Origin of the sequence: Rheinheimera sp. (assembly GCF_037442525.1) — a bacterium.
In the GTDB taxonomy this organism is placed as follows: domain Bacteria; phylum Pseudomonadota; class Gammaproteobacteria; order Enterobacterales; family Alteromonadaceae; genus Pararheinheimera.
Genome location: NZ_JBBIQD010000003.1, coordinates 171,199 through 286,541 on the forward strand (window position 1 = coordinate 171,199; position 115,343 = coordinate 286,541).

Here is a 115,343-nt window from a genome sequence, read left to right on the forward strand (position 1 = left end):
CCTGCGTTATGACGACCTGGCCAGCCATAAATCCGATTGGGTAGAACCTGTGTCGGTTAACTACCGTGGCTACGATGTCTGGGAGTTACCTCCAAACGGCCAGGGCATAGCCGCGCTGCAAATGCTGCAAATACTGAAAAACTTTGACTTAAAAGCCATGGGTTATAACAGCGTGGACAGCATTCATACCCAGGTTGAAGCGAAAAAACTGGCTTTTGAAGACAGGGCCAAATTTTATGCCGACATGGACTTTAACAAAACACCAGTCGCGGCCCTGATTTCTGAAGCCTATGGTAAAGAGCGCGCTAAACTGATCACCGATAAAGCCGCACAAAGGGTTGATGCCGGTAACCCACACCTCTATACAGGCGACACCATTTACCTGACCACGGCCGATAAGGACGGTACTATGGTGTCATTGATCCAATCCAACTACAGGGGCATGGGTTCAGGCGTGGTGGTACCAGGCACAGGTTTTGGTTTCCAGGACCGTGGCCAGCTGTTTTCGTTTGACCCAGCACATGCCAATGCCTATGCACCAGGCAAACGCCCCTTCCAGACCATTATTCCGGCTTTTATGAGCAAAGACGGCCAGCCGCTGATGAGCTTTGGCGTGATGGGGGGTGCCATGCAGCCACAGGGCCATGTGCAGATTGTGATCAATATGATTGATTACGGTATGAATCTGCAGGAAGCCGGTGACGCTGCCCGCTGGCAGCATTTGGGCAGCACAGAGCCTACCGAAGCGGCCACTGCCTACCTGAAAAATGGCGGTTATCTGCAGCTGGAAAAAGGTGTGCCTTATGAAACCGCCCGTGAGCTGATGAAAAAAGGCCATGACGTGCGTTCAGGTTTAGGTGAGTTTGGTGGTTATCAGGCGATTTACCGCGACCCGAACAGCGGTGTTTATTACGGCGCCTCTGAGTCGCGTAAAGATGGCCAGGCCGCCGGATATTAATGCCAACCCAATAGTGGGGTCAGAGTACGACTCTGACCCCAACAGACGCTAATGGGTGATAACGTTGAAAAAGGCGGGTTAAAACCCGCCCCTCCAGCCGATTAATGCAACAGACGTTGTAATTCCGTTTCCCGTTCTGCCTCTGACAACTGACGTACACTGGTGCCTTCGGCGCGAATTTGTTTGAGCTGATCCCCCAGCAGAATATCGCGGCCTGCCGGGCTGTGCCGGATCACCAGCAGCTTTTGTACAAAGATAGTATCCGGGTGCGTCGAGTTCAGGTAGTTGGCCGGCATAAAGTCGACCCACTCACTTTCATAGCCGTCAAAACCAAACTGGCTGAGCCACTGGCCGTCCACATAAGCCTGCAGTACATAAGCACCCTGGTCATCCAGCGTCAGTTTAAAGCGGTCAAAGTCCTGCACCAACTCCAGATCCAACCGGGACAACGCTATGGGGGCCCGAATGCCATAACTGCCAAAACCTAAATCCAGCAGATACTGTTCACCTTCGGCTTCCACCAGCAACACCATATGGGTTTTTGGCTGGCGTACCGGGTAAAACATCGGCCGGGCGGCGACAAAACGGTAGTGAAAACCAAGCGCCTGCAGTGCCATCGCAAAGAGGCCATTCACCTCGTAGCAGTAACCGCCCCGGCGCTTGTGGACAATTTTTTCGACGATTTGCTCCGGCACCATAGACACCACCTGGCCGGCCTGCACATCGAGGTTTTCAAAAGGCACCGCAAAGAGCTGGGCCCGCATCAGGTCGTGCAGGGTTTCGGCCGTCTGATCCACCGGACCGCTATAACCAATACGCTGGAAGTAAGCAGCTAAATCAAAATTTTCGGCAAACATCATCGGCTCCTAATTCAGCTTTGAGCCCGCTTTGTCTTGCACCAGCACCCAAGGCGACACCACCACAGCCCATAACTCCGCCTTTTGTTCAAACCAGAGGCCCGCCTGACTGTCATTGACACGATCGACCAGGCCCTGCTGCAACCAGAGCTGCACCTGCATTTTGTCATCCTGACTAAAGGCATAAGCCACCTCGACTAAATCCAGGGTGGCGGCCACCTGCACCACAGAACCGGCCGCATAAAATTTTTGCAGCTCCAGCCAGTTAATGCGGGCGGTTTCGCTGGTAATTTTGGCTTTTTGTACTTCAGGTTCCACGGCAAAATTTTCGTTCATCTGTGTTCTCTTCACGGGCACCTGGCCCCTCTATTCAACTTCGTCACCCTGCTCCGCCACCTGAGCCGCGCTGAGTTCGTGTTTTTTCATCAGTTTATGCAAGTCAGTTCTGTTACGCCCGGCAAGCTCTGCCGCCCTGGTCACATTGCCTTCGGCCATTTTCAGCACTTTGATCAGGTACTGGCGCTCAAACTGATCTTTGGCTTCGGTCAGGGTTGGCCAGAAACTGACATTCTGCGACAGCGCCTGCTCCACCTGGGCCAGGCTGATCACCGGGCTGTTGGTCAGAGCGACACACTGCTCCACCACATTGACCAGCTGACGCACATTACCCGGCCACTGCGCTGTCACCAACGCCTGCATCGCATCGTCGGAGAAACGGTTGACCTGCACCGCATGGCGCTCAGCACTTTGCGCCAGTACATGGCGAGCCAGCAGCGGAATATCTTCGGCCCGCTCGCGCAGGCTGGGCAACTGCAGGTTCACCACGTTGAGTCTGTAATACAAGTCTTCGCGAAAGCTCTGCTCCTGCATCGCCAGCTTTAAATCGCGATGGGTGGCCGACAGCACCCGCACATTAATGGGAATGGTTTTGGTACTGCCGACAGGGCGGATTTGCCGCTCCTGCAAGGCTCGTAATAACTTCACCTGAAGTGGCATCGGCATATCGCCGATTTCGTCGAGAAACAAGGTGCCACCGTCCGCTTCGCGGAACAAACCGGCGTGTTCATTGACCGCACCGGTAAAAGCTCCTTTGGTGTGACCAAACAGCTCCGACTCCAGCAAATGCTCAGGTAAGGCACCGCAGTTGATCGCGACAAAAGGCCCTTTGGCTCGTGGGCTGGCCTGATGAATGGCTTTGGCCAGCAATTCTTTACCCGTACCGCTGGCTCCGGTGATCAGCACACTGACATCACGCTGAGCCACCCGGTACGCCTGATCCAGTACCTGTTCCATCACTTTACTGCGGGTCACTATGGCCTGACGCCACTGATCCTGGCTGGGTCTATGCGACTGGTGTACCGCCTGCGCCAGAATGTCGCGCAGCTCATTGTTATTCAACGGTTTGGTCAGAAACCCAAAAACGCCGCGTTGCGTCGCCGCCACAGCCTCCGGAATAGACCCGTGCGCCGTCATCAGCACCACAGGCAAACCAGGGCAACGTTTGGCAATTTCATCAAACAACGCCATCCCATCCAGGCCAGGCATCCGCAAATCGGACAGCACCACATCAAAGCTGTTTTTGCCAAGCAGCGGCAAGGCCGTTTCCGCGCAGTCCGCGCTGGTCACCTGGTACCCTTCCCCTTCCAACCGCAATGTCATCAGCCGCAGCAGGCTGGGGTCATCATCCACCAACAGTAAACGGGCTCCGTGGCTCATTTTAGTTACCTGTCTGATTTAATTTGGCTTCAATCTGGGTTAAGGCATCGATTTTTTTCTGCAGATCTTTGGTCTGCCGGTTCAACCGCTCAATGCGGCCCTGGTGCTGGGCATTGAGCCTGGACAGCGCCGTCACTGCGGATTCACTCTCCAGCAGCTTTTGGTTATAGGCTAAATCCCAACGCAATAAATCGGCCAGACCTTTGGGTAAGGTATTCAGCCGGTCAGACAACTGCGTCTGGGCGGCAAAACGCACTGAATAAGGGCTGTCCGGATGCAGCCGGATCAACAAGGTTTGCAGCTGGGTTACCGCACTGCTGGTCAGACTGCGCAGCAGGGCATCGCGCTGATCCTGGGTGGTGGGCAGTAACTGGGCACGAAAATCGCGCCACGCCTGTAAAGTCAGCACATCGTCTGCTATCGCCAGTTCAGCCTTAACAGGTTTTTCCGGTTCCACCGTTTTTGGCTGCACCAGGGCAGGCTGAGGCTCAGGCTTTTTCACCACAGGGTGCAGTGGTTTCACTGACTGACAACCCACCAACAACACGGCAGTAGTGATGCTTAACCAGACTTTCATATGCTTTCCTCAACTAAAGGCAACCGGACCTGAATACAGACATCGGCGTAATTCACATCGACAATTTCGGCTATTCCTCCCAGCAAACGGGCGCAGTCAGCCACAATAGACAAGCCAAGGCCTGAGCCTTGCACTGAATCAAAACGTTGGGCTTTGCCACGCTGGAAGGGTTCAAAAAGTTTGGCCCGCAATTCGGCCGGAATAGGAGTACCGTTGTTGGCAACATCCAAAATCAGGTATTTGTCATGCGGCCGCAGGCTGACCCAGACTTTGCTGCCTTCGGCGCCATAAGCCTGGGCATTGTTAATCAGATTGTCCAGAATACGGCGGAATAACATGCCATCGGTATAAATACGCGGCAACTGACAATCCAGCTCGATCTGCTGCTCGCGCTGCTGCAATGACAGCGCATGGTCGTTAAAACAGTCCTGCAACAACTTGTCACTGTCATGCCAGCTCAGCTCCGGCTTGGCCTGTTGCAGCAACTTGTTGTAATCCAGCAGTTGTTCGGTCAGCACACTCAGCCGATCCGCGCTGCCATTTAATAAAGTCACCACTTCCATTTGTTGTGGCGTTAAAGGCCCCACCAGTTGTTCAGCCAGCAAGGCGCAACCTTCGCGGATACTGGACAGCGGGGTTTTTAATTCATGCGAGGCATGACGCAATAAAATCAGCCGCAAGGCCTCCAGTTGCTGCAACCGGGACGCCAGCCAGCGCAGCTGTTCGCCCAGTTCGGTCAGTTCCCGTGGGCCATCGACTTTATCATGTGGGAAATGATGGCTCGGCTGACCGATGGAGCGGATCATCACATCCAGTTTTTTTACCGGCGCCGTAATACGGGCGGAAGCCCAGATAACCAGCAGCAAGGTCAGCACCACCAAAGCCACAGTTTGCCAGGCCAGCTGGCTTTGCGCTTCTTCGGCATAACTTTGTTGTTGCTGTAACCGTTGTTCCAGCATGGCCCAAATCGCCTGTGTCAGTTGCAGTTGCTGCTGACGGATTTTTTGCAGTATGGGGCTGAGCTCTTCATTATTCTCCGTCAGGTAATTGTCCAGCAACAACTGCAATTGTGTTTGCTGCTGCTGACATAACAATGGCTGAGCCAGATTCAGACAGACCGACGTCAGGTTCTGCTGGTAATTGTCCAGATGGGTCGCGGCGAGCTTAGACAAGGCATCGGTTTTCAGAATACTGAACTGCAACACGGACCGTTCGATGTCGTTGACCAGCTTTTGCATATTTTCAGTACGACGCACATTGGCGACTGAACTTTCGGCTTCGGCAATAGCAAAACGACTGACATCCGATAACGAGCTGTTGCTTTGCCATAACAACACAGTCAGCGGGATCAGCGCCATACAGAAGCTGAGTAATACAAATTGCCGCAGGCTGGCTGGCTGAATGGGCATACGCATAGGATAAGCAATGGCCGGAGAAAACTGCCGGTATCATACCGGATTTTATCCGGCGCAAGAAAGCAAAAAGCCGGTCAGAGGACCGGCTTTTCTCAAGTTTGACAGCAGCTTATTGGGCAACCTGCACAGCAGAGGCCAGAGCACGGGCTTTACGCGCCTTGGCAGCAGTGCGGGCATAAGCATCAGCTGCCTGTGCCCGCTCCAACTCCTTTACCTGGGCACCATTTAAATCAATTTTGCGCAGGAAGCTGACGAACACAAAAGCATTAACCATAAAGAAAGCGACTGCGGTGATTAAAAACATATCCATGATTGACCTCTCTTACTTCAGTTGAGTTGCAGCTTTGGCTGCGCCGGTCGGTAAATTAGGTAAGAGCAACAACCTCGTATCTCTTACCTAATTTACCGTAACGACCCTAACAATGCAGAGACTATGCCAACTCTAAAATTAAAAATTAACTCATTTAAAAACAATAAGATACAAAACAAAATATCAGCTCATCCTTAGTAAAGGGCTGAAACTGAATGCCAACCACAAAAGATCTGTTGCCAATTAGCGACAGCAAATACCCCTCACAAAATAAACACATATAAATCAATAACTTAAACTGTATCTTTTTAGCGACAGTTTTCTAAAGAAAGGTTAAATTCAATTAAAATCATTATAAATCAACAAGATAAAAACATGATTTTGGAGCTGCAATTGGGGAGGATTGGGGTCAGAGTAGTACTCTGACCCCAGAGGGGTTAGTCAATAAAACCGTATTTACGGGCGACCTTGTCAAAGTACTCCAGGCACTGTTTGGCGTACTGACGTTTTTCAACATAGCTGCCTGGGAAAAAACTCTTTTTAAAACCATAAGCCACCATGTCTTTCAGGCGCTTTAGCGGGATATCAAAGTGGTCCAGTGCCAGTTTGTATTCACGCGACACCGTGGTGTTCGACACCAGCCTGTTGTCGGTGCAGATCACTGTGGCAATACGGTGGTCCAGCATATCGCCAAATTTATGCGCTTTAATGGAACCAATAGCCGGGTTGGTCTGCAGGTTACTGGTCAGGCACACCTCGATCGCAATGCGCTTGTCGGCAATATAAGACGCCAGCTCGCGGATATAACGCGCTTTGTCTTTGATGGCTGAGTCCTGGATCATGTCCGGCACAAACAAGGAATAACCGTGGCCAATACGGTCGGCGTAACATTCAGTAATGGCTTCAAACACACTCTCAGCGCCATAAGCTTCACCGGCATGCAGGGTTTTCAGTAAAAAGTGCTGGTGGGCGTATTCATAGACTTCTTTAAAGTTATGCGCCGGATAACCCGACTCCTGCCCGGCCAGATCCAGCGCAACAATAGGAATACCGGCTTCATCACGCAGCCTGACACTGGCCCGCACCAGCTCCATCGCCGCCAGTTTAATCACTTCTATTGGAGTGAAATCGCGCATCAGCTGGAACAGGTTGGTGTAATAAGGTGAAAAACCTTTGTCACCAAACATACGCATGGCGCAATTGATAATGCCGTAAGCAAAAGGCGGTTTGTCACCGTTCTGAATAGCTGGCTGCTGATTGTATTCCTGTTGCGCCCGTTTCAGACCAGTGTTGACCGCATGCATCACCCGGTCAAAATCAATGCCGTTTGGTAAATCAATCAGCAATTGCGGAGCAAAGCGCACCTCAATGTAGTTCACCCCTTCCAGTTGGTTATCGATGGCGAGCTCATAAGCCGCCCGTTCCAGATTCTCCATATCGCGCAGCACAGCACAGGTGTACTGAAAGCAATGCAGGTATTCACCTAAGTTCTGGTAACTGTCTTTAAACACCAGTTGCTTTAAGCCTTCCACCGTCTGGCTGGGTAAACTGACATTGGCTTTGGCCGCCATTTCAATCAGGCTGTCGAGCCTTAAACTGCCGTCTAAGTGCAGATGTAAATCCGACTTTGGCATTTCTTTAATAAAATCAAAAGAATAATAGTGCATCAGCTAAAACTCACGAAAAAGACGACTGGTTTTAGTTATAGCAGTATGTGCTTGAAGAAAATACCGAAGAAATTCAGTGAATCAACAGAAGAGAAAACTGAGTGGTCCTGGTGCCCGGCAACGGCTCCCTCCCCTTTAACACCACCACGCCTTACAACACACTGCTCCAGAGAACAATGCAATGACCCCCTAACCGGGGCGCCATAACATTTCGGCGGGACTTTATCTCTTTTTACAAAACAATAGCAAGCGCCGGTACTGCTGTTTTAGCATGAATGGCAAAGGCTGGTGTAAAGCAACCGGAGAACGGCTTAGGGGGGCTGCCATTGGTCTGACGGAGTGCTGGCCTCAGGCCAGGAAAGACGGGCGACGACATGCGTTTCTTCAGCAAGCAGCGAAAACGACCAGCCATTGCGCTCACACAGCCGCTGCACTATTCCCAGCCCTAAGCCATAGCCGTGAGAAGACGGGGTCTCGGTTGGCCTGTACCGGTCATCCATGTCATTGCTCAGCTGGTTGGTGACCAGCAGTTCATGGTCATGGATCTGAACCTTGATCGGCCCTTGTCCGGCCAGCGTGTGCTCAAACGCATTTCGCACCAGATTAGTGACCGCAATCGAAAACGCCTGTGGATGTCCGCAGAGCCTGGGGTTTGCGCGTTCGTCTATCTCAATGGCAACAAACTTACCACTCAGCAGGTAGCGTTGCTGTTCTATTGCCTTGGTCACCAGCGGCATCACAAAAAACTGCGCGTCATACAAGCCATCGTCGCTTTCGCGGGCAAGGCACAAAAACATCTCAATGGTGGTTTTCATATCAAGGGTGGCACGCCTTACCCGTTCGAGTGCCCTTACATCGGCCGCTGACAAATCACTTTGTTCCATCAACTCCAGCGCACCTGTAATAACAGTAATTGGCGTGCGCAACTCATGGCTGGCCGAACTGGTAAAGTACCGCTCTCTCTCCACAAATGCACTGATACGTTCAAGCGTCCGCTCAATAGTCTCAGCAAGTACCCCCACCTCATCACCGCCAAAACGGCCAGACTCAATGCGTTTATGATCATCCACCGACAGATGCTCTACGTCGATGTCCGCCACCACCTTGGCAAGTTGTGTGACAGGGGCGACAGCTCTGCGCATCACCACCAAACCCAGTCCGAAGCCCAGCACACCAAGGGTTCCCACCACACTGGTGATCACCAGCAGCAACCACCAGTCTTCTGACGACGCCGCTTCAATCCCGGCAACGTCGAACACCACAAAGGCCTGTTGTTGCGCCTTGCCGGCAGCGACGACCGCGACATGCAACTCTTCGCCTTCGAATTCGTACAATCCCTCAGCGGGGTTCGTCTGCGCCCACTCCTTCAGTGATTCCGGCAAGCTGGCAGCCTCAGCGTAACTGCGAAGGTTCACCGAAATTGCCGGATAGCTTTTGGCCGCTACCTCCAGCTGCCGGGTCAGCACCCGGTCTTCGCTCAACCTGATCGCCGCAAAAAAAGCCAATCCCCAGGCCACGCTGAGTACAGCGACACAGACCGCAAAGGCAAATGCGACCCGCTTGCGCAAACTGTGCCTGTACATCATTCAAGATCCTCTGAAATTCGGTAGCCGATACGATGCACTGTGTGAATAAGCGGCCTGTCAAACGGCCTGTCAATGGCCTGCCGCAGCTTGTACATATGGGACCGAAGCGCATCACCGTCAGGGACCTCATCCGCCCACAACAAGGTTTCCAGCGCATCACGGTCCACCACAGAGGGCGCCTCTTCCATCAAGCGTTGCAGCAGTTTCATTCCAGTAGGGTTCAGATCGACACGTCGTCCGGCACGATAGACTTGCAGTGTGGACTTATTGAACGTCAGCTCCCCCACAGTGAGCAGGTTGTCGATTTTTCCGTGGCTGCGTTTATACAGCACCTGCAACCGTGCGTGCAGCTCCTGCAATGCAAACGGCTTGACCAGATAGTCGTCGGCGCCCGCTTCGAACCCCTTCAGTTTATCTTCAAGGGTGTCTCGCGCTGTGAGCATCAGCACAGGCGTTGCCAGATTGGCATCGGCGCGCAGCTTTTTGCAGAAACTCAGGCCATCCATGCCCGGTAGCATCAGGTCCAGCACAATGACGTCAAACGGGTTCGTCAACGCCAGGTGCATCGCACTTAACCCGTCATAGGCAAAATCCAGAATATAGTGATGCGTTTCCAGATAAGCGGCAATGTTTGCACAAATGTCGCGATTGTCTTCGACAATCAAGGCTCTGATCGGTGCGTCACCAAGTTTGCGAACCATCTGCTTTCCTCTGTTACCAGGCGTAATCCAGCCGAAGACCAATCAGTGGCTCGGCTTCGCTGTCGTCTTTCACCTCCACACCCCGGCGGTAATCAAACTCGGTGTCATCGCCCGACGACGCTGAGGTGGCGTTGATCACATCGAGAAAGGCGGTCACATCAATAGGACCAAATGCGCGTCGATAGTCAACCCTAAGGTTCAACAAGCCATAGCCGCTATAACGACCGACATTGCGGGCAGTGATCTCTTTTGAGTAGCGTAGGGGTTGTCCGGGTCCCAACACATCGGAGTGAATAATAAAGTCGTCGTAGGGTCGGCCAGACAGATATTTGTAGCGTCCGGCGACCTTCCAGCGGTCGTTAATTTCCCAGGTCAGGCCCAGGGTCGCGACATGCTCACGGCTGAAGTCGGCCGCAACCTCACCACGACCGTCCTTGCGGTCTATAACGATATCGTTATACGAGTAGGTTGCCGTCGTGTAAAGCCCTTCGCGGATTGTGCCGTTGACCACTATATCCACGCCGTAGGAAGTACCGTCACCTATGTTGGCAAAGGTACCGCTGGCCCGGTCAAGGTCAACCACCAGATCGTCGAGCTGTTGATAATAGGCCTCCGTGAGTACCGACCAATGGGAGTTGAGGAAATATTTGAAACCAACACTGCCATGGCTGATTTTTTCGTTCTTCAGGTCATTGGACTCGTTGGCGGCCAGCTGTAAAAAGCGTGGCGACTGATAAAAGAGTCCTGCGGTCGCAAAGTATCGGACCCTTTGAGTGGGTTGCCAGTTCAGATTGAACCTCGGCGACACCAGGCTTTGGTCAGCAAAACCGTCCCGCTCAAGCCGTAAGCCAGTGCCAAAATCCCAGTCACCCAGTTCAAAAACCTGCTCGGCGTAGCCCGCATAGCTGCTTTCTTTCCGCTTCATGGCAGAATTGATGTTGTCGGGCTCCAGCACAATAAAACGCTGTTCGGGGTCTGGTCTGAAGTCATCTTCATCGTAGATAAACCGGGTCCAATCGCCATCCAGCACAGTGTTGTAGTCCAGTTCAATTTGTGTGACCTGCCCACCTGCGCTGAACCGGCCCCATGAGTTCAGGGTCTCAAAATCGCTTCGCCAGCCCAGCTCAGTTTCATTTTCACCTATGGTCAGAATGTCCTCCCGCAGCGGAAAACTGGATGCCGGTGACCCCGGAGGGACCAGATCCGGAAAGGCTTCGCCCTCAGAACTCAGCTTGTCGCTTTTGCGGGAGTAAAGTTTGTTGGTCCAGACCGCTTCATCACCGACCAATGACCGCAACGTCAGACCGTACAAGTCACTGTCTTGTTTGAAATCCAGCAGTGCAACATCTTCGAAATTGGGCGACGCAAACACATGAGTCTCGTCACGAATGTAGTCTTCGTAGGTATCCATCAGCAGAATTTCAACTGTATGGTTCTGGTTCACTGGGATCACCGACTTGACGATGATATCTCTTAACACAGGATCACCAATGTCCAGTTCTTCGATAGTTTCAAAAAAAGCGCCAAAATCCAGCCGCCGGGCCGAAAGCAGCATAGTAGAGTCCCCGGTCACACCTGTTGGGCCGTCGTAACCCACTTCATAACCTGCCAGGTCGTAGCGGAAACTTGCTGAAGGGCTAGGATTGCCATCGGCGACTTCCAGTTTGAGCAGCGATGCCGCCCGGCCGCCATAAGCGGGCCCCCAGCCACCGGGCGAGAACTCTGCACCACTGATCAGGTTCGGTGCAAAAATCGAGAAACGGCCGCCGCCACCGACATCTTCGTCTTCACCCAAAGTTGCATCAAAGTGCACTGCCTTATCAAAAGGAAACTCATCTACGAATAACAAATTATCCCGCGGGCCACGGCCACGTACGCTAAAGTTGGCAAACTCCCCTGTGGATGCCAGACCGGGCAAGCCATCCAGTGACAACAACGGATCTGCACCTCCTCCCACGGCACTTTGTAATGCTTCCCTGTCGAGGTAAGTGCTCGATGCTGAGGCAAAGGCATCCGCCTGCCGGGCCCGGACCTCCACCACCTCAATCGCCTCTTCTTTCAGTAGTTCGAAGTTAATCTGCATCGTTTTACGTGTGATGACGCGGACGCTTGGCTCATAGGAGGACACGAACCCACTTTTGGCTGCGCTTACCGAATACAGCCCTGGCTCGAGCTGCTCAACCAGGATGCGGCCCTGAGTGTCGGTGGCGAACGTTTGGCTGGCAGAGGTTTCCCTTTTCCTGAGCGTGATCTGCACGTTTGCGAGTGGCCGGTCAGTCTGCTGATCTGTGACGATAAGGCTCAGCGCACCAGGCGCCTCTGCAGCGTGGCTAAAAAGTGGCAAGCCAATCAGCAGCGCCCACAGAGTCAACCACCATACCTTTCTAAATTGCCTGCTCATCCTTCTATTCCTCCAATTATCAAGCGTATGAATGTGATAAAACGCTGCAAGGTTAGCAAAGCAATTGTGACTAAAAAGTCGCCAAAATCAGGATTCTGCATTCCAGGGCTGAGGCCAAAGCCAGTTTCATTCAGGGGAAAAGCCAGCGCCTGTTATCTCGAGTTCAGTTTATTTAACCTGAGGGTCTGTCCGGTACGATGCGTTTTCCACAGGCTTTCCATCCGCGGACGTCTTTTTTGGCAGAAAAGGGGAATCTGTGCAGTGGTATTCGAACTGAAAAAAAAGCATGGCAAGGGCGCCAGAGTAGGATCTGCGCCGGGAAAAAGATGAGCACCAATACTGGAAGCATGTTAAACACTGCAGTCAGCAGCCATAACTGTCCACCAGATGCTGTCCTGTTTATGTTGCTATCCAGAAAAGTGGCCACAGAGTGATGGCGAACGAATGCATTTGCCCAGAGTTGCAGTCAGGCACCAGATAGCGTTACGCGGCTAAGGATAGGGAATGATAAGGAATGAACTGCCTGCAGATGGTGCCCGGGGCCGGACTTGAACCGGCACGGGGTTTCCCCCGAGGGATTTTAAATCCCTTGTGTCTACCGATTTCACCACCCGGGCGACGGCGCGTATTCTATGCGCAGAAACAGTGTTCGTCATGTATTTTTCATCAAAAGCCGTAAAAAATTAAATAACTGCTGATAAATTCAGCAAAAACAAGGCTGTTTTTTTGTGTTTGCGCAAAACCCGCACAATTTCTGCCGAAATAGCCGTCAAAAAACATGGCGGTTTAGCCATCTATACTGTTGCAATCACCATGTGGCCGTGCTACTAATAAAAGCCATAACAACTACGGCGAATAACAGTCGATGAATTTTGTAACTCAGAACACCACATTGCTCAGCCTCCTCGTGCTCCTCAACGGACCACGGGGTCTTGTGCATTGGTAAATCTGTAGTTACCACACACTTCAACCCCGTGCCCAAGGCCGGGGTTTTTTGTATCCAAACCAAGGCCACAGCACAGGAATTCATATGCTAAGAGGATTATTTTATGAGTGGCCGCGACAAAATCTGGATCTTCGATACCACCTTACGTGATGGCGAACAGGCACTGCGTGCCAGCTTAAGTCATAAGCAGAAAATCCAGCTGGCTCATGCCATTGCCCGCTTAAATGTGGATGTGATGGAAGTGGGCTTTCCGGTGTCCTCCCCTGGTGATTTCCAGTCAGTGCAAAGCATTGCCCGCGACGTCAAAGGCCCGATCATCTGTGGTTTAGCCCGCGCTGTCGCCGCCGACATCGATGCCTGTGGTGAAGCTTTGGCACCGGCCGAACGTAAACGTATTCACACTTTTATCGCCACCTCCCCTCTGCATTTACAGTACAAGTTACGCCGCACTTTGGACCAGGCCATTGAACAGGCGGTGGCGTCCATCAAGCAGGCACGCCGTTACACCGACGATGTGGAATTTTCCTGTGAAGATGCCGGCCGCACCCCTATTGATGATTTATGCCGTGCCGTGGAAGCCGCGATTAAAGCCGGTGCCCGCACCATCAATATTCCGGATACGGTCGGCTACACCATTCCGAATGAATTTGGCCGCATTATCACCGAACTGAAAAACAAAGTGCCCAATATCGACCAGGCCATTTTAAGTGTGCACTGCCACAACGATTTGGGCCTGGCAGTCGCTAACAGCATTAACGCCATTCAGGCCGGCGCCCGTCAGATTGAATGCACAGTCAATGGCATTGGCGAGCGCGCCGGCAACTGCTCGCTGGAAGAAGTGGCGATGATTATCAAAACCCGTGGCGACGTGCTGCCCTTTTACACCGACATCAAAAGCACCGAGATTTACCGCTCCAGCCACCTGGTCAGCCAGATTTGCCATATGCCCATTCAGCCGAACAAAGCCATTGTCGGTGAAAACGCCTTTGCCCACAGCTCAGGCATTCACCAGGACGGCGTGTTAAAGGCGCAAAACACCTACGAAATTATGTCGCCGGAACAGGTCGGTATCCGTCAGAACGAACTGAACCTGACCTCAAGATCAGGCCGCGCGGTGATCCAGCACCGATTAAGCGAAATGGGCTACACCCAGGACGACTACAACCTGGATCAGATTTATCAGGCGTTTTTAGCTTTGGCCGACCAAAAAGGCCGGGTCTTTGATTACGACCTGGAAGCTCTGGTGTTTTTCCAGAATCTGCAAGACACCAATGAACCCTACAAACTGGAGTTTTTAAGCTCCTCCACTCACACAGGCCATGTGGCCAGCGCGACCGTCGGTATCAGTGTGGATGGTACCGTCAAAACTGAGGCGGCCACAGGCAATGGCCCGGTGGAAGCGGCCTTCCAGGCGATTCAGCGTATGGTGGGAACCGAAGTACGGATGGTGGACTTTAACCTGCAGGCCAAAGGCAGCGGCGAAGACGCTTTGGGCCAGGTCGATATTATTGCCGAGCATCAGGGCCGCCGTTACCACGGCGCCGGTCTGGCCACAGACATTGTGCGCGCATCCGTGCTGGCTTATGTGCATGTGCTGAATTTAATCGAACGCAGCAAACAGGTGGACGCGGCCAAACAAGCGCGTCGCAGCCCGGAATTCCAGACAGAACCTACAGAGAAATAAGCATGAAGAACTATAAAATTGCCGTGTTAGCCGGTGACGGCATTGGCCCTGAAGTGATGGCCCAGGCATTAAAAGTGCTGGACGTGGTTTCAGCTAAATTCGGCTTTTCAGTGACCGCCACTCAGGCTTTGGTCGGCGGTGCAGCTATTGATGCCACAGGCACTGCGCTGCCGGACGACACGCTAGCCCTGTGTAAACAAAGCGACGCTATTTTGTTTGGCTCAGTAGGTGGCCCGAAATGGACGGCCAGCCTACCGCCGGCGCAACACCCGGAGCGGGCGTCGTTATTGCCTTTGCGTAAAGCCTTTGATTTGTTCTGCAACCTGCGCCCAGGCCAGATTTACCCGGCCTTTGCTGAGTTATCGCCTTTGCATCCGCGCATCAGCAGCCAGGGCATGGATATTCTCTGTGTGCGTGAGCTGACAGGTGGCATTTATTTTGGCGACAAAGGCCGCAGCGACACCGACGCTTACGACACTCAGCGCTACAGCGTGGCGGAAATTGAACGCATCGCCCGGGTCGCTTTTGACGCCGCCACCAAGCGCCGCAATAAAGTGACCTCCATTGATAAAGCCAATGTGCTGTCCACCAGCCTGTTATGGCGCGAAGTGGTGGAACGTGTCGCGAAAGACTACCCGCAGGTCGAACTGGAACATATGTATATCGACAACGCTGCGATGCAACTGATCCGTGCGCCAAAGGCCTTTGATGTGATGTTATGCGACAACCTGTTTGGCGATATTTTATCGGATGAGTTAGCGGCTATTGCCGGATCTTTGGGTTTATTGCCATCGGCCAGCCTGAATGGCTCCAACTTTGGGTTGTACGAACCTGCTGGCGGCTCTGCACCGGACATTGCAGGCAAAGGCATCGCCAACCCTGTCGCACAAATTTTAAGTGCAGCCCTGATGCTGCGTTACAGCTTTGGTGAAGAAGCCGCAGCCCGCGCTATTGAAGCGGCAGTGGCCCAAACCTTAAGTGATGGAGTGGTCACCCGCGACATTCACCCGAATTCAACTTACGGCACTGCGGATGTAGGCGCAGCCGTCATTGCTGCTATCTGACGAGGAACCAAAGATGGGTCAGACTCTGTACCAAAAAATTTATCAAAGCCATGTGGTCGCCGCGGTCAACGGCAGCACCGACTTATTATTTGTCGACCGGCATTTAATCCACGAAGTGACCAGCCCGCAGGCTTTTGCCGGCTTGCGTCAGGCCGGTCGCGCTGTCCGCCGTCCGGATTTAACTTTCGCCACTATGGACCACAACACCTCGACTCAGGTACGCAGCTACGACGCCGCTGGCGAAACCTCACGTAAGCAGCTGGAAGCTTTGGCCGCCAACTGCGAGGCCAATGGCATTACCCTGCTGGATTTATACCACCCGGATCAGGGCATAGTGCACGTGATTGGCCCTGAGCTGGGTTTAACCCAGCCAGGCATGATCATTGTTTGCGGCGATTCGCACACCTCCACCCATGGTGCGTTCGGCGCTTTGGCTTTTGGTATCGGCACTTCAGAAGTGGAGCATGTGTTAGCTACCCAGACCTTGCCACAACAAAGTGCCAAAACCCTGAAAATAGAAATTACCGGCCAGCTGTCACCGCTGATCACCGCCAAAGATGTGATTATGGCGGTGATCGGGGTGTTAGGTACGGCAGGCGGTAATGGTTATGTCGCCGAGTTCTGTGGCGAAGCCATTCGTGGCATGAGCATGGAAAGCCGGATGACGCTGTGCAATATGAGCATTGAAATGGGTGCAAAAGCTGGTCTGATCGCGCCGGACGCCACGACCTTCGCTTATATGCAAGGCCGCCCTTACGCCCCCAAAGCAGCGCACTGGGACGGCGCCGTCCGTTACTGGCAAAGCCTGTTCTCTGACGCCGATGCGGTGTTCGATAAAACCGTCACTATTGCAGCTGAACGTATTAAACCTCAGGTCACCTGGGGCACCAGCCCGGAACAGGTAATAGCGGTCGACGAGCCAGTGCCCTCCCCTGAGTCCTTCAGCGATTTAATCAAAGCCGACGCTGCCCGTCGTGCCCTGAACTATATGGGCTTAGAGCCTGGTCAGAAGCTGACCGACCTGGCGGTGGATGTGGTGTTTATCGGCTCCTGCACCAACAGCCGTATTGAAGACTTACGCCAGGCCGCCGCCCTAGTGCAAGGCAAGCAAGTCGCCTCCGGCGTGCGCGCTTTGATAGTACCGGGTTCAGGCTCAGTGAAACGTCAGGCCGAAGCCGAAGGGCTGGCCGAGGTGTTTAAAGCCGCAGGTTTTGAATGGCGCGAACCCGGCTGCTCTATGTGTCTGGGCATGAATGATGACCGTGTGGGTGCAGGCGAACGTTGCGCCTCCACCTCGAACCGCAATTTTGAAGGCCGTCAGGGCCGTGGCGCCCGCACCCATTTGGTCAGCCCGGCCATGGCCGCCGCCGCTGCTATTGCCGGCCGTTTTGTTGATATAGCCCGAGGAGCCTGAAATGAGCCAGATATTTGCAAAAGGCCTGGTCTGCCCGCTGGACAAAAATAACGTGGATACCGACCAGATCATTCCAAAGCAGTTTTTAACTTCGGTCAGCCGCGATGGTTTTGCCGAAGCACTGTTTTTTGACTGGCGTTATCTGGACAACGGCGCGCCGAACCCGGATTTTGTGCTGAACCAGCCGCAGTATCAGAGGGCATCCGTGTTGTTAACCCGTGCCAATTTTGGCTGTGGTTCCAGCCGTGAACACGCGCCCTGGGCCATCCAGCAGTACGGCTTTAATGTGGTCATTGCTGAAGGCTTTGCCGATATTTTCTTTAATAACAGCATTAACAACGGCATGTTGCTGATCAGCTTAAGCCCGGCCAATATTGATTACCTGTTCAGCCGCTGCCAGCAAGGGCCGCTGGAGCTGTCGATTGACCTGGCAGGCCAGCAGATCATTCTGGGTAACAATGCAGCTTTGGGTTTTCAGATAGACCCGGATATTAAACAACGGCTGTTGTCTGGCCTGGACTTTATCGGTGCCAGCGAGCAGTTTAATCCGCAAATAGAGCAGTACGAACAGAAACGCCGCCAGCAACACCCCTGGTTAGGTTAAACCGCCCGGCCTGAGCTGTGCAGCAAAGCCAGCTCAGGCTGTTTTAGCCATCCAGACGTAAGCCACTGATTTTACATTGATTCGTTTGCGTATTTCTTCAGCAGCACCATACTTGGCAAAGCTCAACACCCTGTCTATAGTTTCGATATTATCAATTTAACCACTGAGGAAAATCCAATGAAGAAACTTGTTACCTGTGCGGCGCTGTTGACCTTCACTGCTGTTGCAGCCCCGGCTATGGCTCAGGAGCAATGGCTGGTGTCGTTATGCGAATACACCAAAGCCGATGATAAAAACCGGGTACGTAAAGTGTTGTCAGACAACAAAATGAACGTGCGCAAAATTTACGATGCCGTAAAGTGCAATGGCGACAGCCTGATCCAGTTTGCCATCCGCAGTGATGCGTATGAAACAGGGGCATTTTTTGTAAAACAGATGCCAGCCAAAGCGCTGGAAGCGGAAGGGCTCGAAGCCTGGGCCGGTGCAAACGGTTTTGGCAGCTCCGCCCTTTTGAACGATATCAAGGCCCGTATCGGCCAGGATTAACCGGCCTTTCGGTTCAGACAAAAGCGGGATTTATTCCCGCTTTTTTACGCCTTGCAGGCCAACGCGCTGCGTTGTTAAAAATCGCTCCCGACCCGACGATTTTTATTTGGCAGTCCGGCCTTTGTGCCACAACAACCCCAGTCCCCACAGCAGTGGTACCAACAACGAGGCAAGCAACAATACCAGCAAGTACCAGGTTCCACCTACTGCCGCTATATGCAGTGGATACAGCAGGTGCATCAGCCGGCTGACCCAGCCCATTTCTGTGGCTTTGTTCAGCTGCAACAGCTGAGCATTGCGTGGGTCGAGCAGCAGCTGGGTACGGCCATTGGGGTGCCATTCTGTTGGCAATTGCAGCCGCATCGACAAGGGCTGGTCTGAGGTTTGACGGAAACTGACCAGGCGGATCTGCGCTTGCGGCGCGACCTGCTGAGCCGCCTGCAACCACAAAGTCCATTGCCCCTGTTGTATCGGGTAATTCACTGGGGGCAGGCTCGTTTTCGCGGGCGGCGCCTGCTGCAGCAGCCAGTTCAGACCGGCGCTCACTTCTTTGTTATACACCACCAAAGTGCCGGTCAGAGCAGTCCAGCTTAACAAAGGTAAGCTCAGCAGGCCGACCAGCCAGTGCCAGTGCCGGGCGCGGCGACCATCGGCCGGACCTGCAGGAGGCTGCCATAAACGCCAGCTCCAGTGTCTGGGCCAGCTGAGTTTTGCCCCCAAGGCAAACAGCAGCAACGCCAGCAGCCCAACCACGCCGGGCAGCTGATGCCCCCAGCTTTTGACAAAGAAATACAGATGCAGCTGGTAACTCCAGCCGATCCAATCCTGATAGGGCGTGCGGCTCAGCAGCAGTTCACCCGCAGGTGAAAAGTACTCCAGTGTGCCATCGTGCCGGGCCAGCTCCAGCCAGGGCCGCTCAGGGGTCGGAATGCGGGCGTAGCCGTAGTCCTGCTGAGGCAGTTGGTCCAGCACCTGGCCCCAGACTTTCAAATCCGGCTGGTAAGGCAGCTGCAGTTGCGGGTAGTGCCACTGCAGCAGGCTGTTTTTATACAGCAGAATACCGCCGGTCAAAGCCATCAGCACCAACAGCAAGCCAAACCAAAGTCCAAGTTGTCGGTGCCAGGTACGGCTCATCAAAACCTCTTAAAAGGCGGTTTGCCAGCTCAAGGTGACATTGCGTCCCAAACCAGAGAAATAGGTCGCATTGGCCGGCGTGGTCTGTGAATAGTAGGTAATGTACTGCTTATCCAGCAGGTTTTCGATCCCCAGGCTCCAGCTGCCGTAAGTCGCATTGTCGTAACGGACTGAAGCATCCACCGTATGATAGCCCTCAAAGGAACTGCCATCATTGAAGTTCATATCCATCAGCTGGCTGAATTGCACTCTGCTGCTGATCTGCTGCGGCCATTGGGCCAGCCAGTACAGGTTCAACCGTTCAGGCGCAATATTAATACCACCTAAATCACGGTCTACACGGCCGTCATTGTTGCTGTCGTACTGGCCGTCCGTAGTGGCGTAGGTCAGTCCCAGGGTTGTTTCACTGCTCAGATACAACTCGGCTTCAAACTCAACACCACTGATTTCGGTCTGTTCACGCATCACGCTGTAAATACCGTCGGCATCGGCCTGCAGCCGAGACCCTAAGTCCGAATCTGACTGGAAGTAACTCAACTGCCAGCGGTACAGATCGTCCGCCATTTCAAAGCCAAACTCGGCATTGTCTGACACCACAGGCTGCAGATTCAGGAACTGGGCCACCGACTGATTGGGCTTATTGATCGCCCGCAGCACCCGGCCCACATCCGGCATCCCAAAGCCCTGATTGTAGCTGGCATACACCCGGGTCATAGCGGTCAGCTGATAGACCACGCCAAAGTTATGCAGAAAATCGTTGAAACTGGGTGAACCGCCTTCCACAAAACTGCTGTTGCTGGACGCCAGGGTGGTGAAATCATCCACCTTTAACTTGCCATATTCATAGCGACCACCGGCACTGAAGATCCAGTGTTTCAGCCCGTCATAACGCAGCTGCACAAAAGGGGCATAGTTACTGAAAGTCGCTTCCGGCACCCAGTTACGGCCTGTCATCACCAGTTGCTGATAAGTAGTGTCCTGCATCCAGTCCAGCCCGGTACTCAGGTCGATGTCGGAACCCAACAGATCGGTTTTGAAATAGGTGGCCCGGCTGCCGAGTTTGCGTGACACGTTTTGTGACTGGTCAAAAATGTTGCTGCCATAAGCCGGGTCCTGGAAAGTAGCCGCCCGACTGCCGCCAAACATGGATTTAAAATCTTTACCAAACAGCTGCAGACTGAGCGAGCCGCCAGCGAAATTCTGGTGCTGGTAGTCCACAGAGGCTGTCGTCACTTTGTTTTGTGCCGCTTTGCCTTCGGTTTCGCCTGCTTTGGACGTGGCCGGAATACCAGCGGCGGCATTGCCGTTCACCAGTACATAGTTGTTATTGCCCTGCAGATCGAAGTGGTTCACCATCAGTTGCAGGCTTTGCTCTGTGTCCAGCTGCCAGCGGGTTTTGACAAACAGATCGACGCTGTCCGAATCCATGGTGTCGCCCTGCGTGGTATCCACACCGATGGGATTGCCATCGCCGTCGAGGTACAGGCCAGTTTTGTTGTAGGCCACGCCTGTCACCAGCGATACATTGTCAAACTGATCGGAATACAGGTAGCTGGCTTTATAACTTTGGGTGTCGGAACCGCCCGCTGTCGGCGCAATGCCGGTCAGTTTGACCTGATGCTGCAACTCAGACGGTGACTTGGTAATGATATTGATAATACCGCCGCTGGCGCCCATGCCCTGAATGGCATTGGCACCACGAATGATTTCAATACGCTCAATCATGGCCGGGTCTATGGTGTTGCCGTCCCTTGAGCCATTCCGCAAAGGTGTGGATTGGGGCACCCCGTCAATCATATACAGGGGTTCACGGCCACGCAGCGTTTCGCCATTGGCTGTCATTTTCTGCCGGCTGGGTGAAAAGGACGGCATCAGGTTGCCGAGAATTTGCGATAAATCCGAGGTGGTGGCCAACTGTTGTTTAATTTGTTCCTGATCGATCACCGTAATAGTGGCTGGCACTGTACTGACCGGGTAACTGCTCCTTGTTGCGGAAATCTCAATAGTTTCAACAGGATCAACAGATTCTGCAGCCAATAACGGCAAAGGCAGGCATAACAGGGCGAATTTCGTCAGTTTCATTTCGGGCACACCAGGATTGAAAAAGGTTCGCATTTATAAATGCGAACCATTCTTATGTCAACCTGGAGTTGGTCTGACTTGCACCCCAAACAGGGCGTCAGAAGGTTTTGGCTTCCAGCACAAAACCCGCTTTTTCCAGCAACTGCTCTGTGCTTTCAATACCCTGCATCGCAGTGCCGTCCTGCATGCTGGCAAAGCTGACGGGTTCGGCAAATTCAAAACTCAGCCGGATCTGTTCAGGCTGCTGGATAAATTGCTGCAAAGGTTGTCTGATGGCGTCAGGCAACTGCGGATTGTCGTCCAATTGAGCCAGCAGCAAAGTTTGCAGCGTGGCGAAATCAGCACTGAAACCTGCACTGGCAAAATGGCCGGTCAGCTGTTGCCAAAACTCATGGTTATCAATCTGCACCTGGCCTTTGATCAGGCTGGCCTGCCCGACTTTTTGCATCAGCTCTGGCAGATAATCTTCCTGTTCGGCCCTTTGTTGCTGCTGCTCAGGGCTGAGTTTTTGCAATTCTTCCGCATAGCCCCATAAAGGCTGCATCCCGCCAAGGCTGAACTGGTAACTGAGTTCCAGTTTGTCCTGCACCAGCAACTGCTGGGAAAAATTCAGTTCACCCAGATGGGCATCGTACTGGTACTGATAGTTCAGTCCCATGCTCAATTGTTGCAAATAAGCCGACAGCTCCGGCGGCAAGCCCTGTAACACTGCATCTGCAATACGGATACCTTCCAGCCGGGCTGAACTCTGGCTTGGCATGCCAGACAGCTGCACCCCTTTTAAGTCGACCAATTCCACGCTGGCGATGGCTCCCATACCATCCATGCTCAGTGTCAGGCCATGCACCTTGTAATGCGAGGTCAGCACATTGGCCGATAAATCCTGATACGCCAGCTGAAATGGCGGCATTTCGCCCAGTTCAGCCAGCTCTTTATACTGCTGGTTCGCATCCTTAATCTGCGCAGCGACATAAAGCTCAGCCTGATGATTGGCATAGACCAGAGCCCCTGTTGCGGCCAGGATCAGTACCACACTTCCACCTATCCAGAGTTTTTTGGTCATTTGCTTGTCCTTTCGAAATTTCCGCCATGCTACCACGGCGGCTTTTTGCTTGTCAGCCGTAAGGCCCGGACGCTACTCTGTCGCTTTACCGGCCAGCAGGATTTTGTAGGGATGGAACAGTACTTTCACTGGTTTGATTTATTGGGCATTGCCGTATTTGCCGCTACTGGCACTCTGGCGGCCTGGCGCAAACAAATGGATGGGTTTGGCGTTATAGTACTGGCCACTGTGACGGCAATAGGGGGCGGCACCCTGCGTGATCTGATCCTGGATACCCCGGTGATCTGGCTCAGCAACAACAGCTATTTTGTCGCCATTTTCACCGCCGCCCTGCTGACGATTCTCTGGGTGCGCAAACGCCTGCGGATCCCCAACAATGCGCTGCAGATTGCCGACGCCATAGGTTTGGCCTTTTTTGTCATTATGGGCACACAAAAAGCACTGGACCACGGCGCATCCGGTTTTGTCGCTATTATGCTCGGCACCATGAGTGGGGTCTGTGGCGGTATGATCCGCGATGTGCTGTGTCGCGAGATCCCCTTGGTGTTTCGCGGCGAACTTTACGCCATAACCTGTATTTTTGGCGGTCTGGTCTATGTACAACTGCTGGCACTGGGCACCGCCAAAATGCCGGCCATGCTGGCAGGTATGGTGGCATTACTGGCATTGCGGCTGGCCGCTATTCGCTGGCATCTGACCATTCCGGTGTTTGGCAAAAAAGGCGATTTACGCTGAGTCACAACACCTCCTGCCAGAGCTCGCTTGCAATTAGTTAGGAAGCTAATTATAATTTAATTAGATTCCTAACTATTAAGTGACGAACAATGAGTTTCCAAAGCATAGGTTTGTTAATCCATTCATTATCCCGCCAATGGCGTAGTTTGCTGGATCAGCAACTGGCCCCTTTGGGGTTTACCCAATGTTCAGGGGTCGCTTTGGCTTACATCGCCGAACATCAGGGCCTGAGCCAGACAGAGCTGGCTCGCTTATTAGGCATTGAAACGCCGTCTTTAGTGCCTGTACTGGACCAGCTGGAAAAACAAGCGCTGGTGAAACGCCAGCCATCCGAACAGGACAGACGGCAAAAAGTGCTGGTGTTACTGCCGGATGCCCTGCCGCTGGTGGCACAAATCAATGAACGCCGTCTTGCGTTGCAGCAACAGATGCTGGACTGCCTGAGCGCTGAACAGCAACAACTTTTCCCCTTGTTGATCCAGCAACTGGTACAACAGAGCAGCCTGTTACTGGAGCAGCAAAAATCCGGAGTACAGCCATGAGTGCAGAACAACTCTTTAACCGCTGGGTCCGCTGGACCCTGCTGAGCTTTGCTTTATTGTTTGGGTATTACCTGCTGGCTGATCTGCTGATGCCGCTGAGCACGGACAGCCTGATGCAACGTTATGTAGTGCAGGTGGCACCGCAAGTGCAGGGCCGTGTCACTCATGTGGCCGTCAGTAATAACCAGCAGGTGAAAAAGGGCGATTTGTTATTTGAACTGGATGCCACAGACCAGCAGCTGAAACTGGAACTGGCACAACTGCAGCTGCAACAAATGCAACAGAAACACCAACAATTGCTGGCCACGCTGGACAGTGCCAAAGCCAGGCAACAGCAGGCCCAGGTCCAGCTGGAGCAAAGCCGGCTGGACGCAGGCCGGGCCCGGCAATTACGCCAGCAGCAACTGATCCCACAACAGCAACTGGAGCAAAGCCTGACGGCCCTGCAACAAGCCGATGCCGCCTGGCAAGCCGCACAGGCAGCTACAGCGGAAGTGGTGGCCGAACTGGGTGCCAAAGGCGTTGAACTGGTGGCTATTCAGCAGGCCCGTACTCAGCTGGCGCAGGCCGAGCTGGATTTATCCCGCACTAAAGTCTATGCCGATGTCGATGGGGTGGTCAGCGATTTGCAACTGGAAGTCGGCACCAATCTGAACAGCCATCAGGCCGTGCTGGCCCTGGTATCCACCCAGCAGAGCTGGATCAGCGCCGCCTTTCGTGAAAAAAGCCTGTTGCATGTCACGCAGGGCACTCAGGCCCTGGTGGCGTTTGACGCCTTGCCGGGCCAGGTATTTGCGGCTCAGGTCAATACCATAGATGCAGGTGTCGCCACAGCCCAGGGAAAACCCGATGGCCAGTTGGCCAGTGTGGAAAGCAGCACCCGCTGGGTGCGGGATGCACAGCGCCTGCGGGTCAACCTGACGCTGAACAGTCAGGTGCCGGACAAACTGGTGGTCGGCTCGCGCGCCACTGTGCAGTTATTACCTGCTGAGCACAGCTGGAGTCTGTTCAGCAGTCTGGCGCAGTTACAAATTAAGGCCATCAGCCTGCTGCACTATATCTATTAAAGTGCAGAACTCTCACCACTGAGGTCCGTATGCGCCCCGCCGCCGTTCACCCTTTTAATGCTGTGCTGAGACTGGCGATAGGTGCCAGCCTGAGCCTGCTGCTGGCCAAACTGACAGACTCCGATAACTGGGGCGTATTTTTTACCATAGGCCCGGTATTGCTGTTGGGGCTGCTGCCCACGCTGAATGGCTTTTTGCTGAAGCAGTTTGTCGCCTCCACACTGATGTCCGGCAGCACTGTGCTGGTCTACCAGTGGCTGGGCGGCTATGGCCCGGTACTGAGCCTGCTGTTGTTTGGCTATTTTTTCTGGTTATTCCGTCTGATGACCGCTGGGGTCTATTTTGTGTTTGCCGCCACAGCACTGATCAACAGCAGTATTTTTCTGCATTTTGCCAGCTACCCTGGCCTGGACGCCGGAGCCATGCTGGAAAACAGCCTGGTGGCCAATCTGAGTGCGATGCTGATTGCACTCAGTCTGACCTACCTGTTACCCACAGCGCCACCGCCGGCACGGCCCGCTCCGCCGCCCATTCCAGTCCCGCACCTGCTGGTCCTGGCGGCATTGGTAACTGCGTCCTTCCTGGCGTTTCAGTGGCTGGACCTGAAAGATTCGTTATCCGCCCAGGCCAGCACCATTCTGATCCTGCTGCCTCTGCAATTCAGTGCCATAGTGCAGGCCGGGTTGAAAAGGGCGACAGGGGTGCTGCTGGGTTCTGCTTATGCGGCGTTATGCCAGGTACTGCTGTACAACCACTACCAGCAAATCACTCTGGTGCTGCCGCTGTTTTTTCTGGGCATGTTGCTGTTTGCCCGGGCTCAGCAAAAAGAAGGACCAGGTTCAGGTGTCGCTTTTGGCGGCATGACCACTATGGCCATTATCTTTGGTCAGTACCTGACACCCAATCAGGACATGATGTACAGCGCTTTGTACCGGATCAGCTCTGTCACAGTGGCCGTTGGGGTGATGCTGGTTCTGGCGACTTGCGCCTTTTATGTTTTAGAACGCCGCCAGCATAGCTAAAAAAACAGGCCCTGCTGGGCCTGTTTTCATAACGTCAGCAGCTTATGCCTGCTCAGAATCCGACATGGCTTTGTGTAGTTTTACCGCTTTGCCTTTGCGCATACGGATATTGATCATCTCCACCGCCACAGAGAAGGCCATGGCGAAGTAGATATACCCCTTAGGTACATGCACATCAAACCCTTCCACCATCAGGGTGACGCCAACCACAATCAGGAAAGACAAGGCCAGGATCTTCACTGACGGATGCTCGTCGACAAAATCCCCAATCGGCTTGGCAGCAAACATCATCACAGCGACAGCCGCAATAATGGCAATGGCCATAATTTCAATATCATTCACCAGACCTACGGCGGTAATCACGGAGTCCAGCGAGAAAACGATGTCCAGAATCGCAATCTGGACCAACACCATGATCAGGCTGTTGGCCGCCACTTTCGGACCTGAAGCCTGCTCTTCCACCCCTTCCAGGCTGTGGTGAATTTCCTGGGTCGATTTGGCCAGCAGGAACAGACCACCGCCGATCAGAATGATATCCCGGCCGGATATTTCATTCCCCAGCACACTGAACAGAGGTTCAGTCAAGCCCATCACCCAGCTGATAGAGAACAGCAGGGCCAGGCGGGCAATCATCGCCAGTGCCAGACCTAAACGACGGGCAAAGGCACGCTGGTGTTCAGGCAGGCGCCCGACCAGGATGGATAAGAAAATGATGTTGTCGATACCCAGCACTATTTCCAGCGCAGCCAGGGTACCCAGCGCAATCCAGGCTTCGGGACTGGCGATCCATTCAAACATAACAATGTCCTGTAAAGTTGAGAAACTGCGGCTAGTGTAGCGGCTTTATTGGCGGATTTCAGCAGCTTGCAGTGCCGTCGGTGCAATTGCAGGCAACTGGTGTTTAAATTCTATTAAGGCGTATCTTTGTTTCAGCGCCTGAATCGCTGCCGCCTGTTCCCGCAAAAACCGGTTAAAACGCCGGATCTGCTCCGGGTGTTTTTGAGTGGACAGATGAAATGCCAGATTGCTGAACGGCAGCGACTGCCCGGCCACCAGGGCGCCAGGCTGATTCATCTGCGCCAGATGATAAGCCGCTACATTGTATTCCACGTTGGCACCATCCACCCGCCCCCGCAATGTCATTTTCAGCGCAAACTCGGCGTCCGGCACCTCCAGAATACGGATCTTGTATTGGGTCAGTAATGGCGCCCACAAAGTCGGTGAAAAACCATGGATATGGGCCAGCACCTTAAATTGTTCCAGTTGCATAGCAGCATTTTCCGGCCTGACCATAGTGCTGCCCAGGGTGTAGATCACCGGGTCACTGAAGACTTTTTCCGGTTGGCCTGCAACACCCAGATGCGCCTGCCAGGCACTGTTATCCGGGTAGACAAAATCGGTCAGTTCCACCGCGTTGGCATAGAGCCGTTTGACCGGCAAAGGCACAAAACGAAAACGATCCCCGCTCCACTGGCTGTAGAGCTGGATCAGATCGTAAATGTAACCTCTGGGCTGCGCCGATTTGAAATCATAATGTGGGTAATAATCCAACTGCTCTATACCTATCAGGTACTCCTTTGCTACAGCAGCCGCATTCAGACAGAGGCAAAACAGAGTCAGCACCAACTTCAATCGCATCCGGGTTCTCACAACAACTGAACACCAGTTAAACATAGCGCAGAGCCATGCCTGTTGACCAGCCCCCGTTCAGGTACAAGCCAGAGTCGGGGCAGTGGCAAAAACCAGCAGCTGAATTAGACTGAGCAAACACCACGAATCACAAAGGAACTGTGATGAGTCTGGCCCTGATCCAAAGCCGAGCCCGTTGTGGCCTGCACGCCCCCACAGTGACAGTCGAAGTGCATCTGAGCAGCGGCTTGCCCGCTTTTTTGCTGGTCGGTTTGCCAGAAACCTCAGTGAAAGAAGCGCGGGACCGGGTACGCAGCGCGCTGCTGAACAGTGGTTTTGAATTTCCGGATAAAAAAATCACCGTCAACCTGGCCCCGGCTGACCTGCCCAAAGAAAGTGGCCGTTTCGATTTGGCCATTGCCCTGGGCATTCTGAAAGCCAGTGGCCAGTTGCAGGCCGACACCTCAGACTATGAATTTTATGGCGAGTTGGCGCTGTCCGGCGCCTTGCGGCCTATTGTCGGTGAAATTCCGCTGATGCTGGCCTGCCAGCAAGCGGGTCATCTGGCGCTGATGCCCTTAGACAACGCCAGTCAGGCCAGGCAAATTCCGCGGGCCCAGGTACATGGTGCCGCTCATTTGTTGCAGGTTCACGCCTTTCTGCAACATGGTCAGCCTCTGCCGCCTGTGCCAGAACTGCCACAGGCGTCTGCCACGGACTGGCCGGACCTACAGGATGTGCGGGGCCAGCAGCAGGCCAAACGCGCATTGGAGCTGGCGGCGGCCGGTGGCCACCACTTGTTGATGTTCGGCCCGGCTGGCACCGGCAAGTCGATGCTGGCCCAACGCCTGCCAGGTTTGTTACCGCCTTTAACCGCCAATGAAGCTTTAAGCTGCGCCGCCATTTATTCGATTGCCGGTCAGCCCAGACCCCTGGCCGACTGGCAGCAGCGCCCCTTTCGTCAGCCGCATCACAGCTGTTCAGCAGTGGCTTTGGTTGGTGGCAGCTCTGTGCCCAGACCCGGTGAAATCTCTTTGGCCCATCATGGAGTGTTGTTTCTCGACGAACTGCCGGAATTTCCCCGCACAGTGCTGGAGGTATTACGTCAGCCATTGGAAGCTGGCACTGTGTTTATTTCCCGCGCCGCCCGCCAGGCCGAGTTTCCGGCCGAATTTCAGTTGGTGGCCGCGCTTAACCCCAGCCCGTCCGGTCATCATCAGGATGGCCGCGCCAGTCACGAGCAAATCCGCCGTTACCTCAGCCGCTTGTCAGGTCCTTTATTGGACAGAATAGATTTGCAGGTGGAAGTACCCTTATTACCCATTCAGTCCTTACACACACCGCAAACAACAGAGAGTACGGCGCAGGTCCGCAGCCGGGTGTGGCAGGCCAGAGAGCGGCAACTGCAGCGCCAGCACAAAGCCAATGTGCGGCTGTCGCCCGCTGAGCTGGAGCAGTATTGCCAGCTAAGTCAGACTGACAAGGACTTTCTGGCGCTGAGCCTGGATAAACTGCAACTGTCAGCCCGCTGCTACCATAAACTGCTCAGGGTGGCACGCACCATTGCCGATCTGGCCGCCAGTCCCCAGGTCAGCCGGGAGCATATGCTCGAAGCCATCAGTTACCGGGCTTTTGACCGGTTGCTGCAGTACCTGCACCAGTCCTGATGGCCCAGTACTGACAACAGGTTATCGCCAGCACCCCAACCAGCATCAGGCAGGCAAAAGGCACTGGGGTGCCAGTATAACTCAGCGCCAGCAAGGGTCCGGCCACAGCACCGCTGCCAAACCTCAGAGTGCCTATCACTGCAGTCGCGCTGCCACTGTGCTGCGGAAACTTCATCAGAATGATGGCATCGGCATTGGTGGCGACCAGCCCCAGACAGCCCATCAGCGGCGCTATACACAGCACTGTCCACCACAAAGACCAGCCCAGCAGGTTCACCGTGACCAATGCACTGGCACAACACAATGCACCTGCCAACCCCAATTTCAGCATACGAGGCGATCCCAGCCGCACCACCAGCCTGCTGTTGGTAAAATTCGCCAGCATCAGGGCGCCAACATTAAGCGCAAACAGCAGGCTGAACTGCTGTTCACCCACACCATAAAACTGGATATACACAAAAGGCACTGCGGTTAGAAAGCAGAAAAAGGCAAAAGAGCTGAACATGGAAGTGGCAATATAAGGCCGGGCTTTGGCCTGAGCAAACACCACTTTGTAGCCGGTCAGTAAATTCAGTTTACCTGCCAGCCTGGGCGTCGGATCGGGCAGGTAACGCCAGGCACAACCCAATACCAGCAACGCATAAAAAGCCAGCAACAAGAAGATATGCTGCCAGTGTCCCAGCCACAACACCACACTGCCAATAGCAGGGGCAATCAGCGGTGCCAGCATCATAATCATCGACACATAGGACATGCCTTTGGCCGTGTGTTCCCCAAACAAAGCGCGGATAATACCAGGCACCACCACTGTGGCCGCACTGCCGCAAAAGGCCTGCACCGCCCGCAGAAAAATCAACTGATGCGCGTCCTGACAAAAGGACAATGCCAGACTGGCCAGCGCAAAACCGCTTAAACCAAACAGGGCCAGTGGCCGGCGCCCCCAATGGTCAGCCAGTGGACCAAATAGCAACATACCCAAGCCATAAAAGGCCAGATAACTGCTCAGGGATTGTTGGATCACCGCTATATCGGTACCCAGCTCCAGCGCCATTTGAGGCATAGCTGGCAGGTACATATCAATCGCCAGCGGGGTACTGGCGATAATACTGGCTAACAATGTCAGCATGGCAAAGGAAACAGGAGACTTCATCAATTGACTTTTGGTTTCGAACCGAGAGGGCTTTCTATGATAGCGGATCTGACACAAAAACCTGTTACTATCTGTCGCGCAGGGCACCACTTTAAACCCAATTTATGCCAGACTTGAACCCAAAGCTGAGCCTGTTTTTATGGACTATATGAAATTTATCCTGTTTTGCCTTGGCCTTTGTCTGAGTAGCCTGGCCCACACCAGTCCTATCAAAGTTGGCTTGCATGACTCTGCCCCTTGGGCGTACCGCGACAGCCAGGGACAAATTACCGGCATTGATTACGACATAGTGCAGAACATTCTGCGCCAGCAAGGCATTGAAGCCGAATTTGAACTCTACAGCTACAGCCGCCTGCTCAAACTGTTTTCAGAGCACAAACTGGATATCGCCAGCCCTGTGGCTGTGCCTTACCCCGGGGCCTACTACAGCCAACCCTATTTTACCATCCAGGACGTGGTGGTCAGCCGTCGTGACAGTCCAATGCAAATTCGCCAGCTCTCTGATTTAAAAGGCAAAAGCATAGTGGCTTATCAACAGGCCAGCGCCGTATTGGGACCAGATTTTGCCCAGCAAATGAAGCAGGCCTATTACCTGGAAGAAGCAGACCGGAAAAAGCAGTTTGAACTGCTGTTTAATAACAGAGTGCAGTTGATTGTCGGCGACGAGCGGGTGTTGTCGTTTTACTCACGCACTTATTACGGCCCCAATTTACTGAACATTTATCCGATTTTCCCTGCAGTCGATTACCCGGCAGCATTCTGGAATGCCGGATTGCAGCAGCAATTTAATCAGGGCCTGGAACAGCTGAAGACACAAGGCAAGCTGGCTGAAATTTATGCGCAGCCTCGATTCTGAGGCTGCGACTTTTATTGCCCCGGCTCCAGTTTGCGGATTTCACGGGCTGGATTACCGGCCACCAGACTAAAAGCTGCCACATCCCTGGTCACCACAGCACCAGCGGCCACCACGGCACCATTGCCTATGCTGACACCCGGCATAATCAGCGCGCCGCCGCCTATCCAGACCGAGTCACCTATAGTGACAGGCAAACCTTGCTCCACCCCAGTTTTTCGCAGCTCTGCGTCCAATGGATGAGTCACGGTATAAATCTGCACCCCAGGCCCCAATAATACGTCGTTGCCAATGCGTATCGGCGCCGCATCCAGCATCACGCAGTGATGGTTGGCGTAAAAATTGTTCCCCAATTCAATATGAACACCGTAGTCGCAATAAAAGTCTGGCTCAATGTAACAACGGCTGACCCGGGCAAACAGTTGTTTAGCCAGTTGCTGATGCGCCTTCACCGGCACAGGTCCCTGCTGGTTTATTTGCCTGCACAGGGCTTTGGCTTTTTGCCGCATCGCGACCAGCTCTTTGTCCCCGGCGTTAAACCAAAGCCCGCTGCGCATTTTTTCCAGCTCAGTCATTTTTCATTTCCCTCTGCATCCCTCAATTCTGAGTTATGGTCTTCATGTTAAAAATCGGCTTATACTAGGTTAAATTCTGTCTGGCTGTAGAGAACACAATGAAAAAGAACAAAATTATTACGACTGAAGAAATTCTGCTGACTTTATGCCGCTCTGTCACCGATGTGCTATCCGCGGCTGGCAACCACAATGTCAATTACTCACCCATGGTGCAGAAGATCCACAAAACCTGCCTGCGCCCTGACCTGGGTTGTTTTGTGTTATTTGATGGCGGCTTCTCCGGCCTGGTGATTATGAACTTCACCGCATCAGCAGCGATGGAAATTTACCGCAAGTACCTGATGAGCATGGGCATGCCGGAATCCGAACTGGCGCAGTTCCACACTTCGGATGAAGTGGGCAACGTGATGGGTGAACTGATGAACCAGATTGTCGGTGATTTTACCAACAGGGTACGGCAGGAACTGCAAACCTCCATCAACCAGAGCCAGCCAAAAATGATGGCCATTAACAAGCAGGTGCAGATCATGGTCAATACCCAGCTGGACCAGCCTCAGGCCCGCCGTGTCACCTTCAGCACACCAAGCCATGCCATTTTCTATATGGAACTGTCGATGGACAAAACCGAATTTATCCAGCTGCATGACTTTGCACCCAATGCCGAAGAGCACCCGGATGACATTCTGGCCAACGCCACGCAAAGCGAACAGCTGGCACCAGCCGCAGTGGTCGATGACGCTGACGATGACTTTCTGAAGAATCTGGGTCTATAGGGCCCCAGGCTTGCCGGAGCGGTGAAAACGCAGAACAAAACGTGCACCGCCCCAGCTGTTAGTTTGCACTTCCAGGTCTGCCTGATGCCACTCCAACACCCGGCAGACAATGGCCAACCCCAGGCCAAAACCACCAAAACCTTTTTGCCGGCTCGGGTCCAGCCGGACAAAAGGCTTCAGAATTTCAGCCCGCTGGGCTGGCGGAATACCAGGGCCATCATCATCCACCTGTAACAGACAGTCAGTCGCCGTTAACTGCAGGCTCAGCAAGACCCGGCTTTTGGCATAGCGTTTGGCGTTAACCACTAAATTTTGCACGGCCCGCTCCAGATAATGCGCATCACACCACCAGAGCGCTACAGGCGGCAGCCGGGTTTCGATGGCGGCACCGGGCAAAGGCGACAGTTTTTCGCAGAGGTTGTGCAACAGTTCGGTCAGGTCCACCTGCTGCCAGTCCAGCGCAGGCTGAGCCGACTCCAACCTGGCATAGTCCAGCATTTCATCGACCAGCAGTTCCAGCTCTTTCACATCCTTGAGCATCAGCTCTTTGTCCGTTTCTGGCAGCGACGACAACTCCAGTGCAAAACTGAGCCGGGCCAATGGGGTACGCAACTCATGTGATACCGCTTGCGTCATCTCGCGTTGCAACCCCAATAACCGCTCAATCTGCTGACGCATTTGCTGAAAGCTGTGGGCAATTGGCGCAATAAAGGAACGCACAGGGAAGGCCTCAACGGGTGACTGGCCCTGTTGCAGCTGTTGCTTCAGCCGTTGTAAGTCCCGGGCCACAGGCCAGAGCCACAACCAGACCGCCACGGCCAGCAACCCCAAAAACAGCAGGCTGAACCAGTAACCGGGCACCTGACTGTCTTCGGTCAGATCCAAAGGTCCAAGCTGCCACAGCTGCTGCTGTTGCATGGCGTAAAAAAATGCCTGGTCTTTGGTAAAGAGCGGGATCACCGCACCTTGTTGCAATTGCTGCAACTCGGCGTCGGACCAAAGAATGCTGCCTTCAGGCAAAGCGGTGACCGGCAACACCAGATCATGGCTGTTGGCGGCTAACTGCTGGTGTTTCAGCTGCTGACTGATTTGCCCGGCCAGCACCAGTACCCAGGCCGGCACCTGCTCGGCATGCACCTGTTGCCAGAGCCGCTCGACAGTCCAGCCAATGCCAACCAACACCAGCGAGATAAACAAATAAAAATGTAAGAACAGCCTGGGCATGGCTGCGAATGGCTTTTTGTCAGTCATTCCAGGCGTCAGCGACAAACAAATAGCCTTTGCCCCAGACGGTTTTTATCCGAAAAGGGGTGTCGGCATTGTCGTTTAATTTACGGCGTAAATGCGATACCCGCACATCGACGGTGCGGTCCAGACCGTCGTATTCACGGCCGATAATCTGCTTGTGAATGGCCTCGCGTTTTACCGTCTGGCCAGCGTGTTTGGCCAGCATCCACAATAAATCAAACTCATAGCTGGTCAGTTCCACCAGCTCAGCGCCATAATGCGCTTCCCGCGCACTGTTGTTCAGTTTCAGTTTGCCAAACTGCAATTCCTGATTATCGCTTTTACTGGCCGCCTGAGTCCGGCGCAACAGTGCATTGACCCTGGCCAGCAACACCCTGGGTTCCACCGGTTTAATGACATAATCATCGGCGCCCAGCTCCAGCCCCAGCACCTGGTCAATATCACTTTGTTTGGCAGTCAGCATCAGAATGGGTGCCTGAAACCAGGCCCGGATAGTCCGGCAGACAGTAAACCCATCCATACCCGGCAGCATTAAATCCAGGATCAGCAAATCCGGCGCAAAGGACTGACAGGCAGCTGCCACAGTGTCACCCCGGCTTTCCAGCCGCACTTCAAAACCTTGTTGCTGCAAAAAGCTTTGCACCAGGCTGGCCAGCCGGGCGTCGTCTTCGACCAGTAAAATTTTATGCATCAGAATACACTCCAGGGCGCTACCAGACGCCGTCTTTTTTCAGGTTGCCGGCTTAACACCACCAACTCCTTTTGCAATAACACCCGCTCTCCCTGCTGCAAACTCAGCACGCCTTTATCCGGCCAGACAATGTTTTGTTGCCAGTGCCCGGATTGAGCATCCTGCCAGCAGGATAAATTCTGCTGCGCCAGTGTCAGGCATACATTCAGACTGGCACTGTGTTGCCAGTGCACCGACAGCTGTGCCTCGCAGGCTTGTTCAGGTAACGCAGAAATACAAAAAGCCGGACTGACCGACCAGCATAAATCTTGGTTACATTCTGGTTTTGGGGCGGGCGCCAGCCACAACTGGCTGGACAATATCAGCCCAAACATGCTCTATCCCTGCCTTAAAAAAATTGGTAACTCACCCCGACAAACCAGGTATGCACCCTGGAGCTTTTTACCAAAGGACTGTCTGTCATTGCATCATCCAGCAACAGCATACGATAGAAGCTCAGCAAGGACCATTGGGGTGTTAAGGCTTTTTGCCAGCCCAGCCTGAATTCAGGCTGCCAGCTGGCTTCCCCCCGATAACGCTGCAGATAAAACAGCTCCGAATCATCCAACCCATAATACCTGTCGATTAATTTGCTGCTTTTCCAGTGCAGATTGGCCCCCAGCTGCAGCTGTCCTCCGGCCAGAGGGACCTGAGTACTGGCTGAGACACTGGCATTCTGGCCGTCATAAGCACCGCTGGCGTCCTGCATCAGGTTCATACCCAGTTGCCAGCCCTGACCAAACCATTGCAGTTGCACGCCAGCATCCCAGGCTGTGGGTCTTTTATTCACCTCAGTAACAGACACCATCGCCATTTGTTTGGTCGCCCCTGTATCGACTTCTGGCGGCAACAGCGAGCCCGAGGTGCTGTAGGTCATCAGGTTGCCGGCAAACCAGCGCTGAAAATAGCCTTTTTCCTGATTCAGCTTCACCACCAGGCTCAGCACAAAATCTGGCTGCTGCACCAGGCTGTACCCTGCGGTGGTGTTATCCCAAAACCAGCGGTCGCCGTAATAACTGACATCCGGTATCAGTAACAAAGGCACATTTTCGCCCTGGTGCAAAGGGTTGGTACGCTGACCCAAGCCAAGGGCCAGCGCCAGATTCAGCTGGCCTGGTTCCACACAGTCAGCGGACGCAGAGGTTTCTGTGCAGGAGGCAAAAGCCGTCTGGAGACCACTGAGACACAACAGCACAATCATCAGCAGTTTTTTCATAGGCATCACTCAAAATTCAGCTGGCGATACTTTAGCAGTTTATAAAAAGCAGCTTAAGCCAACATAACAATGTTTCACAAAATGCACGACAATTTTTGCATGCTGGTCTGCCGCGATCCAATCCGGCGGAATAATGCTATGATGCCGCATCAGTGGTAACCAGCTCCGAATCCGAAGATGACGTCAGACAAAACGCAATGGCCCGTACTCAAAGGAAAAGCGACCTCTTTTGATATCGCTTATCTGGCCGGGGTGTCTCAATCCACAGTGTCGCGCGCGCTGCGCGACAGCCCGGCTGTGAATCAGGAAACCAAAGACAAAATCTTCGCTATTGCCAAGCAGTTGAATTACAAGGTGGATAAAAACGCCAGTAACCTGCGTAAACAACGCAGCGGCACTTTGGCCTTGCTGTTATTCGAAGACCCAACAGTGGACGAATCGCAAATCAACCCGTTTTTCCTGTCGATGCTCGGCAGTATCACCCGCGCCTGCAGCCAGCGGGGCCATGATCTGTTGGTGTCTTTTCAGCAATTGAGTAACGACTGGCATGCCGATTACGAAGACAGTAAAAAAGCCGATGGCATTATTCTGCTGGGTTATGGCGACTACAAAGATTACGAAGAAAAACTGGATACCCTGCTGGCTCAACAAACTCATTTTGTCTGCTGGGGGGCCGAAGTACTGAACCATCCGGAAGTCACCATCCGCAGCAATAACCTGGAAGGCGGCAAACTGGCCGGCCAGCATTTATTGGGCCTGGGCCGGCGCCGTTTTGCTTTTATTGGCAATGCCTCTGCAGGCAGCCCGGAGTTTTTTGACCGTTATCAGGGCATGTTGAAAGCCATTGCTGAGGCGGGTATAGACGAAACCCAGGTGGCGCAGCTGGATGCCATTTCCACCGAACAGGCTGGTTTTGACGCCATTATGCAACTGCAGGCCCAAGGCAAAGACTTTGACGCCCTGTTTTGTGCCAGCGATTTGATCGCCATAGGGGCGATGCGAGCCTTGCAAAAACTCGGCAAACGCATACCCGACGATGTGGCTGTGGTGGGCTTTGACGATATTCCGGTGGCGTCGTTTTCGTCGCCCGCCTTAACCACCATAGCGCAGAACACTTCTCTGGCTGGTGAAATGCTGGTGGTGAATCTGTTGCGGCTGATTAACCATGAACAAGTGGCGCTAACCGAAATTGAACCGAAAATTGTGGTGCGCCAGTCCTGTGGCGCGCAAAGCTGAGCCAGCACAGACCCTGAATGCATCCACGTAACCCACACCAACACGGCTATGATTTTGCCGCACTGACCCTGGTCAATGCGGCGCTGCAAGCTTTTGTGCGCGACAATGGCTATGGCCGTTTATCCATTGACTTTGCCGACCCTGCTGCCGTGTTGCAGTTAAATAAAGCCTTGTTGGCCCACCACTACGGCGTACAGCACTGGCAATTGCCGGACGGCTTTTTATGCCCGGCCGTGCCTGGCCGGGCGGATTATCTGCATCATCTGGCTGATGTATTGGCGGCGGAAGCTGGCAAACTGGTCAAAGGCCGCAAGGTGCAGTTGCTGGACATTGGCGCAGGCGCCAACCTGATTTACCCGCTGTTGGCGCAGGCGGAGTATGGCTGGCAAGTGGTGGCAGCAGAACTGGACCCGGATGCACTGGCTGCAGCCGCGCAGCTGATTGAACAAAACCAGCTGCAAAACAACATCAGTCTGCGTCAGCAAACCGATGCCGGACAGATCTTTACCGGCATTATCGGCCCCAAGGATTTATTTGAACTGACAATGTGCAACCCACCTTTTCATGCCACAGCACAAGAAGCGGCCGCCGGTACGGAACGCAAACAGCGCCAGTTGGGCTTAACCGGCAACGGGCTGAATTTCGCGGGCCGCCGCCATGAACTGGTGTGCGAAGGCGGCGAACTGGCCTTTATCCGCCAGATGATCAACGAAAGCCAGCTGTTTGCCAGCCAGGTGCTCTGGTTTAGCAGCCTGGTGTCCAAAGCCGACAATCTGCCAACGCTGGTGAAGCAACTGCAGCAGGCTGGCGCCGAAGTCAAACAAATTGAGATGCAGCAAGGCCAGAAAAGCAGCCGCATTCTGGCCTGGAGCTGGCAAAACGCCAAACAACGCAAGCTGTGGTGCCAATACCGGCTAAAGTAGCGCTGCTGCCAAACAACAAAGCCGCTTTACAGCGGCTTTGTTTTACCTGACAGGCAATTAGTCTTTGCTTTCTTTATCCTGCACCAGCCAGACCGACAGGGCGCCCAGCACCATAGAGCCACCGGCCAGCATCACAATGTATACCGCATTGTTGGCAAACAGGTGGCCTAAAATCCAACCTGCCAGCAAACCAGAGATAATCTGCGGTGCGGCTATGGTGAAGTTAAAGATCCCCATATAAACGCCGGTGCGGTGGGCTGGCAAAGCGCCGGCCAGAATGGCGTATGGCATCGCCAGAATAGCGGCCCAGGCAATACCAATGCCAACCATAGGGAACATCAGACTCAGGGCACCTTGTGGAATAGTGACCTGGGTGATCAGTAAATCCACTGCAATCATGCTGGGGTCTTTAAACAGAATAAAACTCAGGTAACCCAGACCACCGCACAGCAGCGCGGCTGAATACACCAGACGACGGCCAAACAGGTTCGCCAGTTTCGCCATCACCAATGCAAACAGCACAGCAAACAAGGAATAACCGGCGTACAGAATACCCACCCAGTCACCCGCTGCGCCTTTGGCGGCGGCGATATCGGCTGGCAAGCCTCCCATTTGGGCAATATAGGCCGGGTCAAACCAGTTTACGTCCACGCCCCAGCTGTGCTGCGCAATAGCGGCCGGGAAATAGGTCCACATAATAAACAACGAAAACCAGGAGAAAAACTGCACCAAGGCCAGCTGACGCATAATACGTGGCATGGTTTTGGTGGTTTGCCAGAAACCGGCCAGCTTGGCGCTAAAGCTTTTTTCAGCAGGTTCCACCTGCTGCGCGGTTTCACCTTTGTAGGCAAAGTACTGCTCCGGCGGGTATTCACGGGTACGGTACACAGTCCAGGCCACTGAACCCAGCAAAATCGCAGCACCAATATAGAAGGACCACACCACCGAAGGCGCCACTTCACCAGGTGTCGAAGCATTGTTCAGCCCCATCACATTGGTCAGCACAAAAGGCAAAATTGAGCCCACCACAGCACCAATATTGATCAGCAAGGTTTGCACTGAATAACCCAGATTACGCTGATTGGCTGGCACCATGTCGGACACCAGAGAGCGAAACGGCTGAAAGGTGACGTTAAAGGCGGCGTCTTTAATGGCAAAAATCACCAGACCAAACAACATAGGCGGAATAAAGGCCACCACCATAGACGAGTTGGGCAACAGCAACATGGCCGCAGCGGCCACCAAGGCGCCACCGAGCATAAAAGGCAAACGCCGGCCCAGTTTATTCCAGGTGCGGTCCGACGCCGCGCCAACAATAGGTTGCACCAGCAAGCCCATAAGAGGGGCCGCCAGCCAGAATAACGATAACGACGATAAATCGGCGCCTAAGTCGGATAAAATCCGGCTGACATTACCGTTTTGCAGTGCAAAGCCAATTTGCACCCCCAAAAAGCCGAAACTCAGGTTCCAGATCTGCCAGAAGCTTAACTGTGGTTGTTTCATCTGCTGTCCTGTTGTCTTAATAAGCTCTGCAGTGCAAACAACCTTGGAGGCTGTTGCCAGAGAGCGTCCGGACTGAAGTCCTGTTATAGAATGTGTGTGTCATCGATACCGCGTTGCTGCAGCACTATGACAGACAATGCCAACACGCGCGGGTGCCCGATTAGAGCAGCTTTTCCATGCTACTACAGATGAATACGTATTCAAGCAGCCATCTTTTGGCTGCTCTGTGCGGCCCAATACCACAGCTGAAATAGATCCAGAGTTTTAGCTATGTCAGCTCAACTATGTTTTCGTAAACGGATACATCCTCCGGAAATTGAGCTAGTAGTTAGCTTGCGCGAACTTACTGGTCTCGGGATTCATCCTGCATGCTCCCGCTTCAATCCTTCGACTTCTTATCCGTTATTTGATAACGCACAGGACTATTCAGCTTTACAACTATCCGCTCTTGCTCTGCACGCTTAAGCCAATCAGATAATTGAGATTTGTGCAGCTTGGTGCTTAGAACCAACTCATCTACATTGACAGGTTCAGTCGCCAATCGAGCAAGTTCCTCGGTAAACAACTTATAAAAGTCCAGATATCCGGATGGAACAGCTTCTGGCTGAGTAGGCATTGCTGAACAAACCTCAGTTTCCTGCCGATGCTCAACATTTGTACTATCTCTTGAGGATTCATAAAATTCTTGTTGCGGCTCAGCGCCTGTAACAAAATCAGATTGTGTTGGATTACTAAAAAAATCAGCTTGATCTTCCCGCACGTGAGTGCCAATGCCATTTTCGTTTCTAAACAACTCTGCAATGGTTAACTGTTGCTCATGACCTTCTAGCCACCGGCCCCCTTTGGCAACTAAATCAGCATTCGCAGCCTCAGGGTCACTGGTCCGCTTAACCCAAAGTGGCACCCAATACTTTTTCAGATTTTCTTCGGCACCATTAAGAGTACCGCCACTCTTCCCTGAATGGATCACTAGCGAACAGTCTGCCAAGCAATAGATATACTTATTGCGTGCCATCGCATTCCCAGCACTGAAGCCTGCCTCAGGGTAAAAGGGTGAAACCAACACAGCATGACCATCCATTAAACCTTTTCGCCACTTAGCGCTGGTAGCCGCCTTAAGCAGACTGTCAGCCATAACACCGATAACATCTCCGCCTTGCTTGATAGCCCCCTGCATCGCCGCCTCATCAACCCCGCGAGCACCACCAGAAACGATAGCTATCCCTTCAGATGCAGCCTTAGAGCCTAATTGGTTGGTGAAAGCCAAATCAAAATCGCTGGCGTTACGTGAACCAACAACCGCCAATCCGCCAGCATTTAATAGGGCCTTGTTACCACACCCAAACAGAACCGGAGGGCAATCGGTTTTTAAGCGGTGCTTTAAACGCTTTGGATATTCAGGATCAGAACGGGTTACCACCCAAAGTCCAGCACGTTGCCATTTTTCCATCGCCAGTGCCAGGCTATGCCCACGATTTAGCAATTCGAGAATCCGTTCTGTACTGACACGGGTATCATGCCAACCCTGCAACAAAACTTTCGGATCGATCACCAACAAATCAGCTGGTGTGGCGGATTTTTCTTTTAGCCATAGGGCAAAGCGCCCCCATTCCGCATTGGTTAGCGGCTTTGCAGTTTCACTGCTGGCTTTCGAAAAATAGCTTGTCAGCAAAAGCGTTGCTTGAGCTGATGGTGATAATAATCTGGTTACATTCATTAGTCTTTTACCGAAGAAGAAGCCAGTGCAAGCGGGTACACTACACCGCAGCCGGCTTGCTGTAGGAGTGCAGCAATGACAGTAAGCGTCCAGCCTGAGTCTACAATATCATCCACTAACAACACTGGTTGTCCCCGATATAGCTGAGTCACGGCAAAAGCACCATCCAAATTGCGGCATTGATGAAAGCGATTTTGCTGACCTTTTTGTGGTTGGTTGTTTTTGACTTTACTAACTGCATCCACAAACGGCAGCCCCAACCTCATAGCTAAACGCCGAGCAAAATCCGGTACTAATTCAGGATGGTTGCGCGAGGGTACGCAACACACCCACTGAGGTGCTGGGTTCGGCCGCCAGCGCTGCTGAACCATTTCAGCCATAGCTTCAACCAACTCATCACTAAAACGGCCTGCATGTTTGTTGTCTGCAACAGTGCGCCCCCAGCCAGCATCACCCCAACGGGACAATACCCTGCCTTCCTGCGCGCGAAGTTGCTGTGGAAGATTTCCCCTGAAGCCATATTCTATAAATGCGTTTGCAGCAACTTGTGCTTTGGGTTCAATGACCATTTCAGCATGCTTTAGGAAAGCTGCAGCTTGATGCACTACAGCCGGCTTAATTGCAGCGTTAATAATGAGTCGGCCTTGGCAAGACGAACATATTCCACATGACGTTACCTTACTGTCATCAAGTGCGCGCCTCAGAAAAGCCATCTTGCACCCTGGCTCAGCTATATAGGCTTGGACTTCTTGCCATTCTTGCAAACGTTGATTGGTTAAATGAGCGATACGCGCAGTATCCATGCGATAGTGGACAGGAGTTCTTGTCCAGCGTCCCTCTATTTTAATGACTGGAGCCGGATTTTCTACGCTTAGTAATTTCAATACTTTCTCTATCTGACCAAAACGCAGATTGGTCTGCTCTTCGAGCTCACGCATTGTTAAACCGTCGTGTTGTGCCAGAGCCTGCAAGATCTCATTGACTTGCGCTTCTGATGGAAATGCACCTTCCCGAAAAAACTCGTGAATATCACGATCTTCAATACCTGACATTAGTATCCCGACAGCAGAGTCTATCCCTCGGCCTGCACGACCTACCTGTTGATAGTACCCGACAATGGACCCTGAGGCTTGGTAATGGATTACAAAACTTAAATCAGGTTTGTCGTACCCCATTCCTAAAGCGGTAGTGGCCACCAAAACCTTGAGCCGGTTACTCAGTAGTAATTCTTCTAAATGCTGCCGGTAAAGATTGCTGCTCTCAAAACCATCACCTTCAACACTACCATGGTACGCTTTTGCATTTATACCATTGATACTCAACCAGTTAGCCACTTGTTCTGCGTCACGTATCGTCAAGCAGTAAACAATACCAGTGCCTTGCAGTAGAGGAATCACTTGAGCTAACCAAGCCAAGCGCGACACTTGGTCAGGCAGTATCATTGTTTGTAATGCCAAACTGTCACGTGACAATGGGCCGCGCTGTATCTGAATATTGCCAAGCTGAGTTTGAATATCAACCACAACACGGTTGTTTGCCGTCGCAGTTGTGCCTAGCACCGGAGTATTTGCTGGTAACTGACGCAGAATGTTAACAATACGTCGATAATCCGGTCGGAAGTCATGCCCCCAATCAGAAATACAATGGGCTTCGTCAATCACCATTAAAGCAATCCGGTCGGCGATTGGCAGCAATACGGTTTCAATAAGATTGTCGTTTGCCAGCTTCTCGGGGGAAATAAGCAAACAATCAATCTGATTTGCAAGTATGCGTTGCCTGATTGATTCAAAATCGTTTTGATTGGTTGAGTTTATTGTCACCGCCACAAGACCCAAGCGCACTGCCGATTCAATCTGGTTACGCATTAATGCCAACAATGGAGACACAATAATGGTCGGCCCCATGCCTCGATCGCGAAAGATTTTGGTGCTAATGAAGTACACCGAGCTTTTGCCCCAACCGGTACGTTGCACCACCAATAATTTTTGTCGTTGATTGACTAACGCATCGATAGCTTCCCACTGGCCATCACGGAATTCCGCTGTTGGGTTTGCTAAAGCGTTTCGCAATAATTGTTGGGCTTGTGCTCGGTTCATGATCATTCCTTGATTTACACAGTCGGTTCACCGTTTATGAATTTTGGTGACAGTCAATCGTAGGCTTGAGCAAGCTTGGCATTCTGCATCATTAGATTCCAACAGATTTTTTCAGGCAAAACATTTAAGGATTTAATTTTTGTTGAAGCAAGTAATCTAAATGCTGGAAATAGAGACAAAAATGCCCAGTAAACAACTGAGCATTTTCCAATGAAACCGAACTTTTAATCTGATTCTTGGCTGACTACCAAATCTTCACCCGTACATCGTCCGGTCTGTACATACCATCACCAGGTTTGACGTCAAAGGTCTGGTAAAACTCAGGCATATTCGACAACACCCCCAACACGCGGTACATACCCGGTGAGTGAGGGCCTGTGATCACTTGCTGACGCAGCGCGGCGTCGCGGAACTTGATACGCCACACCTGTGACCAGCCCATAAAGAAACGCTGATCGCCCGTGAAGCCATCCAGTACAGGCGCTGCTTTGCCCTGCAAAGAATTCTGGTAGGCTTTGAACGCCACGGTCAGGCCACCCAAATCGGCAATGTTTTCACCTAAACCTAAAGCGCCCTGCAGTTTTAAATCGTCAATAGGGTTAAAGGCACTGTACTGCTCAACCATCAGTTGGGTGCGCTTTTTAAACTGCTCGGCATCCACCGGCTTCCACCAGTCTTTCAGGTTACCGTTGCCATCAGAGCGGCTGCCCTGATCGTCAAAGCCGTGGGTAATTTCGTGACCGATCACACCACCTATTGCGCCGTAGTTCACTGCGTCATCCGCGTCCACATTAAAGAACGGTGGCTGCAGAATAGCGGCCGGGAACACAATTTCGTTCATGGTCGAGCTGTAATAGGCGTTCACTGTCTGAGGTGTCATACCCCACTCAGTGCGGTCCACTGGTTTGCCCAGTTTGTCAATCATGCGGTCGTATTCACACTGGCTGGAGCGCTGCATATTGCCGATTAAATCACCACCTTTGATTTCCAGACAGCTGTAATCACGCCAGACATCCGGGTACCCGATTTTGGTGTTGAACTTGGCCAGTTTTTCCTGAGCTGCCAGTTTGGTTTCCGGGCTCATCCACTCCAGGCCATCAATCGATTCTTTAAAAGCGACACGCAGGTTTTTGATCAGCTGGTCCATCCGCTCTTTGGCTTCAGGTTTGAAATAACGCTCAACATACATTTTGCCGACCATAAAGCCCAGCGCTTGCTGCACCGACTCAACCGCACGTTTTTCACGCTCACGTTGGGCTTCCAGGCCAGACAAGGTTTTGCCGTAAAACTCGAAGCTGGCTTCGTCAAAGACTTTGGCCAGGCTGTCGCTGTTGGCGCGGACCAGATGGAACTTCAGGTAGGTTTGCCAGTCGGCGACCGGAATTTCGGCCTGCAGTTTAGCAAAAGCAGCCAGGTAGCTTGGCTGACGTACGACAACCTCACTGACATTATCCAGCCTGGCGGCTTTGACCAGCGCCGCCCAGTCCAGGCCTGGGGCCGTTTCCGCCAGTTGCGCCAGTGTCAGCTTGTTGTAGGTGGCGTTGCGGTCCCGGTTTTGCACCCGGCTCCACTGCTCTTTCGCCAGTTTTTCTTCAATTCCGTACACAGTGGCAGCCACTTTGGCCGGGTCTTGCCAGCCAGCCAGCTCGGCCACCTTTTGGATATACGCCAGGTATTTGGCCTGTGTTTCTTTCGACTTTTCGTCGCTGTTCAGGTAGTAGTCGCGGTCTGGCATACCCAAACCGGCCTGGTTCAGCATAGTGGTGTATTGATCAGACTGTTTCTGATCCTGCCCGACAAAGAGCACCACAGGCGTACCGACGCGGTAGGCCTGCCATTCGCCCCAGAGTGTCGCTAAATCCGCGTGGGTTTTCAGGCTGTCGATGCGCTCAAAGCCTGCCGTCAGCGGGGTCAGGCCCAGCTTGTCCAGCGTTTCAATGTCCATATAAGAGCGGTACAAGTCGGCAATTTTCTGTGCGTCTGTACCAGCGTCGGCCGGTTTGGCTGCCAGCTCTTTGACAATAGCCAGCACTTGTTTGTCCGCATTTTCGCGCAGCTCATCAAAGCTGCCCCAACGGCCTTTGTCGGCCGGAATTTCGGTGCGTTCCAGCCACTGGCCGTTCACGTAGCGGAAAAAATCCTGTTGTGGTTTGACGCTGGTGTCCATATTGGCCACTTCAATGCCGGACGTCAGTTGTTTTTGTTCTGCCACCGCAGCGGGCTTGCTGTCAGCAGGCGCGGCCTGTTGCGGCTGACCACAGCCGGCCAGTGCAGCCAGTACGGCCACCGCCAGTAAGGATTGATGTTGCATAAGAACCTCGTTGAATTTCGTTATTTTTTATTGAGATACACACTGCGCCTTCGCGCATCCTGGACCGGACCAGTGTAAAGAAAAGCCTGCTGATGTCCAGCAGGCTTCTATGGATTAACGACCAACTGGCCGCGGTTTAAGGTAACAGGATGTGTAGCAGCACTGTGCCCCGGGCCGGAATAGTGAGCTGTGAGCCCAGCTGCACCGCCTGGCCGGTCAGCAGGTTGGTGGCTTTGGCCCCGGCAGGCATCAGCTCGGCAAAACGGCTTTGCTGCAACAAACTGTCGCTGCTGTTTTTATTAAAAAATACCCAGATTTGTTCCTTGTCGTTGTAACGGGCGTAACTGTAAACACCATCCAAGGGGCTGAAATGTTTCATCTTGCCCTGCTGCAACACCTGCTGTTGTTTTCGCAGATTGGCCAGCCGTTTCACCAGTTGCTGAGCCTGTTGCTGCTGCGCTGTTAAACCTTTACCGGTAAAGGCATTGCGATCATCCCCCGCCCAGCCGCCGGGGAAATCACTGCGCACCAGGCCATCGTCCCGTTGTTTCGGGCTTTTCGCCAGAATTTCGGTGCCGTAATACAGCTGCGGAATACGGGGTGACGTAAAGAGGTACACCAGCGCCATCCGGTACAGGTCAAGGTCATTGTCCAGCAGTGAAAACAGCCGTGCTGTGTCATGGTTGCCTTCAAACAACACCAGGTTAGTCGGGTCCGGGTACAGCACGTCATTGGCCAGCGCTTCATAAAGTTTTACCCAACCGGCATCCCAGCTTTCAGGCGCCGTTAATGCCCCCAGCAGCGCATAATAGAGCGGAAAATCCATCATGCTGGGGGTGTAGGACACATAGCCGTCAGGGTTCTGCTTGCCGCGTTGCCAGTACGACACCACCTGCGGGTTGGCGCTCCACTCTTCCCCAACAATATTGAAATTGGGGTACTCGGTCATCAGGCGTTTCGACCAGGCAGTTAAAAAGTGTTTGTCGGCGTACGGGTACGTGTCTTCCCGAATGCCGGATAAATCGGCATATTCCACCCACCAGACCGAGTTCTGGATCAGGTAAGTCGCCAGCAGCGGGTTGCGCTGGTTGAGATCGGGCATGCTGTCGACAAACCAGCCGTCGACAAAAGCTTTTTTATCGGCGTCCGACGCATAAGGGTCCTGCACCGTAGTGCGGGCATGGTTGGTTGGCTGGAAGCTGCCACCATAATTCAGCCAGTCGTTGGACGGTACATCCTTGACCCACCAGTGATCCACCCCAATATGGTTAACCACTATGTCCTGAATCACCCCTATGCCGTGCTTTTTGGCGGCGGCGACAAAGGCCTGGTAGCTGGCATTGCTGCCAAAACGCGGGTCGATTCTGTATAAATCCGTGGCGCCATAACCATGGTAGGAATAAGCCTCACTGTTATTTTCCACCAAAGGCTGTGGCCAGATTTGCGTGATACCGAGCTGCTGTAAATAAGGCAGCGCCTGCTGCATACCGGCAATATCACCGCCATGGCGGCCACCAGGGTTGCTTCTGTCCAGCCGGTCCGGCATGCCGGCCACACTGTCGTTGCCTGGGTCACCGTTGACAAAACGGTCTGGCGTAATCAGGTAAATGGTATCTTTCTGGCTGAAGCCCTGCCGCTCTGCTGAGCCTGCACGCCTTGGTAACAGGCGGTACTGATAACGGCTTTGCTCTTTGCCACTTCGCGAAAACACCAGATCAAACTGACCCGGCTGCACGTCGGCCGCCAGTTGCAAGTCGACAAACAGGTAGTTTGGGTTCGCTGTCTTCTGAATACCTGTAATGCGGACACCGGGGTAATTCAGGCTCACATCTGAATGCTGGATCCCTTTGCCATACACCATCAGCTGCAGGCTGGGTTCTTTCATGCCAGCCCACCAGAAGGCGGGTTCCAGCCGGTCTATAGTCGCAGCCCCGGCAGAGGCCGCCATCAGTGAAATACTTAGCCACAGAATCTGTTTCATCTTAGCTCCCTGTTGTCAGTTGCAGCTGATGCCGTGCTTGTTGCCAGTCGAATTTCAGCCATACCTTGTTGTTGGCTTTATCCCGGTAGAAGCCAAACGCCGCACCGTTCAGCGCAGTCTGATCTGGCAGCTCTGGCACTGCTTTGCCATCGAGCTGCACAGCCGCGGCCCGGCCAGCCTGATGCACCACCAGTGTCACAGTGCGCTGCTTCGGCATGCCGCTATAGCCCAGGCCAGTGCGGTCTAAATTCAGGTGTAACTGACCTTTGGCATAAGTGGCATTGAATTTCAGCAGCTCATACTGACCTTTGGCCAGGCTGTCTGGCGAGTGACCATCGTCTTCGAACATCTGTCCCTGTGCCTGACTGATGCTGTCGTCGTGGTAATAATGCAGCTCCAGCTGACGGCTGCTGTACTGGCTCAGGCTTTGCACGGCCGGCACCAAAGGCACAAAAGCACCGGCTTTAACCAGCACTGGCAAAGTGCTCAGGCTGGTCGGTTGCTCAATACTGCGGCCGCCTTCATAACGCTGGCCTGTGAAATAATCCAGCCAGACGCCTTTCGGCAGCTGCACTGTCACGGCTGTTACACCCGGTGCTGTGACAGGGGTTACTAAGAAGGCGTCACCCCAGAAGTAGCTGTCTTTATTCAGCATCAGCTGTGGCTGGCTTTCGTCCGCAAAAAACAACGGCCGCATCAGCGGTAAACCCAAAGTGGAATTCTGGTAGGCCAGGGTGTAATTGTACGCCGCCATCCGGTAACGCAGTTTGACAAAAGGCCGCAATAAATCCTGGGTGGTTTTGTCATGCAACACAGGCTCAGGCGCTATATGCTCCTGCGCATGAGGCCGGAACACCGGCTGAAACACGCCGTATTGCAACCAGCGCACATAGAGCTCCTGATCGAATTGCTCACCACCGGCAAAACCACCTAAATCTGAATGGGTGTAGCCCATGCCCAGCAGGCCCATTTGCAGCGCCAGTTCCACCTGAGGTTTTAAGCCGCCCCAGGAGCGGTCCACATCGCCAGTCCAGGGGATCATGCCGTAACGCTGCGACCCGGCAAAACCGGCACGCATCATTATCATCGGCCGCTGCTGTGGCTGCTGCTCCAAACGGTTCTGATACAACATGGCGGCCCATTGATGGCCATAGGCATTGTGAATTTCGTCGGCGGTGCCTATGGCGTGAATACTGTCGGACGGGTGCACTTCCGGCTCGCCTAAATCGCCCCACCAGCCGGCCACGCCGTCTTGCGCCAATTGGTTGTAAATGCCGTTAAACCAGGCCTGGCCCTCTTTGGAAAACACATCGACCAGGCCGGTATTGCCAAAGTAGAAATCAAAACGCTTGGGCTGCCCGGCCAGGTTTTTCGCCAGCGCATTGGCGGCTACCGCTTCATCCCAGCGTTTGGAGCTGCTCAGCACAAAAGGTTCGGTGATCAAAATGGTGTTAACGCCTTTGGCTTTGAAATCCGCAATCATTTGTTTCGGTTGCGGGAAGGCGTCTTTGTCCCAGGCCAGGTTGCCCATATGGCCCTGAATGTCTTTGCCAAACCAGTACAGGTCCAGCACCAGCGCGTCGAGCGGGAAATCTGCGTCATGGAATTTCTGCACTATGTCACGGCTTTGCTGTTCGGTACGGTAACCAAAACGCGAAGCAAAATTGCCCAAAGCCCAACGTGGCGGCAACGGCTGTTTGCCGGTGGTGTTGACATACTGCTGCATTAATTCAGGATAAGTGGGCGCCGCCATCACCAGGTAGGCCGTGCGGCCTGCCACTGCTTCAAACTGCAGCACCTCTTTTTCGCTGGCGCCTAAATCAAGAAAACCACTGGCGCTGTTGTCAAACACCAGCGCGTATTTTTTGCTGGAGATCACCGCAGGTAAACCAAAATACATCTGTTTGGTTTCGCCGTTGTAGCCGTAACTGGCTTTGTTGTAGAGCGGCAGGCGCTGGCCCCTTCTGTCCATACCAAGCACCCGCTCGCCGCCGCCCAGCAGTTTTTCGTCCGGCGTTAAGGCAAAACGAAAACCACGCAGGGTTTGATGGGCAAAATAACCGGCTTCTTCGGCCAGAATAAGCTCTGTCCCCCGGTAAAACTGCAACTGCAACGGTGATTTTTGCAGCCGCACCTGCAGCTGTTCAGTGCCAAACTGCAAGGCTGTGTTGTCCTCTTTCAGCTGGGCCGGCAAGGCCTGTTGTGGTTCCGCCAGGGCAAAAGACGGCAGCTGTTTGATGCCGGGCTCCTGGTAAAACACCTCCACCGCACCGCTGCTTTTAAAGCTGAGCTGCAACTGGTATTCATCGGTCTGCACCTGCAGCTTGTTTTGCTGCACCTGGTGGGACTGGTACTCGGCGGCGGCCGCCGACAATGGAACCGCCAGCCAAAGGAGCAGCACCCAACCAGAGCGGCTCATCAGATTCAGATTATTCATTGATTCTCCTGTCACAATACTCAGGTGTTTTTGGCCAGATGAGCCAGAAACTGCTGATGGCTGCCAAGACGTTCAGTGGTTTTTGCAAAGATCACTTTCAGATTCTGCAGCATATCCTGTAACTGCGCTTCCGATAGCGCATCGACCAGCGGATGGTGATCGGCCGGGATCAGTCCCTGCCCTATCATCACCTGCTGCCAGGCAATTTCGCTGAACAGTTCATCCTGCTCACGACACACCAGGCCAGACTGGGCGAACAGCTGCATTTTGCGTTGCAGACTGTCAGGCACGGCCATGTTCTGGCAGTCTCGCCAGAATTTACTGTCCTGCCGGCGGTTCAGCTTGTAATGCAGAATAATAAAGTCGCGGATTTGTTCGAATTCGGTTTTGGACTGCCGGTTGTACTCGGCTCTGTCTGTGTCATTGATACCCAGATGCGGAAAAAACTTCAGCAATCGCAGCACACCGGACTGGATCAGGTGAATGCTGGTGGATTCGAGCGGTTCCAGAAAACCGCTGGATAAACCAATGCTGACCACATTGCGCTGCCATTGCTGCAGGCGCCGCCCGGTGCGGAATTTAATCAGTCTGGGCTCGGCCAGTGCTTCGCTGTCCAGATTGCTCAGCAACAGCTGTTTGGCTTCTTCATCCGTACAGTATTTACTGGAATACACAAAGCCATTGCCGGTGCGGTGCTGCAGCGGAATGCGCCATTGCCAGCCGTTGGCATGGGCAATGGAACGGGTATAAGGCACTATGGGTTCGGTTCGGGCCGAAGGCACAGCCACAGCGCTGTCGGCTGGCAACCAGTGTGACCAGTCTTCAAAGCCTGTGTTCAGGGTTTTATCGATCAGCAGGCTGTGTAGACCACTGCAATCGAGAAATAAATCGCCTTCAATACGCTCGCCCGATGCGAGCACCAAGGCCTCTATATCGCCACTTTGCGGGTGCTGCTGCACAGACGCCACTTTGCCTTCAATGCGCTTTACGCCAACCGACTCGCTGTATTTACGTAAAAACCGGGCATAAAGGCCGGCGTCAAAATGGTAGGCATAGGTCAGGCCGCCCAGATTCACCCCGTCAATCCGTTCCAGTTTGCTGAATTTGTTCTGTAACGATGCCTGATAGTTCAGCGAAAAATCCCAATAACCATAACCCATGCCCAGTTGTTCGGACCGACGCCAGAAATGGTTGAAATGGCAAAACGGGAAATCTTTGCCCACTGTACCAAAGGCATGCATATAGCTGTCGCCCACAGCGCCCCAGTGTTCAAACTGGATGCCCAGCTTGATGCTGCCCATGGTTTCGCGCAGAAAGTCTTCTTCCTGCAAACCTAAAGCCGCGTTCAGGCTTTGAATAGGCGGTATGGTGGCCTCGCCCACACCGACAATGCCAATATCGTCCGATTCCACCAAAGTGATATCCAGCACCTTGCCGAGAATTTTGACTAACAAAGAGGCGGAGATCCAACCGGCGGTGCCGCCACCTAAAATCACTACTTTTTTTACTGGTTTCTGCTGCATCACTGCCTCTTCAGGTACCCGCTTTACGCCTTGTCACTACGCTAACATGGTCACGAAAAAAAACCCCAGTCAATGCCGGGGTTTTCTGCCGAAACAGCTGTTACATTTTGTAGCTGAAACCTAACAGGAAGGTTCTGCCGTACTGCTGGTAGTCACGTACACGGCCGTCCTGCAGCGAAACGAATGGCTCGTCGCTCAGGTTCTGACCTTGCAGGAATACCGACAGACCTTGCAGCTCAGTGAAACCACCTTCACCAAAGTCATAACCGACCTGGGCGTCCACAATGGTTTCACCTTTCACGTCAACCTGCTGGGTATTAAAGCCGATGCCGTAGACATCGCCTTTAAAGTCGCTGCGTTTACGCAGGCTGGCACGGGCCTGGAAGCCATTGTGGTCGTAGTAACCCGTCAGAGTCTGAACGGTATCTGACAGACCTGGCAGCGAGTAGGCATTGCCATTCTGATCCGTCACATCCTGAGACACGCGGCTGTGGCTGGCAATCAGACCAAAACCATCCAGCATAGGGCTGACGATGTTAAATGGCAGCGTGACAGACAGTTCATACCCATGCAGAGTACCGCCGCCGCCATTGACTTTACCTGAGCCTGTCGCACCTGAAGTAGCTGGAACTTCCCCAGTGCTTGGGTCGGCTACCCCTTCCAGCTCTAACTGATAAACCCCATCAAAAATCCACTGGTTCAGGTCCTTCCAGTAGTACGCCACAGAGAAATAACCTTCATCACTGAAGTAGTTTTCGTAGGTTAAATCCACACCGGTCGCTTCTTTTGGCTCCAGTAACGGGTTACCGCCACTGATAGCCCAGAAGTTGCCGTTGGCATCTGCAGTAGGATTGTAAGTTGCACTGACTGAAGAATGCATTTCATCCAGGCGGGCACGAGACAGCGTCTTGGCCGCACCTAAACGCACACTTTGATCTTCCGCGACGTCGAAGGTCAGGTTCAGGCTTGGTAACAGGTGTGAGTAGCTGTGGCTGACATCTGTTGGTGTAAACACCACTTGGCCATTGTCTGTGCTGTAAGCTGTACCCTGAGAGGACTGCTCTGTATCCAGATAACGCAGACCGAAGTTACCAGTCACAGGAATGCTGCCCAGTTCAGTTTCGAAATCGGCCTGTACAAAATAGGCCAGAATTTCTTCGTTAACAGTCCAGCTTTTCGCCGCGTGATCCGGGTTGGTCAGGCTTTCCTGGATCAGGTTGTAGTAACCGTCACGCACCAGACCACGGGAATCATAGGCAATCATGTCGCCCATACCGATAAAGTCCAGATTCACCGTACCTAAACGGTACTGCTCTGGCACAGAAACCATGGCAGGGAAGTCTTTTAAGGTCATGAAATAACCTTCAGACTTCTTCTGCTTTTCGCGGTCACGGTAAGAAATACCGTAGCTCATTTTGGTGAACATACCGGCATCTTCCAGCAACTGAGTGGCCGCCAGTTTAAAGCTGGTCAGTTCGTCACTGATTTCAGGCGCGTTGATAAAGCCGTCCTGAGCTGAGTTCTGGTAAATAGGGTCGCCATTAATGCCATAGGTGTTGTTCAGCACTGCGCTTGAACCCCAGCTGCGTGGACCCCCTAATTTCACCAGGTTAAAATCGCTGTAATCCAGAGTCGGCGTGAAAATAGCGCCATTGGTGCCATCCACTAAGCTGTAGCTAATGGTGTCGTAGGGGCCATTGAAGTCACCACGGCCATAACCTGAGTAGCTTTCCATACTCCAGATTTTACGGTCGACCTGCGAGTTCGACACATCGAATTCCAAAGACCAGTCATCGTTCAGGTTGTAATTCACGTTAAAACCAACAGCGGTCATTTCAGCAGAACGGTCTTCCGCGTCATTACGCACCACCAGTTTTTCGCCTGACTTACGGGCGCTGGTTACAAAGTTACCATCACGTTCCAGAATATCGACATTTAACGGGACGTTGCCAGGACCGTTATAACCCCAACGCATTGGGATCTCGATACCACGCAGAATTTTCTCATCGTTAAAATCCACGTATAAAGCATCAAAGGTCAGCTTCAGATCATCATTCGGAGCGGCTTCCAGCACGAAGAGTGCACTGTCACGCTCTAAGGTCGAAGAACGGACAAATGGCTTGGCCCCCCCCAACATCACAACATTCTCACCGTTTACTTCAGCGTCGTTAAAACCCCAGGCGTTCCAGCGTTTTTCCTGGTTAGGTGACGCCATAGTGGTGTACGCAAAGGCAATACCTACTTTGTCGTCGGCAAATTTGTCGATATAAGAAATAGTGCCACGGCCACCAGAGTCGTTACCATCCGGGTTCAGTTTGTCCAGACTGGTTTTCTCATACTGACCACTGAACTGCAGGGTGCGCTCACGACTCAGTGGCTTCACGGTTTGCATATCGATCACGCCGGCAATACCTTCAGCTTCCAGTGTGGCGTTTGGCGTTTTATAAACGGTGACACCGCTCATAATTTCAGACGGGTACAGATCGAATTCCACACCCCGGTTATCGCCGATAGAGACCTGTTCACGGCCATTGAAGGTAGTAGCGCTTTCGTTTTCACCAAAACCACGGATACTGACGCGGCTGGCGCGGCCATCCAGACGCTGGCTGGTTAAACCAGGCAAGCGTGAAATAGATTCCGCAATACTGGAGTCAGGTAACTTACCAATGTCTTCCGCAGAGATAGACTCCACCACGTTTGGTGAAAAACGTTTGGTGTTGATCGAATCGACCACTGAACGGCGGAAACCTTTAATCTCAATGACTTCTAACTGAGCTTCTTGTTTGGCTTTTTCTTTGGCAGACAGCTGCTTGTTATTTTGAGTGTCCGCAGCCTGATCAGCAGCGACAGCACCAGACATCAAGCCTGCGGTTGCCATAGCCACTGTTAACATACTTAATTTGAATTTATGCATGCCCTTATCCCCGGTTATGTTCTTTTGTGTGTCATCACAAACCAGCCCTGTTGGAGGCGTTTCTTTTGGTTCGTTCTGACTTATTAAACCCAAGTCTGTCTATCTTCAACATGAATACGTATTCAAACCCTAAGGCTTGTCACATTCTGGAGCAAACCACAAAAACACGCCCCAAATCAGTGCAAATTAATCAGAAAAACTTCTGATATCTTTAGAGTTTTTCCCTCCTCACTGCTGCATCATTCCTAAGCAAAACCTTAGCTCAGCGCGGTAGATTTTCCAGCCGTTTTTACCCGTTCCCTGACTCTTTGTATTTTTTCGCTTTGAGCCCCACATGCCTCAGACTGCCTGCCTGGCCGAATAAAAAAAGCCACTGAAGTCAGTGGCTTCAGTGGCTTTTCTGCTCAATCTACTTACAGCTTGAGCACTCTGATGCTGGGGGCTGCCGGGTCTGACGCATCCAGCTCAAAACTGTACTCACCGGCCTGTGCTGGCGTCACTTTCAGATTGCCGCCTTTGCTTTGCAATACTTTGCTCTCACCTGGCACAACCACAGCGTCGGATGAACCAAAATCGACCGTACTCCAGTCTTCCGACGCTATTTTGAAGTTATATTCCTTGGCTTCCATTGTGATGGTCGCTTTGTACAGGCCGCCACCAAACTGCATCGGATTGGTGGTACCCCAACCGTTCATATCGCCGCGGACAAAGACGGTGGTTTCACCATAAGGCGCGGGTTCAGACACTGTCAGAACCGGTGCGTCCGGATTGGAAGCATCCAGCCTGAACTGGTACATGCCTTTGGCTGCCAGGTTTAACTTCAGGTTAGATGCCCCCCGGCTCAGCGTTTTAGCCACCCCCAGAGAGACTTGTTGATCTGGGGAACCAAAGTCGACCGTGCTCCAGTTTTCTGATGCCACTTTAAATTCATAGTCGCCCGCATCCAGCTCCCTCACGATGCTGTACACCCCTTCACCGTCATAGCTGAAGGCGTCTTCCGTTCCCCAACCATTCATAGCACCACGCAGATAGACAGTGGTCAGCTGATAAGGCGGGATATCCGGTGCGCCCATAGTGGCATCAGCTTTTAAACCCGGCCCCTGCGCTCCTTGCTGAACTTTGACAAAAACTGCAGCACTGTAGGCTGGCACTGTGAAAGTGCCTTCGTTGCTGCCTGTCGCAAAACTGGCCAGTTGCATATCCGGATCCACCGATTGTTGCTGCACTGAATGCAGGCTAAAACCAGTTGCGGTGGGCACGGTGTGAGACTGCTCTGTTGCTGTGCCGTTAATCACTACCACCAATGCATCATAGGCCGGATCCAGGTCAGCCAGACCCTGACCATCATCTATGCTCATCACAATCAGGCCAGGCACAGTGGTTTTGCCAATATTGTGGAAGCCAACCCTGTCCATCACCTCTTGCCCTGTGGTCAGCCGGAACAAGGGGCTGCTTTTACGGATTTGCAGAAACTCCTGAAAAACCGACGTGGAAAATTCAATATCCGCCTGAGCTGCTTTTGTCGCCGGATTGGAGGCCACCGCCGCTATGGTCGTCCAGTTGCTCCTGTTGTCCTGCCCCAGTGGTAACCCCACATTCCAGTTATTGGTTTCTTTGCTGAAATCAACAAAGTTAAACCAGTCCCCTGCGTCATAGCTGTTCCTGTCCAGGGATTTGGAGCGTAACAGGTCATCCCCCATTTGCAGGAACGGAATGCCCTGACTCAGTAAAGGGATCGCCAGTGCGATGTTGTTCACCCGCACCCGGTTTTTCAGGCTCAGGTTCACGCCAGCGTTATGCAGTTCCAGTTGCAACTTGTCCCAAATGGCTTCGTTATCGTGTTTGGATACATAGTTGATAATGTCGGCCGGATCTGTCGCGTAACCGGCTGGCTGACCATTCCAGCTGATACCGGACGCTGTGCCTGTGTTGCCGCGATAATCTTTCAGCAGGAAGTCTTTTAAGGTACCGGCCAGGCCGATTTCGATATAGTTTTGTTGCTGCAGTTCAGCGGCTGTGCCTTTGCCGTTAAACAGTGCGGCGCTGCGCACCGCATCGCGGATCCTGTCATTAAAGGTGCCTACTTCGGTACCGGCCATATTGGCCTGACGGGCTTGTACAAAAAGCCGGTCATCCGCCACTTCACCAAAGTTCCAGCCTTCACCGTAAAAGTAGGTATCAGGGTCCACCGCTTTTACCGCGTCCCGCGCTGCCAGAATACCGGCTTTCGGGTGATGCCCCATGATGTCAAAACGGAAGCTGTCAAAACCGTATTCTTTCGCCAGCAGCACCAGTGAGTCTTTCACAAACTTGTCCATCATTTTGTGTTCGGTCGCGGTGTTTTCACAGCAGGTTGAACGCTCAATGCTGCCAGTGGTCGGGTTGTAACGGTGGAAATAACCAGGCACCACTTTATCAAACACTGAATTATCAAAGACACCGGATGAACTGGTATGGTTGTATACCACGTCCAGCACCACTCGCAGACCTATACTGTGCAGTGCCTGATTCATCGCACGCATCTCTTTGATCCGGCTGACACCGTCCGCGTTTGACGCATAACTGCCTTCAGGCACATTAAAATGCTGCGGATCATAACCCCAGTTAAAGCCGTCGGTGCCACGCATGGCCTCCACCAGCGCCTGAGCCCGTTCACCCGACGGCGCATACGACTTCAGCACATCGATAAGCGGCGTAGCGGCATTTTCTTCACTGCAAACCGCTGCAGTGGATTTGATTTTGCACAAAGCAGCCACAGTGTCGGTCAGCTCCACCCTTTTGCTGGCATCCTCGTTGACTGTGGCCATATCTGTGGCTGGCAGCAAATGAAAATGCGTCACGCCACTGTCGGCCAATGCTTTTAAATGCTGTACAGGGGCGCTCTGGCTTTCAGTAAAAGCCAGATATTTGCCGCGATTTGCCGCAGAGACGGAGTTATCGCGAATACTGAAATCCCGGATATGGCCTTCATAAATTACACTGTCTTCCGGGTTGGTGACTTCTGGCACCTCGTGACCATCCCAACCTGTTGGTTTCAGATCGGCATCGCTCAGGTTCACAAACTGACTGTAGCGACCGTTTAGTGCCAAACTGACGGAATAGGGATCGGTGGTTTCATAGGTTTCCACCTTCTTCGTGGCCGGGTGATACACAGTGATTTCAAAACGGTAGAACTGACGGTCCAGGCTGCTTTTCGCGCCAGTGTAGCTCCAGATCCCGCTGGCACTGTCCAGTGTCATCGCCTGAGTGGCCGTCAGTACTTTCTGTGCGTTATACACTTTTAACTTCACATCGCGGGCCGTTGGCGCCCACAGCGAGGTTTTAATGCTGCTGTCGTAGCTCAGCCCCAAAGTGGCTTCGTCAGCGTCATTTGGGCCTTTGGTGTAAAGATCATCCAGTACTCTGGCCACCTGAACATAGCTGGCTGCAGTCAGTGTGTTCTCTGCATCATAGGCAGCCAGCACCAGTTGGTTTTTCACCAGGTTTTTAACCTGATCAGCCGTCAGGTTATGGCGGTAGGCATGCCAGCTGCTTAAATGTGGCACCAGTGCCTGCTGTGCCTCGGTCAGTGCCGTTTCTTCCAGCAGCACCGCCTGACCATTAAGTTTGCTGTCAGTATCAATAGCCAGATCGGCTTTGTCGGAATAGTGCAGCTGCACCTTGGTGGCAATAGCCCTGTCGACATTCCACAGCAGCGTCCCGCTGTCCAGCCAGTGCGCCGCAGAATCGGCAATAGAAACGCCCAACGACAACAGCGGGTAGTCAAAAATGGAATTCACTCCAGAGAAGGTAAACGCCATGCGGGCAAATTTTTCGACCTCTTTTGGCCCCAGCGGCATTTTCTGGTCGCCACCGCCCATTTCTTTGCCTGCATCATCTGTACCTTTGTGAATAATAAAGTTACCGCAGGCACCTTCAGTACCGGCATAACCCGACTTCAACGCCAGTATCCAGTAGGCACCGTAGTTCGGATCCACCCCACTGATTTGCAGGCCATTGTCCCAGGATGGCGCTATCGAACTGTCCTGATACGCACTGCAGGCGTCATTGTTCCAGGTATGCAGCCGGTAGCCTTCATAATTGGCATCCGCTCTTTTGTAAAACAGAACGGCCTGGCTGCTGGTCGGGAACACCACCGGCTCCGGAGCATTGGGGTCAACCCCAACCACACAGCTTTCATTTTTTGCATCCGGCACCGTAGGGGCCGGGCATTTGATTGGCGGCGGGTCTATACAGGCAGTACCGGCCGCATTGGGAATTTGTGGGACGTTGCAGGTCAGCAGTTTGCTGCCACCTTCAACGGAATCGTCGCCACCACCGCCACAGGCGGACAGCAGCAAAGCGGCACAGCCAATCAGGCTGAGCTTCAGCAAGTGAGTGAGTTGTAACATTCTTTTCTACTCCAATTCGTTTTTTTCAGACCGGCAGTGCCAGGCCTGAAATGATCAGTGTCAGAACACGTAATTCGCACCCAGAAAATACTGCCGGCCAAAAAACTGGATAGTGCCGGTGTTGGTTGGGGTGCCGAAGTAGCTTTTGGTTGGTTCGTCCGTCAGGTTATTGACCTGAAACAACACACCAAACTGCTCGTTGATCTGATAAGAGGCCTGGTAATCCAGTACTGTTTCGCCGTCAAAATTGACTGTCTGAGCCTCAACAGCCACCTGCTCTGAAACAAACTTATCGCGGTAACGCGCACTGAGCCGGGTTTCAAAGCCTTGGTACTCCCAGAACAAGGTGGCTGTAGCGACATTTTTCGACAGGCCCGGCAAGGTGATATCGATGGTCTGGGCACCCAGACTGACCTGCTGCTGGATTTCACTTTCGGTGTAGGAGTAACTGCCACTGAAGCCTAAACCAGACCAGAATCCCGGCAGGAACTTAAATACCTGGGTGTATGCCAGCTCAGCACCACGGATATACCCCCCTTTGTCATTGTTGACGGCCGTGGTGTAATCACCGGGTTTGGTGCTGACGGGTGGCAAACCATCCGGGTTCCCTGGCTCTGTGCCCGGCACATAAGCCGGAATAGGGAAACCTGCAGCGGCAAAGTCAAAGTCGGTAATGGTGAAGGTATTGATAAAGGACTCAATATCCTTGTAGAACAAGGCGGCAACCAAAGCTCCGTTTGAATCCTCAAAATACTTCTCATAAGAAATGTCGTACTGAGTGGCGTAAAAAGGTTTTAAAAACGGGCTGTTGGCGCTGGAACCATTCACTTTACCGGTAATGTCGTCAATGGTGTAGCTGGTATTGGACGCCAGCCGGTCTATGGGCGGCCGTGACATGACTTTGGCCGCCGCAAAGCGAATTTGATCCGAATCGGTCAGTGCAAAGTTCAGGTTTAACGATGGCAGGTAGTCTGTGTATTTCTGTCCTATCACACCGGGCTTGTAGCGGGTATTCACCAGACCTGCGTCATCCATTATATTCTGGGCGCCCAAGGTGGCATCGCCGCCGACATCGGTCAGGTCCGTAGCCAACTGCTCTGTTTCCACCATACGCACCCCGACATTACCTGTGACAGGCAAGCCCAGCAATTCGGTGTCGATGTTGGCCATCAGGTAAGCCGACAGGACATTTTCATACACTTCCCCGCTTTGCAGCACAGACCAGGCCGTATCAGGCCCGCCGGATACCCGTTGCTCAGGCAGAATACCTGTATTGCCTGTCCCCCAGGTTTGCACCGGCTGCGGAATGCCCTGCGGGAACCAGGCATTCAGCGCTTTGTCCTGATCAATGGCCAGATAACCCGGAAAGTGACTGAAAGCCCCAGTGAAGTTCACCACTTTTACCATGTCCTGCGTCAGTTTCAGCGGCGGTTGAGACGACAGGAACATCCCATCAGAACCGTATTCAAAGACCGAACGATCATTGGAGTAATCCCGCTCGGAATAACGGACACCCGCTTCAAAAGAACTTAAGAAATCGTTGTCCAGGCGGTATTTTCCGTCCAGCTTATAGGCATTCACTTCGTCCTCATTCACATAAGGATAAATGCCGTATTTGCTGACCATTACCCTGTTGATATCGGTAAAAGCCCCCTCCTGATTAAAACCTACAGAGGGCAGATTCAGGCCATTCAGCAGGTAGCTGATCGACACATTGGAATCCACCACAGGCACAGTCGCATTGGCATCTTCTGCCACCAGAGACCATAGCAGGCCGTTGCGGAAATTACTTTTGGCAGCAGAATGGGAGATATCAAAATTCAGCGTCAGGTTGTCGGTGGCGTCAAAATCTGCATTGAAACCAAGGCTTACTACTTCGTCCTGGTCGGTGTTGTCGTCGTTGACCAGCTCGACCCGGGTATTGCCATTGGTTTTGCGGTTAATGGTGCCGCCCACCAGCATATTGTTTTCAATCACCGGGTTGCCGATCGCCGCATTGGCCCCATCAAACTTGACACGAAAACCGCGGGCAAAAGCGTCGGTATCAAACTTAGATAAAAAGGCGTCGGCTTTAAGTGTCAGTTTGTCCGACGGCACCCATTCCAGCGCCGCCATATAACCATTACGGGTTTCTTCTCCGCCACGGTGCTGCATTTCGAAACCTTCACTGATCAGCTCATTGGGCTCGGGTTCAGTCACGCCATCAATGTCAGCCTGTGCATTGTAAGCAAAACCAACAAATTGAGTGGAAACGCTTGGCTGAAACAACCGCGCATAACCAAAAGCCACCCCAAGGGTCTCGTCCAGAAACTTGCCCTGGTACGACAGGCTGAAGCGGTCGCCGTATTCATTGCCATCCGGAATTTCATCGGCGCGGTCATTAAACATGCCACGCAAATTCACAGTCACGTTATGTTGTTTTTTTGCGGCCAGCGGACTGGCTGTTTTCAGCTCCACTGTACCGGCCACCCCCCCTTCAATCAGCGAAGCTTTGGGTGATTTATACACAGCGGCCGAATTGATCAGCTCTGACGGGTATTGATCAAACTCAATATTACGTTGACCGCTGGTGGACACCTGCTCACGGCCATTCAGAGTGGAAAAGACAAAACCGCCGGCCATGCCACGAATATTGATCTCTGACGCCTGACCGCCGGTGCGCACCGCTGAAATACCGGGTAAACGTGTCAGGGCGTCGGCCATGGACACGTCAGGCAAGGCGCCTAAGTCGTCTGCAGAAATGGCCTCAACCACAGTGTCGGCAAAACGCTTGTCGTTTAAAGATTTAATCAGACTGGTCGAGAAGCCTTTGACTTCAATGACTTCTATTTGTTCTCTGGATTTTCTGCTGCTGTCAGCATCGGTGCTTTGCTGTTCTTGCAATTGCTGGTCTGCCTGTTCCGCACTGAGTACAGTGCTGAAACCGGCAGCAGCAAAAGCAAGCGTCAGTATACTGAGCTTGCGGTATGTCATGCCTGTTGTCCCCGTTGACTTGTTTTTATTCCGTTACTGCTGGAACTTTTATGTTGCTGGAATTCGGTTCCAAGCTTATTTATTAACCAGCACGGGTGGACCCACAACATGAATACGTATTCAGTGGTGCATCCGGGCCACCAAAGTAGTGCAGTGGCAACCGGGCGCACCAGAACAGCTCATTCAGACCTGATACATAGCCGCCTGCTGCTGCAACCGGCTGGCCAGTTGGGACAAGGAATTGCTGGCGTCGGCGCTGTGGGTGGCGCTGCGGCTCATATCCGCAATGCTGACACTGAACTCACTGATATTCTTATTAATATCTTCCGCCACTATGGTTTGTTGTTCCGTCGCTGCCGAGATTTGCACATTCATATCCACTATGGTTTCCACCGAGCCTTTAATTTCCTCCAGCACCGCCGCTGCCTGCATGGCGTTGTCGACACTTTCACCGGCATAACGGCCACTTTGTGCCATGGCACTGACCGCTTCCAGGGCGGATTGCTGCAGCGTGTCGATCATTTGTTTAATCGACTCAGTGGCTTTCTGGGTATTGGTCGCCAGGGTGCGGACTTCATCAGCCACCACAGCAAACCCCCTTCCGGCTTCACCGGCACGCGCCGCTTCAATGGCGGCGTTCAGCGCCAGCAGGTTGGTCTGACCGGCAATAGTCTGAATCACCGCCAGCACTGAGGTTATTTTTTCTGATTCCAGTTTCAACTGCTCAATCACACCGCTGGCCCCCTGCACCACAGTGGACAGCTGCTCAATCGACGCTTTGTTTTGCTGCACTTTCTGATAACCCGCCTGAGTGCGCTGATCAACACTGGTGGCCTGCTCTGAGGTCAGCAAGGCGCTGTTGGCCACTTCCTGTATGGCTGCTGACATCTGATTAATGGCGGTGGCGATCAGGTTCACCTGCTGCTCCTGCTCAAAGGCAGTGCCGCTGACCTGCTGACTGATTTGGCTCATTTGCTCAGAGGCAGCAGCCAGTTGAGCAACCGCATCCGCCAGCTCACTGAAAAACTGGTGTACCCGGCTGATCGTCTGGTTAAAAGCTGTGGCTGTCTGCGCTATTTCGTCCTGCCCCAGTACCTCGGCCCGGACGCGCAGATCCGATTTCTCGCCGACCACAGTAATGGCGTTTTGCAGGGCAGAGAGTGGATGATGAATAGAGCGGTAAATCAGGAAAGACAATAGGCCGAGCAGCAGAAACACCAGCAGTAAGGACGCCATAAACAGCTGGATAAAAAAGGCGTAACCTGCTTCCGCCTGCTCTTTAAACTTACCGGCCTCCTGCAGCTGGATATCAATCAGTCTGGCCAGTGTCAGACTGAGCGGATCGGCACTTTGATACAGCTCCCGGTTAAAGTTTTCTGCTGGTAAGCTAATAAGCTCTCCATTGCCCAGCTGGCTCTGGTAACCCTGCAGCTGACTGCGAAACTGGCGGATTTGCTCGCTGGCCTGAGTCGCCAGTTGCTTTTCCTCCGGCGTCAGCTCGGTCGCCAGGTACTGCTGCCACACCTGGTCGGCCAGTGCAATACTGGCGCTGAGTTCACGCTCTGCAGCGTCCGGCGTCAGTACTCCTCCTCTGGCCTTGTGCAATAAATCGACAGCGCTGACCGCATAGGCATCCGACACTTGCTTGATTTGCTTCAGCGGCACCACCCTGTCCAGATAAATACTGCTGGCTCCTGCACTCAGTACTTTCATTTCATACAACGAAATCAGACTGATCAGCACCAGCACCAATAAAGGCACACTGACCAGCACCAACAATCTGAGTTTGACAGAAAACGAATTTAACATAGCAACCTCTTTAACAAATCAGTAACTTAGCTTCACAACTATCTCATTCAGCATAGTTGAGTTTCAATGCCAGACGGCCATTTGCTGAAAAAAGTCCGGCAGTGCAGGTTGCGTTTTGCCGGGCTTTTCCTGATCATCGAAGCAATTTCTCTGAAGAAGGATCGAATGATGAGTGATACCCTGCTTGCGTCCATTGCCGGTTTGCCGGAGTTTTTCAGCTTTTTCCTGTTGGCTGTGGTGTTGGTGCTGGTGTTCTGCCGTCTCTACACCTGGGTCACCCCCCATGACGAGCTGGCGCTGATTAAAGAAAACAATGTGGCTGCAGCCGTCGCTTTCGCCGGTGCCTTAGTTGGTTTTGCCCTGCCACTGTCCAGCGCCATCACCCATTCGCTGTCGCTGGCTGATTGCGCTATCTGGGGCGCCATTGCCCTGGTGGTGCAGGTGCTGACCTTTGCTGTGGTGCGCTTTGCGCTGAAACAACTGCCACAGCGGATCCAAAATGGCGAACTGGCAGCAGGCGTCTTTGCGGCTGGCTGTTCAGTAGCCATTGGTCTGGTGAACGCCGCCAGCATGACCTATTAAGGAGTTGCCGATGAAACAGAAACTGTTAAAACGCAGCAAAAAAGCGGCCCTGGTGATGATGGTGCCCACCGCCACCTTTTTAATGGCTGGTTGTGGGGAAGAGCCGGTGCAAAGCGCCGTGTTTGAAACCCTTGATCAGTGTGCGGCTTATTACAACCCGGAACAATGCAAGGCCGATTTGGCCCAGGCCACGGCACTGCACAGCCAGGTAGCGCCGAAGTACAGCAGCCAGCAGGCCTGTGAAGCCGACTTTGGTGCAGGCCAGTGCGAAACGCCACCGGCCACTCAGGCCCAGTCCGGCGGCGGCTTTTTTATGCCGATGATGATGGGCTTTTTGATGGGCCAGATGATGAACGGCGGCAACAGACTGAAACAGCCGGTGCAGCCTCAGCCTTTGTATAAATCCCGTGATGACCAGGGGACCTTCCGCACGGCCAGCAATACCCCTGTTGCCAAAAGCACCGGCAGCACCTATATCCGGCCTTCCGCCGTGCAAGCCAAACCTGCAGGTTTAGTCAGCCGGGGTGGTTTTGGTGCTCAGGCGCAGCAACGCCAGCAAAGCAGCAGTAGCTACGGTGGTTAATCCCGGATGAAGAAAATTGCCTGCACAGAGCGCCCGGGCTGGCGCTCTTACGCTGAATCTGTTGGTTTTAATTTTCATACCTTTGACGGCGAGCCCTATTGGGATGAATGCGCCTATTACCAGTTCAGCCTGGACCAGATTGAAAACGACCTGGAAGCGCCGACCGAAGAGTTGCATCAAATGGCCCTGGCGCTGGTTGCGGACATCATTCAAGACGAACAAAAGCTGACGCAGCTTGCGATACCCCAGCCTTTCTGGGACACAGTGCGTCAGTCCTGGCAAAGCCAGCAGCCATCGCTTTATGGCCGGATGGATTTGGTCTACGACGGTACAGGCCCGGCCAAATTGCTGGAACTGAATTACGACACCCCAACCTCCTTGTTTGAAACCGGTTTTTTCCAGTGGGTCTGGCTGGAAGATCAGTTAATGCGGGGACAGGTGCCCAAAGGGGCCGATCAGTTCAACTCACTGCAAGACCAGCTGGAAAACGCTTTTGCTTCTCTGCCGCTGGCCAACCCGCTGTATTTCGCTGCCGTAGGCAACAGCGTTGAAGACAAAGGCACAGTGCATTACCTGATGGACATTGCCCGTCAGGCTGGTCTCGACAGCCGTTTTATTGAGCTGGAACAGCTCGGAGCCGCCGGCGGTCAGCTGGTCGATCTGGACGGCTATGCTATAGGTGGGCTGTTTAAGCTCTATCCCTGGGAGTTTATGCTGCAGGAAGAGTTTGCGTCTGTGGTGCTGACCAGTCAGACCCAGTGGCTGGAACCGGCCTGGAAAATGCTGCTGTCCAATAAAGGCATTTTACCGCTGTTGTGGCAAAAATACCCGAACCACCCCAATCTGCTGGAAAGCCATTTTGAGCAAGCAGGGCAGAGCCTGGGTGCGGGCTGGGTGCGTAAACCTTTGTTCTCGCGCGAAGGGGCCAATGTCGAGCTGGTGACCACAGCGGGCGAACATATCTCAGAACCGGGGCCTTATCATGACGCGGCTTTTATCCGTCAGCGCCTGCAGCCGCTGCCTAAATTTGGCGACAGCTATACCATGATAGGCAGCTGGGTGGTTGGCAACAGTGCTGCAGGTATTGGCATTCGTGAAGATAACTCACTGATCACCAAAGACTCGTCACGCTTTTTGCCCCATATCATTCTGGATTGATCGATCAGCTGTGCCCCGGGGCACGGCTGAATTTATTTGCACAAAAAGTGGATAAAAAGTCATTTTTTAGTTAAAGTGCGCAGCATTTTCAGCCAAAGTCGTTTTTCGTTTTGCCAGAGCTTTGCTAGGCTCAGGGAGCCCTGTCGTCACAGGGTTATCAAACGAAGATACTCGTTTTTACTCAACCTGATAAGGAACAACAGAGTCCGTGCGTACCACTGAACTTGTTGATGGTTTTCGCCAGTCGGCGCCTTACGTCAATGCCCACCGCGGCAAAACCTTTGTAGTGATGCTGGGCGGCGAAGCCATAGCTCAACCCGGTTTTCGAAGCATCATCAATGATATAGCCCTGATGAACACACTGGGCATCAAGATTGTGCTGGTGTATGGCGCCAGACCGCAAATTAATACCGCCTTAGAAGAAGCCGGTTTGAATTGCGATTACCACAACAGAATTCGGGTGACCGACGATGCGTCCTTTAAAGTCATCAAGCAGGTGGCGGGCGCATTGCAGCTGGATATTACCGCCCGTCTGTCCATGAGTTTAAGCAATACCCCCATGCATAATGCCCAGATCAACGTGGTCAGCGGCAACTTTGTGATAGCGCAGCCTTTGGGGGTTGATGATGGCGTCGACTATCTGCACAGCGGCCGGGTACGCCGTATCGATGTGGCAGGTATCCGCCGTCAGCTTGACACCAACGGCATCGTGCTGATGGGGCCAATCGCGGCTTCTGTCACAGGCGAAAGTTTCAACCTGACGGCTGAAGAAATTGCCACCCAGGTAGCCATCAAACTGAAAGCCGACAAAATGATCGGCTTTAACGAAGCAGGCGGCATTATGGGCGCTGACGGAGAAATTACCGCCGAACTGATGCCCAATTACGCCGAAAAGGTCATGCTGGAGATGGAGCAGCAGGAAGGTGCCTGCACCGGAACTCTGGCCTTTTTGCATGCGGCTATTACCGCCTGCCGCTCCGGCGTGTCACGCTGTCACCTGGTCAGCTTCAGCGAAAACGGCGCCATGCTGCAGGAGCTGTTTTCACGCGACGGTATTGGCACCCAAATCGTCACCGAAGCAGCGGAACGGCTGCGTCTGGCGGCAATCAGCGATATTGGCGGTATTCTCGACTTAATAAGGCCACTGGAGCAACAGGGCCTGCTGGTACGGCGTTCCCGTGAACAACTGGAGATGGAAATTGACCAGTTTACCGTGATTGAACGTGACGGCCTGATCATCGGCTGCGCGGCCTTATACCCGTTTCCGGAAGACAATGTCGGTGAATTTGCCTGCCTGGCCGTGCATGAACATTACCGTGATGCAGACCGTGGTACCGCACTGTTGAAAAACATCATTCAAATTGCCCGTCAACGCAAATATGACCGCTTATTTGCACTGACCACCCGCAGCATTCACTGGTTTCAGGAGCAGGGTTTTGAACTGGTTGGGGTGGAAGACCTGCCAGCGAAAAAGAAACAACTCTATAACTACCAGCGTCGCTCCAAAATCCTGGCGCTGGATTTATAAGGCGTTTTGTTTCACCTGTTCCACCACAGCCCGGGCCAAAGCCCGGGCTGTGGTCCATTTACCACCCGAAACCGTCAGCACCTGCTGTTGCCAGTGCAGCTGATACTCCCGGCTGGCCCGCCCTGCGTCCTGACTTCCCCCCAATAAAGGCCGCACCCCGGCAAACTCGCGCACAATGTCGTTGCGGGTAGCGGGCTGATTAAAATAATGGTTGTACAGACTCAACAGGTAGTGCCGCTCCTGATCGCTGACGACAATCTTTTCATGCAACTGCTGCCGCACTTCGGTAGTGCCGACCAGAGTGTCGCCCTGATAAGGCAAAACAAACACCAGCCGCTGCTCGCCAGGCACCTGCAGCATATGGCCGTACCGGCTGACAGCAGGCAATACCAAATGACTGCCCCGCACCAGATCCAGTGGGGTATCCACCACCAGACCCGATTGCTCCAGCAAGGCATTGCTCCAGGGCCCGGCCACATTAATCACGACGTCAAACTGCTGCCACTGCGCCTGCCCGGCCACCACCAAAGCTCCGGCGCCACTCAGTTGCACCACAGGACTCTGGCAGTGCAGTATGGCACCGGCTTTTCTGGCCTGCTCTGCCACCCAAAGCCCCAGTTTGTAATCATCCATCTGGCCATCAAAAAACAAATACGCCCCGGTCAGCCCCTGTGGTTTTAATGCAGGAGAACAGCGCAACACCTGTTGTGGAGTCAGCCAACGGTGTCGGCCTATGCCTTTTTTGCCGGATAAAAAGTCATACAGCATCAGGCCTAGTTTTAGCTGCCAGCGAGGTCTGCTGCCGCCCTGGTAAAGCGGAAACAACAGCGGCAAACGCCGGGTCAGGCTTGGGGCTTTTTTCAGCCACCAACGCCGCTCCTGCAAAGCTTCGTGCACCAGACGAAATTCCGCCTGTTCCAGATAACGCAAGCCACCATGTAACAGCTTGGAGGACGCCTGACTGGTGGCCTGCATCAGCTCATCCCGTTCAAACAGCTGTACCTGATAACCAGCCACTGCCAGTTGCCAGGCACAGCACAAGCCATTGATCCCTCCCCCTACTACTGCCACCTTCATAACTGCACCCGCTAACCAGCTGATTTAGTTATCAAAGCAGAGCCCGGCGCAGTTGTCGAATAAAGCGACATCTTGACTTTGCACCTCACTGGAGTAGTGTCAGTCATAGCGGGAGCAACGGAGGCACAGCAATGAAGGGTGGCACAGCAAAAAATCTGGTCCAACTGATTGTGCTTTTTGCCTCTGCAACCGCTGTGGCAGCCCCTTTACGTCTGTATACCGAAGAGTTTTTCCCTTACAACTACAGCCTGCGCAATGAAGTCATGGGTATTAATGCCGACTTGCTGAAACAAGCCTGTCAGACCGCCAATCTGGAATGCCGTTTTCAGTCGCTGCCCTGGTTAAGGGCTTATGAACTGGCGCAGCACCACGAAAGCTCAGGCGTGTTTTCCATAGTCCGCACCGCCAAACGTGAACGCCAGTTTCATTGGGTGGGCCCACTGGCGTCCTCCAACACCTATCTGTACCGGTTAAAAAGCCGACCCGAAGTGGCTCCGGCGGATCTGGAACAGGCCAAGGCTTTTGGTGTGGCCGTCACCCATGGCGATTTTTTTGAACAATACCTGCTCAGCCAGGGCTTTAAGCAGGACAAAAACCTGCTGCTGGTGCAAAGCAGGCTTGATGCGGTACCGCTGTTTCTGGCCGGAAAACTGGATTTACTGATTAGCTCCGATCAGGTGATAGACGGCTGGCTGCGGCCTTATGGCAAAAGCCGTGCTGATGTCGAACCTGTACTGGATATCTCCTATGTGGGGCAAAACTATCTGGCGCTGAACCTGGATGTACCGGCCAAAAAAGTCAAAGCGCTGCAACAGGCGGTTGACCAGTTGCGCGCAGAAGGTTTGGTGGAACAACTGTTTCAGCAGTACAAACAGGAAAAAGCACCAGCGCATTAGGCAGATCCGCAGTTCAACTGCGGATCTGGCCATCCCCCAGCACCAGGTATTTCTCCGTGGTGAGCGCTTCCAGCCCCATAGGGCCGTAGGCATGCAGTTTGGAGGTGGAGATGCCAATCTCGGCCCCTAGGCCCAATTCTCCGCCGTCACTGAAACGGGATGAGGCGTTTACCATCACCACAGCACTGTTGATATCACGGATAAAGCGCTGTGCTGTGCTGTAATCCTGAGTGCAGATCACCTCGGTATGGCCTGAGCTGTGGCGCTGAATATGAGCAATGGCCGCGGCATAATCCGGCACTGTTTTGACCGACAACGCCAGACGCAGGTACTCAGTGTCATACTGGGTTTCATCAGCCAGGGTTGCGCCACTGAAGAAAGCCAGGCTTTGTGCACAGGCAAACACCTCCACCTGCTGCGCTGCCAGTGCGGCCGCCGCTTTGGGCAAAAAGTGACCGGCAATCTGCTGATGCACCAGCAAGGTTTCCAGCGCATTGCAAACCCCGGGCCTTTGGGTTTTGCCGTTCAGCAGCAACGCCATGGCTTTGTCCAGATCGGCGTCTTTATCGACATACAAATGGCAAACACCTTTGTAGTGCTGAATGACCGGAATTTTGCTGTGGTCACTGACAAAATGGATCAGGCCTTCGCCACCACGCGGGATCACCAAATCGATGTACTGCTTTTGCTGCAACAGCTGCAGCAATAACCCGCGGTCCGGGTCCGGTACAACAGAAACAGCCGCTGGGTGAATGCCCTGCTGCTGCAAAGCCTGCTGCATCACAGCCGCTATCGCCAGGCTGGACTGCAAGGCCTCGCGGCCACCCCGCAAAATCACCGCGTTACCGGACTTTAAACACAAAGCGCCAGCATCGGCCGTGACATTGGGGCGCGCTTCATAAATCATCGCAATGACGCCCAGCGGAATACGCATACGGCCCACCTGAATGCCATTGGGCCTGCTGGTTAAATCACGGATTTTACCCACAGGATCAGGCAACGCCGCCACCTGGCGCACCGCAGCGGCCAGATTCAGTAAGCGCTCCGGCGTCAGCAGCAAGCGGTCCAGCATGGCGTCACTCAGGCCTTTGCCGCGGCCCGCCGCCATATCCAAAGCATTGGCCGCCAGAATAGGTTGTTGCTGCGTTTCTATCCCCTGCGCTATCGCTTCCAGCGCGGCATTTTTTTTCGCTTCAGACAGTTGCGCCAGCTGCAGCGAAGCGGCTTTGGCCTGCTGACAAAACTCCACTACAGAAAAACTCATGACGTTGCCTCCAGCAGGGCTAAATCGTCCCGGTGCACCGCCACTTCACTGGGGCAATACCCCAGCACCTGGGCAATGCTCTGGCTATGCACCCCTTTAATTTTGCCAAGCTCAGCGGTGTTGTACTGGCTGATGCCTTTGGCCAGCTTCTGGCCCGCGCTGTCACATAACCAAATGGCATCGCCTTTTTCAAAATCGCCACTGACCGCCGTAATGCCTTTGGGCAACAAGGACGCGCCCCGCTCCAGCACCGCTTTGGCGGCGCCTTCATCCAGTTGCACTTCGCCATAGGTTTTCAGGCTATGCAGCAACCAGTGTTTTTTCGCGCTGACGCGGGATAACTGCTTATGAAACAGGGTGCCGGGGTTTTGCCCTGCCAGCAGGCTGGCAAAACTGCTGGCTTTCTGACCATTGATAATTAAGGTGTCTATGCCCAGACTGGTGGCCTTTTGCGCCGCCTGCAACTTGGTGACCATGCCGCCTGTGCCAATCTGATGATGGCTGCCGCCGGCCATGGCATAAATGTCGCTGCTTAGCTGATGCACATCCGCCAGCAAGCTGGCCGCCGGGTTGGTTCTTGGGTTGGCGGTATAGAGGCCGTCCACGTCGGAACAAATCACCAGCACGTCAGCATCCACCACGCTGGCCACCAATGCGGCCAGATTGTCGTTGTCGCCCACTTTCAGCTCGGCGGTGGCCACAGTGTCGTTTTCGTTCACTATCGGCAGCACGCCGTGGTCCAGCAAGGTACGCAGTGTGTTATGCACATTCAGGTACCGGCGCCTGTCCGACAGATCGTCGTGGGTCAGCAAAATCTGCGCGCAATCAAAGTCAAACAGATTGCGCCAGCTTTGCATCATGCGGGTTTGCCCCACAGCAGCCATCGCCTGTTTGACGTTAATCGGCAAGGGGTGATGCGGGAATGGGATAGCAGCCCGGCCTGCAGCCACGCTTCCCGAAGACACCAACACCACCTCAACCCCTTGCTGGCGGCATTCGCTGATAAAATTCGCGATGGCCAGCAGGTAGCGGGTTGAACATCCTTTTGCTTCCGGTGCTATCAGCGCACTGCCGACCTTCAGCACCAGACGCCGCCATAACAACGCCATAACAGGCTTACTCCTTTGGTTAAAATTCACCCCGAGCATACTGGTTTGGACGTATAAATGTCTAGCCGACGTCAGGCTGATTTTAACCAGCTGTCGCAACAGCGCTGAAATTCAGCAGCAATTCAGGCAGTTGCCATAGACTGGTTACAAAGGCGTGTTAGTCTGCGCCGCGAAATAACGCAAGGAGAACGGAATGAATTCAACAAGGTTAGGTGTGATGGCGCTGTGCAGCGCTTTGGTGCTGACAGGTTGTGCTGTAGCGCCGCAAAACCAGAATACCGCCAAAGGTGCCGCCATTGGTGCCGGTGTAGGGGCGGTATTGGGCAAAGCGACTGGTAACCATAAAAACAAGCGACTGGCCATTGGCGCCGCTATTGGTGCGCTGGCTGGGGCCGCCGTCGGCCGTTATATGGATAACCAGGAAATGGCGCTGCGTGATCAGCTGTCCGGTACAGGTGTGAAAGTTCACCGCGATGGCAACATTCTACGGCTGGAGATCCCGTCGCAAATTACCTTTCAGGTCAACCGCTCCGATATTCAGCCGCAGTTATACCCTGTGCTGAATGACGTGGCCAAAGTGCTGGGTGAATACGACAAAACCCTGCTGGTGATCAGCGGTCATACCGACGACACCGGTCCTTATGACTACAATATGCAGCTGTCGGCCAAAAGGGCCGACAGCGTCAAACAGTACCTGATGGCGCAAGGCTTAAACCCAATCCGGCTGGAAACCCAGGGTCTGGGCCCAAGCTACCCGGCCGTACCGAACACCTCTGAAGCCAACCGCGCCATGAACCGCCGGGTGGAAATTCATATCGAGCCCGTGACGCAATAACTTTGCCTGCGTTGGGTTCTGATTTATGCTGCGCCAGTGTTTTTTCACTGGCGTAGTTGTTTATGGCGTGGTTATGGCTGGTCACTCTGGTTTGGGCCTTTAGTTTTTCCTTAATTGGCGAGTTTCTGGCCGCAACTGTGGACCCTTATCTGGCCGTCAGTAGCCGGATGTTGCTGGCGCTGCTGCTATTTTTGCCTTTGCTGCTGAAATACCGCACGCCTTTTGCACTTGCCTGCAAGTTGGCGGCTATTGGTGCTGTTCAGCTAGGCATTATGTACCTGCTGCTGTACCACAGCTTTTTATACCTGTCGGTAGCCGAAGTGCTGCTGTTTACCATTCTGACCCCTGTGTATATTTCGGTGCTGGACTATTACTGGCGTTACCGCCGCCTGCACTGGCGCTGGCTGGGACCAGCCTTGCTGGCCGTATTGGGTGCGCTGGTGATTCGTTATCAGCAACTCAGCGCTGAATTCTGGTGGGGCTTGTTGCTTATTCAGGCGGCCAACTTCTGTTTTGCTGTGGGCCAGGTGGCGTATCGCCAGCTGGATTTAGGCGGCGCCAAACAACAGGTTCGTCATTACGGCTGGTTTTTTGCCGGTGCCGCCGCCGTCAGTGGTAGTGCATCCCTGCTGTTTGCCAACTGGCAGCGCCTGCCCGACACCCCGCTGGAATACGGCATTTTGCTCTGGTTGGGTTTAGTCGCTTCCGGTCTGGGCTACCTGATCTGGAGCATCGCCTCGCGCCAGGTCAGCGCCAACCAGCTGGCGGTGATGAATAACCTGCTGATCCCAGCGGGACTGCTGGTCAACTTTATCTTCTGGCAACATCAGGTGAATTGGTGGACCCTAGGCCTGGGTTCAGCGCTGATTTTGTTAAGTCTGGTTTGGGCGGGCAGGCAAAAGGCCAGCTGAACTGCAACGTCAATTCCCATATGAACGGCATGCAGAGCTCTCAAAAAAACTGGACAAATTTCAGGATATGATTGATTTTAGGGAAATAATCACCCTAAATGCGTGTTATGACGCAATAAACAGCCAAAAGGAGCAGGCATGAAAAACCTTCACGAACAGCCAGTACTGACGCTGGGAAAATCGCCCCTTATTGCCGGTGTTTGTGCTGGCTTAGCAGACTACTATGGCTGGTCTAAAAATGCCGTACGTGTCGCCTTCCTTATCAGCAGTTTTTTCTTTGCTATCGCGCTGATAGCTTATGTTGTGTTGTGGCTGCTGTTACCTAAGTACCCATCTACCCAGGCCATGGCCCGTCATTTACGACGTAAAGCTGCACAGCGCAGAGCTGTGGGCAGTTAAACATCCGCTCTCCGAAAACCAGCCAAAAGCCATCAATCCAGCCCAAAAACAAAGGGCAGCCCAGTGGCTGCCCTTCTGCAATGCACTCAGGTCGTTTTACTTCAGGCCAAACTCACGCAATACAAAGTTGGGCAGCGCCATCGCCGCCTGGTGAATAGCGGCGTTGTAGTATTCAGTGTTAAATGTTGCCTGTTGTGCCGCCTCAAGCCGGAAGCCTTCAAACTGGGCGTCTTTGCGTGCCAGGGTGCAGGTCCACCAGCCAGATGGGTACACCATCTGTGGGAACTGCAGGGTTTGCAGTGCGGCGAAACCGGCGTCACTCATGGCTTCGCGCATGGCTTTTAACAGCGGCATATGGATCAGTGGCGATTCGCTTTGTTGCACCAGAATACCGCCTGGTTTTAACGCTTTCAGGCAACTTTCATAAAAGGCGCGGTTAAACAGGCCTTCGCCCGGCCCTATAGGGTCGGTGGAATCCACAATCACGACGTCCAGCGACTCTGGCGCCGCGTCACGCATAAAAGCGATACCGTCGGCAAATTGTAAGGTGGCACGTGGGTCGTTATTGGACGCACAGAGCTCCGGGAAGTATTTTTCCGCCATCCGGGTGACCTGCTCGTCAATATCAATCTGGGTCACCTGGGCTATAGGGTGTTTTAATACCTCACGCAGCGTGCCGCAGTCGCCGCCACCAATAATCACCACCTGTTGTGGGTTCGGGTGGGTGAATAACACCGGATGGCTCAGCATTTCGTGGTACAGGAAGTTGTCGCGGCTGCTCAGCATAATGACGCCGTCAATCACCATCATATTGCCAAACTGGGTGGTTTCGAATAGTTCAATGTGCTGGAAAGGGGAGCGCACCTCGTCCAGTTTTTTGGTAATTTCCAGACCAAAAACACTGCCGCTGGCGGCAAAAACTTCGGTAAACCACTGATCAGTTTTCAACATAAAGCACCCCTCCTGAAAAACGAAGCGCAACATTTTGCCAGCGCAGGCCGGCATAAACAAATTTTTCATGTTTTTTTCGCCGCATTGGTTTTAAAATACCGCATCTTTTTTATCAGGGCATGACAATGGCAGATTGGGGTATTGAAAAGGCACGTTCTATTTATAACGTCGCGGTCTGGAGCGAAGGCTATTTTGATGTGAACAACAAAGGCGATCTGGTGGCTTATCCGGATCAGGATCACAACAAACCTGGCATCAGCATGCCAGAGCTGACCGCACGTTTTAAAGAAGAAGGCTTAACCCTGCCGGTGTTGGTACGTTTTACCGACATTCTGCAGCACCGCGTAGGCACCCTGATCAGCTCCTTTATGCAGGCCAAAGCCGAAAAGGATTATCAGGGCGAATACACCGCCGTGTACCCAATCAAAGTGAACCAGCAGTTTTCCGTGGTGAAAAAGCTGGTCAGCCATGACAGCGGTAAAGTGGGCCTGGAGGCCGGTTCCAAACCTGAGCTGATGGCTATTTTGGGCGTCACAGACCAGCCACTGCGTATTGTCTGTAACGGCTATAAAGATTCCGAATTCCTGCGTCTGGCCACCATTGGCCAGATGATGGGCCACAGCGTCTATGTAGTGGTCGAAAAAATTACCGAGCTGAAAACCCTGCTGCGGGAAATCGACAGCCTGGGCCATGCACCTTATATCGGTATCCGCATCAAGCTGAACTCGGTCGGTAAAGGCAAATGGCAAAACACAGGCGGTGAAAAAGGCAAATTCGGCCTGACCGCCACCCAGGTGCTGCAAGCCATCGATATTCTGCGTGACGCTGGCAAGCTGGATTTGCTGAAACTGGTGCATTTCCATATCGGCTCCCAAATTGCCAATATCCGCGATATTCACAACGCCATTCGCGAATGTGCCCGCCACTACGCGGAGCTGCGTACTTTAGGTGTGCCTATTGAAACGGTCGACGTCGGTGGTGGTTTAGGGGTGGACTACGAAGGCTCGAACAGCCGTTCTGCCTGCTCGATGAACTACACCATGCTGGAATACGCCCGTAACGTGGTGTACGGCTTAAAAGAAGTCTGTGACGAATATGACCTGCCTCACCCGAATATCATCACTGAGTCGGGCCGCGCCATGACAGCGCACCACGCCGTGCTGGTGACAGACGCCATTGACATCGAACGGGCACCCGGCCTGGTCAAGCTGCCAGAGCCAAGCGAAGATTCACCGGCGGTGATTTGGGGTCTGTGGGATTCGTACAAAAACGTCACGCCACGTTCAGCGGTAGAAGCCTACCACGACGCGGTGCATTTCTTTACCGATGCGCACGCCCAGTACGTACACGGCCTGCTGACGCTGCAGGATTGGTCACTGCTGGAACAGATTTATTTCGCCACTTTAAACAAGGTGAAAAACATGCTCGACCTGTCGTCGCGTTCACACCGGGATATTCACGACGAGCTGAACGAGAAACTGGCCGACAAGCTGTTTGTTAATTTCTCCTTGTTCCAGTCGATGCCGGATGCCTGGGGTATTGACCAGCTGTTCCCGGTGATGCCGCTGGAACGCATGAACGAAAGCCTGGAACACCGCGCCATTATTCAGGACATTACCTGTGACTCGGACGGTGCGCTGAAAAGCTATGCCGACGGCAACGGCATTGAATCCACCCTGCCACTGCCGTCGTACAAAGAAGATGAGCAGTTCCTGCTGGGGATGTTTATGGTGGGGGCGTACCAGGAAATTCTGGGCGATTTGCACAACCTGTTTGGTGACACCGACTCTGTGCATGTCGAGCTGGACGAATCCGGCGGTTACCGCCTGACCAACCCGATCAAAGGCGACACTGTGGCCGACGTCCTGCGTTATGTGCAGTTCGACGCCAAGAAGCTGATTGCCTCGTACCAGAAACAGCTGGCCAAAATAGATGTGACTCCGGAGCAGCAAAGCCTGTTACTGGAAGAGCTGAAATCCGGCGTTTATGGTTACACCTACTTCGAAGATTAAGTTAAACTAGCCACTGATCGGATCAGTTACGGGGGTCAGAGTACTACTCTGACCCCAGCTTCAGATGGTGGTGTTATGTTGCATTTTTTACCTTCGCCCGTGCGCGGCTCTTTGTCTTTCCTGCTGTATCTGCTCAATACTTTATTCTGGTTTGTACCTGTCACGGCACTGGCTTTATTAAAGTTGCCGCCGGTAAAAATTTGGCGCATCTGGATCACCCATTTACTGGATTTCTGTGCCAGCTCCTGGATCAGCCTGAATAACCTGACCACCCGGGTCTTTACCCGCATTCGTTGGGACGTCAGAGGCCTGGAGACGTTAAGCCTGAAAGACTGGTATCTGGTCGTCGCCAACCATCAGAGCTGGGTCGATATTCTGGTGCTACAGAAAATATTTAACCGCAAAATTCCTTTTCTGAAGTTCTTTCTGAAAAAAGAGCTGATTTATGTGCCTTTACTTGGCACCTGCTGGTGGGCACTGGATTTTCCTTTTATGAAACGCTTTACCGCCAAACAGCTGGCGGCCAATCCGGCACTGAAAGGCAAAGATATTGAAACCACCCGCAAGGCCTGTGAAAAATTCCGCTACAAACCGGTGTCTGTGATGAATTTCCTCGAAGGCACCCGTTTCACCACACACAAACATGACAAACAACAATCGCCTTTTGCCCACCTGCTGAAACCCAAAGCCGGCGGCATTTCTTTTGTGCTGAATGCGATGGGCGAACACCTGCATAAACTGCTGGATGTCACCATTTATTACCCGAAACACAACCCCAGTTTCTGGGATTACATTTCAGGCAAGGTGCAGGACATTAAGGTGCGGGTGCGGGTGTTGCCGATAGAGCAGCACCTGATTGGCGACTACGAAGATCCACAGTTCAGGCAAAAATTCCAACACTGGGTTAACCAGTTGTGGTTAGATAAAGACCGGACGTTAACAGAATTGGCGCATGGGGAAAAAGGCTGATGTTGGTGTGGTTACCTGCGGTTCTGAAAGCGCCACTGGCGTTTATTTGTTTTAGCCTGAATCTGGCGTTATGGGGTGCCCTGGTCACACTGACAGGTATTGGCAAGCTGCTCTCCCCTACCGCCACACTGCGGGCCTGGTGGTCTGCGCCGGCCCACCGCTTTTACCGTGGCTGGTCACGCGGCAATAAATGGCTGATGGAGCTGTTTAATCCGGTGCAGTGGCAAGTGAGCGGTGCTGAAACACTGAACCAGAACACCTGGTACTTACTGATTGCCAACCACAAAAGCTGGATGGATATTCCGGTGTTAAGCCAGTTTGCGCTGGACCGCATTCCTGAACCCAAGTTTTTCCTCAAGGAAGAGCTGAAATGGGTGCCTTTTATCGGCTCCGGCAGCTGGGCTTTGGATATGCCCTTTATGAAACGCTACAGTCAGGCGCAAATTCACAAAAACCCGGCACTGAAGGGCAAAGACATTGAAACCACCCGTCAGTCCTGCGAAAAGTTTAAACACCAGCCCACCACTATTATTAACTTTGTCGAAGGTACCCGCTTTACGCCAGCCAAACACAAGGCCAAACGCAGCCCCTTCACCTATTTATTGCCCCCCAAAGCCGGTGGTATTGCCTTTACGCTGGCCGCTATGGGTTCCCAGTTTGATGCAGTGCTGGATGTGACAATTCTCTATCCGGACAACCCAGGCCATGTGATGCTGGATATGCTCTGTGGCCGGCTAAAGCGGGTGGTGGTGCAGGTGCAGGTACTGGCCGTGGACGAGCAGATCATCGGCGATTACTTTAACGATGAGCAGTTCAGAGTCCGCTTTCAGAACTGGCTGAATCAACGCTGGCTGGACAAAGACCGGCAAATCAGCCGGTACCAAAACGCGGCTTCGGCTGCGGAGCAAAACGCCTTATGTTAGATACCTGGTTTATGCAGGCGGCGCAGGCCGCAGGCTTGGACTGGCCTGTCTCCCATCCGGCATTTTTGTTTGTCCGGCTGCTGCTGGCTTTTATGCTGCTGGCCGCTTTATTTACGCTGGCCCGACGTTATCTGCGGCCTTTACTGACCCATCTGCTGGACCGGCTGGATGGCAAGCTGGAGCAGGAAACCGAACGGGACAGGCGCACCTTAGCCAGCCACCTGGCCCATCTGGTACCGGCTGCCGTACTGATTAACAGTGTGGCCCCCTATTTCAGCCACTGGCCCGATTTTGTGCTGTTGCTGGATGATGCGCTGTGGGTCTACCTGTATCTGGTGGCTGGCCTGGCCTTTGCCGCCTTTATCAACTTTGTCTGCCGCATTTACGCCACGCTGTACCCGGCCAGCAATGTGCCTTACCTGGGTCTGGCTCAGGTACTGAAGCTGTTGGATGCCATCGTCATCGGCATTCTGATTTTAAGCACCCTGCTGGGTAAATCGCCTGTCTATTTGCTAAGCGGTTTAGGGGCACTGACCGCAGTTCTGCTACTGGTCTTTAAAGACACCATTCTTGGTCTGGTCGCCAGTGTGCAGCTGGCGACCAATAAAATGGTGTCTTTGGGCGACTGGATAGAAATGCCCAAATACGGTGCCGATGGTGCAGTGATCGAAGTGGCCTTAACCACAGTGAAAGTGCAAAACTGGGACAACACCATTACCACCATTCCCACTTATGCGCTGATTGCCGACTCCTTTAAAAACTGGCGCGGTATGCAACAAAGCGGTGGTCGTCGTATTAAAAGAGCGCTGAAAATTGATATTCACAGCATTGGTTTTCTGGATGAGCAGGAAAAACAGCAAATCAGCCAGCACGCCGAGCTGAGCGACTTTGTGCAAAGCGACAGCGCACAGCAGTTGCTGCAGTTGCCCCAACTGACCAATGTGCGGCTGTATCGCGCTTATGCCGAATGGCTGCTGCGCCAGCACCCGAAAATTAACCAGAATATGACCTTGATGGTACGCCAGCTGGAATCGAACGAAGTGGGCTTGCCACTGGAGATTTACTGTTTTTGTGCCGACAAAGCTTGGGTCAATTACGAGCAGGTGCAAGCCGAGCTGTTTGAGCAGCTGTTCGCCACCTTGCCCCTCTTTACCCTGAGCGCTTTCCAGCGGCTGGGGCACAAAAGCCCAGCATAAACTCAGCACCTGGCCGCGCTGATCCACCAGTTGCGTGGGGTCAGAGCGGCCGGGCAAAACCGCTGCAGCTGCACCTGATAACCCTGCTCCTGCAAATACAGCACTCTGTCGAGTACCAGATACAACTCCAGTGCAGGCGCAAAAACGGAACGGACCAATTGTTGGCGGCGCACCTGCCGTTGTCGCGCGGCACCTTCGGCCAAAAACGGCGTTACATCCAGATCGTCTGGGATGGACCAGCCATGCGCAGCGGCGGCAAAGTCGGCAAAAGCCCGAAACTCCCCACTAAACCAGTGTTTCGCCACCGAATCCAGTGGCCGGTAGTGCTGCTGTCCTGTGCAGTGCTGGTACAAGGCCTGATAACTCAGCCGCCACCAGACTTCCAGATGCCGCAGCCTGGCTATGCGTTCTCCGGCCGTACTCTGGCTCTGCACCGCCAGTTTCAGTTGTTCTTTACTCAAGGGCAGCAACTGCCCTTGCTGAGCCTGCTGCGACAAGCCCCGGTAGTCTGGTTGGGCTATTAAGTGATAACAACAAGGGATCAGATCCAACTGCTGAGTCTGCCGGGCCGCAGCCGATCTCAGCAACTGCAGATGCAAATCGCCGCAGGCATGCAATGCCACTGCATGTTGTTTGGCTTGCAGGTACTGCTGGCTGGCTGGTTGCAACACATCAGCCTGTACAAAAGTTTGAGCTAACTGCAATCGGCGGGCTTCAGCTTCGCCCTGAGCACACAGCTCAGCCTGCCATTCCAGGCTCAACACCTGGCGGCTTTTACTGCTACTTAACCAACGGCCCAAATGCCCCTTACCAGCGCACCACTCCAACAGGGGCAGTGGCAAATCCGGCAATTGCTCGACCCAGAATTCTATTTGTTGCTGTTTGCGGCCTTTGATATCACGAGCCAGCCAGAACGGCATAGCTTCAGCTGCTGGTTTTGCCTCAGTCTGGCGGGCCACTATCCAGTCAGTCACTGCGGCCAGTTGTGGAAAAAAATCAGCCAGTTGCTGGCGGCGCCATGGCTCATGCAGCTCCAGCTGATCCAATTGCGCTTCACTCAGCCTGTCCAGCCATGCCTGCAACGCAGGGTGTTGCCAGCCCGGCTCCACCTGATAAAAAGGTAAAAACCGCCAGAATGGCTGATACTGGTACAGCAGCTGGTCCAGCTGTTGCCACAAGGTACTGAACACTGACGCTCCCCTCTGCCCGAAAAGGCGCCACTATAACAACAGCCGCAAAAAAAATCTGGCTGCAGTTCGGCCTTGACTGGCAGCTCTGCGCAAAATCATGCACACTCAACCACGGATACCCCAAGGTGCGGAGAGCCCAGGTGACTGAACTTAAACGTATTATGCATGTGGAAGATGACCCCTCGATTCAGGCTGTAGCCAAAGTGGCGCTGGAGGTGGTGGGTGGTTTTACGGTGGAAACCTGCAATGGCGGTGAAGAAGCGTTGCAACGTTTTACCAGCTTCGCCCCGCAGCTGATCCTGCTGGATGTGATGATGCCCGGCATGGACGGCCCCAGTACCCTGAAGCAATTGCAGCAGGATCATGATCTGAGCACTATTCCTGTGGTCTTTATGACGGCCAAAGTGCAGGCCAGCGAAATTCAGTCCTACAAAGCCTTGGGCGCTGCCGATGTGGTGGTCAAACCTTTTGACCCCATGGCGCTATCAGACCAAATCCGCAGCATCTGGAGTGGTTTCGGCCAAAGCTGAAGAAAGCAGCGCTGCCGCTGCCACTCTTTGGTTAAAGGTCATCCTGCTGTGCAGATTCCGCCTGAAACAAGGCGTCCAGTTGCTGCTGGTAGTCTGCTTCTGACATTCCCTGCCCCAAATAAAACACCGCTGGCAACAGACGTTCGTCGTATCGCAGCGAGCGGTCATAAGGTGAAGGCGGCATCAGCAGTTGCAGCCACTGCTGGCCGCTGACCAGTGCCATCAGCACCGTCGCCAGCAACAGTTGATAACGACGCCGCCACTGAGTCGCCAGCCAGAAGTTCGCGGCAAACAACAACCAGAAAATGGCACTGTAGCCCAGTACCTCCAGCCAGCTGGCCCAGGCTGCCCCATCAGTGTTAAAACCTATCCAGAAACACAGCATGCCCCAGACCGCCGAGCCCGCAATAGCAGCGTAGGTCAGGCTGAGTTGTGGCAAAAAGAAACTGTCCTGCTGATGCAGACGGCTCCACAGCGCCAGCAGGGCTGGCCACAGGCAAAACATTAACAGCGATTTGGGAATTTCCAGCAAACGTCCGGGCCAGGCTTGCTGCAGCTGGCTGGGCAGCGTCAGCCAGACAGTGCCAATATGTTCAGCCGCAATCAGCAGTGCAAACAGCAGAATTAACACGCCATGCCCCATGGCCGTCAGGCGTTGGGTCAGCAAGCTTAACGGCAAGGCTGGAGCCACCTGATGCTGATCGTCATACAGGCGTAACGCCTGATCGCCCAACCAGCAGATTTCCCCCGAACGCAGCGGCTCTTTTTGCTCCACAGCTTTACGCCCGGCGACATAACTGCCATTGACCGAACTTAAATCTTCCAGCTGCCACTGGCCGTCTTCATCCAGACTCAGGCTGGCGTGATGCGGGCAGACATGTTTGTCGAACAGAATTACATCGTTGTCAAAAGCGCGGCCCAGACGGATATGCGGCTGATTAAATTTATGCCGTTCCACCACTTTCAGCTGAGCATTCAGCACCTCCACTAGAATTGCCATGTCACCGCCTCCCTGAATTTACGGGTAAAGGCCAGCGCCATCTCTTTCTCAACACCCGCCAGCGTGAAATGGCTAATCACCCCCTGGTGTGACTGGTCAAGCGACGCCGAGATATAGGCGACGTCATAGAGCCCTGGGTAGTCTTTGTACGAGCGCAGGCAGAATACTGCTTTGGCCTGTTGCCCGGCGTTTGCCTGCACCACCTGAGTATCACAACGGAAGCGGCTGACATCCTCTTCACCGGCTTTATTGTCGGCATTCATTTGGCTGATGCTGTTCTGATAGCGGCGGAAAAACTGCAGCGGATGCAAACCTTTGGCTTGCTGCCACTCAAACTGCATTTCAATGCGGCCGGTACTGAACTCATTGGACAGGAAAATCTCTTCCGGCTGATTGCAGAACGCATTGACCCGTTTGATATCGTCTTTGTCTTTTTCCAGATTGGAACTGCCCCAGCAGCGCACAAAAGGCACCACTTCGTCCGGCACCCTGGCCGGGCCAAAAGCTTTGGTTTTCCAGTCGGCCTGCAGAATTTGTTCAAACATACGTCTTTGGCTTTGCAGCAGTTGCTGCTGAATATCCTGTTTTAAATCATCTGCTTTTGGCTTCTGTAGTAACTTCAGCAAGGCATCGGCCGGGACCAGAAAGCCTAAATCGTTCCCTGCAGAAGCCACATTAATACCAATCACCTCACCTTGCTCATTCACCGCAGGCCCACCGCTCATGCCGCTGTTAATGGCACCGGTAAAATGAATACGGGGGTAAAAGCTGTGTTTTTGCAGGCCATTGTAGGTGCCAGGCACCACAATCAGCCCCAAATCGTGCGGGTTACCCAAGGAATACACAGCGGCGCCCTGCACCGGGGCTTGTGACTGGATCTGAAAAGGCTTTACGGCCTGATAATCTGACGCCAGCAGCGCCAGGTCATTCACCACATCCACCGCCACTATCTGCAACTGCCCGGCGGCCTGGTCTTTGTTCAGAAACTCCAGCTGGTATTTGTCCGGAAACAGCACCGCTTCCGACACCACATGGTAATTGGTGACAATCAGCCTGGGCTCAGCCAGCAAAAAGCCGCTACCAATGGCCGATTTGGCGCCGGAGTTTTTGTCCAGCACCTTAATCTGCAATAAAGCGTCGGCATAATCGGCAAAGACTTTTTCCGCCACAGCTGCCGCCTGCACCGAAGCGGCCCCCAACAACAACAACAGCATCCAGCAGCGCAGTATCATGAAAGGTCCCTTGGCTTAGTACAGCAGGCTGTAAAGCTTACGGCGGAATGACGACGCCAGCGGGTCGCCTTTGGGTAAGGTTGCCAGCATGTCCAAACATAACTTTTTCGCCTCACCAAAGTTCAGATCCTGCTTGAGGATCTGATACAGCAATTCCAGCGCTTCGCCGCTACGCTGCACCTGATGGTACTGCACGGCCAGCTGCTGTTTCAGGTCGTTGTTGGCCGGATCAGCCGCCAGGGCCTGTTCCAGCGCTTTCACTTCCGGGCTTTCGGAGGCTTGTTGCGCCAGTTCCAGGCGCGCTTTGACATTGTGGTACAAGGCATCCTGATCAGCCATCAGCACAGTGGCCAGCGCCTGCTCCGCAGCGGCCAACTGCCCCAGCTCCACTTGTACCAATGCCAGATGCAAACGGATTTGTACATCCTGGGGTGCCAGTTCTGCCGCCTGCTTCAGCAGCGGGTAAGCCTCAGCAAAATTCTGTTCAGCCAGCAGTGCCTGGGCCTGTTGCAACAGTTGTTGCTCCGGTTTGGGTAAAAATGCCTGCAAGCGGCTGAGTATCGCGTCTTCCGGTTCTTCACCAGCAAAACCATCCACCGGCTGCCCTTGCTGGATCACTAAAGTTGTCGGCACTGAGCGCACCCCAAAATGGGCCGCCAGTTGCTGCTCCTGGTCACAATCGACCACCGCCAGCGTCAGCTCATTCGGGTAGCGCTGCGCTATCCGTTGCAACACGGGGCCAAAATTCAGGCAGGCCGGGCTGCGTTCAGAAAAAAAATAAAACAGTACAGGCTGGCTAAAAGATTTCTCCAGTAAAGCCCGCACATTGTCCATCGATACGAATTGAATATTGTCAGCCACATCAGCTACCTGTAAATCCCGATCTCTGCCGGTATCATGTGGGCTAAACCCGGCTTTTGCAAGCAGCAAGCCGCGCGGCGAAGGCCAGCCAGCCCTTTTAGAGTTTTTGCTTTAACCCAAAAAAGCCATCGACTTTCGCCAGCCCTTGCCGTAAATTAACCAGCAAGCCTGCAATTTATTAAAACCATTATTCAGACAGGCACTTAGTTTTGACAGCCTTTCCTCTGTCAGCGTCCACGTGAAAAAACAGCTTGGCTCAGTACCCTGAGCCTGCCAGCAGTCGGCTGGCTGTTGGTGTTTGCCGCAAGGGCAAACGCCGTTTTTCTGTATGCAATAACGATGAGACCTGACCAAATGACAAGCGAAAACACCCAACCAGAACTGCTGTCTGGGGGAGCCATGCTGATCCGCGCCTTAGCTGATGAAGGCGTTGAGTATGTATATGGTTACCCGGGCGGTGCCGTGTTACACATCTACGATGCGCTGTTTCAGCAACATCAGGTGAAACACGTGCTGGTCCGGCACGAACAGGCCGCCACTCATATGGCCGACGCCTACGCCCGGGCCAGTGGTAAAGCCGGTGTGGTGTTGGTCACCTCAGGCCCTGGCGCCACCAACGCCGTCACCGGCATTGCCACTGCTTATATGGACTCCATTCCGATGGTGGTGATTTGTGGCCAGGTGATGAGCCACCTGATTGGCGATGACGCCTTTCAGGAAACCGATATGCTTGGTATTTCCCGCCCTATTGTGAAACACAATATGTCGGTACGCCGGCCGGAAGAGATCCCCTACCTGGTGAAAAAGGCCTTTTATATTGCCCAAAGCGGCCGGCCTGGCCCTGTCGTTTTAGATGTTCCAAAAGACATGACCATGCCCAGCCAGAAGTTTCCGTATCAATACCCGCAGGACATTAAACTGCGCTCCTACAACCCCAATGCCAAAGGGCACCCAGGCCAGATTAAAAAAGCGCTGGCCACTTTATTAGCGGCGAAACGCCCTGTGCTGTACTCAGGCGGTGGTGTGGTGCTGGGCAAAGCCTCTGACGAGCTGACCGAACTGGCCCGCCGTTTAAAGTTGCCAGTGACCAATACGCTGATGGGCCTGGGTGCTTACCCGGCGTCGGATGACCAGTTTATTGGCATGTTAGGTATGCACGGTACTTATGAAGCCAACCAGGCGATGCACCATGCCGATGTGATTTTTGCTGTCGGTGCCCGTTTTGATGACCGCGTCACCAACGCCACGAAAAAATTCTGCCCGGACGCCACCATTATTCATATCGACATTGACCCGGCCAGTATCTCGAAAACCGTCAATGCCCATATCCCTATTGTTGGTCTGGTGAAACCAGTGCTGCAGGAACTGTTGTCTCAGCTGGACAAACAAAACGGCGAGCTGGACCAGGCCGCGTTGTCCGACTGGTGGCAACAGATTAACCAGTGGCGTGAACGCCATGGTGGCCGTTATGACCAAAGCAGCCCACAACTAAAACCGCAGGCCGTGATTGAAGCGGTGCACCGTCATACGCAGGGGGATGCCTATGTCACCTCGGACGTCGGTCAGCACCAGATGTTTGCGGCCCAGTACTACAAGTTTGATAAACCGAACCGCTGGATCAACTCAGGCGGCCTCGGCACCATGGGTTTTGGTTTGCCGGCTGCTATGGGTGTCAAACTGCATTACCCGGACGCTGAAGTGGTTTGCGTCACTGGCGAAGGTTCTATTCAGATGAATATTCAGGAGCTGTCGACCTGCAAACAATACGGTCTGGCAGTGAAAGTGATTAACCTGAATAACGGCTACCTGGGCATGGTGAAACAATGGCAGGATATGAACTATGACAGCCGTTACTCCAGCTCTTATATGGATTCTCTGCCTGATTTTGTAAAGCTTGCCGAAGCCTATGGCCATGTCGGTATTCGCGTGACCAAACCGGAAGAACTGGAGCCCGCGCTGGAACGTGCTTTTGCATTAAAAGACAAACTGGTGTTTCTGGATATTCATGTGGATCCAACCGAACACGTTTACCCAATGCAGGTGCCAGGCGGTGCCATGAACCAGATGTTCTTAAGCAAAACGGAGCGGGTGTAAGATGCGGCATATTATTTCTGTTCTGCTGGAAAACGAATCTGGCGCTCTGGCCCGCGTGGTGGGTTTATTTGCCCAGCGTGGCTACAACATTGACTCCTTGACCGTGGCGGCCACCGAAGACCCGACCATGTCGCGGCTGACCCTGGTCACCCGTGGTGATGACAAAGTGATTGAACAGATCACCAAACAGCTGCATAAGCTGATTGAAGTGGTCAAACTGATGGACTTAAGCGAAGCGGCCCACATTGAACGTGAATTGCTGATGGTGAAAGTGCGCGCCACCAACAATGACCAACGTGAAGAGGTCAAACGGTCGGCCGATATTTTCCGTGGCCAGATCATCGACGTCAGCCCCACCACCTACACCATTCAGATTGTCGGCACCTCTGAAAAGCTGGAAGCTTTTATTGAGGCCCTGCAAGGCGTGCAAATTCTGGAAACAGTGCGAACTGGTGTATCGGGCATAGCCCGGGGTGAACGCACCTTAAGTCTTTAACTGTGAACCTGATCAGGTCCGGCATGCCGGACCTGATGCTTTAGATAAAGTGACTGTCTTGCAGTATTTGCCGGGTCACATCCGCAGTGATAGGTTTGCGGTAGTAACGCACCCCCTGCTCATCCGCCTGTTCTTCCACCGAACGCATCAGATTGGCGGTTAATAACGCCAGTTCACACACAGGCTGCATTTCTTTGATTTTACTGGCGACCAGCAAACCACTTAAATCCGGCACATTGTAATCCAGCACCGCCAGCTGAAACTCGCCCTGAGCCGCCTGAGCCACGGCATCATCGCCGGACTCGGCCTGAACAATTTCAGCTTTGGGTAATAAATCCCTCAGGTAGTTGGTTAAAAAGATCCGGCATATTTTACTGTCATCCAAAATCAGCACCCTTACTGTCATCCCGCTGGCCTCCGTTTCCCTTTTTATCCCTGGCCCGGCGGCCAGTATCAGGCAGTATAGTCAAACTTCCCTGAAATCGAGAAATCCTGCGACTGAATCACGTCGAACAACGTCAGCCTCGCTTAACACCAGTAGGCTCACCAGTTTTCGGCCAGGGCATTACCAAAGATCATGTCTGACTCTACCTGCCGCAGCGAGGCCATGATTCAATGGTGAAGGACACCTGACGACCCTGTCTGGAACAAGTCCGGCGTTGCCGGAACCCAGTTCAGCAACCGGCGCACCACATGCTGAAACCTACACCGACTGCAGAGCCTAGAATGACCTTACTTGACCATTTCAATAAGTCCCGTTTGAAAGTCAAACTCCTGCTGCTGGCAGGACTTCCGCTGCTTATCGTGCTGCTGGCGCTGTTACTGCTCCTCAGCCATCTGTATCAGGCCAATGCCCGTATCAGCACTTTGTATAGTGACAGAGTGGTGCCCTTACAACAGCTGAAAACGGTGTCGGATGCCTATGCGATTGATCTGGTGGACAGCACCAATAAACGATTGTCGGCGCTGATCAGCTCAGAGCAGGCATTGCAATTGCTGATGGAAACACAATACAACGCCAGCCAGGCCTGGCAGCAGTATCTGCAGACCGAACTGGTCGGCGCTGAGCGGGCACTTATCGACACCATAGAGCCCAAACTGGCCAGAGTAAATGCGCTGCATCAGCAGATTACCATGGCGATAGCACGAGATGATCTGATCACATTGCAGCACATAGCCAGAGACAGGCTGTATCCCGGCATCGACAGCCTGAACCTGGACCTGAAGCAGTTGTCCGCCATTCAGCTGACGGAAGCACAGCGTATTTACACCGAGAACCAGCAGAACCTGCGTCTGGCTTATGGCATCACGGTGCTGGTCTTGCTGGCCATGTTATTCTGTGTGGCTGGTCTGATCAGAACCTTGTCAAAACTGACGCTGCAGTCTGTTCAAAACGCCACCCAGTCTGCTACGGCCTTGTTTAGTAAGCCGTTTCTGACTCTGGACCCCATGACAGATGAACATCCTGAGGTTCGCAGCCATTTGCTGGACACCATAGAACAGATCCGTAAACAGCTGGGATTTGGCATTGAAGAGACCATGCGGCTGCTTTCAGCCATTCCTGCCCCGGTGCTGGCGATTTGGGACGAAAAAGGTCGGGTCAGCAGTGTCAATTATGCGTTCGAACGGCTGTTTGGTTTATCCCGGGAGAGCATTGTGGGTCAACATATTGAATCCACCCCCATCTGGCCGGAGAATGCATCCTCGACTGCCATCAAAACCCATCTTGCGGCCGCCCGGCAGGGATCCAGCGCCACTTTCCATACCCAACTGGAATTGCGTCAGGGCCACAGCGGCAGCCGCTTGTTTCTGGCCACAGTCTCAAGCTGGCGACAACGCAAGAACCCGGTGACCTTGCTGGCCTTTGAAGATGTGACCGCCTGGCACCAAAGAGAACAATCCCTGAGCAACAAAGCGGCCAGAGACCCATTAACAGGGTTGCTGAATCGTGACGGCTTTCATCAGCTGGCTGATGATCTCTGGTTTCGCTGGAAAGCTTATGATGCGCCTTTTGCTCTGGTGATGGTCGATATCAATAACTTCAAGCCAATTAATGACAACTACGGCCATCAGGCCGGCGATGCCGTGCTGAAGGAATTTGCTGAGCGCCTGCAGCACAGCTGCCGTAATTCGGATATCAGTGTTCGTTGGGGTGGGGATGAATTTATTGTACTGCTGGTTGGCTGCCCCAACGCCGAAGTGGCGATTCGCCAGGTTCAGCGCATCAATGCCGCATTGGCAACAGGTTTAACTCTGGATGGTCAACAGCTTGAATTAAGCGCCAGCTTTGGTTGTGTGCATGTCGCAGAGCCTCAGGCGAAGGATTTACGCTCTGTGGACGACCTGGTGCATCTCGCCGATACCCGGATGTACGCACAAAAACGTCAACCCGCCTTTTCAGGCTGATATGTTTCTTCTGTTTTTTCATACGGATCAACGCCATACTGGGATTTATCTGAGATCGCTGACAGCTGACTGGAACACGGTTTGAAACACTGGTTTTTTGTTGTGTTTTTTTTCCTCTGGAGTTTGGGCCAGGCCTCGTTGCAGGCTGCCGAACCTTTGGCGTTACACAGGCCGCTGGCCAGGGTACTCAGCAGTGAAAATGGCCTGAAACAGAATATGGCGCGGGCTTTGGCAGAAGACCAGTGGGGTCGGCTCTGGATAGGCACGCTGGAGGGCTTACATCTGGTGGAAGGCGACACCGTGAAGTTAGTGCAGTTGCCGGGGGGCCAGACAGCCGGAAAAATTATTCAGGACCTGCTGATCGATCAGCAATTTGGTATCTGGATTGCGACCAATACCGGCTTGTATAAAGCCGACAGCCGGACCCTGACCGTCGAAGCCATTACCGCAGCTTCAGCCTTGCAGCAGATCCATAAACTGGCCTGGTTAAATGCCACCCTACTGGGCATTCTGACCAAAGATCAGCAACTATATCTGCTGGATACCCAAAGCCAGCAATTGCGTCAGGCAACACTGAATTTTCCAGTGCATGAACTGCAGCCCATGGCCGATGGTCTGTTGCTGCGCAACCAAAATCAGTATTTTCTGTACCCATCCACTCAGCACCCCCAACAACTGCCCTTAGCTGCGACCATACCAACCCATATCAGAAGCAGTCTGTGGTTTGCAGAAAGGTTATGGCTGGTTACTTCAGATTGGCAATTGTGGAACTGCACAGCACAAAGCTGTGAGCAGGTGCAGTTACCGGCCTTAACAGAATCGTTCAGTGAGGTCACAGCCCTGACCAGCTGGCAACAGCAACTGGTGATCGTGCGTCAGGACAGCATTGTGTTGTACCAACCCGAAAACGGCCAGTCCAGGCTGGTATTGCCACAGCTGAAAAGCAGCACTTACAGCTCCCGCACCAAACAAATTCAGCTGCAAATGCTGCGCACCGGAGAGCTGGCCATTGGCCGCGACAGAGGGGTGTTACTGGTGCCTTTGAGTTACCAGAACCTGAGTAGTTTTGCGGTGCAGGCCCCTGCATTCAGCACCACACTGAACACTCTGACCAGTGTCGGCACGAATCAACTGCTGGTCGCCACCGATCAGGCGCTGGAACTTTACCGAACCGACCTGCCACAACCTGCGCTGGTCCAGCAATTGCCTTACCCCAAACCTATGGTTCCGCTGTTGTTTAAACGCCTGGGGCCGCTGCTGCTGATGACAACGGCAGCAGCAGGCATTCAGCTGGTGGACCTGGATAAAGCTGAAATAGCTCCCTGGCCTTATCAGTTTGCCGAACTGGAGGATAACCAGATCCTGATTGATGTGCTGCCCCTGGATCAACACCACTTCTTACTGCTGTTTAACCGCAAGCTGATGCTGATGCGACAGCAAGGAACCGGCTTCGACAAAGTCTGGATCACCGACTTGCCCACAAAAGACACCTCGGGTTTGCTGTATCAGCAGGGTCAGTTACTAGTTGCGGCTTATTATCAGGGGCTGCTCAGCAGCAGCCACTGGACGGACTGGAGCCAGCCGCCACTGCACTGGCAATCTCAGTTGGCGGGCGACCCGGTGTTAGGCCTGCGTCGTACCGGTAGCGGCGAACTTCAGCTCTGGTCTGCCGAACAGGGGGTGCGTTTGCTGAACCAGAACAGCGATGGCTGGCATGCCACCCCCATTGAGGCGATGCGCCAATTGCCGAACCAGACGGTGGTCTGCAGCGCGGAACTGACGGATGGTTACTGGTTTGCCGCCACCCATCAGGGCATCGCCGTCTTTGATCGCAGCAATCAGCTGATCCGATTACTTAGTGAATACGACGGCCTGGTACAGCACGAGTTTAATCAGTTTCAATGTGGGCCATTGGGAAATCAGGTGTATATGGCGGGCGACTCTGGTGTCACCTTGCTGGGTCCACCTCAACAGCTTTCGACTGTGCAGGCCCGGCTGGACTGGAGCCATGTTCTGGTTGACGGCGTCCAGCATTTAATCCCAGACAGCCCATTGCAGTTGACCGAGCCCAATGTCATTGAATTCAGTTTCAACCTGGGGCCAGCCCCTGTTTTGGCACCGGTGCGTTATCAGTACCGGCTGGAGCCTGCCAACCCCCAATGGTTTGATCTCAACATCAGTACCCTGAGGTTCTCTCAACTGGCCACAGGTCAGTACCAACTGAACGTCCGGGCTATTGGCGCAGACGGCCGTTGGTCTGATCCACTTCAGCTGCATTTTTCCGTCAAGCCGAAATTCTGGCGCAGCCCGGCGGCTTACGGGCTGTATCTGTTGCTGGCCACTTTGCTGTTCTGGTTGCATTTCCGGCAACGCTGGCAAATTCAGCAGGCCCGCCTGGCAACCGCCGAAGCTCAGCATAAATTACAACAGGACTACACCCATCAGCTGGAACTGGCCGTGCGACAGCGCACAGCGAGTCTGGAACAACAACAGCAGGAACTGGTTTTGCTGCAACAGGAAAAAATTGCGTTTTTAAGCAGCACCAGCCATGACTTGAAAAACTTATCTGCCCTGGTCCGGCTGAATCTGACGGATTTACGGCAACATCTGCAGCCCTCCGGTGAACCGGGTTGGCACACGGTCAATAACAGCTGCAAGTTACTCAATACCCTGGTCGACGACATTCTGGAATTATCCAGGCTGAACGCCGGTGTGATCACCCCTCAACTGCAACTGGTGAACTTGAGTCAGTTATTGCAGCAGGTCTACCAAACTTTTGTGCCTATGGCGGCGGAGTTAAAAGTCCGGCTGGAACTGAAGGTCGAACCCGATCTGCTGGTGGTTACCGATAAACACCTGGTGGCCCGTATGCTGATGAATCTGTTGGACAATGCGCTGAAAAACCTGCAGGAAGGTGAACTGGTGCAACTGGAGCTGAAACACCGTTACCCGCACAGCCAGCAGTTGTATCTGTCAATCCGGGATTCAGGCCCTGGGTTACCCCAACCGATGCGACGCCATTGGGGGAACGCTTTTCAGCGCGGTAACCAAAGTTATCAGGGGTCAGGTTTGGGCCTGAGCATAGTACGCAAAATTGCCGAGTTACTGGTGTTGCCGATCAACTTATACAGTTCAGAACGGGGCACCAGTTTTGGTCTGCGTTTTGTCCGGGCAGAGCCTTATACCCTGCCTGCAGCCGCTGTTGGTTCAGCGCTGGTGATAGATCCGGACCCTCAGGTCCGGCAATCCTTGTACTACGAACTGGTGCGGCATGGTTTGCAGGTCAGCGTATTTTCGTCTTTGCGCGACTTTCAGCGTTCAGGTCAGACCGGGTTTCGCCTGCTGATTTCTGATATACACTTGAACGCGACGGATGACCACCTGACGGAATTGACCTTATTAACCTCCAGGTTAGCCCCTGGCGGTAAGCTGTTACTGATGTCGGCCGACGCCACCTTGCGTCAGCGCCTGCCAGAACACAAAGCCGTGTATTTTATGCTGAAACCTGTGAAACGCGCCCGCCTTGCCTGGCTGTTAGCAAAGGACCAATAGATGACATTTCAGATTGTGCTGGCCGAAGACCACCCTATTTACCTGGATGCACTGAGCCGGTCTTTGCAACAGGCTATTGCCGGGTTGCAGGTGTACCAGGCCGCAGATTACCTGCTGCTGTTTGAGCTGCTGGAAAAGTACTGTGACCAACTGGATTTATTGCTGATGGATTTGTCGATGCCCGGCAGCTCAGGTTTGAGTGGCCTGCATTTTATCCGCAGCCGTTTTCCCGAGTTGCCTATTGTGATCCTGAGTGGTCATGACGACCTGGCAATGCGTCAGCTCTGTCTGAGCGCCGGTGCTTCGGCATTTTTGTCCAAAGCGGCCGACAGTGCGGATGTGATCCACACCATCAGCCAACTGCTGCAAGGCGATTACCAGTTCCCAACCGCAGTGCAACGCCAGCCCGAAGCGGGTTCAGCCCAATTGCGTATAGCCCGCCTCACCCCTGGCCAATACAAAGTGTTTAAACTGCTGGCTGAAGGCTACAGTAACAAACAGATCGCCAATCAGTTAGGGCTGGCCGAAAAAACCGTCAAAGTGCATGTGTCCGCCATTCTGGAAAAACTGGAAGTCGACAACCGTACTCAGGCCGCCTGTCTGCTGGCTGATGCTGCCGCCTCCTGGCTGAAAGCCCCTCCCCATTCCTGACCCACTCAACAGGCTTCCAGCCCTGACCCCACGCCACTTCAAGTTGCAACCCGGCGAGAAGGCGCTGTCAACACAGCTGCGGCTGCAAATGCGACGGGTGTATACCCAAATCAGTTGAAGCTGCAGCAAGGCGACAAGCCAGTGAGACCCCAGGAGCATAGTCAACTTATGTGACTGGGGCGAGAAGGCGCTGTCAACACAGCTGCGGCTGCAAATGCGACGGGTGTATACCCAAATCAGTTGAAGCTGCAGCAAGGCGACAAGCCAGTGAGACCCCAGGAGCATAGTCAACTTATGTGACTGGGGCGAGAAGGCGCTGTCAACACAGCTGCGGCTGCAAATGCGACGGGTATAGGCCTAAAGACCTAGCGGTTCTAGCCCTTGAGGTCAATAGTGCAGAACCTGACCCGCTTTTACACTCTGAGTCTGGGCCAAGTGCATTTTTTGTTTCCGGGGCTGCGCATGCAACTTGAAACCGACTTATCCGAACAAAGTTTCCGCCTGATCAGCCAATGGCTGTATCAACGCAGTGGTATTCATTTGGGCGACGAAAAAAAAGTGCTGGTCAAAGCCCGGTTAGCCGCCCGACTGCGGGACTTACAACTGGGCAATTTTGAGCAGTATCTGGAGCTGATCAACAGTCACAGTGCAGCCTCAGAACAACAGATAGCGCTCAATTCGCTGACCACCAATGAAACTTATTTTTTCCGCGAAGAAGCACATTTTGAGTTTCTGCAGCGCTGGTTACCTAAAGCGCCCCTGTGCCAGCCGCTGCATTGCTGGAGCGCCGCCGCATCGAGCGGGCAAGAAGCTTACAGTCTGGCCATGATGCTGGCCGATAAGTATGGTTTTAATACGGACTGGAATATTCAGGGCACAGATATCAACAGTGAAATGGTGCAGGCGGCCAGACGTGCGGTTTACCCACTGGCACAGGCAGACCGCATCCCGCTGCCGAAGTTACAAAAATACTGCCGTAAAGGCCGGGGCAAAGATAGCGGCTCTTTTATGGTGACGCCGGAATTGCGGAAAAAAGTGCAGTTTTTCCAGCTGAATCTGATGCAGATGTCCGCTGAGACTGTGCGTTTTGACGTGATATTGCTGCGTAATGTGCTGATATATTTCAAAGCCACCGACCGTAAATACCTGGTCAACCAGCTGCTGCAGCGTCTGAAACCAGGTGGCTTGTTGCTGGTAGGCCATACCGAAAGCATCAACGGTTATGATGAAGGGTTAAAGCTGTTGCAACCAGCCTGTTACCAGTGGCTGCCATGACCCCACCCCCTCAGGAACAGTGTCAGCCTTTAGCCCAGACCCTGGCTCAGGGCATTTCCGTATTTGCCCTCTGCCCCTTTATTGCGCTGACACTGAGCATAGTCTTGATTGTCAGCCTGAGCTCCTGGTATCGCAGTACCGAGGTCAGACGCGGCCTGCTCAGCCAGCTGGAAACCAACCTTCAAGCCACTGCGCTCACGGAAGCCGAACTGCTGTCGCAGCAACTGACCACTGTGGCCGAACAGCTGCACATCCTGGCCCCTGAACATTTGTATTACCTCAATGTACCCACTCCAAACCCACAGCGCACAGCGGCAGAATTGGGGTTTGCCTTGTTGCCCAATGGAGTTTTAGTGGAAAAATCGGGCCAGGGAGTGCATATGTTTTATCAGGGGCAAGGGCCCTACCGCCCTGAGCAGCTGGCGCTGGCGCTGAACACCAGACGGCTGAACCTGCTGTATCAGGCGGTGGTCGACACCAACCCTTTGATTGACCAACTGTATTTTATCAGCGCAGGCAATATGAGCCGGATCTACCCGCCTTTGCCTGCAGACTCCGCCTCCTTGCAGTCACCACAGCCTTTGGTGCAACAGAACTTTTATTACCTGGCAGATCAGCAACATAACCCGACACGCCAACTGACCTGGACTCAGGCATACCCTGACGCCTTTGGTATGGGCCTGATGGTGTCAGCCCTGCAGCCCCTGTATCAGCACGACCAGCTGGCGGGGGTTATGGGTGCTGATATCACTTTACCCAGCCTGGCCGCTGCTTTATTGCAACGGGCCTCTCAGCATGGCTATCAGGTGCTGCTGCTATCCGCTGAAGCAGACATTCTGGCCGTATCGGCGACGCTGAAACCTCAACTGCAACTGACAGAGCGCAACCACACTGAGCTGCAATTAGGCGAATGGCCTGGAAGCACAGAACAGCGGCCAATCGTGACCCTTCAGGGGCAGGATTATGTGCTGAGCAGACACCAGGTGGCAGCAACCGGCTGGCAGCTGGTATTGCTGCAGCCTATGACCCTGATCAACAACACTGTCACTCAGCAGGAGCAGAACGAACTTCAGCTGCATCTGGCAGCCTTTGTCGTGTTATTTTTGCTGGTCAGTCTGTATTTCCGTTTTATGTATGCGAAAGCCAGCCAGTTTGCTGTCAGCCTGATTCACCCTATCCGCCGCCTGACCAGCTGGACCAACACCCTGGGGACTGTCCCCAGCCCGGATCCCCTGACCGACCAAAGCCGCATTCTGGAAATCCGTACTTTGGTCGATAATTTCCGCGCCATGGTGTTTGAGCTGCATGAACGCAACCAGCAACTGCAACAAACCAATCAGGCGCAACAACAACTGGAAGCTGAAAGTCTGCATTACCAGCATCAGGCCAGCACCGACCGCCTGACCGGCGTCGCCAACCGCCAGGCGCTGGAGCTGGCTCTGGCCGGTTACACGACGGCGGCTGTGCCAGGTAACCTCAGCCTGATCCTGCTGGACATCGATCATTTCAAACAAATCAACGATACTTATGGACATCAGACCGGTGATCTGGTGCTAAAACAGGTGGCAACCCGTTTAGCGCCGCTGGTGGAGCCACCCGGCCTGTTTGGTCGCTGGGGGGGAGAGGAATTCCTGGTACTGTGTCCGGGTTACCGCTTGCCGAAAGCGGCCGAACTGGCAGAACAACTCAGGCTGCAGGTACAGCTGTTGCAGTTTGACCAGCCATTTCAAATCAGCATTTCTTTAGGTGTCGCCCAAAAACAGCCTGCAGAGGCTGTGGATCGTACTTTAGGTCGGGCTGATTTTATGTTGTATCAGTCAAAACAACAGGGGCGTAACAGGGTCAGTCAGGCTCCGTTGCCCGCTGTGTCGGAAGAGAATGAAATTTATGCAGAAGAAGATTTTAGTGGTCGATGACAGTAAAGTATCCCGCCTTTTTGTGGTGAATTACTGGCGGGACCTGCGCCCGGACTGGATTTTTGTTGAAGCCGAAGGTGGCGAGCAGGCCATTCAGATGGCTGAAAGTCAGCACTTTGACGTGATAGTGCTGGATTACAACATGCCGGATATAGATGGCTTACATGTTGCTGAAAAGGTTAAAATAAACCAAAAAAAATGTTTTATGGCACTGCTCACCGCCAATATACAGCGTTACATTCAGGACGAAGCAGAACAGGCCCGGCTGTTTTATTACCGCAAACCTGTCACCCCGGACCTGATCCGGCAAATAGCACAGGATGCTGAGGAGTACCACAATGCAATTCAGTGACTTACAAAAAGACGCCCTGTGCGAAATTTTTAATATCAGTGTCGGTCAGGCGGCCGCCGCTATGAGTGAGATAGTGCAGCAACCGATCCGGATGACGGTGCCCAAGGTGGATGTCTGTGATATTTCCCAAGCCATCAGCCAGCTGGACAGAGGTTATGATATTTGTGGGATAGCCCAGCGTTTCCAGAGCAGTTTCAGCGGCCAGGCCATTTTACTTTTTCCTGAACACCGCAGCCTGGAACTGGTCCGGCTGATGGTGGGGCTGGATACACCGGTGCAGCAAATCACCGAGCTGGAACAGGATGCGATGGCTGAAATAGGCAATATAGTGCTGAACGCCTGTCTGGCCTCGTTATCCAACCTATTCAACCAACGTTTTGACTTAACCATTCCGCAGCTGGTGATGGGTGACAGCAGCCAGGTGCTCAGTGAGTATGAAGACGAACAGGTGCTGATCCTGCTGCAAATTCTGTTTTATCTGGAAGACCGGGAACTGGAAGGCAGTATTGTCTTTGTGGTGAACCTGCAGTCCATGCTGGCACTGCAAGAGTGTATAGGTACTTTTATTCAGGGAGCGCAACGCAGCCAAAACAGCTGAAAAAAGCAGCAACCCCTGAACAGCACTCGATGCAGTCAGACCCGTAAACTGCTTGAGATTAGAGGATTTAACGCAGAAAATTCATGCCCGCCTGCCACCAGCTGAACAATTTATCTTCCGGCATAGGCGGAGAAATAAAGTAGCCCTGTCCGACATGGCAACCGGCACCACTCAGGTAATTCCAGTCCGCTTCCGTTTCAATGCCCTCAGCAACGACAACAATGCCCAGTTTCATGCACATTTGCAGGGTACTTTCAAAAATGACCTGCAAATGCGATTTCCCGGCAATGCCTTTAATCAGGGAACGATCAACTTTCAGTTCAGTAAAAGGGATTTGCGCCAGCTGTTTAACAGAAGAATAGCCGGTACCGTAGTCATCAATGGACAAGCCAGCACCGGCCAGCCGCAGCCGGGTCAAAATGGACAAGGCTTTGCCTATATCGCGGATCACCGAGGTTTCCGTCACTTCAAAGGTCAGGCCTTTGGCTGCCACATCGGCCTGTTTCAGCAGCGCCATAATATTTTTAGAGAACTCATCATTATCAAAAGACACCGCAGATAAATTGACAGCAATTTTGATAGCAAAACCCTGAGCAGCCCAACGTTGCTGCTGCTCAGCGGCCATACGCACCACCTCATAACTCAGTTGATCGATCAGTTGGTAGTTTTCGCAGAGTTGGATAAAGTCATTAGGGAACACAATACGTTCATCGTATTTCAGCCGCACCAGGGCTTCCACTTCCGTCAGTTCGCCGCTGGCAAATTCAATTTTCGGCTGGTAATGCAACACAAAACGACGTTCTGCCAGTGCCTGCTGCAGTTCTGCTTTGCCCAGCACAGGCGCACTGACCGCAGGCACCTTGTGTTGTTGGCTCTCAACCCGTCCTTTATACAGATGCAATTTTTCCAGCAAGGAGCTGCGCTGCACCGGCTTTTGCAGTGAGCCCAGTACATAAAGCCCCTCTGTTGTGGCCATAAATTCAACCGCTGAGATCAAAGCGGCTTCGCGGGAGCTGACGATCAGAATGGCGGAGCGCTGCTGGCGCGCCGCCAGCAGATGAATCAGTTCAATGCCGTCGATATCCGGCATTTCTAAATCGCAAATCAAAATATCAAAATCATGTTCACCCTGTTCAATCAATGCCAGGGCTTCGCGGCCGTTTTCTGCGCCGGACAAGTGACTGCAGCCGAACTCCCGGCATAAACTCAACAGGTATTCACGTTGTGTTTTGCTGTCTTCCACCACCAACAATGATAAATCGTTCATGCCTCGTTCCTCTGCGATTTAAAGCTGTAACTACTGATTACCGCAGCCACCTGCTCCAGACTCAGGACCACTGCAGCAGCGTCACGTTTGATGGCTTCTTTAGGCATACCAAACACCACTGAACTGGCTTCATCCTGCGCATAGGTCATGGCGCCCGCCTCTCGCATCTCCAACAGGCCACGGGCACCATCATCTCCCATACCGGTCAAAATAAAACCCACGGCATTCTTACCGGCACTTTTCGCCACAGAGCGGAATAACACGTCCACCGACGGGCAATGCCGGTTTACCGCTGGGCCGGCCTTGACACTGACCTGAAAAAAGGCGCCGCTGCGGACCAGGCTCATATGCTTACCGCCTGGTGCAATCAATGCCAGACCAGGCCGCACTTTGTCGCCATCCTGCGCCTCTTTCACGTCAATACTGCAAATCTGATTCAGCCGGCTGGCAAAGGCTGCAGTAAATTTCTCCGGCATATGCTGCACAATGACAAGGCCTGGGCAGCCAGGCGACAGCTCCGTCAGGATCTGCTCCAGCGCTATGGTGCCGCCAGTGGAAGTGCCAATGGCGACCACTTTTTCGGTAGTTTTGCTCATGGCCGTCGCCTGAGTGTCGGTCTGCGCCAAAGCGGGACTGACCGGCTGCGGACTGTTTTTGGTGCGTCTCAGCACAGCCACATTGGAACGGGCGGCTTCACGAATGGCGCTGAGCAGCTCCTGTTTACTGTCCTGCAAAAAGCCCTTCACGCCGCTTTGCGGTTTGGTAAAGATGGCGACAGCTCCTGCGCTTAAAGCTTCCATCGTGGTCTCTGCGCCCTGCTCTGTCAGGGAAGAACAAATCACCACTGGAGTCGGCCTGCCCTGCATAATTTTTTTCAGAAAGGTAATACCGTCCATCCGCGGCATTTCCACATCCAGAGTGATCACATCAGGCCAGTCTGCTTTCATTCTGGACACCGCAAAAATAGGATCGGCCGCCGTGCCAGTGACTTCAATGTCAGGCTGATTGGCCATCATGTCAGACAAAACCTGACGCACCACGGCCGAGTCATCCACAATCAATACTTTGATTTTTTTGGTTTTGTCCATTTGCCTTTACCCCGCCACTACCTGCTCTATCTCCAGCGCCCCGGTGCGGCTGTCAAATCGGAGCCGTCTGGCGGGTTGCCCTCCCGTATCATCCTTGTACAAATTTAATTGGTGCTCAGCGATAAAGTGCCGGGCCATTTCCAGATTCAGTGCACCAATCTGAAACTGCCGGGCCAGCTGGCCACTGAGCAGGTTACCGGCACCACCGGCCAGACTGACCTGCAGTTCTTGTGGTGGGATTTGGTGCTTTTGCACCTGTTGCCATAAGTAAGGCAACACCTGATCCGCATACTTGCCCTGCACCCGCACTTTGCCAGCTTCTGTGGCCGGAGTATGGGGCGAAATGTAGTGGCACATTGCATAAAAGCGGCTGGCCGGATGCCACAACACCAGCGACACACAAGAACCCAACACAGTAAAATACAACTGACGCCCGCCCGTACCGTACACAAAGTCGCCGGGAGCCAGATTGGTTAACTCCAGTTTCGCGGCTGTCATGCTTTCAACCTGTAACAGGCCGGCTGAATTTGTTGTAAGCGATCATCGTACCCATGAATACTTTCCGAATGCCCCACCAGCAAGTAGCCACCAGGTTTCAGGAACTTCAGCACATTGCGGACAATTTTTTGTTTGTCTTCCAACTCGAAATAAATCAGTACATTGCGCAAAAGAATCAAGTCAAAGCGGTAGTTAAACTGCTTGGGCTCCATCAGGTTCAGCGGTTCAAAGCTGACCTTTTGACACAACTCAGGCCGGAACTTAAACCAGCCTTCATCTTTGCCTTTGCCTTTCAGGGCATAGGCTTTCAGTAAGTCCTGTGGAATTTTACGGCTGGCTTCAATCGGATAAATCGCCTGCCTGGCAGTACACAGCACCGCCGTATTGATATCCGTGCCCACCACAGACCAAGGCTGATAGCCACCAAACTGCTGTGCCAGTACCATAGCCACCGAATAGGCTTCCTGGCCGGTAGAAGCCGCCGCGCTCCAGACCTGAAAAGGGGCTGCAGGGGTTGTGGTTTTATGCCCTGCGGCGACTTTTTCCAAAAAACGGAAATGTTTTTCCTCACGAAAGAAATAAGTTTCATTGGTGGTCAGAATATTGACTGCCAGCTCATGCTCCAGCTGTTCTGCCGGATTGAGCAACACCCGGATGTATTGCTCAAAACTGGCCAGCTCCAGCTCCCGCATGCGTTTTTGCAGTCGGCCGCAGACCAGGCTGCGTTTGGTGTCATTCAGAAAAATACCACTGCGCTGGTACAACCAATCCCGGACTTGTCGAAACGACTGCTCTGAAATGCTACTGCTGACCTGCACAATCCCTCCTGCGTCTTACCGGGGCTCAGAAGTTTTCGAAATCAAAGTCGGCTTCATCAGCAGCAGTGGCTTTTTTGCTGACTTTGGCAGTTTTTACCGGCTGGGCATGATGCACAGCTTTTTTCGGCCTCTGCTGCGCCCTGTGCTGGGTAATGCTGAAAAACTCCATCAGTTGCTGTAACTGCACGGCCTGCTGGGTCAATTCTTCAGAGGTGGATGACAACTCTTCGGACGCCGCAGCATTTTGTTGCGTGGCCTGGGTGATCTGCAGAATGGCGTCATTAATTTCACCCGCGCCAACCGACTGTTCGTTACTGGCGGCAGAAATTTCCTGCACCAGCTCAGCGGTCCGCTGAATGGAAGGCACAATTTCGGTCAGCAGGGAGCCCGCCTGTTCAGCCAGCGTGACCGAACTGGTGGCCACTTCACCAATTTCTTTGGCGGCCGTCTGACTGCGGGCCGCCAGTTTACGCACCTCTGCGGCCACCACAGCAAAGCCCCGGCCATGCTCGCCGGCCCGGCCCGCTTCAATGGCCGCATTCAGCGCCAGCAAGTTGGTCTGGTAAGCAATGTCATCAATAATGCCTATTTTCTGCGCAATCTGACGCATGGCCGCCACAGTCTCGCTGACCGCTTTGCCACCACTGATCGCCTGATTGGCACTTTTCGACGCAATGCCCTCAGTAATTTTCGAATTTTCATTGTTTTGCGTAATGGAAGCGGTCATCTCCTCCATGGCGGCAGAGGTTTCTTCAATACTGGCGGCCTGCTCAGACGAGGACTGACTTAACGACTGAGCCGTCGCATTCATTTGCTCAGCCGCCGAAGATAAAGTGTCAGTGGAGGACCGCACTTCGCTGATGATTTCCGATAATTTCTGCACCATCTGGCTGATGGCAAACAACATACTGGACTGATCGCCTTCCGCCAGCTGCACATTCACAGTTAAGTCACCGGCCGCCACTTTGGTAATCACATCTTCCGCATAAGCCGGCTCACCGCCCAACTGACGGGTCAGACTGCGGGTGATCAGCACCCCCAGAATCAGACTGGCCAGGATGCTGGCAAAGATACAGCCCAGGTTCACCCACAGCGCAGTAGTGTAACTGGCTTCGGAGGCATTAAATGACTGCTCCGCCACTTTCAACTGCACATCCACCAGTTTGGCGAAACTGTCCGACACCGGCTCTATTTTCGGATACAACTGCTGCAATACAAAGGTATCCAATGCTTCGCGGTCGCCATCACGCAGTACCTGCTTTAACTTAGCCACAGCGGCATCCGCTTCGGCCAGCTGAGGCTTGATCAGCGTCACCAGTTCTTTTTCCGCAGGCACCAGTTCAGTGACCAGGTAGGCGTTCCAACGCTCATGAATAATGGCATCCGCTTTGTCGACATTGGCCAGGCCGTCAGCCATACTCAGGCCGTTATTACGCACCTTGTGTGCCGTATCGACAATATTAACCGCATACATATCGGCAATCAGCTTCAGGTCTTTCAGCGGGATCACCCGGTCTTTGTACACAGATCCCATAGCCCGGTTGGAGTCCTGCATGGCCAGAATGCCCATTACACCAACAATAAGGATCAGGGCAATCATCGCGCCGGCCAGAGTAGCAAGCCGGGTGGCTACTTTCATTTTTCTAAACATAAAACACCTTTTGTTGTCAGCTCTCTGGCAGGGCCAGACTGTAGTTTGTGTTCTGCTGGTTTCCCGTCCGGGCGGGAACCACGGCAACGCGTTAAGTTTTGAAGTAAGACACCATCTGCTGTAAGTCCTCAGCCTGTTGAGTCAACTGCTCAGAGGTGGAGGACAATTCTTCTGAGGCCGCGGCATTGTGCTGCGTTGTCAGCGAGATCTGCGCTATGGCTTCGTTAATACCGCAAGTGCCGGCAGATTGTTCCTGACTGGACGCCGCAATTTCCTGCACCAGTTCCGCCGTCTGCTCTATTGCGGGCACTATCTGGGCCAGCAAACCACCAGCCTGTTCAGCCAGAGTGACAGACTGCCCCGCCACTTCACCAATCTCTTTGGCGGCCGTCTGACTGCGGGCGGCCAGTTTACGGACCTCAGCCGCAACTACAGCAAAACCACGGCCATGTTCACCGGCACGGCCTGCTTCAATAGCGGCATTCAGCGCCAATAAGTTAGTTTGATAGGCAATGTCGTCCACTATGCTGATTTTTTGGGCAATTTGTTTCATGGCGCTGACGGTCTGCAGCACCGCCTGTCCGCCATGCTGCGCCCTGGAGGCAGCTTTGGTGGCAATCTCATTGGTGGTTTTGGCGTTGTCGCTGTTCTGGCTGATGGACACACTCATCTGCTCCATCGCTGCGGACGTTTCTTCCACACTGGCGGCCTGTTGACTGGATGACTGGCTCAACGCCTGAGCCGTTGCATTCATCTGCTCTGAAGCCACCAACAGACTGTCGGTGGATGCGCGTACCTGCTGAATAATCTGATTCAGCTTGGTTATCATCGTTGCCATACCCGCCAGCATACTGCTGTGGTCGCCATTCAGAAGCTGCACCTTAACAGTCAAATCCCCGGCAGCCACCCGGGATATCACCTGTTCGGCGTACTGAGGTTCACCGCCCAGCTTTTTCCGTAACAGCAGATAGCTATAGCTCAGGGCCAATGCCAGTAACAACACAATGGCCAGTTGCATCACATAAATGACAGTTTTCATGGTGGCCGCGGCCTCTTCAGCCTGCTGCACAGCGTCCAGTGTGCGGGTATCCAGCAACACAAAAAACTCGTCGATAGGCCGCATAATACGGGCCTTATCCTGGTGATAGGCTTCGTCATGCATCAGCGCTCTGGCTTGTGCCAAATCGGCTTTCCCCGGTACAAACTGACCTTTGCCATCCGGCACCAGCCCTTTCACTGCATTCATTGCAATGACTTCTGTATTGACCAGCTCATTGGAGTTCTGGCTGGCTTCGGCAAGTTTCGCCAGTTCCTGCTCGGTAAAGCCTGCTTGCTGCATCAGATCCAGTAACGGCTTTTGCTCGTTGCTGTCAGGCCGGGGCGGGCGGCCATCCGCGGTATAAAAATCCCAGTAAATGCGCTGATAGTCTTGTGGCCTTGGCAGTTCACCATTTCGGATACGCAAAATACGGTTGTACACCTGTTCATACCGGGGGTCCTGAGTCACCACATAGGTCCGGGCAAGACGGGTCAGATCATCAGAACTCTGGCGCAGTTCATCTGCCAGCAAGTACGACTGGTAACGTTGCTGGTGGGTGCTGCTGACCTGCTGGTTCAGTTCAGACAAGCGGTATTGCGCCACTGCCAAGGCGGCCATCAGTGCAGTCATGACCAGCACCAGTACAGTGAACAGCTGCTTGACAGTCAGGTTATTTTTCACTGACTTTCTCCACCAGTGAAGCCAGTTCATCCACAGATAAGGCTTTGTCACCGCGCAGCAGGATCACAAACTGACCGTCCACATTGATCACACCATGAATAAACTGCGCTTTGACCCTGGCACCAAAAGTGGGTGCAGGTTCAATTTGGGTCGTATCCACTTCAATGACTTCAGTCACGCTGTCTACCAAGGCCCCCAGCACCACCAGTTGGTCCTCGTAAGGAATTTCCAGTACCACAATGCAGGTGCGCTCTTTCAGTTCTGTGGCGCCTTTACCCAAGCGTAACGACAGATCGATCACAGGCACCACTTCCCCGCGCAGATTCAGCACGCCTTTGACAAAATCCGGCATCAGCGGAATAGCAGTGACATTGTCGTACTCCAGGATTTCTTTCACTGTTTCTATACTGATGCCAAAAAACTCATCCCGGATCATAAAGGTCAGGTACTGACGCTCAGTGACAGACTCAGATTTATGCGGTTCCATAGTTTGATTCACTCCCCGGACTACGAATGGGCAACACAGCTTTCTTGCTGAATTGCAAAATCAATCAGTTGTGGTACATCGAGAATAAAGCCAACCTCACCGCTGCCCAGAATAGTGGTGCCACTCAGACCTCGTGCTGATTTGACAACAGCGTGCAAAGGTTTAATCACGGCCTGTAATTCACCATGCAAAGCATCCACCACCAGGCCGGCGCGTTGATGGCCGTACTGCACCACCAGAATATTTTCCCGCTCTGTGGCGTTACCGGATGACAAACGGAACAAGTCGTTGATCCGGACAAAAGGCAAGACTTCACCACGCAGATTAAAATAGTCCCGTCGCTCGGCCTGCTCAGCCTGACAATCAGCACTGAATTCAATACATTCCTGCACCATATTCAGCGGCACCACAAAATGAGTGTCCGCCACGCTGACTTCAAAACCATCGATAATGGCCAGGGTCAGCGGCAGTCGAATGCGGAACAACGTGCCTTTGCCCAGCTGGGATTCAATAAAAATCTGGCCACGCAGCTCTTCCAGATTGCGTTTCACCACATCCATCCCCACACCGCGGCCAGACAGGTTGGTCACCTGGGATGCAGTGGAGAAACCCGGTGCAAAAATCAGCTTAAAACACTCTTCTTCCGTCAGTGTCTGCTCGGCGCTGATCAGGCCTTTTTCTATGGCTTTTTGCCGCAGTTTTTCCGCATTCAGGCCCTGCCCGTCGTCCTGGATCTCCAGCACCACAGCGCCAGCCTCATGGTAAGCATTCAGCCGCAACAACCCCTGGGCCGGTTTCCCCTGGTAGAGCCGCAGTTCTTTGGCCTCAATGCCATGATCCAACGCATTGCGTACTATATGCATCAGCGGATCCGACAGCTTTTCCACCATGCTTTTATCCAGCTCGGTTTCAGCACCCAGAATTTCCAGCTGAATTTCTTTGCCAAGCTCTTTGGAGACATCCCGCACTATACGTTTCAACCGGCTGAATGAATCGCCAATCTGCACCATACGCAGCCCCAGGGTGCCATCACGGATTTGTTCGATCAGCGAGGTCATCACCCCAAAGGATTCCGACAGTTTTTCGTCATCCCGTTGCTGCACCAGCAACTGGTTGGCTGCACCTGCAGTGACCAGTTCACCAATCAGATTGATCAGTTGGTCCAGCTTGCGGGCTTCCACTTTCAGAAACTGCAAGTCCGCCGGCCTTTTATGCTCCGTACTTTTTTGTTTGTGTAACGCCACATCCAGCAAGGCCGGATCCAAAACCCCTTGTTGCACCAGCATCTGCCCCACTGCGACTGTGGATTTATCCTGCCGGATTTCCTGCTGCTGTGTCTGTAGGGCCTTTTCCAGTTCTTTGGCCGTAACAGCCCCAGCTTCCAGCAATACTTCACCCAAAGGTTGATCCACCATTGGCAATTGCTGCAATTTTTGCTTTAGTTCAGCCGGTGCCTGGATCAGCACCTCACTGCTGTCCTGAATAAACTCAAACACATCTTCAATGTCTTGCTTGCTGGCGGTTGACTGCAGTTGCATATCCAGCTGCAGATAGCAGTTTTCCGGGTCAAAGTCGGCCGCGGGCGGAAACTGGGCCGATAACTGCACTGCGGACAACTGACCCAGCTTTTGCAGGTAGACCAGCTGAGACGAAGGATCCATGCCGTCTTTAAATACATCCTGACCATAACGGATTTTCAGTTGCCACAGTCCGGGCAATGATTCTGTTCCCACCTCAGCCTGGGGTGGCGAGGGCTGGGTGGCAGGCTGCAGAACAGCCAGCAGTTGCTGAAGTAACAAAGCACCGGTGTGTTTATCAACCTCGGCGCCGGGTTCCGCCACGGCCTCCACCAGATGGCCCATATGGGACTGGCAATCCAGCATCAGTGACAATAACTGCGGGCTCAATTCAAGTTTCTGATCCCGCACTTTGTCCAGCACTGTCTCCACATTGTGGGTAAAAGCCACTATGTCGTCGAAACCAAAAATACCAGCAGAGCCTTTAATGGTATGAGCGGCCCGGAATACCGCGTCTATATGCTCTCCAACGTCTGCTGCACCGGACTCCACATCCAGCAGGCACTGTTCCATCGATTCCAGCAATTCTCTGGCTTCATCAATAAACAGCTGCTTCGCCTGTTCCATATCCATAGCCCGGCCCCTTATTCCAGATTGTCCGGAAACTCAAACTGATAGATATTCAGCAAGCGCTGCACCATGGTGTTTTCCGTGCCTGTGACCCTGACCAAAGACTGCAGTTGCAATTGGTGACTTAACCACCACACCAGTTGCAAGCCAGCGCTGTCGATGTCTTCAACTGCGGATAAATCCAGCAACACCTTGGCTCCGGCTTTCGCCAGACCAGAGCGGCATGGCTCCATCAGCTCATGCACAGTAAAGATGGTCAGGTCCTGGTTAAAAGCCCAGATCTGAAAATCGGCGGATTGGGAAAAAGTCAGCGCCATAACAACCTCAGGGCAGGATCAGTTTATTGACCGCGTCCAACATCTGATCAGGTTTAAAGGGTTTCACCACCCAGGCTTTGGCTCCGGCCGCTTTGCCGGCGGCTTTTTTCTCTTCCGCCCCTTCAGTGGTCAGCATAATTACGGGGGTAAAGCGGTAGGCAGGCAGCTTTTTCAGCTCAGTCACAAAGGTAATGCCGTCCATGTTGGGCATATTGACATCTGAAATCACCAGATGAATTTTGTCGCCGGAGCATTTGCTTAATGCATCTTTGCCATCCACAGCTTCAAGCACCTGAAAACCGGCATTGCGCAATGTCATGCCAACCACCTGACGAATACTGATCGAATCGTCCACGACGAGAATAGTTTTAGTCATACCCTGAAATTCCTAAAAGAAAGTGATATCTGAGCTGGCGGCCGCTTTGGATGCAGACCGGCCCTGATGCACGGACACCTGCTCTAAAGTGGTGTAAGTCCGTTGTAGCTGTTCCAGCCAGTCCTGCACACGCACCAGCTCCAGAGGGCCCTGCTGCTGACTGTGTTGTCCCAGATACTGCTGCAGCTTTTCCATATCGGCCATGATATGGCCGAGGATCTGGCTGACTCTGTCCTGAAACTGCAATTCAACCACCACCTGCTGGATATGCTGCTGCACTTCACTGCTTTCGTGTTCGAGCTCCACCGCAGACTGCAACAGGTTTTGACTGACAGAACTGAAATCATGCAGCACTTTGGCAATGGCCTGACTGACCTGCTCCAGACGTTGTTCATCCTGCTCGGTAAAACGCTGGGTCGAATTCAATGTGTTTTCCAGTGTACTGTTCACTTCTTCTATACGCTGGGTAATACGGCTGCCCGTGGCCCCGGAACGGGTCGATAAAGTACGGACTTCATCCGCCACCACGGCAAAACCGCGGCCATGTTCACCGGCCCTGGCCGCTTCAATGGCAGCATTCAGTGCCAATAAGTTGGTCTGTGACGCAATACCAGCCACTTCCGACCCCATGGCTTTGAGTTCATCGGTGATGGCTGCCAGCGATTTGATTTCAGCCAACAATTGATCCCGGCTGTGCATCGCCTGACGCAGCTGATCAACCACCAGATTCAGCTCCTGGTCTGCCGTCGCCACCACCTGATCCAGCCCCTGGCCACCATGCATGGCGCCGGCGGTTTTCCGGGATGCTGCCACCGCATTACCCAGCTGCTCGCTGATCGCCATAAACTGTTGCACCAGTTGGGTGATGCCTGTTTCGGTCTGTTCCCTGACCAACCCCTGCTGATTCATCCAGAGTGGCAATAAGGCTGTTAACAGCTGTTGATAGTGCTGTTGCACCTGCACAGACTGCTGCAGTGTTTCCTGCTGCTGTTTCTGCAGCTGTTGCCACTGCACCCTCTGCTGTTGGTGCTGCTGTTTTTGGCTCCAAAGCCCGGCCAGAATCAACGCCATGGTCAACAGGATCAGCAGTGCAGGTCCCCATGGACTGACACCTGCCCACACCATACCCAGCGCCAGAACCGCACTGACCAGACTTGTCAGAAACCAGGGTTGAATGGAGTTTTTGGAAAGAAGATGAAATTGTGACGTCATAATGTTTCAGCTAACCACTTCATGCTTAAGCATTTTATTTAAGGGCCAAACTAGCATAGCAGCGTGTCTTAAATTTGCCTGCGTAGTACTTTAGAAAAGTACCCACCCCAAAACCAGTAAGGTTACTAGCCACCTGGCGGCCGCTTTGACGGCTTTTTAACCAGCTGTTCCTAAAGTTGAATTAACTGATGACGCAAGGCAAAGCGGATCCAGTCACTGGGGCAACTTAGTCCCAGTTTTTTACTGATTGTCGATCGGTGAAACTCAACTGTTTTATTGCTGATATAAAGTCTGGCAGCGATTTCACGGGCAGTGTGACCTTCTGCTGTCAGCTGCAGTATTTGTTTTTGTTTCAGACTTAACGAAGACAGCCCTTGGTCGGCGCTCAGGTGCTCAGGCTGCACCAGCGCCTGCACCAATAAGGGTGAAAATTGTTCCGGCAGATAAAACTGCCCGGCCAGCACCTGACGCAGGCCGTGCAGGCTTTGCGCTGCAGATGCCATTTTGGATAAAACGCCCTGTACACCCAGCCGCACCGCCTGCAGCACAGGTACAAAATCGGCCGGACTGGCAAGCAACAGAATCTTCAGGTGAGGAAATTGGTGCCGCAACTGCTCTGTCACCAAAGTGGCGGTAATTTCAGGCAGGCGGGCAGAGAGCAGCAACGCATCAGGTTTATGCAGCCGGCACAGGCTCAGCACGTCAGGCCCATTGTTTGCCGTGGCCAGCACCTCATACTGATGCTGCTTTAATAGCTCAACCAGGCAGTCGCGAAATAACAACTCTGCATCAGCCACAATCAGTTTTGGATACACCACGTTTGAGCCCGGTTCACTTGTTCGGGCCGCAGTATAGGAAGATAGCCTGCCGCGCTCCATAACGCAGAGGTCCTACCCGGCTAAGACTAAAGACCTAGAACTCAGACCAGACTGGGCTCAGCCGGGCGGCTCCTGGTTTAACCGGACATCAGCCACCCGATAAACAGCAAGGCAAAACCAAAGAGATACAGCAGCCCCACCCAGGATAAACAGCGGATCCACAAGGCCATTTGGCCAGCGCTTTGCATCAGCCGGTAGTTCAGCCAGGCGAACACAGGCGTGGTGACAAAAGCCAGACTCATCGCAAAGGTCAGCATAGGACCCAGTGAAGATTTAAAGAATAAAATCACAGCCAGACCTGCCAGGGCCTGCAGCAGCAGCCAGACGGAATAACTGCGGTGATTGTTGGTGTGTTGCCAGCCAAGCAGCTGAAAGGACTCGTTGATAGTGCGGGCGTAGCCATCCAATACCGTCAGGGTGGTGCCAAACATACATAAAAAAGCGACAAAAGCGACCAGCAAGGTCGACCAGTCGCCCATGGTTTTGGCGTAGATGCCGACAAACTGCTGGATGTAGCTGCCACCGGCCAGCGCGACCTCTTGCGCTGAGCCAAACTGCACCAGGGCTCCCAGCGCCAGAAACACCAGCGCCAGCGCCGTGGTACTCCAGTACCCCAGATGGAAATCAAACAGGCCATTGGCCCGGCTGACCGGGTTCTGTTGTTGTTTGGCTTTCAGCCACAAGGAGTTAATGGCGGAAATTTCAATAGGAGCCGGCATCCAGCCCATTAAAGCCACCAGAAAGCCTAAGTAAGCCAGTTGCCAGGGCGAAGGCGCCACATAGTCTGGAGGGGCCTGCATACCTTTTTGCCAGGCCATCACAGCAGCCACCAGGGTAGTGAGGGTCAGCAGCACCATCACCCACTTGGACACTTTGTCCAGCACGCGGTATTGGCCTGCCAGCAACAGCAGCACGCAGACCAGCAGCAACAGGCAACACAGCAGGGTCAGGGAGACAGGCACCGGAATAAAATACTGCAACAGAGCCGCAGTTAAAATCAGCACCCCGGCCGTATTGACCACAGCCGCAATCAGGTTCAGCCAGACAAAACCCAATAAATAGCCACGGCTTTGCCGGCGGTAACCTTCCAGCAAGGTTTCTCCGCTTTGCAGGCTGTACTCCACACCAAAACGGAAAAATGGGTATTTCAGTACATTCACCAGCACAATCAGCAGCGCCAGCTGCCAGCCAAATAAAGCACCGGCCTGAGTAGAAGCAACAATATGCGAGCCGCCAATGGCCGCTGTGGCCAATAAAATGCCCGGCCCCAACGCCTGCAGGCGACTGAGCCACTCTTGTTTTCCCTGTTGTGTCATCTGGTTGTAGTTATGGCTGATGAAAAGTGACCCAGCTTAGCCAAAGCAAAACACGAACTCCATGCCCGGGCGGAAAAATAGCCATCGCAGCGCAACCAACTTGCCGCTCCGCCCTGGCTCTGGCATGCTGCGATTTTTCTGCCTGCCGGAGTACACAATGGATCAGGAACAGCTTGATCAGAGCCTGTTATTTGAAGTGCTGGAAAACCAGCTGGCCGACAATCACCCGAAACAGGTGAAAGAAACCATGTTGCGGCTGCGTATGACAGGTCACAGCAATGAAGAAGCGCTTGAACTGATGGCCTGCGCCTTAGCACCGGAAATGCAGGCCGTGATTGAACAAGGGCAAAGCTTTAACCTGGAACGGTATGTGCAACATCTGGCGCTGTTACCGGAAACGCCCTGGTTGAGTGATGCAGACCTGGCTGGCTGAGCACCAGCTCAGTCCACCTTAAAAGGTTCACCAAACAGCAAAATCATCTCCGCCGCCTCACAGCGGCAATCAAAACCACAACGCACACATTCGTAGCCATTGTGGCTGTCAGCACGCCATTTATCCGGGTGAATTTTCACCAGTTGGCCCCCCTGTTTACTGAAATAACGCACCGCCGCGTTGCCTGGGCTTTGCCGCCATAAATGTGCCACCCCGGCCTTGGCGCCCTGTGCTTTTAATGCCTGGATCGAACGCTGCATCAGTTCGCCGCCAATGCCCCGCCCCTGCAACCTGGGGCTGATAGTGTTGCATTTAAAATAGGCCACCTGCGCAGCTGGCACAGGCCAAAGTTCCGGGCTGCACCAGGCATCAGGTTGCCAGTTACCCGCCGCCCAGGCCAGGCGGAACCCCACCAGTTGGTCGTCCTGATAAGCCACAAAACTGGCATCCTGCCCTTGTTGAATGCCGAGCTGGTGGTAATAAGCCAGAGTCGGCTGGTCCAGATAACCGGCACCGTGCACAGTGTTCGCCAGCATCAGCAATGACTGATAATCCTGCAGCTGCAGCTGACGGTAATAAATGCGGTCTGACATGCTCACGGCAGGCCCTCTTGGTTTTTCCGGTGAATCTTGCCATGATGCGCGAAAAGTCCCGCCACTGACAAGAAGGACCCCGCATGTACGATCCCTTGCACGACCCGCATCCAGGCATTGGTTTGTCCTACCCGGACAGCTACTGGGCCAGCCACTCTGGGCAGGCGCCTGCCGATCAGGGCCCACTGACACAGGACACTGACACCGAAGTGGCGATTATCGGCGCCGGTTATACCGGCCTGTCCTGTGCTTACCACCTGGCGGCAGAGCATGGTATTCAGCCCCTGGTGCTGGAAGCCAACCGCACGGCCTGGGGCTGCAGTGGCCGCAACGCAGGTTTTGTGCTGAAGTCGTCCGGCCGCAAGCCTTATTCCGTGATGAAACAACAGTATGGCCCCGATGTCATGCAGGCCATTTACCGCGAGTTTTGTGAAGGGCTGGACACAGTCAAAGGCTTGATCGGCAGCGGTATCGATTGCGATCAGCAGGAGATGGGTTACCTGCGCATGGCGCATAAACCAGCCATGATTAAAACCCTGCAGGCGCAGGCCGCGCTGATGCAGCGAGAGTTTAACTATCAGGTGGAATTCATCGGACGGGACCAGCTGCATCAGCACTATGTGGCCGATCAGCAGGCTTACGCTGCCTTGCGCTTTTATGATGGTTTTGGCCTGAATCCACTCAAGCTGGCCTGGGGTTATCAGCGATTGGCCATGCAGTATGGCGCAACGATCCACAGCGCCAGCCCGGTGCTGGACTGGCGGACCGAACACGGCAAACAACTGCTGATCACACCACAAGGCCGGGTCCGGGCGGACCGGGTGGTGATAGCCAGCAACGGCTACACACCCAAAGCCTTACACCCTGGTGTGCAGGCGCGGTCTTTACCTGTGTTGTCCCAAATTATTGTCACAGAACCTTTAACTCTGGAGCAGTTGGCCGCCTGTAACCTGCTGACCAGCCAGGTGGTCATGGACACCAGGGCACTGAAGTATTACTACCGCAAGCTGCCGGATAACCGCATTCTGTTTGGCGGTCGCGGCGCTATTACCGGCCAGGGCGCTGAAGACCCTTATTTTGCCAACCGTCTGCTCGCCGTGCTCAAGCAGAGTTTCCCGGCACTGCAGACGCTGCGTTATGATTACAGCTGGTCTGGCTGGATTTGTATGGCGCTGGATGATATTCCGCATCTGGCCGCTGCCGATGACAGCGGTAAAGTCCTGTACAGCATGGGTTATTGTGGGGCTGGCCTGACCTTTTCTGCTCAGGCCGGCAAACGACTGGCCCAGCGTATTGCCGGAGTGCAGTTGCCTGCGATCCCGCTGTACCAGCACCCCTTACCCCGCTTCCCGCTGCCAGCCTTGCGTCGTCTGGGGCAATGGGGCTATTTTCAGTATGGCCGTATCAAGGATCAGTGGTTTTAAAGTTTGGGTAAACCAGCTAGACTGGCGCCCTTTTTTCACCGGGGCGTCCGGTCCGGAGGTTATGATGAGTTCGAGCAAAGCACTGAAAAAGAAAATCGCCAAACGGGCCAAACAGAAGAAAAACATTCAGGTGAAAAACTCCATCCGACTGAAACAAAAGGCTCAGTCTGAGCAGGACAGCAGCCCTCAGCCTGAGGTGGCTGACGCATCTTCCTCAGAAAACAGCTGATTCCGCTGGCCAAAATACTTCAGCTGTAAGTCTTGATAGTCCGCAGATTTCACCACATCTGCCAAGGCCCTGTCGAACCTGGCGCGCAAGGCGTCATTGCGAAAGGCGGCATGGTACAAAGCGGGCGCAAACAGTCTGGCGAAGTCCAGTTCGTCCGGCGACCGGCCATGCAGTTTCAGGTAGTAGTTCAGAATATTGCTATCTGCAATCACCAGGTCACAGCGACTCATCAGTAACATCTGCACCTGTTGGCTCTGATTGGCCAGTTCCTGGTAACTTTCTACCGCATTGACGCTGGTTTCAAATTCTTTGCCCAATAAACGCCGTGCATTGTGAAAAGCCACCACAGCATAGGGCTGCATATCCATCATACGACGAATTTGAATGGAGCGGATCTTCAGGCTCGCCACCACATTCTGATACTGAATGTAAGGCGTGGAATAAAACAACGGCTGGCTGGGGTCGACTTTTTGCAAGGTGGCTATATCGGCTTTGCCTTCCAGCAGCAGGTCACGCAGCCTGGCATTGGGAACATGCAAAAATTGCGCTTCGCTTCCCATCTTTTTTAACACCAGCCGTATCAAATCCAGCTCAAAT

Annotated in this window: 96 protein-coding genes and 1 tRNA gene (2 of these 97 only partly in view); 40 read left to right on the forward strand and 57 right to left on the reverse strand. The window is 53.4% G+C overall.

Annotation, left to right across the window (positions count from 1 at the left end):
- Positions 1-958: the 3' portion of a gamma-glutamyltransferase gene (gene ggt / locus WKJ03_RS07175; RefSeq protein ID WP_337841494.1), read on the forward strand. 755 nt of this gene lie to the left of the window's left edge; only the last 958 of its 1,713 coding nucleotides appear in the window; its start codon lies beyond the left edge, outside the window; its stop codon occupies positions 956-958.
- A gap of 101 nt (positions 959-1,059) precedes the next feature.
- On the opposite strand, the gene WKJ03_RS07180 is transcribed toward ggt, so the two are convergent.
- The 11 genes from WKJ03_RS07180 to WKJ03_RS07230 form a co-directional block, all read right to left on the reverse strand.
- Positions 1,060-1,815 carry an arylamine N-acetyltransferase gene (locus WKJ03_RS07180; RefSeq protein ID WP_337841495.1) on the reverse strand — a complete coding sequence of 252 codons (756 nt, stop codon included), beginning with the start codon at positions 1,813-1,815 and terminating at the stop codon, positions 1,060-1,062.
- A gap of 9 nt (positions 1,816-1,824) precedes the next feature.
- On the reverse strand, positions 1,825-2,151 hold the full coding sequence (locus WKJ03_RS07185) for a DUF2288 domain-containing protein (protein ID WP_337841496.1): 327 nt from the start codon (positions 2,149-2,151) through the stop codon (positions 1,825-1,827).
- A gap of 30 nt (positions 2,152-2,181) precedes the next feature.
- Positions 2,182-3,531, reverse strand: a complete 1,350-nt coding sequence (locus WKJ03_RS07190) for a sigma 54-interacting transcriptional regulator (RefSeq protein ID WP_337841497.1) — start codon at positions 3,529-3,531, stop codon at positions 2,182-2,184.
- Between the two features lies 1 nt (position 3,532).
- A complete protein-coding gene (locus tag WKJ03_RS07195; protein WP_337841498.1) occupies positions 3,533-4,108 on the reverse strand; it encodes a hypothetical protein in 576 nt (191 codons plus the stop codon).
- Positions 4,105-5,523, reverse strand: a complete 1,419-nt coding sequence (locus WKJ03_RS07200; RefSeq protein ID WP_337841499.1) for a HAMP domain-containing sensor histidine kinase — start codon at positions 5,521-5,523, stop codon at positions 4,105-4,107. The genes WKJ03_RS07195 and WKJ03_RS07200 overlap by 4 nt, the downstream gene beginning before the upstream one ends.
- 109 nt (positions 5,524-5,632) lie before the next feature.
- A complete protein-coding gene (locus WKJ03_RS07205; RefSeq protein WP_337841500.1) occupies positions 5,633-5,833 on the reverse strand; it encodes a hypothetical protein in 201 nt (66 codons plus the stop codon).
- A gap of 437 nt (positions 5,834-6,270) precedes the next feature.
- The gene (locus WKJ03_RS07210) at positions 6,271-7,500 is read right to left on the reverse strand and encodes an adenosine deaminase family protein (RefSeq protein ID WP_337841501.1); all 1,230 of its coding nucleotides are present in this window, start codon (positions 7,498-7,500) and stop codon (positions 6,271-6,273) included.
- 311 nt (positions 7,501-7,811) lie between these two features.
- Positions 7,812-9,083, reverse strand: coding sequence for a HAMP domain-containing sensor histidine kinase (locus tag WKJ03_RS07215; protein ID WP_337841502.1), 1,272 nt, complete (start codon positions 9,081-9,083; stop codon positions 7,812-7,814).
- Complete coding sequence (locus WKJ03_RS07220) at positions 9,083-9,760, reverse strand: response regulator transcription factor (protein ID WP_337841714.1); 678 nt, start codon at positions 9,758-9,760, stop codon at positions 9,083-9,085. Before WKJ03_RS07220 ends, WKJ03_RS07215 begins: the two co-directional genes overlap by 1 nt.
- 40 nt (positions 9,761-9,800) lie before the next feature.
- Complete coding sequence (locus WKJ03_RS07225; RefSeq protein WP_337841503.1) at positions 9,801-12,188, reverse strand: TonB-dependent receptor; 2,388 nt, start codon at positions 12,186-12,188, stop codon at positions 9,801-9,803.
- Between the two features lie 530 nt (positions 12,189-12,718).
- Positions 12,719-12,805, reverse strand: a tRNA-Leu gene (locus tag WKJ03_RS07230).
- A gap of 432 nt (positions 12,806-13,237) precedes the next feature.
- Here WKJ03_RS07230 and leuA point away from each other — a divergent pair.
- The 5 genes from leuA to WKJ03_RS07255 all read left to right on the forward strand — a co-directional run bounded on the left by leuA (position 13,238) and on the right by WKJ03_RS07255 (position 18,446).
- Entirely contained in the window at positions 13,238-14,818 is a 1,581-nt protein-coding gene (gene leuA, locus WKJ03_RS07235; RefSeq protein WP_337841504.1) for a 2-isopropylmalate synthase, read from the forward strand.
- Positions 14,819-14,820: 2 nt separating this feature from the next.
- On the forward strand, positions 14,821-15,882 hold the full coding sequence (gene leuB / locus WKJ03_RS07240) for a 3-isopropylmalate dehydrogenase (protein ID WP_337841505.1): 1,062 nt from the start codon (positions 14,821-14,823) through the stop codon (positions 15,880-15,882).
- A gap of 13 nt (positions 15,883-15,895) precedes the next feature.
- Positions 15,896-17,296 (forward strand): 3-isopropylmalate dehydratase large subunit, encoded by a 1,401-nt coding sequence (gene leuC / locus WKJ03_RS07245; protein WP_337841506.1) that lies wholly within the window; start codon positions 15,896-15,898, stop codon positions 17,294-17,296.
- Between the two features lies 1 nt (position 17,297).
- Entirely contained in the window at positions 17,298-17,900 is a 603-nt protein-coding gene (leuD, locus tag WKJ03_RS07250) for a 3-isopropylmalate dehydratase small subunit (RefSeq protein ID WP_337841507.1), read from the forward strand.
- 177 nt (positions 17,901-18,077) lie between these two features.
- Positions 18,078-18,446: a DUF3718 domain-containing protein gene (locus WKJ03_RS07255; RefSeq protein WP_337841508.1), complete on the forward strand. Its 369-nt coding sequence runs from the start codon at positions 18,078-18,080 to the stop codon at positions 18,444-18,446.
- A 102-nt stretch (positions 18,447-18,548) separates the two neighbouring features.
- Here the strand turns inward: WKJ03_RS07255 and WKJ03_RS07260 are convergent, their stop codons facing one another.
- From WKJ03_RS07260 to WKJ03_RS07270, 3 genes are all read right to left on the reverse strand, one after another.
- Entirely contained in the window at positions 18,549-19,580 is a 1,032-nt protein-coding gene (locus tag WKJ03_RS07260) for a PepSY domain-containing protein (protein WP_337841509.1), read from the reverse strand.
- Positions 19,581-19,589: 9 nt separating this feature from the next.
- A complete protein-coding gene (locus WKJ03_RS07265) occupies positions 19,590-21,662 on the reverse strand; it encodes a TonB-dependent receptor (RefSeq protein WP_337841510.1) in 2,073 nt (690 codons plus the stop codon).
- 97 nt (positions 21,663-21,759) lie between these two features.
- On the reverse strand, positions 21,760-22,725 hold the full coding sequence (locus WKJ03_RS07270; protein ID WP_337841511.1) for a hypothetical protein: 966 nt from the start codon (positions 22,723-22,725) through the stop codon (positions 21,760-21,762).
- Between the two features lie 111 nt (positions 22,726-22,836).
- Here WKJ03_RS07270 and WKJ03_RS07275 point away from each other — a divergent pair, with 111 nt between their 5' ends.
- The 4 genes from WKJ03_RS07275 (at position 22,837) to WKJ03_RS07290 (ending at position 26,091) form a co-directional block, all read left to right on the forward strand.
- Complete coding sequence (locus WKJ03_RS07275) at positions 22,837-23,460, forward strand: trimeric intracellular cation channel family protein (protein WP_337841512.1); 624 nt, start codon at positions 22,837-22,839, stop codon at positions 23,458-23,460.
- Between the two features lie 89 nt (positions 23,461-23,549).
- Positions 23,550-24,002 carry a MarR family transcriptional regulator gene (locus tag WKJ03_RS07280; protein WP_337841513.1) on the forward strand — a complete coding sequence of 151 codons (453 nt, stop codon included), beginning with the start codon at positions 23,550-23,552 and terminating at the stop codon, positions 24,000-24,002.
- Positions 23,999-25,069 carry a biotin/lipoyl-binding protein gene (locus WKJ03_RS07285; RefSeq protein WP_337841514.1) on the forward strand — a complete coding sequence of 357 codons (1,071 nt, stop codon included), beginning with the start codon at positions 23,999-24,001 and terminating at the stop codon, positions 25,067-25,069. The genes WKJ03_RS07280 and WKJ03_RS07285 overlap by 4 nt, the downstream gene beginning before the upstream one ends.
- Positions 25,070-25,098: 29 nt before the next feature.
- Positions 25,099-26,091, forward strand: coding sequence for a DUF2955 domain-containing protein (locus tag WKJ03_RS07290; protein ID WP_337841515.1), 993 nt, complete (start codon positions 25,099-25,101; stop codon positions 26,089-26,091).
- 42 nt (positions 26,092-26,133) lie between these two features.
- On the opposite strand, the gene WKJ03_RS07295 is transcribed toward WKJ03_RS07290, so the two are convergent.
- Positions 26,134-26,889, reverse strand: a complete 756-nt coding sequence (locus tag WKJ03_RS07295; protein WP_337841516.1) for a TerC family protein — start codon at positions 26,887-26,889, stop codon at positions 26,134-26,136.
- Positions 26,890-26,934: 45 nt separating this feature from the next.
- Positions 26,935-27,729 (reverse strand): hypothetical protein, encoded by a 795-nt coding sequence (locus tag WKJ03_RS07300; RefSeq protein WP_337841517.1) that lies wholly within the window; start codon positions 27,727-27,729, stop codon positions 26,935-26,937.
- Between the two features lie 155 nt (positions 27,730-27,884).
- On the opposite strand from WKJ03_RS07300, the gene WKJ03_RS07305 reads away from it, so the two are divergent.
- Positions 27,885-29,387, forward strand: coding sequence for a YifB family Mg chelatase-like AAA ATPase (locus tag WKJ03_RS07305; protein WP_337841518.1), 1,503 nt, complete (start codon positions 27,885-27,887; stop codon positions 29,385-29,387).
- Here the strand turns inward: WKJ03_RS07305 and WKJ03_RS07310 are convergent.
- On the reverse strand, positions 29,338-30,537 hold the full coding sequence (locus WKJ03_RS07310; RefSeq protein ID WP_337841519.1) for a Bcr/CflA family efflux MFS transporter: 1,200 nt from the start codon (positions 30,535-30,537) through the stop codon (positions 29,338-29,340). The genes WKJ03_RS07305 and WKJ03_RS07310 overlap by 50 nt on opposite strands.
- A gap of 139 nt (positions 30,538-30,676) precedes the next feature.
- Here WKJ03_RS07310 and WKJ03_RS07315 point away from each other — a divergent pair, with 139 nt between their 5' ends.
- Complete coding sequence (locus WKJ03_RS07315) at positions 30,677-31,393, forward strand: transporter substrate-binding domain-containing protein (protein WP_337841520.1); 717 nt, start codon at positions 30,677-30,679, stop codon at positions 31,391-31,393.
- An 11-nt stretch (positions 31,394-31,404) separates the two neighbouring features.
- Here the strand turns inward: WKJ03_RS07315 and WKJ03_RS07320 are convergent, their stop codons facing one another.
- Complete coding sequence (locus WKJ03_RS07320) at positions 31,405-31,965, reverse strand: sugar O-acetyltransferase (protein WP_337841521.1); 561 nt, start codon at positions 31,963-31,965, stop codon at positions 31,405-31,407.
- 98 nt (positions 31,966-32,063) lie between these two features.
- Between WKJ03_RS07320 and WKJ03_RS07325 the strand changes: the two genes are divergently transcribed.
- Positions 32,064-32,738: a DUF3334 family protein gene (locus tag WKJ03_RS07325; RefSeq protein WP_337841522.1), complete on the forward strand. Its 675-nt coding sequence runs from the start codon at positions 32,064-32,066 to the stop codon at positions 32,736-32,738.
- Here the strand turns inward: WKJ03_RS07325 and WKJ03_RS07330 are convergent.
- The 4 genes from WKJ03_RS07330 to WKJ03_RS07345 are packed head-to-tail and all read right to left on the reverse strand — an operon-like array spanning position 32,733 to position 35,932.
- Positions 32,733-33,989 (reverse strand): ATP-binding protein, encoded by a 1,257-nt coding sequence (locus WKJ03_RS07330; protein ID WP_337841523.1) that lies wholly within the window; start codon positions 33,987-33,989, stop codon positions 32,733-32,735. The genes WKJ03_RS07325 and WKJ03_RS07330 overlap by 6 nt on opposite strands.
- A complete protein-coding gene (locus WKJ03_RS07335) occupies positions 33,982-34,677 on the reverse strand; it encodes a response regulator (protein WP_337841524.1) in 696 nt (231 codons plus the stop codon). The genes WKJ03_RS07330 and WKJ03_RS07335 overlap by 8 nt, the downstream gene beginning before the upstream one ends.
- Complete coding sequence (locus tag WKJ03_RS07340) at positions 34,677-35,051, reverse strand: DUF3019 domain-containing protein (RefSeq protein ID WP_337841525.1); 375 nt, start codon at positions 35,049-35,051, stop codon at positions 34,677-34,679. The genes WKJ03_RS07335 and WKJ03_RS07340 overlap by 1 nt, the downstream gene beginning before the upstream one ends.
- A gap of 14 nt (positions 35,052-35,065) precedes the next feature.
- Entirely contained in the window at positions 35,066-35,932 is an 867-nt protein-coding gene (locus WKJ03_RS07345) for a MipA/OmpV family protein (protein WP_337841526.1), read from the reverse strand.
- Between the two features lie 177 nt (positions 35,933-36,109).
- On the opposite strand from WKJ03_RS07345, the gene WKJ03_RS07350 reads away from it, so the two are divergent.
- Positions 36,110-37,168 (forward strand): LacI family DNA-binding transcriptional regulator, encoded by a 1,059-nt coding sequence (locus tag WKJ03_RS07350; RefSeq protein WP_337841527.1) that lies wholly within the window; start codon positions 36,110-36,112, stop codon positions 37,166-37,168.
- A gap of 17 nt (positions 37,169-37,185) precedes the next feature.
- Positions 37,186-38,091 (forward strand): 23S rRNA (adenine(1618)-N(6))-methyltransferase RlmF, encoded by a 906-nt coding sequence (rlmF, locus tag WKJ03_RS07355; RefSeq protein ID WP_337841528.1) that lies wholly within the window; start codon positions 37,186-37,188, stop codon positions 38,089-38,091.
- Between the two features lie 57 nt (positions 38,092-38,148).
- Here rlmF and WKJ03_RS07360 read toward each other — a convergent pair whose 3' ends face one another.
- From WKJ03_RS07360 to WKJ03_RS07410, 11 genes are all read right to left on the reverse strand, one after another.
- Positions 38,149-39,594 (reverse strand): MFS transporter, encoded by a 1,446-nt coding sequence (locus WKJ03_RS07360; protein ID WP_337841529.1) that lies wholly within the window; start codon positions 39,592-39,594, stop codon positions 38,149-38,151.
- Between the two features lie 379 nt (positions 39,595-39,973).
- Entirely contained in the window at positions 39,974-41,311 is a 1,338-nt protein-coding gene (locus tag WKJ03_RS07365; RefSeq protein WP_337841530.1) for a DNA-processing protein DprA, read from the reverse strand.
- Positions 41,311-43,407, reverse strand: a complete 2,097-nt coding sequence (locus tag WKJ03_RS07370; RefSeq protein WP_337841531.1) for a RecQ family ATP-dependent DNA helicase — start codon at positions 43,405-43,407, stop codon at positions 41,311-41,313. The genes WKJ03_RS07365 and WKJ03_RS07370 overlap by 1 nt, the downstream gene beginning before the upstream one ends.
- A gap of 244 nt (positions 43,408-43,651) precedes the next feature.
- Positions 43,652-45,718, reverse strand: a complete 2,067-nt coding sequence (locus WKJ03_RS07375) for a M13 family metallopeptidase (protein WP_337841532.1) — start codon at positions 45,716-45,718, stop codon at positions 43,652-43,654.
- A gap of 136 nt (positions 45,719-45,854) precedes the next feature.
- The gene (locus tag WKJ03_RS07380; protein WP_337841533.1) at positions 45,855-47,699 is read right to left on the reverse strand and encodes a glycoside hydrolase family 13 protein; all 1,845 of its coding nucleotides are present in this window, start codon (positions 47,697-47,699) and stop codon (positions 45,855-45,857) included.
- A 1-nt stretch (position 47,700) separates the two neighbouring features.
- Positions 47,701-50,136 (reverse strand): TIM-barrel domain-containing protein, encoded by a 2,436-nt coding sequence (locus WKJ03_RS07385; protein WP_337841534.1) that lies wholly within the window; start codon positions 50,134-50,136, stop codon positions 47,701-47,703.
- Positions 50,137-50,156: 20 nt separating this feature from the next.
- Positions 50,157-51,659, reverse strand: coding sequence for a tryptophan halogenase family protein (locus WKJ03_RS07390; RefSeq protein ID WP_337841535.1), 1,503 nt, complete (start codon positions 51,657-51,659; stop codon positions 50,157-50,159).
- Between the two features lie 100 nt (positions 51,660-51,759).
- Positions 51,760-54,573, reverse strand: coding sequence for a TonB-dependent receptor (locus WKJ03_RS07395; protein WP_337841536.1), 2,814 nt, complete (start codon positions 54,571-54,573; stop codon positions 51,760-51,762).
- 413 nt (positions 54,574-54,986) lie between these two features.
- A complete protein-coding gene (gene pulA, locus WKJ03_RS07400; protein ID WP_337841537.1) occupies positions 54,987-58,964 on the reverse strand; it encodes a pullulanase-type alpha-1,6-glucosidase in 3,978 nt (1,325 codons plus the stop codon).
- Between the two features lie 60 nt (positions 58,965-59,024).
- Positions 59,025-61,937, reverse strand: a complete 2,913-nt coding sequence (locus WKJ03_RS07405) for a TonB-dependent receptor (protein ID WP_337841538.1) — start codon at positions 61,935-61,937, stop codon at positions 59,025-59,027.
- Positions 61,938-62,120: 183 nt separating this feature from the next.
- Positions 62,121-63,746, reverse strand: coding sequence for a HAMP domain-containing methyl-accepting chemotaxis protein (locus WKJ03_RS07410; RefSeq protein ID WP_337841539.1), 1,626 nt, complete (start codon positions 63,744-63,746; stop codon positions 62,121-62,123).
- A gap of 168 nt (positions 63,747-63,914) precedes the next feature.
- On the opposite strand from WKJ03_RS07410, the gene WKJ03_RS07415 reads away from it, so the two are divergent.
- The 4 genes from WKJ03_RS07415 (at position 63,915) to argA (ending at position 67,597) form a co-directional block, all read left to right on the forward strand.
- The gene (locus tag WKJ03_RS07415; RefSeq protein ID WP_337841540.1) at positions 63,915-64,328 is read left to right on the forward strand and encodes a DUF350 domain-containing protein; all 414 of its coding nucleotides are present in this window, start codon (positions 63,915-63,917) and stop codon (positions 64,326-64,328) included.
- 10 nt (positions 64,329-64,338) lie between these two features.
- Positions 64,339-64,911 carry a DUF1190 domain-containing protein gene (locus WKJ03_RS07420; RefSeq protein WP_337841541.1) on the forward strand — a complete coding sequence of 191 codons (573 nt, stop codon included), beginning with the start codon at positions 64,339-64,341 and terminating at the stop codon, positions 64,909-64,911.
- 6 nt (positions 64,912-64,917) lie between these two features.
- Positions 64,918-66,069, forward strand: a complete 1,152-nt coding sequence (locus WKJ03_RS07425; RefSeq protein WP_337841542.1) for a glutathionylspermidine synthase family protein — start codon at positions 64,918-64,920, stop codon at positions 66,067-66,069.
- Between the two features lie 208 nt (positions 66,070-66,277).
- Entirely contained in the window at positions 66,278-67,597 is a 1,320-nt protein-coding gene (argA, locus tag WKJ03_RS07430) for an amino-acid N-acetyltransferase (protein ID WP_337841543.1), read from the forward strand.
- Here the strand turns inward: argA and WKJ03_RS07435 are convergent.
- Entirely contained in the window at positions 67,592-68,674 is a 1,083-nt protein-coding gene (locus WKJ03_RS07435) for a glycerol-3-phosphate dehydrogenase/oxidase (RefSeq protein ID WP_337841544.1), read from the reverse strand. The two genes, argA and WKJ03_RS07435, sit on opposite strands and share 6 nt — an antisense overlap.
- 131 nt (positions 68,675-68,805) lie before the next feature.
- Here WKJ03_RS07435 and WKJ03_RS07440 point away from each other — a divergent pair, with 131 nt between their 5' ends.
- On the forward strand, positions 68,806-69,570 hold the full coding sequence (locus tag WKJ03_RS07440) for an ABC transporter substrate-binding protein (protein WP_337841545.1): 765 nt from the start codon (positions 68,806-68,808) through the stop codon (positions 69,568-69,570).
- 13 nt (positions 69,571-69,583) lie between these two features.
- Here WKJ03_RS07440 and WKJ03_RS07445 read toward each other — a convergent pair whose 3' ends face one another.
- Both WKJ03_RS07445 and proB read right to left on the reverse strand, forming a co-directional pair.
- On the reverse strand, positions 69,584-70,834 hold the full coding sequence (locus tag WKJ03_RS07445; protein WP_337841546.1) for a glutamate-5-semialdehyde dehydrogenase: 1,251 nt from the start codon (positions 70,832-70,834) through the stop codon (positions 69,584-69,586).
- Complete coding sequence (gene proB, locus WKJ03_RS07450; RefSeq protein ID WP_337841547.1) at positions 70,831-71,943, reverse strand: glutamate 5-kinase; 1,113 nt, start codon at positions 71,941-71,943, stop codon at positions 70,831-70,833. Before proB ends, WKJ03_RS07445 begins: the two co-directional genes overlap by 4 nt.
- A gap of 193 nt (positions 71,944-72,136) precedes the next feature.
- Here proB and WKJ03_RS07455 point away from each other — a divergent pair, with 193 nt between their 5' ends.
- The 3 genes from WKJ03_RS07455 to WKJ03_RS07465 all read left to right on the forward strand — a co-directional run bounded on the left by WKJ03_RS07455 (position 72,137) and on the right by WKJ03_RS07465 (position 74,088).
- A complete protein-coding gene (locus WKJ03_RS07455; RefSeq protein WP_337841548.1) occupies positions 72,137-72,778 on the forward strand; it encodes an OmpA family protein in 642 nt (213 codons plus the stop codon).
- 62 nt (positions 72,779-72,840) lie between these two features.
- A complete protein-coding gene (locus WKJ03_RS07460) occupies positions 72,841-73,689 on the forward strand; it encodes an EamA family transporter (RefSeq protein ID WP_337841549.1) in 849 nt (282 codons plus the stop codon).
- Positions 73,690-73,827: 138 nt separating this feature from the next.
- The gene (locus WKJ03_RS07465) at positions 73,828-74,088 is read left to right on the forward strand and encodes a PspC domain-containing protein (protein WP_337841550.1); all 261 of its coding nucleotides are present in this window, start codon (positions 73,828-73,830) and stop codon (positions 74,086-74,088) included.
- A gap of 96 nt (positions 74,089-74,184) precedes the next feature.
- Here WKJ03_RS07465 and speE read toward each other — a convergent pair whose 3' ends face one another.
- Positions 74,185-75,039 carry a polyamine aminopropyltransferase gene (speE, locus tag WKJ03_RS07470; protein WP_337841551.1) on the reverse strand — a complete coding sequence of 285 codons (855 nt, stop codon included), beginning with the start codon at positions 75,037-75,039 and terminating at the stop codon, positions 74,185-74,187.
- 125 nt (positions 75,040-75,164) lie between these two features.
- Here speE and speA point away from each other — a divergent pair, with 125 nt between their 5' ends.
- From speA to WKJ03_RS07490, 4 genes are all read left to right on the forward strand, one after another.
- The gene (gene speA / locus WKJ03_RS07475) at positions 75,165-77,051 is read left to right on the forward strand and encodes a biosynthetic arginine decarboxylase (protein ID WP_337841552.1); all 1,887 of its coding nucleotides are present in this window, start codon (positions 75,165-75,167) and stop codon (positions 77,049-77,051) included.
- A gap of 75 nt (positions 77,052-77,126) precedes the next feature.
- Positions 77,127-78,020, forward strand: coding sequence for an acyltransferase (locus WKJ03_RS07480; protein WP_337841553.1), 894 nt, complete (start codon positions 77,127-77,129; stop codon positions 78,018-78,020).
- Positions 78,020-78,943, forward strand: a complete 924-nt coding sequence (locus tag WKJ03_RS07485; RefSeq protein WP_337841554.1) for an acyltransferase — start codon at positions 78,020-78,022, stop codon at positions 78,941-78,943. Before WKJ03_RS07480 ends, WKJ03_RS07485 begins: the two co-directional genes overlap by 1 nt.
- Positions 78,937-80,139, forward strand: coding sequence for a mechanosensitive ion channel domain-containing protein (locus WKJ03_RS07490; protein WP_337841555.1), 1,203 nt, complete (start codon positions 78,937-78,939; stop codon positions 80,137-80,139). The genes WKJ03_RS07485 and WKJ03_RS07490 overlap by 7 nt, the downstream gene beginning before the upstream one ends.
- Positions 80,140-80,141: 2 nt before the next feature.
- Here WKJ03_RS07490 and WKJ03_RS07495 read toward each other — a convergent pair whose 3' ends face one another.
- The gene (locus tag WKJ03_RS07495) at positions 80,142-81,329 is read right to left on the reverse strand and encodes a methyltransferase (RefSeq protein WP_337841556.1); all 1,188 of its coding nucleotides are present in this window, start codon (positions 81,327-81,329) and stop codon (positions 80,142-80,144) included.
- A 140-nt stretch (positions 81,330-81,469) separates the two neighbouring features.
- Here WKJ03_RS07495 and WKJ03_RS07500 point away from each other — a divergent pair, with 140 nt between their 5' ends.
- Positions 81,470-81,859: a response regulator gene (locus WKJ03_RS07500; RefSeq protein ID WP_337841557.1), complete on the forward strand. Its 390-nt coding sequence runs from the start codon at positions 81,470-81,472 to the stop codon at positions 81,857-81,859.
- A gap of 31 nt (positions 81,860-81,890) precedes the next feature.
- Here WKJ03_RS07500 and WKJ03_RS07505 read toward each other — a convergent pair whose 3' ends face one another.
- The 3 genes from WKJ03_RS07505 to WKJ03_RS07515 are packed head-to-tail and all read right to left on the reverse strand — an operon-like array spanning position 81,891 to position 84,952.
- On the reverse strand, positions 81,891-82,859 hold the full coding sequence (locus tag WKJ03_RS07505; RefSeq protein ID WP_337841558.1) for an FHA domain-containing protein: 969 nt from the start codon (positions 82,857-82,859) through the stop codon (positions 81,891-81,893).
- Positions 82,847-84,091, reverse strand: a complete 1,245-nt coding sequence (locus WKJ03_RS07510) for a serine protease (RefSeq protein WP_337841559.1) — start codon at positions 84,089-84,091, stop codon at positions 82,847-82,849. The genes WKJ03_RS07505 and WKJ03_RS07510 overlap by 13 nt, the downstream gene beginning before the upstream one ends.
- A 15-nt stretch (positions 84,092-84,106) precedes the next feature.
- Complete coding sequence (locus WKJ03_RS07515; RefSeq protein ID WP_337841560.1) at positions 84,107-84,952, reverse strand: tetratricopeptide repeat protein; 846 nt, start codon at positions 84,950-84,952, stop codon at positions 84,107-84,109.
- A gap of 354 nt (positions 84,953-85,306) precedes the next feature.
- Between WKJ03_RS07515 and WKJ03_RS07520 the strand changes: the two genes are divergently transcribed.
- A complete protein-coding gene (locus WKJ03_RS07520; RefSeq protein WP_337841561.1) occupies positions 85,307-87,046 on the forward strand; it encodes an acetolactate synthase 3 large subunit in 1,740 nt (579 codons plus the stop codon).
- Position 87,047: 1 nt separating this feature from the next.
- Entirely contained in the window at positions 87,048-87,542 is a 495-nt protein-coding gene (ilvN, locus tag WKJ03_RS07525) for an acetolactate synthase small subunit (RefSeq protein WP_337841562.1), read from the forward strand.
- 40 nt (positions 87,543-87,582) lie between these two features.
- On the opposite strand, the gene WKJ03_RS07530 is transcribed toward ilvN, so the two are convergent.
- Positions 87,583-87,948 carry a response regulator gene (locus WKJ03_RS07530; protein WP_337841563.1) on the reverse strand — a complete coding sequence of 122 codons (366 nt, stop codon included), beginning with the start codon at positions 87,946-87,948 and terminating at the stop codon, positions 87,583-87,585.
- Between the two features lie 320 nt (positions 87,949-88,268).
- Between WKJ03_RS07530 and WKJ03_RS07535 the strand changes: the two genes are divergently transcribed.
- The 7 genes from WKJ03_RS07535 to WKJ03_RS07565 all read left to right on the forward strand — a co-directional run bounded on the left by WKJ03_RS07535 (position 88,269) and on the right by WKJ03_RS07565 (position 98,292).
- A complete protein-coding gene (locus WKJ03_RS07535) occupies positions 88,269-89,948 on the forward strand; it encodes a diguanylate cyclase (protein ID WP_337841564.1) in 1,680 nt (559 codons plus the stop codon).
- Positions 89,949-90,029: 81 nt separating this feature from the next.
- The gene (locus WKJ03_RS07540) at positions 90,030-93,500 is read left to right on the forward strand and encodes an ATP-binding protein (RefSeq protein WP_337841565.1); all 3,471 of its coding nucleotides are present in this window, start codon (positions 90,030-90,032) and stop codon (positions 93,498-93,500) included.
- Positions 93,501-94,151 carry a response regulator transcription factor gene (locus tag WKJ03_RS07545; RefSeq protein WP_337841566.1) on the forward strand — a complete coding sequence of 217 codons (651 nt, stop codon included), beginning with the start codon at positions 93,501-93,503 and terminating at the stop codon, positions 94,149-94,151.
- A 462-nt stretch (positions 94,152-94,613) separates the two neighbouring features.
- A complete protein-coding gene (locus WKJ03_RS07550) occupies positions 94,614-95,426 on the forward strand; it encodes a CheR family methyltransferase (protein WP_337841567.1) in 813 nt (270 codons plus the stop codon).
- Positions 95,423-97,342, forward strand: a complete 1,920-nt coding sequence (locus WKJ03_RS07555; RefSeq protein WP_337841568.1) for a diguanylate cyclase — start codon at positions 95,423-95,425, stop codon at positions 97,340-97,342. Before WKJ03_RS07550 ends, WKJ03_RS07555 begins: the two co-directional genes overlap by 4 nt.
- Positions 97,314-97,694: a response regulator gene (locus tag WKJ03_RS07560; RefSeq protein ID WP_337841569.1), complete on the forward strand. Its 381-nt coding sequence runs from the start codon at positions 97,314-97,316 to the stop codon at positions 97,692-97,694. The genes WKJ03_RS07555 and WKJ03_RS07560 overlap by 29 nt, the downstream gene beginning before the upstream one ends.
- Complete coding sequence (locus tag WKJ03_RS07565; RefSeq protein ID WP_337841570.1) at positions 97,681-98,292, forward strand: chemotaxis protein CheC; 612 nt, start codon at positions 97,681-97,683, stop codon at positions 98,290-98,292. The genes WKJ03_RS07560 and WKJ03_RS07565 overlap by 14 nt, the downstream gene beginning before the upstream one ends.
- Before the next feature lie 67 nt (positions 98,293-98,359).
- Here WKJ03_RS07565 and WKJ03_RS07570 read toward each other — a convergent pair whose 3' ends face one another.
- From WKJ03_RS07570 to WKJ03_RS07630, 13 genes are all read right to left on the reverse strand, one after another.
- A complete protein-coding gene (locus WKJ03_RS07570; RefSeq protein WP_337841571.1) occupies positions 98,360-99,559 on the reverse strand; it encodes an EAL domain-containing response regulator in 1,200 nt (399 codons plus the stop codon).
- Positions 99,556-100,647, reverse strand: coding sequence for a chemotaxis response regulator protein-glutamate methylesterase (locus WKJ03_RS07575; protein WP_337841572.1), 1,092 nt, complete (start codon positions 100,645-100,647; stop codon positions 99,556-99,558). Before WKJ03_RS07575 ends, WKJ03_RS07570 begins: the two co-directional genes overlap by 4 nt.
- Before the next feature lie 6 nt (positions 100,648-100,653).
- Complete coding sequence (locus tag WKJ03_RS07580; protein WP_337841573.1) at positions 100,654-101,145, reverse strand: chemotaxis protein CheD; 492 nt, start codon at positions 101,143-101,145, stop codon at positions 100,654-100,656.
- Complete coding sequence (locus WKJ03_RS07585; protein WP_337841574.1) at positions 101,142-101,963, reverse strand: CheR family methyltransferase; 822 nt, start codon at positions 101,961-101,963, stop codon at positions 101,142-101,144. The genes WKJ03_RS07580 and WKJ03_RS07585 overlap by 4 nt, the downstream gene beginning before the upstream one ends.
- Before the next feature lie 25 nt (positions 101,964-101,988).
- A complete protein-coding gene (locus tag WKJ03_RS07590; RefSeq protein ID WP_337841575.1) occupies positions 101,989-103,614 on the reverse strand; it encodes a methyl-accepting chemotaxis protein in 1,626 nt (541 codons plus the stop codon).
- Positions 103,615-103,705: 91 nt separating this feature from the next.
- Positions 103,706-105,334, reverse strand: a complete 1,629-nt coding sequence (locus WKJ03_RS07595; RefSeq protein ID WP_337841576.1) for a methyl-accepting chemotaxis protein — start codon at positions 105,332-105,334, stop codon at positions 103,706-103,708.
- Positions 105,324-105,821, reverse strand: coding sequence for a chemotaxis protein CheW (locus tag WKJ03_RS07600; protein WP_337841577.1), 498 nt, complete (start codon positions 105,819-105,821; stop codon positions 105,324-105,326). The genes WKJ03_RS07595 and WKJ03_RS07600 overlap by 11 nt, the downstream gene beginning before the upstream one ends.
- A gap of 20 nt (positions 105,822-105,841) precedes the next feature.
- Positions 105,842-107,971 (reverse strand): chemotaxis protein CheA, encoded by a 2,130-nt coding sequence (locus WKJ03_RS07605; protein WP_337841578.1) that lies wholly within the window; start codon positions 107,969-107,971, stop codon positions 105,842-105,844.
- An 11-nt stretch (positions 107,972-107,982) separates the two neighbouring features.
- Positions 107,983-108,285, reverse strand: coding sequence for an STAS domain-containing protein (locus tag WKJ03_RS07610; RefSeq protein WP_337841579.1), 303 nt, complete (start codon positions 108,283-108,285; stop codon positions 107,983-107,985).
- A 7-nt stretch (positions 108,286-108,292) separates the two neighbouring features.
- Complete coding sequence (locus WKJ03_RS07615) at positions 108,293-108,661, reverse strand: response regulator (RefSeq protein WP_337841580.1); 369 nt, start codon at positions 108,659-108,661, stop codon at positions 108,293-108,295.
- Between the two features lie 12 nt (positions 108,662-108,673).
- Positions 108,674-109,873 carry a methyl-accepting chemotaxis protein gene (locus WKJ03_RS07620; RefSeq protein ID WP_337841581.1) on the reverse strand — a complete coding sequence of 400 codons (1,200 nt, stop codon included), beginning with the start codon at positions 109,871-109,873 and terminating at the stop codon, positions 108,674-108,676.
- A 170-nt stretch (positions 109,874-110,043) separates the two neighbouring features.
- A complete protein-coding gene (locus tag WKJ03_RS07625) occupies positions 110,044-110,691 on the reverse strand; it encodes a response regulator transcription factor (protein WP_337841582.1) in 648 nt (215 codons plus the stop codon).
- Positions 110,692-110,828: 137 nt separating this feature from the next.
- On the reverse strand, positions 110,829-112,067 hold the full coding sequence (locus tag WKJ03_RS07630) for a divalent metal cation transporter (RefSeq protein ID WP_337841583.1): 1,239 nt from the start codon (positions 112,065-112,067) through the stop codon (positions 110,829-110,831).
- 157 nt (positions 112,068-112,224) lie between these two features.
- On the opposite strand from WKJ03_RS07630, the gene WKJ03_RS07635 reads away from it, so the two are divergent.
- A complete protein-coding gene (locus WKJ03_RS07635; RefSeq protein WP_337841584.1) occupies positions 112,225-112,500 on the forward strand; it encodes a hypothetical protein in 276 nt (91 codons plus the stop codon).
- An 8-nt stretch (positions 112,501-112,508) separates the two neighbouring features.
- Here the strand turns inward: WKJ03_RS07635 and WKJ03_RS07640 are convergent, their stop codons facing one another.
- Positions 112,509-113,093: a GNAT family N-acetyltransferase gene (locus WKJ03_RS07640; protein ID WP_337841715.1), complete on the reverse strand. Its 585-nt coding sequence runs from the start codon at positions 113,091-113,093 to the stop codon at positions 112,509-112,511.
- An 83-nt stretch (positions 113,094-113,176) separates the two neighbouring features.
- On the opposite strand from WKJ03_RS07640, the gene WKJ03_RS07645 reads away from it, so the two are divergent.
- Entirely contained in the window at positions 113,177-114,517 is a 1,341-nt protein-coding gene (locus WKJ03_RS07645; RefSeq protein WP_337841585.1) for an FAD-binding oxidoreductase, read from the forward strand.
- Between the two features lie 64 nt (positions 114,518-114,581).
- Positions 114,582-114,746 (forward strand): hypothetical protein, encoded by a 165-nt coding sequence (locus WKJ03_RS07650; RefSeq protein WP_337841586.1) that lies wholly within the window; start codon positions 114,582-114,584, stop codon positions 114,744-114,746.
- Here WKJ03_RS07650 and WKJ03_RS07655 read toward each other — a convergent pair.
- Positions 114,704-115,343: the 3' portion of a transporter substrate-binding domain-containing protein gene (locus tag WKJ03_RS07655; protein ID WP_337841587.1), read on the reverse strand. 122 nt of this gene lie beyond the right edge of the window; only the last 640 of its 762 coding nucleotides appear in the window; its start codon lies off the right edge, out of view; the stop codon is at positions 114,704-114,706. The genes WKJ03_RS07650 and WKJ03_RS07655 overlap by 43 nt on opposite strands.

Coding starts and splice junctions, on each gene's coding strand:
- rlmF (WP_337841528.1), top strand. CDS start 37,186: ATGCATCCACGTAACCCACACCAACACGGCTATGATTTTGCCGCACTG.
- pulA (WP_337841537.1), bottom strand. CDS start 58,964: ATGTTACAACTCACTCACTTGCTGAAGCTCAGCCTGATTGGCTGTGCC.
- WKJ03_RS07485 (WP_337841554.1), top strand. CDS start 78,020: ATGTTGGTGTGGTTACCTGCGGTTCTGAAAGCGCCACTGGCGTTTATT.
- WKJ03_RS07460 (WP_337841549.1), top strand. CDS start 72,841: ATGGCGTGGTTATGGCTGGTCACTCTGGTTTGGGCCTTTAGTTTTTCC.
- WKJ03_RS07565 (WP_337841570.1), top strand. CDS start 97,681: ATGCAATTCAGTGACTTACAAAAAGACGCCCTGTGCGAAATTTTTAAT.
- WKJ03_RS07420 (WP_337841541.1), top strand. CDS start 64,339: ATGAAACAGAAACTGTTAAAACGCAGCAAAAAAGCGGCCCTGGTGATG.
- WKJ03_RS07575 (WP_337841572.1), bottom strand. CDS start 100,647: ATGGACAAAACCAAAAAAATCAAAGTATTGATTGTGGATGACTCGGCC.
- WKJ03_RS07225 (WP_337841503.1), bottom strand. CDS start 12,188: ATGAGCAGGCAATTTAGAAAGGTATGGTGGTTGACTCTGTGGGCGCTG.
- WKJ03_RS07415 (WP_337841540.1), top strand. CDS start 63,915: ATGAGTGATACCCTGCTTGCGTCCATTGCCGGTTTGCCGGAGTTTTTC.
- WKJ03_RS07390 (WP_337841535.1), bottom strand. CDS start 51,659: ATGCAGCAGAAACCAGTAAAAAAAGTAGTGATTTTAGGTGGCGGCACC.
- WKJ03_RS07635 (WP_337841584.1), top strand. CDS start 112,225: ATGGATCAGGAACAGCTTGATCAGAGCCTGTTATTTGAAGTGCTGGAA.
- leuA (WP_337841504.1), top strand. CDS start 13,238: ATGAGTGGCCGCGACAAAATCTGGATCTTCGATACCACCTTACGTGAT.
- WKJ03_RS07570 (WP_337841571.1), bottom strand. CDS start 99,559: ATGAACGATTTATCATTGTTGGTGGTGGAAGACAGCAAAACACAACGT.
- WKJ03_RS07285 (WP_337841514.1), top strand. CDS start 23,999: ATGAGTGCAGAACAACTCTTTAACCGCTGGGTCCGCTGGACCCTGCTG.
- WKJ03_RS07190 (WP_337841497.1), bottom strand. CDS start 3,531: ATGAGCCACGGAGCCCGTTTACTGTTGGTGGATGATGACCCCAGCCTG.
- WKJ03_RS07360 (WP_337841529.1), bottom strand. CDS start 39,594: ATGAAACAACCACAGTTAAGCTTCTGGCAGATCTGGAACCTGAGTTTC.
- speE (WP_337841551.1), bottom strand. CDS start 75,039: ATGTTGAAAACTGATCAGTGGTTTACCGAAGTTTTTGCCGCCAGCGGC.
- WKJ03_RS07350 (WP_337841527.1), top strand. CDS start 36,110: ATGACGTCAGACAAAACGCAATGGCCCGTACTCAAAGGAAAAGCGACC.
- WKJ03_RS07305 (WP_337841518.1), top strand. CDS start 27,885: ATGAGTCTGGCCCTGATCCAAAGCCGAGCCCGTTGTGGCCTGCACGCC.
- WKJ03_RS07315 (WP_337841520.1), top strand. CDS start 30,677: ATGGACTATATGAAATTTATCCTGTTTTGCCTTGGCCTTTGTCTGAGT.
- WKJ03_RS07275 (WP_337841512.1), top strand. CDS start 22,837: ATGGAACAGTACTTTCACTGGTTTGATTTATTGGGCATTGCCGTATTT.
- WKJ03_RS07365 (WP_337841530.1), bottom strand. CDS start 41,311: ATGAATGTAACCAGATTATTATCACCATCAGCTCAAGCAACGCTTTTG.
- WKJ03_RS07535 (WP_337841564.1), top strand. CDS start 88,269: ATGACCTTACTTGACCATTTCAATAAGTCCCGTTTGAAAGTCAAACTC.
- WKJ03_RS07345 (WP_337841526.1), bottom strand. CDS start 35,932: ATGAAAAAACTGCTGATGATTGTGCTGTTGTGTCTCAGTGGTCTCCAG.
- proB (WP_337841547.1), bottom strand. CDS start 71,943: ATGGCGTTGTTATGGCGGCGTCTGGTGCTGAAGGTCGGCAGTGCGCTG.
- WKJ03_RS07545 (WP_337841566.1), top strand. CDS start 93,501: ATGACATTTCAGATTGTGCTGGCCGAAGACCACCCTATTTACCTGGAT.
- leuB (WP_337841505.1), top strand. CDS start 14,821: ATGAAGAACTATAAAATTGCCGTGTTAGCCGGTGACGGCATTGGCCCT.
- WKJ03_RS07325 (WP_337841522.1), top strand. CDS start 32,064: ATGAAAAAGAACAAAATTATTACGACTGAAGAAATTCTGCTGACTTTA.
- WKJ03_RS07270 (WP_337841511.1), bottom strand. CDS start 22,725: ATGACCAAAAAACTCTGGATAGGTGGAAGTGTGGTACTGATCCTGGCC.
- WKJ03_RS07645 (WP_337841585.1), top strand. CDS start 113,177: ATGTACGATCCCTTGCACGACCCGCATCCAGGCATTGGTTTGTCCTAC.
- WKJ03_RS07440 (WP_337841545.1), top strand. CDS start 68,806: ATGAAGGGTGGCACAGCAAAAAATCTGGTCCAACTGATTGTGCTTTTT.
- WKJ03_RS07620 (WP_337841581.1), bottom strand. CDS start 109,873: ATGACGTCACAATTTCATCTTCTTTCCAAAAACTCCATTCAACCCTGG.
- WKJ03_RS07320 (WP_337841521.1), bottom strand. CDS start 31,965: ATGACTGAGCTGGAAAAAATGCGCAGCGGGCTTTGGTTTAACGCCGGG.
- leuC (WP_337841506.1), top strand. CDS start 15,896: ATGGGTCAGACTCTGTACCAAAAAATTTATCAAAGCCATGTGGTCGCC.
- WKJ03_RS07600 (WP_337841577.1), bottom strand. CDS start 105,821: ATGGAACCGCATAAATCTGAGTCTGTCACTGAGCGTCAGTACCTGACC.
- WKJ03_RS07200 (WP_337841499.1), bottom strand. CDS start 5,523: ATGCGTATGCCCATTCAGCCAGCCAGCCTGCGGCAATTTGTATTACTC.
- WKJ03_RS07480 (WP_337841553.1), top strand. CDS start 77,127: ATGTTGCATTTTTTACCTTCGCCCGTGCGCGGCTCTTTGTCTTTCCTG.
- WKJ03_RS07215 (WP_337841502.1), bottom strand. CDS start 9,083: ATGTACAGGCACAGTTTGCGCAAGCGGGTCGCATTTGCCTTTGCGGTC.
- leuD (WP_337841507.1), top strand. CDS start 17,298: ATGAGCCAGATATTTGCAAAAGGCCTGGTCTGCCCGCTGGACAAAAAT.
- WKJ03_RS07630 (WP_337841583.1), bottom strand. CDS start 112,067: ATGACACAACAGGGAAAACAAGAGTGGCTCAGTCGCCTGCAGGCGTTG.
- WKJ03_RS07425 (WP_337841542.1), top strand. CDS start 64,918: ATGAAGAAAATTGCCTGCACAGAGCGCCCGGGCTGGCGCTCTTACGCT.
- WKJ03_RS07530 (WP_337841563.1), bottom strand. CDS start 87,948: ATGACAGTAAGGGTGCTGATTTTGGATGACAGTAAAATATGCCGGATC.
- WKJ03_RS07555 (WP_337841568.1), top strand. CDS start 95,423: ATGACCCCACCCCCTCAGGAACAGTGTCAGCCTTTAGCCCAGACCCTG.
- WKJ03_RS07370 (WP_337841531.1), bottom strand. CDS start 43,407: ATGAACCGAGCACAAGCCCAACAATTATTGCGAAACGCTTTAGCAAAC.
- WKJ03_RS07280 (WP_337841513.1), top strand. CDS start 23,550: ATGAGTTTCCAAAGCATAGGTTTGTTAATCCATTCATTATCCCGCCAA.
- WKJ03_RS07465 (WP_337841550.1), top strand. CDS start 73,828: ATGAAAAACCTTCACGAACAGCCAGTACTGACGCTGGGAAAATCGCCC.
- WKJ03_RS07605 (WP_337841578.1), bottom strand. CDS start 107,971: ATGGATATGGAACAGGCGAAGCAGCTGTTTATTGATGAAGCCAGAGAA.
- WKJ03_RS07510 (WP_337841559.1), bottom strand. CDS start 84,091: ATGATACTGCGCTGCTGGATGCTGTTGTTGTTGTTGGGGGCCGCTTCG.
- WKJ03_RS07265 (WP_337841510.1), bottom strand. CDS start 21,662: ATGAAACTGACGAAATTCGCCCTGTTATGCCTGCCTTTGCCGTTATTG.
- ilvN (WP_337841562.1), top strand. CDS start 87,048: ATGCGGCATATTATTTCTGTTCTGCTGGAAAACGAATCTGGCGCTCTG.
- WKJ03_RS07615 (WP_337841580.1), bottom strand. CDS start 108,661: ATGACTAAAACTATTCTCGTCGTGGACGATTCGATCAGTATTCGTCAG.
- WKJ03_RS07260 (WP_337841509.1), bottom strand. CDS start 19,580: ATGAGCCGTACCTGGCACCGACAACTTGGACTTTGGTTTGGCTTGCTG.
- WKJ03_RS07195 (WP_337841498.1), bottom strand. CDS start 4,108: ATGAAAGTCTGGTTAAGCATCACTACTGCCGTGTTGTTGGTGGGTTGT.
- WKJ03_RS07185 (WP_337841496.1), bottom strand. CDS start 2,151: ATGAACGAAAATTTTGCCGTGGAACCTGAAGTACAAAAAGCCAAAATT.
- WKJ03_RS07375 (WP_337841532.1), bottom strand. CDS start 45,718: ATGCAACATCAATCCTTACTGGCGGTGGCCGTACTGGCTGCACTGGCC.
- WKJ03_RS07610 (WP_337841579.1), bottom strand. CDS start 108,285: ATGGCGCTGACTTTTTCCCAATCCGCCGATTTTCAGATCTGGGCTTTT.
- WKJ03_RS07310 (WP_337841519.1), bottom strand. CDS start 30,537: ATGAAGTCTCCTGTTTCCTTTGCCATGCTGACATTGTTAGCCAGTATT.
- WKJ03_RS07380 (WP_337841533.1), bottom strand. CDS start 47,699: ATGAAACAGATTCTGTGGCTAAGTATTTCACTGATGGCGGCCTCTGCC.
- WKJ03_RS07340 (WP_337841525.1), bottom strand. CDS start 35,051: ATGTTTGGGCTGATATTGTCCAGCCAGTTGTGGCTGGCGCCCGCCCCA.
- WKJ03_RS07300 (WP_337841517.1), bottom strand. CDS start 27,729: ATGCGATTGAAGTTGGTGCTGACTCTGTTTTGCCTCTGTCTGAATGCG.
- WKJ03_RS07210 (WP_337841501.1), bottom strand. CDS start 7,500: ATGCACTATTATTCTTTTGATTTTATTAAAGAAATGCCAAAGTCGGAT.
- WKJ03_RS07455 (WP_337841548.1), top strand. CDS start 72,137: ATGAATTCAACAAGGTTAGGTGTGATGGCGCTGTGCAGCGCTTTGGTG.
- WKJ03_RS07385 (WP_337841534.1), bottom strand. CDS start 50,136: ATGAATAATCTGAATCTGATGAGCCGCTCTGGTTGGGTGCTGCTCCTT.
- WKJ03_RS07650 (WP_337841586.1), top strand. CDS start 114,582: ATGAGTTCGAGCAAAGCACTGAAAAAGAAAATCGCCAAACGGGCCAAA.
- WKJ03_RS07490 (WP_337841555.1), top strand. CDS start 78,937: ATGTTAGATACCTGGTTTATGCAGGCGGCGCAGGCCGCAGGCTTGGAC.
- WKJ03_RS07330 (WP_337841523.1), bottom strand. CDS start 33,989: ATGACTGACAAAAAGCCATTCGCAGCCATGCCCAGGCTGTTCTTACAT.
- WKJ03_RS07405 (WP_337841538.1), bottom strand. CDS start 61,937: ATGACATACCGCAAGCTCAGTATACTGACGCTTGCTTTTGCTGCTGCC.
- WKJ03_RS07560 (WP_337841569.1), top strand. CDS start 97,314: ATGCAGAAGAAGATTTTAGTGGTCGATGACAGTAAAGTATCCCGCCTT.
- WKJ03_RS07590 (WP_337841575.1), bottom strand. CDS start 103,614: ATGTTTAGAAAAATGAAAGTAGCCACCCGGCTTGCTACTCTGGCCGGC.
- WKJ03_RS07550 (WP_337841567.1), top strand. CDS start 94,614: ATGCAACTTGAAACCGACTTATCCGAACAAAGTTTCCGCCTGATCAGC.
- WKJ03_RS07445 (WP_337841546.1), bottom strand. CDS start 70,834: ATGAGTTTTTCTGTAGTGGAGTTTTGTCAGCAGGCCAAAGCCGCTTCG.
- WKJ03_RS07295 (WP_337841516.1), bottom strand. CDS start 26,889: ATGTTTGAATGGATCGCCAGTCCCGAAGCCTGGATTGCGCTGGGTACC.
- WKJ03_RS07290 (WP_337841515.1), top strand. CDS start 25,099: ATGCGCCCCGCCGCCGTTCACCCTTTTAATGCTGTGCTGAGACTGGCG.
- WKJ03_RS07640 (WP_337841715.1), bottom strand. CDS start 113,093: ATGTCAGACCGCATTTATTACCGTCAGCTGCAGCTGCAGGATTATCAG.
- WKJ03_RS07580 (WP_337841573.1), bottom strand. CDS start 101,145: ATGACAGCCGCGAAACTGGAGTTAACCAATCTGGCTCCCGGCGACTTT.
- WKJ03_RS07180 (WP_337841495.1), bottom strand. CDS start 1,815: ATGTTTGCCGAAAATTTTGATTTAGCTGCTTACTTCCAGCGTATTGGT.
- WKJ03_RS07520 (WP_337841561.1), top strand. CDS start 85,307: ATGACAAGCGAAAACACCCAACCAGAACTGCTGTCTGGGGGAGCCATG.
- WKJ03_RS07435 (WP_337841544.1), bottom strand. CDS start 68,674: ATGAAGGTGGCAGTAGTAGGGGGAGGGATCAATGGCTTGTGCTGTGCC.
- speA (WP_337841552.1), top strand. CDS start 75,165: ATGGCAGATTGGGGTATTGAAAAGGCACGTTCTATTTATAACGTCGCG.
- WKJ03_RS07505 (WP_337841558.1), bottom strand. CDS start 82,859: ATGGCAATTCTAGTGGAGGTGCTGAATGCTCAGCTGAAAGTGGTGGAA.
- WKJ03_RS07395 (WP_337841536.1), bottom strand. CDS start 54,573: ATGCATAAATTCAAATTAAGTATGTTAACAGTGGCTATGGCAACCGCA.
- WKJ03_RS07410 (WP_337841539.1), bottom strand. CDS start 63,746: ATGTTAAATTCGTTTTCTGTCAAACTCAGATTGTTGGTGCTGGTCAGT.
- WKJ03_RS07255 (WP_337841508.1), top strand. CDS start 18,078: ATGAAGAAACTTGTTACCTGTGCGGCGCTGTTGACCTTCACTGCTGTT.
- WKJ03_RS07205 (WP_337841500.1), bottom strand. CDS start 5,833: ATGGATATGTTTTTAATCACCGCAGTCGCTTTCTTTATGGTTAATGCT.
- WKJ03_RS07335 (WP_337841524.1), bottom strand. CDS start 34,677: ATGCATAAAATTTTACTGGTCGAAGACGACGCCCGGCTGGCCAGCCTG.